Consider the following 115,343-nt stretch of genomic DNA (forward strand, 5'->3'; position numbering starts at 1 on the left):
ATTCATTTGGTCATGCATCAGATGATGGTTTATCCCATTATGCTGCGGTGGAATATAAAAGTAAGTGGTCGACACGTGAAAACGCAAGCATTCATGATACCTCTGGTGACTTTGATTACGAAAGAACAAAATTCAATGTGGACCTTACTGGTTATTTAGTTGCAGGTAAGCAAGGTTATGACGGTAGTGAATATTTAAGTAAAACAATATTTTTGCGTAAAACAGATGATACAACTCGTCAAACTGTGGGAATTGATTCTGAAGATGTATCGGTTGATAAAACTACTTTGCAGTGGGTAGAGCGACAGTTTATTTCACAACAGTTTAGTGGCAACGTTTTACTTAATGAAGCTCACACTTTAGATGTGCGTGCAGGATTATCTCATACAAGTCGTTATGAGCCAGATCGTCGAACGTATCAGTATCGAAACGATGTATTAGCGCCGTATTCTCTGGAAAGACGTTTTTCTGATTTATCTGAAATTAGTTTAGATGCTGGTTTGGATCATACATATGAATCCATGATGGATACTGGTGATTTATTGATTATCAAAACAGGTCTTTTGATTAGTAAAAAAGATCGTGATTTGAGCTTGTCTCGATATGCAATTGGCGGTGATGCGGGTTCTGCAGATTTAACAGCAGATTTAGACGCTGTTTTGCAAACTACTGGGAATGACTTCTTTTTAAATGTAAATACTTCTAAAACTGATGGTTATGAAGCAACTGATTCCATGCTGGCCATTTATCAGTCTTATGAATACTCATTAGGAGAAGATTGGGTGTTTTTGGCTGGTGCACGTATGGAGAGTGCTTCACAAGAATTAACGTATCCTGAAAAAGTATCGGCAAATAACTCTTTAGATAGTGATGAGATACTGCCGGTGATATCTGCAACATGGAAACCTTTAGAAGAGTGGCAATTTAGGGTGGGTGTTTCAAATACGTTAGCACGCCCAGGACTAACTGAATTATCGCAGTCTTCATCATTTGATCCTGAAACAGATGAGCAGATGTTTGGTAATCCAGATTTAGAAATTTCAAATATTACTAACTTAGATTTTAGATCTGAATATTATATTAGTGATTCAGAAAGTATTTCTTTTGCAGTATTTAACAAATCAATCGATCAACCAATCGAAAAAACATTACCTGATTCATCAGGTGGTGCTGAAGGTTATACTTATAAAAATTCAAAAACTGCTAACCTAGTAGGATTAGAATTAGATTTTCGTGTAGATCTTATTGATACAGATGATTACAGTGGATTTGTATCAGGGAATTTTGCATATGTAGATTCAGAAGTAACACTTGATGACCGTGCAGCTACGTTAGAAGGAGTTGATCGTCGTGAACTACAAGGCCAATCTGATACGTTAGCGAATATTCAATTTGGTGTAGACCATTTAGCTACTGCGCAAACCTTTACCATACTATTGAATTCTTTCAGTGATCGAATAGATAAGGTCTCTCGTGGAGCGTTAGCGAATGAGTATGAAAAAGGCCGAATGATTCTAGATGTCGTATACAAGTGGGATGTTACGGACAATTTAACAGTTAAAGGGAAAATTAATAACTTAACAAATGAAAAAGTTCAATATACTCAAAATAATAAAGTGATTGAAAGTTATGAAGAGGGAATTGATGCCAGTTTTGGTGTTGATTATATATTTTAATTTTTTCATATAGTTGCGTAAAAAAGGCTAGATAATATCTAGCCTTTTTTTTTCAATTAAAATTAATACTTAACAAAACTGTCATAAATATTCGTTAGTTTACATACACCGATTTAATCTTGGTTCAATTTTAAAGTCAGAGGACTTAATATGAAAAAGCAAAACCTTTTGGCAACGGCCATCCTAGGTGCCACTCTAGTAGGTTGTGGTAGTGATAGCGATTCTAAGGATCCAAAAGATCTTTCTTTTGCTACTTGTAATGAAGAAACTAAAATTTGTACCCTAGAAGGTACAATGACAGAAAACTACACACTAACGGCTGATTATGAATACCGTTTATCTGGTGTTTTACAAGTTGGTGAAGGTAATGAGACATTGGCTACTGCTGATGATGTTGCTGCAGCTAAAGACGCTGGTGTAACACTAACAATTGAACCTGGTGTTCACGTACGTGCTAACTCTGACGGTGTGCTGCTAGTGACTCGTGGTTCTAAATTAATGGCTGAAGGTACTGCTGCTGATCCAATTACTTTTTCTTCTAAGCAAGATGATGATTTCGATGGCCTAGGTGAGTGGGGCGGTGTTGTTGTTCAAGGTTTTGCACCACAATACGGTGCTGGTAATACAGGTATCTGTGGTACTGAAGTATGTAACGTTGAAGGCGAAGGCGGCGATTTCATTCGTATGTTCGGCGGAATTGATGCAGCAGATAACAGTGGTGTAATCAAATACGTTCGTATTGCTGAAGCAGGTAAAGTTGCAGGTCCTAACAAAGAAATTAATGGCTTAACTCTAATGGGCGTTGGTCACGGTACTGTAATTGATTATGTTCAAGTACACGGTAACCTAGATGACGGTATTGAGTGGTTTGGTGGCACTGTAAACGTGACTCACGCTGTTTTAACCAACAACGATGATGATGCGATTGATTTTGATGAAGGCTACAAAGGCAACATTCAATACGCTATTGTTGTTCAAAATCAAGATGCTGAAGCGACTCCAGTTGGCTCGAATGATCCTCGCGGTATCGAAGCTAACTCTTCAGATGAAGACTTTGTTCCACAAACAGACGCAACTTTAGCTAATATCACTGTAGTGAATGGCCCAATCGCTGATGGCGAGCCTGGTATTCGTCTGCGTGGTTCTGTAAACGTTGAGCTTGTAAACTCTGTTGTTGCTGCTGATGCACTAAACAATGGTTGTATCCGTATTGATGATTCGGATCACGACGGTGATAGCAAATTATCTGATGGTTCTAGTAATCCTAATGCCACTGATAAAATCGATACACCAATTCACCTAGTTAACGTAATTGCTTCTGGTTGTGACACTACCTTCCCTAAATCTGACCCTGAATCTCAAAGCGGTTTAGTTGAAGAAGTAGCAACTTTTGATACTGCTTGGGCTCTAACAAATACATCTGCAACTTTATCTTCTGCGCCTACTATTAATGCAGTAGATAACGGTTCTGGTTTTACTTTTGAAGCCACTACTTATATCGGTGCAGTTGAGCCGGGCACTGCAGCAGCTTCTGCTTGGTATGCAGGTTGGATTATCGAAGGTTCTTTATAGATTAGTAATCTAAATTAAATCTTCGATTCAATAAAAAACGGCGCCTTAGGGTGCCGTTTTTTATTGCGTAAATATAATAATGTTTCAAAATTATTACACTGTAATATTTAATACATAAATCTGAAAATTCTCTGCAATCTGTTTGTCATGTAACAAGCCTGTCATAAATTAAGCGTATCTTCCCACCTGTCATTGAATACTCATGTTCCCTTATAGGAACTCATTATTAACAGGAAATATTGTATGCCGTTTAACAATAAAGCGAGCTCACTGTTAGCAAGCGCATTCCTAGCTGTAGGTGTGATGAACACACAAGCAGCGGATTTAGATCAGGCAATCAACAAGGGCGTAGACCGCGTTGGTAAGGCACAAAGCTCACAGGTAAAAATTGATAAAGTTGACGACAGCATTCGTTCAACTGAAAGAGAATACCGTGGAGTTATTAAAGAAGTTGAAGGCCTAAAAGTGTATATCCAGCAACTTGATAAGCAGTTGTCTGCTCAAGATCAAGAGCTAATCAAAATTGAAGATAGTATTCGTCAGGTTACCTTAATTGAGCGTCAAATTACGCCCCTTATGTTACGTATGATTGATGCAATTGATCAATTTGTTCAAGCCGATATTCCTTTCTTAATTGATCAGCGTGCTGATCGTGTGGCTAGCTTGAAAGACTTGATGGGGCGCTCGGATGTGACTGTAGCCGAAAAATACCGCAAAGTGATGGAAGCCTATCAAACCGAAATTGATTATGGTCGTACTATTGAGTCATATCGAGGGGATGTCGCTATTGATGGTGCTGAGCGCGAAGTAGATTTTTTACGTACAGGTCGTATTTCGTTAGTGTATCAAACTTTGGATGGCCAGAAATTTGGCACATGGAATACACAAACAAAACAATTTGAAGAGCTTGATTCAGCTTACAAAAGTAAAGTTATGATGGGTATTCGTATTGCTCGAGAACAAGCGGCGCCATCATTAATAAAAGTGCCAGTAGCTGCGCCAGTGGCCACTTTAGCGGAGGCAAAATAATGAATTTTAAACAGGTATTAACGGCAACTACCGTATTGTTTTCATTAGCACTGCCAACTCAGGCAGCACAAACCAATTCATTAGATATGAATGCATTACTTAACTTGGTTAAAGAAGGTCAAGCTCGTGATGATGCTGAGTTTCAATCTCGTATGCAGCGTTTTAAAACGGCCAAGTACGATCAAGAAAACCTGTTAAATACGGCGGTAAATAAGAGAACGGAACTAGAAAGTGAAAGTGCGAAAAAAGAAAAGCAATACACATTAAACGAAGAAAGCATTTCAACGGCTCAAGAGCGCCTGAATAACCGATTAGGCTCGTTAAAAGAAATGTTTGGTGTTTTGCAGCAAGTTGCCGGAGATACCAAGGGTGTATTTGAAGGATCTGTTGTTAGTTCTCAGGTGCCTAACCGTGAAGCCTTTCTTACTGATCTTATTAAAGTAGCAGGTTCATCTTCTGAGTTACCAAGTGTGGCTAATTTAGAAACCCTTTGGTTTGAAATGCAAAGAGAGATGACATTAACAGGTGATGTTGCTCAGTATAATGCAGATGTTGTACTACCAAGCGGTGAAACAGTTAATAAATCGGTAGTGCGAATTGGCGGGTTTAATGTTGTTTCACAAGGAAACTATTTGGTTTGGGATGTAGAAGCCAAAAAACTTGTTGAACTAGAAGTTCAACCCGGCTCTCGTTATAACGGACCGGCTGCTGATTTAGAGTCTTCAAGTTCAGCGGTTAATGGTTTTTGGATTGACCCATCTCGTGGTCAGCTACTTAAAATAATGGGACAAACAGCGGGCCTTTCTGAGCGTATTCAACAAGGTGGTGTGGTTGGTTATATTATTTTGGCACTTGCCATTATTGGTGTAATGCTCAGTTTAATTCGTATGACACTATTAAGTGGTGAATCTAAACGTATTAAGCGTCAAATGGAGAGTGATGAGGCAAACGATAATAATGCATTAGGCCGTGTTATGGGTGTATATAGTGCAAATGCCCTCGCTGACACTGAGACATTGGAATTACATTTAGGGGAAGCAATCTCCAATGAAATCCCACGTTTAAGCCGTGGTATTAATTGGATTAAAATTATTTCAGTAGTTGCGCCACTATTAGGATTACTGGGTACTGTTACAGGCATGATTGATGTGTTCGAAACCATGTCATTATTTGGTACTGGTGACCCTAAACTAATGGCGGGTGGTATTTCACAGGCACTAGTGACAACGGTTTTAGGTTTGGTTGCTGCGATCCCTTGTGTGTTCTTACATACTATGACGAACAACAAGAGCCGTGAATTAATTCAAATTCTTCAAGAGCGTGCGACAGGTATTTTGGCTCGTAAAGCAGAACAAGAATACCAAGCAAAGGCGGCTTAAATCATGATGTTTTATGACGCGTACGAACAAGTATATTTATTTACAGAGCGTGGTGGCGATGTAGTTCTAGCCATTCTTGGATTAATTTTCTTGCTCTGGTTGTTTGTATTAGAGCGCGTTACTTACTTTACCTTTACTCATAAAAACGTTGTTAAAGCAGTCGTCAACGAATGGGAAGCTCGTAAAGAGCGCACCAGTTGGCAGGCTCACCAAATCCGTTTGGATTTGGTGGCTTCTGTTGATATGGCGTTAGAGACAAATACTCGAACCATTAAAATGATAGTAGGTCTTTGTCCGCTATTTGGTTTACTAGGTACAGTAACGGGCATGATAGAAGTATTTGATGTGATGGCTTTTATTGGAAATGGCAGCCCTAGAGCGATGGCTTCTGGTATATCAAAAGCTACGATTCCAACAATGGCGGGTATGGTAGGCGCATTGACAGGCCTGTTTGCACAATCGCTAATTCAGCGTTATACCAAGCGTCAAAAAGCTCACATTGAAGATAAATTAACGTTTGATCATTAAGCAAAAGCTTAATGATGTTTTGAGGAATACATTATGAGACGTGGATTTCAAAATCTGACGCCAGAAGCAGAAGAGGGTGAGATTGATATTACGCCAATGTTGGACGTAGTTTTCATTATGCTGATCTTTTTTATCGTAACGGCTTCATTTGTTAAAGAATCGGGCATCGAAGTAAATCGCCCAGACGCAAGTACATCAGCAGCGAAACCTCGTGCCAATATCTTAATTGCCATCAATGAAGGTGGTGAAGTTTGGATTAACAAACGTAAAGTAGAAGAAAGCCAAGTGCGCGCAAATATCGAACGTCTGCATGCTGAAAACCCGCAAGGTACAGTAGTGGTTCAGGCTGATGAAGAAGCTAAAACCAAAGTACTGGTTGCGGTAATGGATGCAGCACGTGCAGCAGGTATTTACGATGTGTCACTTGCCACTGAGGAGCCGTAATATGTTGAGTGCAGCTCTAAGATTTGGAATGGCAATCGCTGCTGCATTGGCTGTGACATTTTCTGTGGCTCTGATGATGCAGGGGTTAATTTCCTCAGGTGGCTCAGTACTACAGAATAATGATTTTGGCAAATTAGTAGAGTTTGTTCATATTCAGCAAGATGATGAGCTTACAACCAAAAGTCGACAAGTGAAAAAACCACCTACGCCACCAAAAGAACCGCCGAAGCCTGAGATGCCAAAGCCAGACTTTAATCGCACAAGTAATAATATGGATATAGGCGGTTTAGACATAGCAGCTGACTTAAATGTAGATGCTGGATTGGCGGGTAGCGGTGGTGACGGTGATTATTTACCAATTGTTAAAGTTGCACCTCAATACCCAAGACGCGCTGCATCTAAGGGGATTGAAGGTTATGTTGTTTTGGAATTTTCCGTGAGTAAATTAGGTACCGTAGTGGACCCTAAAGTGATAGAAGCGGATCCGCCAAACATATTTAATCGTGCAGCGATCAATGCGGCGAAAAAATTCAAATACAAACCAAAGATTGAAGACGGTGTTGCTGTTGAAGTAAAGGGAATTCGAAATATTATTCGTTTTGAGTTAGATAAAAGCAGTAAGCGTAGGTAGAGAATTATGAATCATTCAATAACCTCTGTGTTGTTACTGGCTGTCTTCCTATTTGGTGCCACGTCTATTGTACCAATTACGGTAGAAAAAGCCTTTTCAGCTGAAGAGAAAAAAGAGAAACGTCGTGTTCGCCGAGCACAAACCATGCGACCTGCCATCTTTAAAAAACTGGATGCTGTGCGTCAATTAGCAGATGAAAAGAAGTACGATGAAGCGTTAGAAAGTTTAGAGTCAATACACAAAATTCGTCGTAATTCCTATGAAACGGCTATGACTTGGAACATGGCTGCATACGTACATTTTAATCGTGAGCATTATAAGTTAGCAGTTGAAGCTTATAAAAAGGTCTTATCAACTAAAAATCTACCTGTAAGCCTTGAGCAAACTACTTTATACAGTGTTGCTAAGCTTTATCTTATTGAAGAAGATTACTCTAAAGCAATAAGCGCTTTGAATGACTGGTTTAAGGTGGTTGAAAAACCAGGACCTGAGGCGTATATCTTACGTGCGCAAATGAATTATCAATTAGATAACTTTGATGCGGCATTGCCAGATGTTAAGCAAGCTATCTCAATGGTTAAGAAGCAAGGCAAACAACCGAAAGAGAATTGGCTGCTTGTAGAGCGGGCTGTGTATTATCAAAATAAAGATTATAAGTCGATGGAGCGCACACTAAAAGATTTGGTTTCTTTATACCCTAAGGCACAATATTGGATTCAATTAGGAGCTGTATACAATGAATTGGGCTTGCCTGAGAAAGAGCTTTCCATTATTGAAACAGCTTATGATCAAGGACTTTTGAATAAAGAAACCCATGTTGTAAGTTTTGCTCAAGCTATGCTGGCTCAAGAGGTACCTTATAAAGCGGCTCAAGTTCTGATTAAAGGATTAAAAGACAAAGTAGTTGAGGAAAACGGTAAAAACTTATCGTTACTTGGTGATGCCTTGATGATCGCTAAAGAATACGATGAAGCCATTAATATTATGACTATGGCCGCTACAGCTACTCAAGCAGGTAAAGATTTTTTCAAATTGGCGCAAATACATACTCAGCGCCAAGAGTGGGATGTGGCGTTGGTAAATGTTAAAAAGGCGTTGACGGATGAATCTTTTAAAAAGGAAGACGAGGCGCTTATTTTACAGGGTTTGATTCAATTCAACTTAAATGATCTTAAAGCAGCCAAACAAACATTCAAACTAGCAAAGAGTTTTGAAAAAGTTCAAAATTCTGCTGATCAATGGCTTGGCTATATCGATGGAGAGCAAAAACGTCGTGACTATATGGCGCAAGGGAATTAAGAAGACGGAGTCATAAGTTACCAAGGAAGGTAAATTTTAAAATAGTTTATTAAATCAAAAGCACCATTTTGACTTAATATCAGGGCCGGCCACAAGCCGGCTTTTTTTATTGGTTATTAATGAAAGTGGTCATCTTTTAAATCTTTGAGTTGTTCACTCAGTAATTCTTCTTCAGCGCTTCTTCCCGGGATAGCATGCTCTTCATTTGCCCATTGACCAAGGTCAATCAAGCGACAACGGTCACTGCAAAAAGGACGAAACTCAGAGGACTCGTTCCATTCAACGTCTTTGGAACAAGTAGGGCAATTAACTTTCATGATTCAACTCACTAAATGATAAATACTGTTTATGGAGTTGAGCCACTTGCTGTTGCAAGTGCTCTAAAGATTGATCATTTACAATTACATCATCAGCGTAACTTAAGCGCGTATCACGGTCAGCTTGGCTCTGAATGATGGCTTGAACTTGTTGAGATGTATTATTGTCACGCTTACTTGTTCGCTGTATTTGAAGCTCAACGGGCACGTCAACCACTAAAATTCGATTTACAAACGCCTTTTGACTTGATTCGACTAAAAGTGGCGACACTAAAATAGTATAGGGGCTGGTGCTGGCAGCAAGTTCGGTCTTTATTTCTTCACGAATTAAAGGGTGAGTTAGATTCTCTAACCATTTCTTTTCATTAGGATCACTAAAAATAATGTTTCTTAATTTTGCACGATCAAGTGTGCCGTCATTAAGTAAAATGTCATCACCAAAATGTTTAGTGATTTCATTTAATCCCTGTGAACCGACAGCAACCACGGTACGAGCTGCAATATCTGCATCGACGATGGTTATTCCTAATTCAGAAAAAGCATTGGTGACAGCGGTTTTACCACTGCCAATTCCTCCAGTGACGCCGATAATCAACATGTTAACGAATTCCTGCAAAGCTAAAGTAGAGTTGAGTTAAAGGCTCACCCCATAACGCAGCAATGAACCCCGCAGCTGCTAAATAAGGACCAAATGGTATTGGAATGTTTTTGTCTCTACCTAATATAAGCATCATGGCAATACCCACCACTGCACCAACAGCACTAGAAAGCAAAATAACAACCGGTAAGCTCTGCCAACCTAAAAACGCGCCAATGGCTGCGAGTAACTTAAAATCACCGTACCCCATGCCTTCTTTACCAGTAATGATTTTAAATAACCAAAAGATGCTCCATAGGGAAAGGTATCCGGCAAGTGCGCCATAAACAGCACTTTCTAATGTCGTAAATGCACCATATGTATTGGCTATTAACCCAATCCAAATTAACGGCAGTGTTAAGCTGTCAGGTAACAGGTATTCATCCAGATCAATTAGTGTCAGTGCCACAATAAAATACGTAAATAGCAGCATCGCGGCTGTTTGAATGGTGGCACCAAATTGCCAAGCGACTAATAAACCTAATAGACCAGTTGTTATCTCTACAATAGGGTAGCGAATACTGATGGGTGTCTGGCAATTTGCGCATTTGCCTTTTAGCCATAAATAACTAACTACTGGAATATTTTGCCAAGGTTTAATTGAGGTTTTGCATTTTGGACATGCTGAATGTGGAACCATCAGATTAAATGGCTCAGGCTCTGTGTGTGTACTTGGTATTTCTTGAGAAAGGTTTTGGTAGTCGTCTTCAATTTGCTTTCGCATCATTATGGGTAAACGATAAGCTACGACATTTAAAAAACTACCAATGCATAAACTGACAATAAAAACGGTTATGTAAAACATAACCGTGTTGTGGATGAACATATCAAACATAACAACTTCTTTAATATTGAGCGGCCATTACATGGCATCGCCCATGGTGAATATAGGAAGGTACATTGCAATCAATAAACCACCCACTACAACCCCCAAAAAGGCCATTACTAAGGGTTCTATCATGGAAGTTAAACCATCAACAAGGTTATCTACTTCATCTTCGTAATAGGAAGCTACTTTTTCAAGCATGGCATCCAGTGCACCTGATTCTTCACCGATGGCAACCATTTGTACCACCATGTTAGGGAATACCCCACTGGCACGTATCGCGGCATTCATTTGAGTACCACTAGATACTTCATCTTGTATTCTTAAGATAGCATTACGATAAACAACGTTACCAGATGCTTCTGCAACACTTTCTAGTGCATCTACCAGAGGCACGCCTGCAGCAAAGGTAGTGGATAATACACGGCCAAAGCGGGCCACTGCACTTTTTTGCATAATCTCACCAACAATGGGGAGTTTTAGCATAAGTTTGTCTTTTTCTTCGGCAACTTTAGGGCTTCTTTTAACGGCTTCTTTTAGCGCAAAGAATGCACCGATAATAGAGCCAAATAAAACCAAGTAATTGACTTGCAGCCACTCAGATATACCTACTACAAATTGTGTGGCGGCGGGCAGTTCACTACCAAAGCCAGAGAACATACTTTCAAAGGTTGGGACAACCTTTATCAGTAGAATAGTTGTAACGACTGCGGCAATGATTAATGTTACAACCGGATATTTGAGGGCTTTAGATACTTTTTGTTTTAATGCTTCGGATTTTTCTTTATAAATAGCCACTCGATCAAGCATTTGTTCTAGGGCACCGGATTGCTCGCCGGATTCAATTAATGCACAAGTCAAATCATCAAATTGATCTGGGAATTTTTTCAAGCAAGATGCAAAATCGTTACCGGCAGAAACATCATCTTTAATGCCCAGTACCACTTTTTGCATTGCAGGGTTTTCAAGGCCGTCTGCGACAATTTCAAGTCCTTGTGTTAGGGGGACACCTGCTTTGGACATGGTGGCAAGCTGGCGTAAAAAAATTGTGATGTCGACGGTTTTGATTTTTTTCGATTTGGCGCCGCCACCGCCAATGCCGAATAGACCTTCAGATTTTCGGCGAATTTTTTTAGGCAGAATACCTTGCTTCCGTAACTGGGCTTTAACAAGTGCTGAGTTTTCACCCAGCATTTCACCTGTTATTTTTTGTCCGCGTTTATTGACGCCTTCCCACTCAAAAGTCGATGTTTTAGTTTTTGCCATATTCTTGCGCCTTAATGCTCAGAGGTGACTCGGTTCGCTTCTTCAAGGCTTGTAACCCCTTGAGCAACTTTTTTAAGCGCAGATGTCCTTAAATTAGCAAAGCCTTCTTTACGGGCCACATCTGCAATCTGTATGGCATTGCCACCTTCCATAATAATACGTGAGATAGCATCTGTGATGCGAACTACCTCATAAATACCGACTCGGCCTTTATAGCCACCGCTGCAAGCATCGCAACCTACAGGCTGATAAATCTCTGAGTTGCTGAGCATTTCGTCAGTCATACCTGCGTCTTTTAATGTATCTTCTGGTATATCTGCCTTGGTTTTACACACGCTACATAATCGACGGGCAAGACGTTGAGCAATGATTAAACTAACCGATGTGGCAATATTAAAAGCTGGCACCCCCATATTGGCTAGACGGGTAAGGGTCTCTGGAGCACTATTGGTGTGTAATGTTGACATAACCAAGTGACCAGTTTGCGCTGCTTTGATCGCAATACCTGCTGTATCTAAGTCACGAATCTCACCTACCATGACGATATCAGGGTCTTGCCGTAAAAATGAGCGTAGAGCTTCAGCAAAATCTAGCCCCACTTTCGCGTTAACGTTTACTTGGTTAATGCCCTCAAGGTTAATTTCTACAGGGTCTTCCGCGGTGGAAATATTGGTGCCTTCCACATTAAGGATATTTAAACCAGTATATAGAGATACAGTTTTACCAGACCCTGTAGGGCCTGTTACCAGTATCATTCCTTGGGGTTGAGACAGCGCATCCATATACAGTTTCTTTTGTTCTGGCTCGTAACCTAGGGCGTCAATCCCCAATTGGGCGCTGGACGGGTCCAGTATCCGCAGTACAATTTTTTCCCCCCAAAGGGTAGGGAGTGTATTAACACGAAAGTCGATGGCTTTATTCTTAGATATTTTCATCTTAATACGGCCATCTTGCGGGACGCGACGCTCGGAAATATCCATTTGCGACATGACTTTGAGTCGAGCAGCAATTTTACCGGAAAGGTTAATTGGCGGTGAGGCTACTTCATGTAATACACCATCAGTTCGATAACGCACACGATAGCGTTTTTCATAAGGTTCAAAATGTAAATCTGAAGAGCCTAGTTTGATGGCATCTAGTAGCATTTTATTTATAAAACGTACAATCGGAGCTTCATCGCCGGTGCTTTCTTCCTCTTCTTGCTTTTTAGGTTCATCGTCTTCTAAGTCAAGATCATCGCCTAAGTCATCAAATGCGGTATTACCTGCTTGGAGTTTCTCTAGAATGATATTAAGTTTGTCGTATTCAACCACAGTGGCATCAACGGTCATGCCTGTGGCAAATTTTACATCATCTAACGCCGACATGTCCGAAGGATCAGCTTGTGCAATATGTAGACGGTTGCCTCGTTTAAAAATAGGTAGGACGAGGTGTTTTTCCAGTAATTCTGAGCTTAATAAGTCTAATGCGAAGTGCTCAGGGTCCATGGCAGCAAGATCAAGATAGGGTAATCCAAACTCATCTGAGACTAAAAGCGCCACATCTTTGGACTTGCACGAGCCAGATAATACGCTGTGTAAAATGAACGATCGTTGTTCTTTATTTGCCTCGGAAATTAAATCTAAAGCTTGCTGTTCATCGATGAGGTTGCGCTCAACAAATTGGCGTGCGATGCCACTTAATTTGGACATATATAAAGCATTCTTTTTGTAATTTGCGTCTTATCATACCGCTTTTAGGTTAGATAAACAGTGCTGGAATGGGAAAATTTGAAGTTATGCTATGAAAGGTTTTTCGAGGTACAAAAAAACCCGCCGTAGCGGGTTTTTGAAGATTCGGCCTAATTAGATTTTAGGAGAATACTTTGGAGATAGTGAGCTAGCAGTATTGTTTGTAGAGAACTGAACCGCACCAGTGTTCGCGTTCAGACTTACGTCAATTACGACAGTCTCACTCCGAAGTTCAACATTTTTAGCTGTGCCTGTAAATGTAACAGTGATTCGACTACCGTTCCAGTTAACAGATGCTACGTCACCGATAGCAAATGATGCAGCTGTCCAAGCGGCGGCTGTATCAGAATAACCTTCTGCAGCCAGTTCAGCGAAGTCAGCTGGAAGGGCGGCATAGCGCGCGCCGTATTCTGCAATGGCGTTTTGTAGAGGGCGCATGGCAGAGGTTACTTCAGTAGTTGCTTCTGTACGAGTGATATAAGTTTGGTACTGAGGCACCGCAACCGATGCAAGAATACCGATGATTGCAATTACAATCATTAATTCAATTAGAGTAAAACCGTTTTGACCTTTCATAATAGACTGCTCCGCTTACTGTTTTTTTTGTCCGTTACTTATGTAACGTTTATTGTCATTATATATTTAGCAGGAGTTGTGCCAACTGAGTTGATTCGTGGTATTTATGAAAAATAAAACGAAATAAAGTCTACAGCGCCTTAATTTTGAATGTTTAATAAACTAACCTTGTGGTTATTGTCGCATTTGTTTATTCAGTATGCAGTCAATGACTGCTCTAGGCTGACAAATTTTGTCATATACTGACATCATTATGGGGCTAAATACATTTATCAATATAATAGTGGCACCAAGCCTGTTTCCAAATAGGAGCATTGTTTTCTAAGTCGGTCAGGCTCTGATACTCAATATATTCATTACTGGTTAAATCAAATAATCTAAAGCCTGTAGGTTTCATCTTTTGCAGTATTTGTTGTTTCGATCTTATTGCGTATTCCTTTGCCTCTAGACCTTCTTTGATTTTTGTATCTTGTATGGTGATCAAACCATTAGGTTGCATTTCATAGCGGTTAATAAATTTGTTTACGATTTGATCTATATCGAGTTTATCTTTTTCGTTTAGTGTTAATACGGTTCCTGTCTCAAGTGGAAAGATGCGGTTAGGATATAAATTCGTCGAAGCTAAGTTTTCCCCGTCTATTTTTGTTTTAGGGGTAATATTTAACTCATCTAGAATGGTGGGTGTAATATCCGCTAATGATGCCGACTTATCGATGTTTGCGCTTAATGCGATTTCGTTTTTGAAATTCTTCAAAGCAAGTAAAACCTGATTGCTGTGGCTTAAAACCGAAGAACCATGGCCGTACTCTTCTATATGATGAGTTTGATTGGTGTCATTTTTATTGGTGAATGAGGGTGATTCATGGGCCCAAGCTTCTCCATGGTCTGATAAAAAAACGATACGGCTATTTTGTAAGTAGCCTTTTTTTTCTAAGGTTTTAAATAGAGTTTTAATTTGCTGATCTACAGCATTAATATTCAATGGGTAGTAAGGTACTGAATAATCTTTTTTAGGTAATGCTTTGCTTGAAAAAATATAAGGCCAATGAGGCAAGCAAAAATGAACAGCCAGAAAAGTTGGTTGGTCTGCAATTGGCAAGTTTCGCTCAATAAGTTCATTAAAAGATGAAGGCCTATAAGTTTTTGCAGCCCCCCTATTTGAGAAAATTTCCGGAAGTAGCCATTCAGAGTATTTGCTTAGAGATAATAAGTTAATGATAGGAATATCTGCTACATTGGAAATAATAAAATCAGAGGCTCCCATTCTAGGTGTGATTGTTTGATCAAAACCTTGGTGGGCTCCAATATTTGCAAATCGGGTTTCATCAATTGAAAAAATGGTACGGTAGCCTTCTTTTTTTAATATAGAAGGTAGGTAATGTTGAGTACCAATCAATTGATCTGGGTTGATTAAGTTTATTCTTGCACCATGGTTAGTTGGGTATAAGCCAGTGAGTATGGTATTCCAAGCAGGGAATGTTCGGCCTAATGGAGAAAAAACAGTGTTGAAAACAGTGCTTTTAGAAAGTTGGCCTGTTAAAAATGGCATATGACTTTCTAAAATATCGCCTCTGAGTGAGTCTACTCCTATTAATATGATGTTAGGTTGATTGGAGCGATTAGTTTTAACCATATTCTCAGGCTCAGAGGTAAGGTGAAAACTAAATACTGCAATTAATCCTAGCCCTAATATAGTCTTCATTAAATTTGAATTAAAGCGCTTAAATATGTAAAACAAGGCAGGTATAAAAAATACCAGCCAAAGCAGATTGATATTAGGGTGGTGCTCTGGCCAAAGATAGAACCACTTGGTTAAATTCACTGAGTGAGGGAAATATGCCGCACTTACCACTAATAAACTAATGTTAGCTAGTAGTAGCCAAACTATGCGGCCCGCTAAATTATTAGTTATGTATTTCTTTACTAAATTAGCAAACACATAAGAAAAATAACTTTGACTGACAATAAATAGTGCGGATAAGCAAGTAAGTATTAAGAAAAATTGGCCTAAATATATTGGAACAGGGCTAGAGAACAGGCTTGTTAGATCTAAGATACTGTTCATTTCACCTTCATTGCTTTTGCTCTGAATATTATTAATTTGAAATATGGCCCCGTAGGCATTGAAAAACAAATATATAATAAGACTGATAATGTGATTTGATTTCATTATTGGCTTTTCTCTTCCAGCAGCTGAATCAAAGATTCATTTTCGGTTTTAATAATTTCATAGATGCTGCATTTTTCTAATATTAGCTGTTTGATTTTTTCACCTGCTTGAGATGAAGAGTCCAAATAGTCAACGAGATAAAAGTTACATATTCTAGGACCAGTATCTTTACCTAGCTCAATGGCATCCAGTTTTAATTCTGGATTTGAATATTGATTATAAATCCAGTGAATTGGACGATAGTAGCTTGGGAAAGATGCCACACTTTCAATTTGTGTTTGATGTGTTAACGGAAATTGTTGCTGAATGTAACTATTCCAGTGTTTTTGTAGGAAAAATATACAAAATATTAGACAAGAAACTAACACTAGTGAAGAGCTGATGTTTTTTGTATTGGTATTTTGTGTTTTTACACTGCTAAAGCTCATTGCCAATATGATCATTAGCCATAATAGTGAAAAGGTATGATAAAAATGACCATCAAGCATGGAGGCGATAGCGGTACCAATAAAACTAATTCGAGCAAGTTGATTGAGGGTATCTGGCTTACTAAGTCGCCATATGTTTCCAGTAAATACAATTATACACATTATGCAAATCAAACCTATAAGTCCGATTTCGCTGAAGAGCTGTACAAAGGTATTGTGGGCTTGTGAAACATGAATATTAAGTAATGGCGTAATAAATAAATAGGGATCAGCCCCTAATCCGAACCATGGCGATCGATCAATTGTATAATTAAGAAGCCCTGACCATATAGATAATCTTCCGCTACTAATTTGATTTGCTGTTTTTTCCGCAACTTGAGAATCTATAAATAAAAGCCTTAATGGGTTCATGCTACTGGACTCACTAGAGAAACAAAGGGCAATAAAAAAACCAAGAAGAATACTGCTAATAAATAGTGGAATTAAATATTTGCGTTTAGATTCAAAGTAGAAAATTATAAATAGACTAACAATTAGGGATGCAGTAAAAGTACTGCGAGATGAGCCCCAAGCAACACTACTCCAAAAAACGATAAATAAAGTAGTTGTGATTAGCCATTTAAACCTGAAGTTTGAAAATAGGGGTAATAATAATAAAGGTAAAATTGCAATTTGAATATAACCTAAATGTCTAACATTACTAAATAGTGGGGTGCCTTGTACCCAATTATAATTAAAAGGGTTTTCAATAACGTGCCAAGCAGAATATATGTAATATATGACCCACACAAATGTAAAAACAAAAAAACACGCCATTTTTTCTTGTTTTTGTGTTTGCCCGAGAAACACCCACACGCAATAGGCAAATAAACAATGGACTAAATATTCTATTTGTTTAATAAGTGATGCATGAAAGTGCTCGCTTAAATACGCTGAAATAAATCCGCTAATATGCCAAGCACTGACAGCAGTTAATAAATAGGCACCCGATTTTGTGATTTTGGGATGTTTGCCAAATACAGAAATAAACGTAATGAAAATAATTTCAGTAATTAATATGATCTGCCCATCAAAACCCGTTTGAGTAAAATGAGGAAGTAGAATCTTTTGATATAAACTAAACCAAGGTAGTAGCAATAAAAAAGCAAGAATGATCTTGCTTAGTTGTGGGGATAGCGTGGCCATATTAATTCTTATTTTTATGGGGTGACAGGGTTCAATTAAACCATGCGCATGGATAAATCCACGGCTTTTACATCTTTGGTTAAAGTGCCGATAGAGATAAAATCCACACCGGTTTCAGCAATACTAACTAAAGTTTCATCAGTTATGCCGCCACTGGCTTCGAGTTTGGCTTTGCCTTTTGCGTGTTCTACCGCTTGTTTGGTTTCTTCAATGCTGAAGTTATCTAACATGATGATATCGGCGCCCGCATCAAGTGCTTGGTTTAGCTCGTCAAAGCTCTCGACTTCCACTTCAATAGGTTTGTTTGGAGCGATGACTTTTGCTTGTGCAATCGCTTGGGCAATAGAACCGCATGCATTGATGTGGTTTTCTTTGATTAAAAAAGCATCAAATAATCCAATGCGATGGTTATGGCAACCGCCTTGTGTTACAGCATATTTAAGTGCGTAACGCATGCCCGGTAGGGTTTTACGTGTGTCTAATAATTTAACGTTGGTGTGTTTTACTTGTTGGCTGTAGTGAGAGCACTTGGTGGCTACGGCACTGAGTGTTTGCAAAAAATTAAGTGCGGTTCGCTCACCGGTTAATAGACTACGGGATGAACCTTTTAATTCAAATAGAGTGTCGTTAGCTTGAACTTGTTGCCCATCATTAACATGCCAGATAATTTCAACTGTGCTATCGAGTTGTTTGAATACCTCATTCACCCAAGCACAGCCAGCGATGACAGCGTTATCGCGGCTAATGATACGTGCATGGCTGGTTTTGTCTGCCGGAATGAGTTGGGCCGTAATATCACCAGAACCTATGTCTTCGGCTAATGCTTGGGTGACCCCGTGTTCAATGTGGGGTTGAATCTGCTCAAGTGTTAGGTTCATGTGATACTTCTTTACTGTTTATTTTGGAAATACTGCTTGCTCAGGCTAAATACTACTGGGCTTAGCATTAATAGGGCAATTAAGTTAGGAATAGCCATGAGCGCATTTAATGTATCAGCCAATAGCCATATGAAGTCTAACTCGGCCATAGCCCCTAATGGGATCGCAATGATCCATGCCCAGCGGAAATAGCGCACGGATTTTATACCGAATAAGTACTCAGTGCACTTCTCGCCGTAAAAACTCCAACCTAAAATGGTGGTGAAAGCAAATAACGCAAGTCCAATACTCACCACATGCTGGCCATAAGGCAGTGCGGTACTAAAGGCTAATGAGCTAAGCGGCGCGCCACTTTCTCCGCTTTGCCATGCCCCTGTCATCACAATAACTAGGCCGGTTAAGGTACAAATAATGAGTGTGTCGATAAATGTGCCTAGCATGGCGATTAAGCCTTGTTGAACAGGGTGTTTGGTTTGTGCGGCTGCATGGGCGATGGGGGCGCTACCTAAACCAGCTTCATTTGAGAACACTCCGCGTGCTACCCCGTATCGAATAGCGGCCCAAACCGTGGCGCCTGCAAAGCCGCCAGTGGCAGATGTAGGGTTAAATGCCGCTTCGATAATCAATGAGATGGCGCTAGGAATTTCTGAGGCATTCATTAATACAATAACCAGTGCCACTAATATATAAGCTAACGCCATAAATGGGACTAATTTACCGGCTACTTGTGCTATGCGCTTTATGCCCCCAAGAATCACTGCTGCTGCCAACGCGGCTAAAATAAAGCCAGTAACCAAAAGAGGAACTTGATAATCAGAATGCAATACACTGGCAACGCTATTTGCTTGAACCGTGTTGCCTATTCCAAACCCTGCAATCATGCCAAATACGGCAAAGGCGGTACCTAACCAAGCTAACGATTTTGGCAAGCCATTTTTGATGTAATACATGGGGCCGCCCACATATTCGCCGTTTTCATCGGTTTCACGATAATGAACGGCTAATACGGCTTCTGAAAACTTTGTTGCCATACCTAAAAGTGCAATGCACCACATCCAAAATAAAGCGCCAGGGCCGCCTAACGCAATGGCCGTGGCAACGCCTGCAATATTACCAGTGCCCACAGTGGCGGACATGGATGTCATTAGGGCATTAAAACCAGAAATGTCACCGTTTTCAGCACTGCCTGAACGCTCTTTCCATAACGTTCGAAAACCCAAAGGTACTTTTCGTAAGGTTAAGCCTTTTAGGCCAAGGGTTAAAAACAAACCAGTGAAGGCCAAAAGTGCCAGCATGGCAGGGCCCCAAGCGAAGCCGTTAATAGTGGTTAGCAAATCAGTCAGCATGGGATTATTTTTTTGTAATGAAAGATGGGGTGATAATAGCGCGAGGCTTATCTATATGAAATGCCTGATAGCTGGTTTTCCTTGATCAAGGGGAAATGCTTGCGAAAAATGCTAATTTACTCAATGCTAAGTACATATTTTGCTATCTCGGATTAGCTGTGAAGGTAATTGATCATAAAATAAGCGAGGCACGCTGGCTTGCTTCGCCAAACTTTAATGAACGGCCATCAGGTGCGCCGATTAATATGTTAGTGGTACACAATATTAGCTTACCGCCTAAACAGTTTGATAATAGCTACATTGAAGATTTTTTTTGTAATAGGCTCGATTGTTCTGCCCACCCGTATTTTGAAGAAATCAAAGATTTACAAGTCAGTGCCCATGTTTTAATCAAACGCAGCGGCGAGATGGTTCAGTTTGTGCCATTTAATCAGCGTGCATGGCACGCCGGTGTAAGCGAGTTTAGCGGTGAAACAAACTGTAATGATTTTTCTATTGGCGTTGAATTAGAAGGGACGGACGATATCCCCTATACTGAGCAGCAGTATTATGCGTTATCTCAATTAACATTATGTCTGTGTGAGCAATACCCTCATCTTACTCAAGAGCGTATTGTTGGTCATTGTAATATTGCACCACAGCGTAAAACAGACCCAGGCCCAAGTTTTGACTGGTCGTATTTTAAACAACTATTAAAGAAATTACCCTCATGAAATTCATTGTATTGCTGTTTACCGTGTTATTGCAGAAACAAACTAAGCAGCAAGGTTACAGTCGTAATAATCAATGGTTTGTACGTTTATTAAAGCCATTTGATCTAACTGAAATGAGCCTTAAGGGACAGGTTGCTGTTTATGGGGTAGTGGTGGTTTTACCGGGTGTTTTACTGGCGTTTTTTATCGCCAGCCTAAACGGTGTAATGGGTAGTTTGTTGTCTATTGTGATACAGGTTTTATTATTTTTATATATTTTAGGGCGCGATGATTTCAGCTCTCGGGTAACAAATTATAAAAGTTGTTGGAAGCGAGAAGATTATCAAGGGGCCTATCATTGTGCGTCAGAATTTTTAAGCTTAAAAGAACAAGCGAATAGTCAATCACCGTTGCAGTTACACCAAACAGTACAAGAAGCCATGGTTAATGCGTGGTTTAAACGTTTTTTTGCTTTTGCTTTTTGGTACTTAGTGGCGGGCATTGGCGGTGTATTAATCTGTTTATTAACCATTTGGTTTTATGCTCAATCAAAAGCCAATTGGGTGAAAAGTTTATTGCATGCTTTGTCTTGGGCGCCGGTACGGTTATTGGCAGTGACCATCGCCTTAGCCGGTGATTTTGTGCAAAGCTTCTCAACGGCATCACGTTTTATCTGGGACTTTGAAAGCTCAAATCAAGTTGTGCTTCACGAAACCATGTTTAGGTACGACGAGCAAACAGAAGAGTCGTTTGACTGTGAAAACGCCCCTCAAGAATTAGAGGCAACTAATCAGCTCATGCAGCGTAGTGCGGTTATTTGGTTATGCGTTGTGGCTGCACTTACTGTTTTTGCGGGCTTTTAATTGATTGATTTAACCAAGCGGCACCGCGAACGCCGCTTGAGTCGCCAAAGTGATTTTCCTTCAATTGTGTGGTTACGTTATTGCTAAATACATATTTCCCCCAATGCTTGGGCACATCTTGGTAAAGGCTTTTTATATTTGACATACCGCCTCCAAGTACAATTACTTCTGGGTCCATAATATTAATCACGCTGGCTAAACTGCGCGCTAAGCGATCTACATATAACTCGTAGCTTTTTTGTGCAGGGGGAAGGATTGCTTTTTGCTGAATCAATTCTTTTGGTGCAAGCGCAAGATTAAATTGCAGTTGGGTTTGTTGTGACCAACCGGGCCCAGATAAGTAAGTTTCAATACACCCCTGTTTACCGCAATAACAGGTCTGTTTAGGTTCATCAGTATCACTTGGCCATGGCATTGGGTTATGTCCCCATTCTCCACAAATGTGGTTTGGGCCAATGATCAGTTGCTTATTAATAACCCAACCACCCCCTACACCTGTGCCTAAAATAACCGCAAATACACTAGAGGCATTTTTGCCTGCGCCGTCAGTGGCTTCACTTAGGGAAAAACAATTAGCATCGTTTTCTATTTGGATGTGTCGGTTTAATTGTATTGATAGGTCATGACGAAAAGGCTTACCTATTAGGCAAGTGGTGTTGGCGTTTTTAATTAAGCCTGTATGTAATGACTCACTTCCCGGAATACCAAGACCAACAGGTGTTTCTTTTATGGCTAATGTTGTTTCGCATTCAAATACGAGTGCTTCTATGGCTTGGATGATGTGAGAATATTGAACACTTGGTTCTGAATGCTTAGGGGTGCTGACACGCTTACGAAAGTGCTCATTGCCTAATTCATCGAGGGCGACAATCTCGATTTTAGTACCGCCTAAATCAATTCCAATATAAAACTTAGAATCGCTGTCCATGAACACTCGCCAATTTATAGGTTAATATTGGCCTCATCATAACTGGCAAACATGGTTTTGGCTTGTTCATCTTGCTCGATCAGTAAAAAGCCGGTGCCAAACATGGTTTGACTGACTTTGTCGCTCCAGACACTTTTTACCGTGACCTTTCCAGTACGCTTTCGACCTATATTGTTGGGCAGGTCTACAATCGTAATATCATAGGTTTGATCAGACTCAATGGGCTGATAGCTGACCACCATGATGCCACTATCAGAATAATCCACCATACTTCCCATGGGTTTTCCTTCATTGCTAAACACAGACACCATGCAGTGCAGTGATTTACGTACAAATTGTCGTTGATCCTTCATCTTACTGGCCCCTGCTATCTATAACTTATAAGATTAGACCTTTCACCAGTAATGACAAAAAACATGGGCCAATCTTTAGAGAATTCGTGTATCCACCTTGTTTTAGGGGGGGCTCGCTCGGGTAAAAGTGGATATGCGGAGCAATTAGCCAAGGATTCCCAATTAAATGTGCTTTATTTAGCTACAGCGAAAGCCTTTGATGCAGAAATGGCAAAGCGTATTGCCAAGCATCAAGCAGACCGTCCAAGCCATTGGCAGACACAAGAAGTAACGAGTGAGCTGGCTCAAACCATTGATCAGTGTCGGGGCGAAAATCAGCTTGTGCTAGTGGATTGTCTGACGTTATGGCTCATGGATGTTATGGAATCTAAAAGGGGCTTAGATCAAGCAGTAGATGAGCTTCTAATGACACTGCAAAGAGCTCAAGTCCCTGTGATTCTTGTATCTAACGAAATTTCCATGGGGGTTGTGCCAATGGGTGAGTTATCCCGAAGCTACGTGGATAACCTAGGTCGATTACACCAAAAAATTGCCCAGATAGCTGAAAACGTCACTTTAATGGTGGCGGGTATTCCCATGGTAGTAAAAGCCTAATTTAAAATGCAGTATTTAATTAAGGAAATGCCATGTCTTGGTATTTAGAAAACGCAAAAAGTATTGAAACAGAGCTAGAAGTTCAGGCTCAGCAGTATCAGCTAACACTTACTAAACCTCCCGGTGCATTAGGACAATTAGAGCATGTTGCGATTCGTTTAGCGGGTTGCCAAGGGCAATTACACCCGGAATTATCCAATATTCATATCAGTGTATTTGCATCGGATCATGGCGTTGCTCAGCAAGGAGTTTCAGCCTTTCCGCAAGCGGTCACCAGCGAAATGGTTAAGAATTTTGCACAAGGGGGAGCCGCTATTACTGTGCTTGCTAAGCAGCTAAACGCACAATTTGAGGTGGTAAATTTAGGGACCATTTTTCCAGTAGATGCTCACGATCAAATAGTCGATGCACGTATCGGATCTGGCACCAAAGATTTCTCGCAAGAAAAAGCCATGAGCCAAGCCGAACTGCAACAAGCTTTACTGGCGGGGCAATCCGCCGCACTAAGGGCAAAACAGCGTGAAAGCCACTTATTCATTGGCGGCGAAATGGGCATTGCTAATACCACATCAGCCAGTGCTTTGGCGGCGGCTTACTTGAATCTTCCCGCTATAGAGTTAGTTGGTCCGGGGACAGGGTTAAGTGCAGACCAGCTACCTAAAAAAGCGCAAATCATTGAAGCGGCAATTGAGTTGCACCAAGCAAATAACCCTATTGAAATACTGCAATGTTTAGGTGGTTTTGAAATTGTAGGTTTAGTTGGTGCGTATATCGCTTGTGCTCAGCAAGGTACACCTGTGCTGGTGGATGGGTTCATTTCAACGGCAGCAGCTTTAATAGCGCAGGCAATCAATCCTTCAATTAAACCTTGGTTGTTTTATAGTCATCAAAGTCACGAGCCGGGTCACATAAAACTATTAGCGGCTTTAAATGCACAGCCATTATTAAATATTGGCATGCGTTTAGGGGAAGGCAGCGGCGCGGCGGTTGTGGTGAGTTTAATGCAAAGTGCAGTTGCTCTGCATAATGAAATGGCCACTTTTGCACAAGCAGGTGTTAGCGAGTCTGAAGATTAATGACCACACAACGTAAAACCATAGATTTACTACGCCATGGAGAGCCTCACGGAGGCAATGTTTTTCGTGGCCGTACTGATCACCCCTTAACCGAGCTTGGTTGGGAGCAGATGGAAAACGCGGTGGCGAATAAAACATGGGATGTGATTATCTCAAGCCCGTTATCACGGTGTTGGCAATTTGCGCAATCGTTAGCAAAACGATTAGATATTGAATTACTAGAAGCAGGTGGTTTGCGCGAATTTGATTTTGGTATATGGGAGAACCAACTCACAGAAGACGTATATAGCAACGACTTTGAGCGCATAAAAGGGTTGTGGGAAGATCCAATGCATTTTGCCAGTCCAGAGGGCGAAAGTGTGTTGAACTTTGAAGGGCGTATTCTAAAAGATTGGTTTGGCTGCTTGGCGCGCCCAGAGCAATCTTTGCTGGTTATTTGCCATGGCGGTGTGATTCGCATGTTACTAAAAGAAATCTTAGGGCTGCCTTATCCAAATATTAACCGTTTCGATGTGCCCTATGCCAGTTTGACGCGCATAAGTGTGAATGAGGCAGAGCCATTTTATTATCAATTGGTGAGTCACCGTGGTACCAGCGAATAATCCTTAAAATTAACTATCTGAGCGGCTTAATAGCAAATAAAAAGTTATAAAAAGCCTTTAAAGCTCTGAAAATTGAGCATATGATGAAAGCAGTTTAATGAGATAGCGGATTCATCTTTCTAAGATTTAACGGCGCTCAAGCCTCATAATACCTAACCTGCATACTAGAATCCTTTGTCTATACTCATTAAATAACTCAACATTTACTGACGTTAAGCAAGGATGTGCGATGGACTCCTTTGAGCAAGATCAGGACCCAACCGAAACCCATGAATGGCTCGATGCAATTGATAGCGTCATCCGCGAAGAAGGCATAGAACGCGCTCGCTTCCTGCTGGAAAAACTCTCCGAACGAGCCACCCGAAATGGCATGCCATTACCATTTACGCTCACTACCCCTTATCGCAATACCATACCGGTCAATCAAGAAGTCAAAATGCCTGGTGATTTATTTCTCGAACGGCGTATACGCTCGTTAATTCGCTGGAATGCACTGGCCATGGTCGTGCGGGCAAACCAAAGTGGAGATGATCTTGGTGGGCATATTTCCAGTTTTGCCTCTAGTGCTACGCTCTATGATATTGGTTTTAACTACTTCTTTCGTGCGCCTAATAAAAGTAGTGAGAAGTGCCCGCTAGGGGATTTGATTTATTACCAAGGACATATTGCACCGGGAATTTATGCGCGCAGTTTCTTAGAGGGGCGCTTCGATAAAGACAAGCTTGAAAACTTCCGCCGTGAAGTAGACGGTAAAGGGCTAAGCTCTTATCCGCACCCTAAACTCATGCCAGACTACTGGCAATTCCCAACAGTATCTATGGGCCTTGGGCCACTGCAAGCCATCTATCAAGCACACTTCATGCGATATATTTCCGCCCGTGGACTAGTGCCAAGGTTAGACCGTAAAGTATGGGCGTTTTTGGGAGATGGCGAATGTGATGAGCCAGAATCTTTAGGTGCTATACAGCTTGCTGGCCGTGAAAAACTTGAAAATTTAATCTTTGTGGTGAATTGCAACCTTCAACGCTTAGACGGCCCTGTTCGCGGTAACGGTAAAATTATTCAAGAATTAGAAGCTAATTTCCGCGGCGCAGGGTGGAATGTTATTAAAGTAATTTGGGGTCGCCATTGGGACCCATTACTGGCACAAGACAAACATGGGTTATTGCAAAAACGTATGGATGAAGTGGTTGATGGTGAATTCCAAAACTACAAAGCCAAAGGTGGTGCTTACACCCGTGAACACTTTTTTGGTAAATACCCAGAACTCACCGACATGATTTCAGGCATGAAAGACGAAGAGGTTTACCAGTTAAACCGAGGAGGCCATGACCCTTATAAAGTCTATGCAGCCTACCGCCAAGCCGCCGGACACAAAGGGCAGCCAACAGTGATTCTCGCCCACACCATAAAAGGTTATGGCATGGGTGACGCGGCTGAGGGTAAAAATGATGCTCATGGTGTTAAAAAATTAGACATCGAAAGTTTGAAAGGATTTCGAGATCGTTTTGCCATTCCTATCAGCGATAAAGATTTAAAAAACGTGCCGTATTATCGCCCGCCAGAAGATAGCCCAGAAATGGTGTACATGCGAAAACGCCGTGAAAAATTAGGCGGTTATTTACCTGTGCGCACTGAAAATAAAGAATCTTTGCAAGCGCCATCGCTTGATTCATTTAAAGCACAAATAGAAGGTTCAGGTGATCGAGCCATTTCTTCCACCATGGCGTTTGTACGAATTTTAACAACCTTGGTGAAAAATAAAGGACTTGGCGAACGTGTTGTCCCGATTGTTCCTGATGAAGCACGTACCTTTGGTATGGAAGGTTTGTTTCGCCAAGTGGGTATTTACAGTTCAGAAGGTCAAAAATACGAGCCCGTAGATTTTGGCCAAATGATGTATTACAAAGAAGATAAAAAAGGCCGCATCATGGAAGAAGGCATCAACGAAGCAGGTGCATTCAGTGCTTGGTTAGCCGCGGCCACATCTTACAGTACCTATGAAAAACCCATGGTTCCGTTTTATATTTTTTACAGCATGTTTGGATTTCAGCGCATTGGTGACTTAGCTTGGGCAGCAGGTGATTGCCAAGCACAAGGCTTTTTAATTGGGGCCACAGCAGGTCGAACCACACTTAACGGTGAGGGATTACAGCATCAAGATGGTCACAGTCATATCTTAGCTAACACCATTCCCAATTGTATTACCTATGATCCAACGTTTGCCTATGAATTAGCCGTCATTATTCAAGATGGCTTACGTCGTATGTATCAAGAGCATGAGCGTGTGTATTACTACATAACCGTGATGAATGAAAACTACGAACATCCTGCCATGCCTAAAGGTGCAGAAGAAGGGATCATTAAAGGTTTGTATCCATTAAGCCAAGGAGCAAAAGGCCAATTGGTGGTTCAGCTCATGGGCAGCGGTACTATATTAAAAGAGGTGATTGCGGCAAAACAGATTCTAAAAGACGAATTCAATGTGGAGGCTGACCTATGGAGCGCCACCAGCATGAACGAGTTAACCCGTGAAGGAAGAAAAGTCGAGCGAGAGAACTTTCTTAACCCAAACAAAAAAGCAAAAGTGCCATACGTGACGGCGTGTTTAGAAAATACACAAGGCCCAATTATTTGCGCCACTGATTACATTAAACAATACAGTGAACAAATACGGGCTTATATGCCAGCAGATAAAACTTACGTAACACTGGGTACAGATGGTTTTGGCCGCAGTGATAGCCGTGAAAAGCTACGAGAGTTCTTTGAAGTGAACCGCTACTTTGTGGTGATTGCCAGTTTATATGCGTTAATGAAAGAAGGAAAAATAGACGTAAAAACGTTAACAGCTGCCATGAAAAAATTTGGCATCGACGCCAACAAACTTGACCCTCTTTATCATTAAGGAATAGACCATGGCCAACACACCAGTAAGCGTGCCCGACCTTGGCGGAATTGATGAGGTCGAAGTCATAGAGATATGCGTTAAACCTGGCGACAACATTGAGCAGGAAGAAGCTCTTATTGTTTTAGAAAGCGATAAAGCCACAATGGAAGTACCAGCACCTTTCAGTGGAAAGGTAACATCAATCAAGGTATCGGTTGGTGATAAGGTTAGTACAGGTACACAAGTGGCTGAAATGGATCAAATCAACAGTGAAGAAGTCGCAAATGAAGCAAACGAATTGCAAGCCCCTGCGCAAATAGAAGAGGTTGAAGAGCAATCGACTGTTACCCAAACGGATACTAATGAAGATACAGAAATTGACATAATAGTGCCTGATTTAGGCGGTATAGAAAGCGTAGAGGTGATAGAGCTTAGCGTAACAGAAGGGGATTCCTTTTCAGTTGAAGACGGTTTATTAGTCTTAGAAAGCGATAAAGCCACAATGGAAGTGCCAGCGCCCAGTGACGGTATACTTATATCGTTTAGTGTAAAAGTTGGTGACAAAGTGAGTGAAGGGGATCGCGTAGGAAAAATGAAATCCAGCGCATCAACGCCAGCATCAAGCGTACAAATACCGATTGCAGAAAAATCTGTTCAAGCACCTAAGGAGCACCCTCCCAAAACATTAACATCTGAGCCTATGGTTTCATCAGGGAAGGTGCATGCTGGCCCAGCGGTACGTAAATTAGCCCGTGAGCTTGGTGTGGATTTAGCACAAGTCAGTGCAAGTGGCCCTCGCTCACGTATTCAAAAACAGGATTTGCATGATTTTGTAAAACAAAAAGTGAATGCTTCTGTCGGTACTGTTGGGGTGAAAGGCAGTGATGAAGACTTTTCAAAATATGGCACTATCACCCAGCAGCCATTGAATAAAATTAAACAAGTGACCGCTAGAAACATGGTGGCAAGTTGGAGCACGATTCCACAAGTTACCCAATTTGATGAAGCCGATATCACAGATTTAGAGCATTATCGAAAAACTAAAATGCCATCATTGCTAGAAGATGGCGTAAAAGTATCCCCCTTAGCGTTTATTACGAAAGCTTGTGTGAAGGCGTTACAAGTGTTTCCTGAATTTAACTCGTCACTGGGCCCTAATGCGGATGAACTCATTTTAAAACAGTACTACAACATAGGGATTGCGGTGGAAACACCAGATGGTCTATTAGTCCCTGTGATAAAACAAGCGGATAGCAAAGGCGTAGTGGGACTTGCTAAAGAGAGTTCAGAGCTTGCGAAAAAAGCACGAGACAAAAAACTGCCGCTAGATGCGATGAGTGGCGCTAGTTTTACAATATCAAGTTTAGGTGGTATTGGTGGCACTGCATTTACGCCCATCGTAAATGCACCACAAGTAGCCATACTAGGGGTTTCAAAAGCCAGCTATAAACCCGTATGGAATGGTGAAGCATTTGAGCCTAGGCTGATGTTGCCGCTAAGTTTATCTTATGATCACAGAGTCATTGATGGTGCTCAAGCTGCTCGATTTACACGATATATCTGTGATATATTAAGTGAAACACGTCATATGCTTCTTTAGTGTTTAAAATGGTCAATTATAGCTAAATAGCCCTAAATAAGGTGGCACTAAACAAAGACAGGTTAAAAAAAGCGGCTACACTTTATATAGAAGTAGTTAGGAGTTGAGCCTGTGAACGGATTATTAGCCCCAGCAATAGCATTGATGAATCGCCTTAGTTACGCCAAAAAATTTGGCGTAATTAGTGTGATCTTTTTCATTCCTTTAATTATGTTAAGTTTCATCATCATTAACCAAACATATAATGAAATCGAAAAGGCAAAATTAGCAAGAGGCTCTCTTTCTCAGGTTTCTGCTATTTTGGGCTTGGGTGCCTTAGCGAGCCCCTTAAGAGATTATTCCTCAGTTATATCTCATTATTCCCCTACTGGCTTAAAGCCTAAGGTTGATCAATTAACATTAAAGCTGCAAGAGGCCATAGGTGAAATTAGTGCAAAATACCCAGATACTTTTTTTACAAAAGAGATTAATAAGAGAAAGGATCAGTGGCTTAAAAAATTATCAGTAGATGGAATGAATAAACAGCCAACGATCATAGATCAATTTAAAAACAATAGCTTGATTATTGATGATATTTGGTATTTGACTGAAAAAACGGCTCAGCAATCCGGATTAATGCAAGATTTTGATATTAATGTACAACTACTACTGAAGCTTGCGTTAACCGAGTACCGTACTTACCTTGCTTCAATGGGGTTTGCTCATACGGTAGGATTATACTCACTGAGTGAAGTGAATTTAACTACTACAACCTATGATGCTTTAAATTCAACTTTCGATGATCTTAATGCTATTTTAAAGCGGATGAAACAAAACCACAGATCAATTCTTGGTTCTAATAAAAAATTTCAATCTCTTTATCAAGATATCTTCAAAGTAACTGAAAAAAACATCGAAGACCTACAATTTAAAATAGATAACGAAATGATTTCAGCCATGAGCATTACAACTTCAGGGCAGAAATTTAGTGAATATTATCAAGGTAAATTACCACCGTTTTTTCAGGTCGGAGCGATGGCAGCAAAAGAAATTGATCGAATATTAACAATACGCATAGATGAGCTGACACAAAAACTAATTACTGTTGTAGTGTCTATCATTTCGGCCATGTTATTGATCGTATATTTATATGCTGCATTCTTTTGGTCGGTTCGTAGCACGGTCGGACGTTTTTACTCTGCGGCTAGAAAAATATCTCAGGGTAATATGACTATTAGGGTTAAAAAAGTATCACAAGATGAAATGGGTGAGCTTACAAGCGAATTCAATACAATGGTTGAACAAATACACAGTTTATTGCAAGCCGTACATAAAACCGCAGATGAAGTTGGTCAAAGTATGAAATTGGTTGGTCGTAATGCAGATCAAAGCAATAAGGCGGCAGGAGAACAATTACATCAAACGGAACAGGTGGCATCGGCAATGACAGAGTTGGCCTCTACCTCTGAAGAAGTGAATCGACAAAGTGATGATGCTGCACAAGTAGCTAATGATGCCACTCAACAAGCGGGATCGGCAAATGAAATAGTGACTCAAACTTTAGGGCAAATTAATAATCTGGCGGATGAGATAGTTCATAGTACTGATGTGATTAATCAGCTGTCTGAAAACTCAAGTAATATCGCAAATATGCTAGCGGTAATAAAAGGCATTGCAGAACAAACTAACTTATTGGCATTAAATGCCGCAATAGAAGCAGCTCGAGCAGGGGAGCAAGGTAGAGGTTTTGCAGTGGTGGCTGATGAAGTTAGGACACTAGCAAGTAGGACACAAACATCGGCACAAGAAATTGAAGAAGTTATGACAAGTATCCAAACGGGTATTAATGACGCAGTTGGTGTCATGGGACGCAGTCATGAAATGGCGCAAAACACGGTTGAGTCATCATCATCCGTTAGAACAGCATTAGAAGAAATCGTAAATATGATTCAAAGCATCTCAGATATCAATAGCCAGATATCGGTTTCCGCAGATGAGCAAACCAAAGTGGCAAGGGGACTGGATGAAAATGTGGTTAAGATTAATGATTTAGGCCGAGCCACTGTTGGTGATTCAGAGCATACCGTTAAAGCGATTCAAGAAGTGGTAGCACTTACTCATTCGTTACAAGAGAAGTTACAGAAATTTCAGGTGTGATAAAAAGGGCCGAAATATCGGCCCTTTTTAGCTTTAATCCATAAATGAAATTTGAATAGGCTTAAAGTTGGTTTCTACTGAGCTTATAACAACATCATTTAGAGAAAGATCTAGAGAGTAGTCTAAGGTACCATCAATTCGATAAATTTGGTTTTTATTCTCAAAGCTGTTAGTCCCCAGCCATACATGCATATCAGGGCTTGCAAACGCTGTAATGTTAATTCCCTCAAGCTCACTACTGACAAGTTGATAGCTATTATCGGAATTCAACTTGTATAAAGAGTTATTTTCCCACGAAGCATAATCAGAGAAAAAGATATTTCCTTCTTTCGTGGCGGCTATTTTGGATACGGCTTTATCATCTATCAGTACTTCCGTTGAATAAGTTGATAAATTAATTAATTCAATGCCGCCTGTGTTAGGTGAACCATACACTAACGAACCAAGATATAATTGATCACCATAAAGTGCAGAACTTTGATGATTTTGTAGTGTTAATGAAATGGCTTGAGTGCCTTGGGTGCTGGTGTCGGTATCTATTTCCTGCCAAGTATTAGTATCAAAAACAACCACCTTTGCATTTGTTGTAGCAGTCCAGACATCTAGGTTTTGTAGGGTGATAAATAGTTTTTCATCATAAATAAAGGCCATGCTCATTTCTGGGTCGGTGTCTGTATCTGAAATTGGTGCCGAATGGGCACTTAAATCCAGTGTGTCAATCACAAAATCTTCACTGACAGATGCATCTAAATTAACAACCCAAGCCTCTGTGCTGCCATAGCGAGTGATGACGCCTGTGTTTGCGTCATCACCTAAAAATACAAGGTAATGAGGGTTTGCTGAAGTCGTTTCGTTAGCACCGCGTAAAGAAAATCCATCATTTGGGTAATAACCTAATTCAGGTTCTTCAATATGATATTTTTGAAGAGATTCATTGCTACCTTTACCAAGGTGATAGAAATATTCACCATGGGTAAAAACGGCATAGTCAGTAGACTCTTCAACATTAAAGCCACTTTCTATTTCTGAGATACCATCGGTAAATTCTATGTTACTTTCATTTTCACCAGAGGCTTGTATAACCGCTAATCCATCAAATGGTTCTAGTGTTTTTTCTGCATCATCGGAGCCACAAGCGCTTAATAAACCAGCACTTATTATAAGGCCTAAGGATTTTAGGAGATAATTGTATTTCATTATGTTTACCATTTAGTTTGAGTTTTTAAATAAATTTGCCGGCCAGGTTCTGGGTATTCAATATAGTCTCTTGCTGCGCTATTTGTAATATCCACTAGGTCTAAAGTAATACGCCAATTATTAATATTTTTTCCGATGGATATATTCCATTGATCCTTGGTGTCTTTTTTACGGGTATTGGAATTTCGATAGTAGCCGCCATCTTCAAAGGTATGGGCAATACTCATATCCCAATGATTCATGAAGTACTGCATTTGCAGGAAAGAATAAATTTGACTATAGCCGGCCACTTGCTTTCCTTCATAAATAGAAAAGCGATCGTCTTTTATGATTTCGTTGCTTTGTAACGTGACATTGGCATTTAGTGAAAGCTCCCGTTTAGGTTGGTAGCTCATAGTATGTTCCCAACCAAGGTGCTGAGTTTTGCCTAAATTGTCATAGCGGATAACGCCAGAGCTGTCTGTTTCAGCATGTATGGCATCTGCTACATCCCTGAAGTAAAGACTGCTAGCATATTCTACATTTGAGGTTTGAAAACGCAGACCAATATCGTGAGATAGTGCCTTTTCAGGTGTTAATTCATCATTACCTTTACTAAGCCCTCTATCACCAAATAATTCGGTTGTGGAAGGCACTCTTAATTGATTTGAAATGGAATAAAAAAGAGTCACCCCATCAGAATAATATCGAGATACACCAAGGGACCACGTACTGTGGTGCATAGTGGTGCTATTTTCGTTTGGGGTTAAATTTTGATTCCGTATTTCTAACAAAGCGCCTTGCAAAGAATATTCAAACTGATTGATGCGGTATGACAATCGAGAGCCTAAGTCGGCTTGTGTGCGGCGATAAGGGGATTTACAACCTCTTCCTGCTAAACATTGTGCTGCAACCTCATCTTCAGTTAATAGTTGGTAATCTGCTTGTGTTTTATCTGTCTGAACTCTTAAAGTAATGACTGAATTGATAGAATCAAAATCGAAATATTGGTTGGTTTGAAGCTTATACGCTTGGCTTTCATACTCGTTGAGTTGACTGCCTAACCCCACGCTGGAATAACGATCATCAAATAACTCAATTTGATGTTGGGCACTGGTAATAACTTCACTGCGAATTTGATTGCTCCAAGGAATGTTCCAACTGGTCTGTAAATGATGAGATGTCGATGCAATATCAGTTTGTGTTGTGGGTGTGTTTATCTTCGCACTGATTTCTCTATTACTTTGATTTGATTGAATCGCAATATTAAATTCATGAGACTGAAATTGATGCTGACCTTTTAATAAAACATTGGATTGTTGTGCGCCATTGTTGTGTCGTGACTCATATGCTGGTTTATTTGGATTGCTAACTGGTCTCTCTTCTAAATACTTAAAATCATTGTCGGCTTGCGTCAGCTCCCCAGCCAGAAGCCAATTTGACGATTCAAGGTTTAAGGCTTGACGTACTGATATTTTACGGGTGCCATAACTTCCAGCTGTGAGACTAAACGCTCCGTTGTTATCTTGATATGAGCTTGATAAATCCTGAGATTTAATTTGAATAACCCCTCCCACTGAGCTTGCGGATAGCTCTATTGGAGCCAAACTGCGATATATATCTATGGAATTTGCATAGCTTAGTCCTAGGCTACCAATGTCGGCGCTTGAGCCACTAATCCCATTGACCAATAATCCGTCCCAGAATACTAAAACTTGTTTACCGCTAGACCCTCTAATCACAGGGCTTGCATATTGCCCAATGCCACCAATGGATTGAATTTCAATACCGCTTTGTTGTTCAAGTAAGTCGGGCAGGGTTTTGAAGTTTTGGTTAGAAGCCTCAACATCAATGGACTGATGGGAGCCAATAATAGAATGAACAGAAAAGCCTTGGTCAGTTTGACCTTCAACTTGAATGGTGTCTAAAGCTGCATCGTTTTCAATGGTATCAGCAACAACATTTACTGAAAGCCCGCTTGAAATACAAACGATGAAAAACAAAAATAAATTCACACTAACCAACCAAGGTCAGGCAAGAATAAGCATCAGCATTAGATATAATAAATTGTGCTGTCACTTAGTCGCCCACCGCAACTACAGTTCATGGATATATTAGGCCGGTATCCGGGCTTACAACTCAAACCAAGGTTTGTGTTTAGCGCCTTCCCAAGCAATGCTCAGTGGCGGGTTGCTAAACTTAAGTTGCTTACCGTTGCGGGGGCAGCACTGGACTGTCTGTATTGGCTACAGGGACACCAGTTTCCCGTTTAACTTTGATCTAAGAGGACAATCAAAGCACCTAAAAGTTGTGCGCATACTACGAAAGCATGAATTAAAGGTCAAGTTGGTATTATTCAATTAAATTCGCGCTTGATTCATCTTGTAAGGGAAGGGTGATAATAAATCGAGTGCCACTGCCTGGGGTGCTTTGCACACGCATTTGACCTTGGTGGTGATCTGTAATGATAAAGAAAGAAACTGATAATCCCAATCCAGTACCCATACCCACTTCTTTTGTGGTGAAAAAGGGTTCAAATATATGACGAATAGTATCTTCGTCCATACCCGGCCCATTATCTTCAATGACAAGTTCTGCGTGGCTATTTTGTTTTCTGGTTGATATATGAATTTGGCTATACCAGTTTAGATCTAACTCTTTTGATGTTTTAAATTCTTGCAGAGCTTGAGCCGCATTTTTGAGTAAGTTAAGAATAACTTGTTCAATCTCAGATGGAATACAGGGAACTTCATCTAAGGTTAGGTCAAAGTCTTTGACTAGGTCAATGGTTTTGAAATCGTAGCCTTTACTTAAACTATATTCATTGCGCGCAATACTGATTGAACGGTCGATAATATGATGTAAGTTTTGTGGCTGCATACGCTTTGGTGATTGGCGGCTAAATTGCAGCATGTTGTTGACGATAGTGGAGGCACGTTCGCCAGCTTGTGCGATGTTATCTAAAAATGAAATGATGCCACGGCTTTCTACATATTTACATATGTTATCCATGTTAATGCCAATGGCTTGTGCTTCTTCAATATTTTTATTTACACTAGGATTTAAACGGCGGCGAATATTTTGCACAGTTTGAACAATGGCTCCTAATGGATTGTTAATTTCGTGGGCCATGCCAGCGGCTAGACCACCTAGAGACATCATTTTTTCAGACTGAATCATCATGTCTTCCATTTGTGTTCTCTGAGTTACATCATCAATACGAATAACAGCGCCTGAGTGGGTGGTATCGTCTAGTGGGTAAATAGTTAAATCTAAGAAGCTTGTTTGTTGATTGATCGTATAAGAGATGCGTTCAACTTTATTGATTGTTTTCTTTTCTAGTGAGTTGGTTATCTCTGGTAAGTGGGTAATTAAAAAACCACATGACTCTTCTAGTGGTTGATAAATCGCATCATCACGGGTGATGCGAGTTATTTGCGATGCACCTTTATTCCATTGAGTGACTTTTAATTCGTGATCAATGGCAATAATAGCGCTAGGCATTGAATCTATAATATTGTTTAAGTAGTGTTGGAAATCCGTTAACTTATGCTCTACTCGTGAGCGCACTTTCACCTCAAAACCTAATCGGGCATTGGTATCGTGCATTTTCTTTGAAAGTTCTAGGGCACGTTTTCTGGCTTGATCAGCTTTTTCTTTTTCTTCCCTTAGCATTAAGTCATCTTGTTCAATTCGATTGAGCATATAATTTAAATTCTCGGCAAGGGAGCCGATTTCATCTGGATAAAATTGTTGGGCTCTTAAGCTGTAATTTTGCTCCATGGCAATTTCATTGGTGGTATTAATAAGTGAGTATATGGGGAGAGTAATTAATCGATTGGTAAAGTATAAAATGACATAGATAAGTGAAAGTCCAAAAAATAATATGAATAAGCTAAATACAAGCATTTCTAATAAATAGAATTCGGTTACCTGTGGCATTACATTCGCCATGATGGTGAATTTAGGCCCAGGAATGACAATGGCATCTTTATCTAAATTAACTAGGTGGGTTTGATTTAAATTTGTCGGGAATTGATCGCTGGTTTGGTTTAATAATTCACCATTTATGTCATAAACTGCCAGATGTAATACTTTGAAGCTGTCTTGTTGTTCATTTAAGTGCTGTAGCCACTTTTCACTGCTTAGTTGATGATTTTTATGGTTGTGCAGTAGAGGAGTTAAAACAGATAAGTGATGTTGAACAGGGTTTTTCGTGGCAAGCCAAAAGTTACTACTCACATTAAGTATCGAGATACCAATCATGGCAAGTGCAATGAGAGCAAAGACTTTTTGGCGGACTTTAAGTTGTCGAAAAAATGCTCTCATAGTTCGATTCTGATTGGTGATGAATGTGTTCAGACTACAGGAGTTTTATTGTACCGCCAATATCAGGCTTGCTGTATGGCGCTGTATAATGTTTGGTTATTAGGGCATTCCAGCTTCAAGCGCGCGCTTTCTTTAAGTAGATACCCTGTCATGTACTCTATTTCGGTGTGTCTGTGGTTGCGTGCATCTTGTAGCATTGAGCTGAAGTTTTCAGCCGTTACTTCGCAAACTTTGCGTGCTAATTCGTAAGCGGAAGTGAGTTGATAGCCTTTGGCTGTGGTAATGATGTCTATTTCGACACATATTTTTTTTAAATGTTGGTGGTAATCTGAGTTTTTAAGTAGCTGGCCATTGGCACACTGATATATCACGGTTAGAGGGTTTATTGCGCAATTAATCATAAACTTTTGCCATAAGATGGCTTCAATACTGTCTTGCCACAAAATGAATTGATTAGGTATCCATGATTGTAAGGATTGAAAATTGGCTGATTGCGTTAACGCTCCTATTTTATTTAGTCCATGCCCTGCATGAACAAGAGTGTGTTCGTCGGGCTTGTAAGCACCTTCTGTTGAGCTGCAAGCGTAAATGGTTAGGTGAGGGAAGTGTTTCACAATTTCTTGCTGCGAGCCTAATCCATTTTGCAGTAAGACAATTTCAGTGTGTTCAGCTAATAAATGGGTAATTGGTTTAAGTGCATCTAATGCATCATAGGCTTTAGTTGCTAGAATTAACCGGTTAATTGGCCTAGATAATGTTTTGGCATCATAGCACATACAACGTATAAGCTTATTATTAGGCTGATATGTGAACTCATATTGTTCACCAATAGCACGACGCTTAATGAAAGAAACATTATGGTATTGGCTTAAGTAACTGGCCCACAGGCAGCCCATGGCACCAGAACCTAGGATATAAACGTTAGACATGGCTAATTAAACAGCAATTGGATTCCAAGAATGTTCAATATACCGTAAATATTTAGCAGGGTGGTGCAAATGAATGGAATTTATCTTCAATTTTAAGGTTGCTTCGTCAGTCCTTAGTTGTTTGGCTGCTATGTAGGTAGGCCCATTAGCAACGGTGACAAATAGCCAAGCCAATATGAAATGCGCATCCGGCTGGCTATGATGCCTGTGTTTGCCTAGCCAAGTTTCTTCATCTAAACCATTAATTTCGATGAGCTTGTGTAAGCACCCATGCCAAGTTTTTAAGTGTTCCTCTTCGGATGCGCTACCTAATGTCTCTTGATATTTGGCTCGAACCTGTGTCAGGTAAGCGTTGTCAGCATACGCCCGATAAAAGGGGTGATTACCTTCATTAAATGTTTCACTAGGCTTTTGATTATTAACCGCCATGTAATCACTAAAGCGGCGAATTCGCTGACCGTAGTGTGGCGATAACATAGACAATATGGGGTCGGTATCCACACCAGTAGATTGATCGTTCATGTAGTTTTTGTATGAGCTGTATAAGTATTGATCAGGCGCGCTGCAGCGTTTGTTTTGCACAGGCAGGTAATGGATGTGTCGAAGAGTCTTACATAGATACTTTGGTTGAATGAGAACAGAGCGTATTTGTTCATCATTAAACAAGTATACGGTTTCAAGTGTGGTATTTTGGTGCCACTGATTGTATGCCATTAGCCAAGGTTCAAGCCAAATACTGGGTTTGGTTTCCGAATACACAAGTAGGTGAATATGGCTGGGGAGTAAACAATAACCATATACACTGATATTTGTTAACGCATTCAGTGAGCTTAGCAAGGCATCATAGGCAAACACACTACTAAACATTTTTTGCCCTTGAGCACTGGGGATATGAATGTAGTAATGTTGCTTGGCAAGATCTAAGCTGATTTTTTTATCCATGATTAAAAAATAGCCCAACTGAGTGAATTTACCAATTTCTTCGTATTTTGGCTGTTTTTAGCCACTGCCAAATTAACACATGAATTTTTTCTTAACCTCGTTAGAATTAGCGACAATTAAAAACTTTTAGGAGTGGGTTATGCCTTCTTTTGATGTGGTATCCGAAATAGAACAACATGAAGCCAGTAATGCGGTTGATCAAGCAAATCGAGAAATTGAGCGCCGCTATGACTTAAAAGGCAAGAATGCCTCGTTTGAGTTAAATGAGAGTGTTATTACGTTAACTGCTAATGAAGAGTTTCATATTGATCAAATGAAACCCATTTTAGAAAGCTGCTTATTGAAGCGTAAGATTAAAGTAAGTTGTCTTGAGTACGGAGCACTAACGGGAGCCGGTAAATTGGTAAAAATGGCGGCCACCTTACAACAAGGTATTGATAAAGACCTCGGTAAGAAGATGGTTAAAATGGTTAAAGATAATAAGCTGAAAGTGCAAGCGGCTATACAAGGAGAAACCATTCGCGTGACGGGTAAAAAACGTGACGATTTACAAGAAGTAATGGCCCTATGGAAGGGTGATGAGTCCATAACTATGCCGCTTCAGTTTAAGAATTTTAAAGATTAATGGATATTAAATCCTTAGAAGCCCAGCACGGCTGGCAAGAAAGTTTTAAGGCGCTGTTTCAGCGTCAAGTCTTTTATATGCTGTTGTTGGGTTTTTCTGCCGGCCTACCTTTATTGCTGATATTTTCTTCACTGTCTTTATGGCTAGGCGAGGCTGGCATTGAAAAATCGGCCGTTACCTATTTTAGTTGGGCTGCATTAGGTTACAGCTTTAAGTTTGTTTGGGCACCATTAATCGATTGTTTACCTATTCCGGTTTTAACTAAAACCCTAGGATTAAGACGCTCTTGGTTACTGGTGGCTCAGGCGGGCATTATCGGTGCCATTTGTTTAATGGCATCTGCAGACCCGTCCAATCAAACAGAGCTTACATGGATGGCCATTGGTGCTGTATTGCTTGGGTTTAGCGCTGCTACGCAAGATATTTCTATTGATGCTTATCGTATAGAGGCGGTCTCAGCAGATATGCAAGGTTTAATGAGTTCAGCCTATATTGCAGGTTACCGTATTGGGATGATTGTTGCTGGGGCAGGCGCTTTATATTTTGCCAGTTACTTTGGTTCGTCTAAATCGGAATACGATTATACCGCTTGGTATTACACCTATTTAGTCATGGCCTTATTTGGTTTGATTGGAGTGATGGCTACATTTTTAATTTCCGAGCCCATTAAACGAGAATCAAAATTTGCCCATACACCACGTCAATATTCAGGATTACTGGTTTCGTTTTTAGTGTGTGTTGCAGGTTTTATTGTTTTTTTTGTACTAAGTGGTGATTTATCGTCCCAAATAAAACATATGCTTGCAGAAACATTACATAACAAAGTGTTATCTAGTTTTATTGTTGAACTATTACGCTTAGGGGTGGCTCTGTTTGTTGTCTTTATTTTAGGACGTGCCTGTATCGTCAGTGGTGTGGCTAACCGAGAGATGCTTAGCGATAGCTATATTGCACCGGTTAAGCAGTTTTTTGATGATTATGGCCTAAAATCCGCATTATTGTTATTGGCTTTAATTGGCTTGTATCGCATCAGCGACATCGTACTTGGTGTCATGAGTAACATTTTTTACCAAGACTTAGGGTTTAGCAAAATTGAAATTGCTAATGCAGTTAAGACGTTTGGCTTGTTGATGACCATTGTTGGTGGGTTTTTAGGTGGTGTATTGGCAATGCGTTTAGGCGTTATGCGTGTTTTATTCTTAGGTGCTTTATTAGTAGTGATCACTAATTTGTTATTCATCGTGTTACTGTACAGCGGTCATAACTTATATGTGATGTATACCGTTGTAGCAGCGGACAATTTAGTGGCTGGTATAGCGACAGCTGCGTTTGTAGCGTTTTTATCCGGTTTAGTAAATATACAATTTACCGCGATGCAATATGCTATTTTTTCATCATTAATGACACTGCTTCCAAAAGCTTTGGCAGGCTACTCAGGTAGTATTGTTGAAAGTATTGGTTATACAGGATTCTTTATTTTTACAGGTTTAATCGGTTTACCTATTTTAGTATTGGTTGTGCTAGCAAGTCGCTCATTGACTCTGCATGAACAGAAGACTAGCTAACCTAAAAAGCTGGGCTTAATAATACGATTATTTCTAATTGACGCGCCTTCGGCTTGAAGGCGTGATAATTGTTCTTTGAACTTTACAGATTCAGGCTCAAAGCTAATCTTGCCTTGAGCATTTACAACTCTATACCAAGGTAATGAAGTGTCTTGGGGAAGATGTTTTAGCACTCGCCCTACTTGTCGAGCATGGTTTGGGTAGCCTGCCATTCGGGCAAGGTAACCATAGCTCACCGCATGCCCAGACGGTATTTGTATTAGATGTAAGTATATGATGTCATCGAAACCCATCTATCAATCGTATCATGATTTTTTAACTAGCTTTGAGTTTTTTAATTTGTACTTTTAAGGTTTCTGACATTTTTCTAAACTCTTCACTTAATGCAAGGGTTTCATTGGCATGTGTTGAGCTATCCTCTGCAATGTTGGTGATTTGATTGACGTTTTCAGAAATATCATCGGCTACACTGCTTTGTTCTTGCGCGGCTTGAGCGATTTGCTCATTGGTGCCCAAAATTTGTTTAATGTTTTGGTTTATTTCATTTATGGTTTCACCGGCTTGGTTAACCTGCGTAACACTTTCTTCGGTGCGACCTTGACCGGCTTCAATGGCGGTTACCGCATTTTGAGCGCCGCTTTGTACGTTCTCAATGATCGTGTGAATTTCTGCGGTGCTTTCTTGAGTACGCTGGGCAAGGGTGCGGACTTCATCTGCAACCACGGCAAATCCTCGGCCTTGTTCACCTGCTCGAGCTGCTTCAATGGCAGCGTTTAAAGCTAATAAGTTGGTTTGTTCTGCAATGCCTTTAATTACATCCAGTACAGTTCCCACATTTTTGGTGTCTAGCTCTAAATTTCTAACCACGTCTGCAGTACTGGCTATTTGTTCGCTGGTTGAGTTGATGGTTGAAATTGCATTTTGCATAATTCCAACGCCTTTGGTGGCAGATTGTTCAACATTATTTGCTGAACTAGCGGCTTCTTGAGCATGCCTAGCCACTTCTGCGGATGCCGAAGACATTTCTGTAATGGCAGTGGCCATTTGGTCGGTACGTTGGTGCTGATTAAGTGTGCCAGCTTGAATGGTGCTTGCCACCTTGTGTAGATGGTTTGCCCCTTCGCTTAACTTGATAATAGAGTCATGAATGGCTGCTGTGCCTTCATGCAGGTTTGCTTGTAATTGTGCGACTGCGTCTATCATTTCGCATATTTCATCTTTACCTTGGCAAGGCTTGACGGTGAAATCTAAATGGCCATTGGCCAAATTTAAGATGTATTTGTGAGCCATGTTAATTGGCATTGTGACCCAGAGATTAATCAGTGACATTGCACTAAATAATATTACGACGACGGCAATGAGGATAACAGATCCCCCCGTTATGATAGTTGAGTTTGCAGAGGCAGCGGCTTCTTTGTTGTGTTTAGAGGCATAATCTGTAGTGTGTTCGGCAATTTCAGAGGCCATTTTGGTCGGAGCTCGATCAATTCCTGAAACGGCTTTATCGCCTGCTTTATGGTCAAAGCCTGATGATATGAACGCGTCATAGCCCATTTTGTATTTACTTAACAGCCCTAAATGCTCAGCCAAAAAAGCTTGAGCTTTTGATTTGATATCAGCTTGTGTCGTGAGCTTAATGACTTCTTTACCCATTGCTTGAACTTTTTCGTGCTGTTTTTGAAAGCGGCTCCAGTATTTATCACGTTTTTCACTGTCGTGGCCACGTAGAAGGACATTTTTCCACTCTTGTACTTGGATCTTAAATTCTAAGGCCATTTTGTCAGCCTTGATTGCTGCTGACATATCCATGCTCAGTAATTCATCAAAACTGGATACTCTGTTTGATAAGGAGTTAAATGAAAAGGCACTTATTAGACCGATGCCAATGATTCCAATACTTATAATTGATAGTAGTTTGCCACGTAAGCTCATGGACATGCCCTGTCCTCCATAGGAATACACACCTGTCACTAAGCTTAGACACGATTTTTAGATTGTGCATGGTTTATACATATTTATGGTTAATTCAATAAACACAAGGCACTAAGGAAGGTAAAGAGCCTATCGGATGTAACTCGGGCCATATTTAGCAGCAAACGCTCTAAGAGTGCTTCTCTAAACCAAATCACTGGGATATTGGTCAAAAGCCTGCCGGCAGGGTGTTCCCTTAATATGTGGCAATGACTGGTATGATTTAAAGTAATCAAATTCGTTTGTATGCTTTAAACAAAAAAAAAGCCCCGAGCAAGCTCGGGGCAAACGGTCTACCCTATGTATTCTTTAAAACTAAACGTCAGCGTAGCGGTGACTTAATGCGTCAAAAAACTGCTCACGTAGCTTGCTCACTTCTCGCTTAATCTCTAATGCTTCTTGTTCGTTTAGATCTTTTTTATCAATGTAAAAATGACGGCGGAAAAACACTACTTTACTGCGAAACTTTCTCAAGCTCTTATACAAAGGCTTTTCATTCAGCAAGAGCAGCTTAGATTCAGCAGCGGTGAGCTCGTTGAAACTTTGAACTAACTCATCTAAAACCAGATATAACTCACTGCGTCGGCTTTGCGGCCAGTCGTAACGGTTTTTGGTGGCGTTCATGTATTCGTTTATTAGCTCAAAATACTTCATGAATACGTGATGCACTTGCTCAGCTTGTTGCGCAATACCTTCTAATAAGTCACGCTGATGGTCTAAGCGCTGTTGAGCTCGGTTATGTTTTGTACGCATGCCCGTGAGCCAGTATCCAGAGATGCCGGCGATGACCGCCCCTAATGTGACTTTTATACTGGTATCAAGAATTACAATTAACTCTTCCATGGTGGCTCCGCGTCAAAAAAAAGCGATTACTCCTTGAAAAGCAAAAATAACACCACCATTAACGAGTCTGACCAAAAAAGAGAGAAATTATGAGATTTTTAGCCCTCATCGTATTGTTACCCCTTATCGAAGTGGCGATGTTTGCCCAAGTCGGCGGAAAAATAGGGGCCATGGGTGCAGTATTTTTGACACTGTGTACCGCTTTTGTCGGTGTGTTTTTAATCAAAACACAGGGTTTTCGAACTTTAACCCAAGTGCGAGAGCAAGTTGCTCAAGGGCAAATGCCCGCAGAAGCCATGCTAAGTGGGGTATTGGTCTTTGTCAGTGGCGCATTCTTATTGATTCCTGGGTTTGTCACAGACACGTTAGGTTTGATTTTATTGTTGCCGTTTGTCAGAAAATCCATCGCGGGAGCCATTTTGAGTAAAGGCATTATGATGCAGGCAGGGCAAGCGCCCTCGCAACCACAAGGTAAAGGCCAAGTAATTGAAGGCCAATATCATAAAGAAGACTAATCCAACTTTTTTTAACTTTGAGTATTGAAAATACTTTGGTTGCCCCCATTTACAGTTCACAACTTTTTTAATGCGGTTATGCCGCACTTTTAACCTAAATTTGCTGTTATCAGCATTAACCTAAAAAATCGTTTGGAGATACCTAAATGAAAATCCGTCCGTTACACGATCGAATCGTAGTTCGTCGTAAAGAAGAAGAAACTAAAACGGCTGGCGGAATCGTGCTTCCTGGCGCAGCTGCCGAAAAACCTAATCAGGGAGTTGTGGTTGCAGTGGGTACGGGTCGTGTTTTACAAAATGGCGAAATACAAGCGCTTGCTGTTAAAGAAGGCGATATTGTGTTGTTTGGCCAATATGGCGGCACGAACACAGTTAAAATTGACGGTGAAGAGCTGTTAATTATGAGTGAAGGCGAGATTTACGGCATCATCGAAGACTAATCTTTGATTCGCATATTTTAGTACAATTGTTTTTAAGTTAAGGAAAGAATCATGGCAAAAGACGTAATATTTGGTGATAGCGCTCGCAACAAAATGCTGGCGGGTGTGAATGTTCTAGCAGACGCAGTGAAAGTGACTTTAGGCCCTAAAGGTCGTAACGTGGTTTTGGATAAGTCATTCGGCGCACCAACCATCACTAAAGACGGTGTATCTGTAGCCAAAGAAATCGAATTAGAAGATAAATTCGAAAACATGGGCGCACAAATGGTGAAAGAAGTTGCTTCTCAAGCCAATGATAAAGCCGGTGACGGTACAACAACAGCTACTGTATTAGCACAAGCCATCATTAACGAAGGCCTGAAGTCAGTGGCTGCTGGCATGAACCCAATGGATCTTAAGCGCGGTATCGATAAAGCCACTGCAGCGGTAGTGGAAGAGCTAGCCAAATTATCTCAGCCTTGTGGTGATGGTAAATCAATTGCGCAGGTAGGTACGATCTCAGCAAACTCTGATAGCACAGTGGGCGATTTAATTGCTCAAGCTATGGAAAAAGTAGGCAAAGAAGGGGTTATCACTGTTGAAGAAGGTCAAGGCCTGCAAGACGAACTAGAAGTAGTTGAAGGTATGCAGTTTGACCGTGGTTATTTATCGCCATACTTCATCAACAATCAAGAAAAAATGAGTGTTGAGCTAGAAAACCCAGTGATCCTTCTTGCTGATAAGAAAATCGACAACCTTCAAGAGATTATTCCATTACTTGAAGCGGTTGCTAAATCTGGTCGCCCACTATTGATCGTAGCGGAAGACGTAGAAGGCCAAGCTTTGGCAACATTAGTTGTTAACACCATGCGCGGTACATTCAAAGTAGCTGCGGTTAAAGCACCTGGTTTTGGCGATCGCCGTAAAGCTATGTTGCAAGACATTGCTATTCTAACGGGCGGTAAAGTGATTTCTGAAGAAATCGGTATGAGCCTAGAAACCACTACTTTAGAAGATCTAGGTACAGCGAAGAAAGTCGTGATCGATAAAGAAAACACTGTAATTGTTGACGGTGCCGGCGCTGAAGATGATGTTAAGTCACGTTGTGATCAAATCCGTGCTGAAGCAGATGCGTCTACATCAGACTACGACAAGGAAAAACTTCAAGAACGCCTAGCGAAGCTAGCTGGCGGTGTTGCAGTTATTAAAGTTGGCGCTGGTTCTGAAATTGAAATGAAAGAGAAAAAAGACCGCGTTGAAGACGCTCTTCAAGCAACCCGTGCAGCGGTTGAAGAAGGCGTGGTAGCCGGTGGTGGTGTTGCGCTAATTCGAGCTTTAAGCCAAGTAACGGTTGAAGGTGATAACGAAGACCAAAACGTAGGTATTGCCTTGGCTTTACGTGCAATGGAAGCACCGATTCGTCAAATCTCAGCCAATGCGGGGGATGAAGGTTCTGTTGTTGTAGACAAAGTGAAGTCAGGTGAAGGCAACTTTGGTTATAACGCTGCAACAGGCGTATACGGTGACATGATCGAAATGGGGATTTTAGACCCAGCGAAAGTGACTCGCTCTTCATTGCAAGCAGCTGCTTCTATTGGTGGTTTGATGATCACTACAGAGGCTATGGTTGCTGATCTACCGGAAGAAAAAGGCGCAGCTATGCCAGATATGGGTGGCATGGGCGGAATGGGTGGCATGGGCGGAATGATGTAATTCATACTGAACTCAGCCAATATATAAAGGTCTCCTTAGGGAGGCCTTTTTTGTGAGTAGACAAAAAGATGTTTTACTTTTAGCCAGTGGCGATTGATATGGCATAATATGTCGTAATAAAACTAATAATATATGGTTTAGTTCTACTTTTTTGTCACATGGTATCGTTACAGTGAGCGCTAGCTGCTTTACAATGGTGCCCCTTTTTTTAGATGCATAAGGTTATTCTATAGTGGCTAAGGCCGAAGGAAATCGCGGACTCATTGCCGTGTCGATAGTGGTGTACCTAGTGTGCTTAATTGCTTTAACACCCCTTAGTGTGGTGCATAAATTTCTCGCACCTGAAAATTTGCCTGTTGAAGTTGTGGCAGTATCGGGCACACTGTGGAAGGGTGAGGTGGTACTTAAACATCCGATGACTGGGCAAATAAGCAGTATGTGGTCTATTTACCCAATGGCATTAATAAAAGGCCAAGTTAAAGCTGATTTAGAAGTGGATTCATCACTAGCGCAGTTTACTTCGCAGGTGGCGTTTAACCCATTAACAAACCAAGTAGCTTTCAATGAAACAAATGGTTTTGTCAGTGCTAATCTAGTGAATAAGGCGCTAGTTCAGTCTAAGACTCAGGTTAATGGTGATTTTGAATTATCAGACACCCACCTTGAGTATAATTTAACCACTGGAGAAAGTGATGAAGCTAGTGGACAAGTAGTCTGGATGGGCGGCAACGTTGTTTACCCTAAAGGGCGTAAACATGCTCAAGCAGAATTACCAATGCTAGTGGCTAAAATTACAACAGAGAATAAAGAGTTGTTGGCAAATGTGTCCACCGTAGAAGGACAACAATTGGCGACAGCGAGTATAAAAAAAGATGGTTGGGCAAACCTTGCAGTACGTAAGGCAATGATCGACTTAGTTGGTGAAAAATGGCCCAATAAAGTGTCATCTGACACTGTGGTATTTGAAGTATCTGAGCGCGTATTTACACGCTAGTAAAAAGGTTTATTTGTGCATTGGACAGAACATAAAGCATTCCAACCCAGTATTACCATTGCAAAATGGATATTGAGTTTATGTGTGTCTTACCAGTTAGCGGTATTGACGTGGTTGATGATTGATCGACCAGTCGTGGTATTACCTGAACCGACGCAAGCGCAAAGCGAAATGGCGGCGATGCCCCAATCTTATGGTTTGGCAAAACTGGATTTATTTGGCAGCGCGACGCAAGCCCCTAGTGCGCCTCAAGAAGAAATTAATGCACCAAAAACCCGACTGCGATTATTATTAATGGGTGTATTTGTAGCCGCCGAAAAAACACAGTCTAGTGCAATTATTGCCGAACAAGGCCGTGATGGTGAGTTTTTCAGAGTCGGTGATCGTGTGCAAGGCCGTGCATTGTTATCACAGGTTTATGAAGACAAAGTCATCATTGATAATAATGGCAAGTTTGAAACCCTAACCTTTGAAGAAAGTCAAAAAGCATTACAAGGTATCACCGCCAATAAAGCGCCTGTAAAGCCATCAAAAAAGCCCGCTGTTAATCGAAAAGAATTTCGTAAAGAGCTGATGCAGGTCCGTACCGCCGATCAATTTGTTAATTTTGCAAGACAACAACTTCAAAACCCGCAGCAAGCAATGAAAAATTTAGGCGTTGAGCCAACGGATGGCGGTTACATCGTTTCGCGATCCGCCACCATGCTTCTGAGTATCGGAATGAAGCCTGGTGACAAATTAATATCTGTGAATGGAAACCAACTTGGTGACCCTGAGCAGGATAGAAATCTTATTGATGAAGTTTACGCATCCGGAAATGCCAGTCTTGTTGTTGAGCGTGGCAGTCGACGTATGACCATCAATCACTCGTTTTAATTATGGTCTTGAATATGAAAATAAAAAGCTGGATTCACGCCGTTATCTTTTTACTACTGCTACCAAGTGCAGGGGCGTTCTCAAATGATGATCAAACTTGGAAGGTAAATCTAAAAGACGCAGATATAAAAGCGTTTATTTCTCAGGTGGCTAACATTACGGGTTACAGTTTTGTTATTGACCCAAGGGTAAAGGGTAAAGTGACCATTGTTTCTGATACATCTATGTCAAAAAATGATGTGTATGAAATGTTTCAAACAGTGCTGCAAGTACATGGCTTTTCAGCCATACCTGCGGGCAGTGTCATTAAAATTGTTCAGCAAAATGACACTAAGCAAGAAGGTGGCATGCCAACGGCGCTGAAAAGCACAAAACCCAGTGAGCAATTGATTACACAAGTCATTCAAATTAAAGACACTCCAGCATTAGATCTAGTGCCCATTCTGCGACCAATGGTTGCAAAGTATGGTCATTTAGCCGGAGTTAGAAGCGCTAATGCTTTAATTGTGACTGATCACGCATCTAACGTACGTCGTTTGGAAAAAATTATCGAACGCTTAGATGGATCTGGTGTATCTGAGTTAGAAGTTGTGCAACTTGAAGAGGCTTGGGTTGGCGATATAGTTGATATTCTTACCAGCTTAGATCCAGAAAAAGTCAGCGAAGGCGGTAAAGCCAAAGAAGCCAGTGGAGTTGCAGGGCGTATTCGCGTAGTAGCAGATGAACGCGCTAACCGCTTAATTATTCGTGGTGAAAAAAGTGCCCGCGAAAATGTAAAAGCATTAATCTTGAGCTTAGATAAACCATCTAAATTTTCAGGTAAAGCTTCGGTATTACGTTTACAACACGCCGATGCAAAAGAGTTAGCGGACCTACTTAAAAACTTAATGGGCGAAGTAAAAGACGAAAAAGGTAAAAGCAAGGTTTCAGGTAATGTGAGTATCCATGCAGATACCGGTTTAAACGCTTTGGTTGTTCGTGCGGAGCCCTCGGTGATGTCAGAAATCAAAGAGGTAGTGTCTCAGCTTGATATTCGACGTGCTCAGGTATTAATTGAAGCCGCTATTTTAGAAGTATCTGGTACAGTTGATAATAGAGTGGGAGTACAAGGGGCGGTTGCAGATGCCGCGGCTATTGATAGCGGCAGCAGTGATACCCCGTTACTTGGTACTAACTTTAGTGATGGAGGTACAAGCTTAACTAATTTCATTGCAGGTATCGCAACGGGTCAGCCTGCACTTAGTTCTGGTTTAACCTTAGGTATGGGTGGTAGCCAAGGCGGAAACGACTTTGCTATTTTGATTCAAGCACTTGAATCAGTAACCAATACAAACCTACTTAGTACTCCAAGCATTATGACGCTGGATAACCAAGAAGCTGAAATTATTGTGGGCCAAAATGTACCGTTTGTGACGGGACAGCAATCATCGACCACCAACGCGAATCCATTTACGACCATTGAACGTCAAGATATCGGTACTACTTTGAAGGTAATACCGCATATTCAAGATGGTAAATTTATTCGTTTAGAGGTGGAGCAAACCACTGAGTCTGTTCAAAGTACTGCAGTAGAAGGGCAGTCAGATTTAATTACCAATAAACGTTCAATTAAAACGCAAATTTTAGCGGAGAACGGTGAGATCATTGCTTTAGGTGGCTTGATTCGTGATGCGGTCCAAGAAACCGAAAGTAAAGTGCCTTTTTTAGGTGATATTCCGATTCTAGGTTGGTTGTTCCGCTCATCTGGTGAGTCCCATGTGAAACAAAACCTAGTGGTCTTATTAAAGCCTACCGTGGTGTTAAGCAAAGAAACTAATCAAGAAATACTACGTCGTAAATACGACGGCATTTACGATGTGGATTTAAGTAGACACATTGGCGAGGACGGTATAGACAAAAAACTAGAGTTATTATTTCAGCGTTAATAGTGACTTGAAGTTAGACATAAAAAAACCAAGCTAATGCTTGGTTTTTTTATGTCTAAAATACCAATTAATTTACAATGCGATAGCAAGGTTCATATTTAGAACCACCTGGTAGCTTCATTCGATTCTGCTGCACCATATTACTTAGTAGTCCTTCCATAGGGGCGATAATAGTTTTATCCCCATGAAGGGTAAATGGGCCAAACTCTCTGACGGCTAATATGCCATCTTGTTTGACATTGCCTGCGACAATACCACTAAACGCACGGCGCAGGTTTGCTGCTAAAATATGAATGGGTTGGTTTAATGAAAGATTGAGTTTATTCATATTGTCGTGAGTAGGTGCAAATGGTGCTTGAAATTCCTTATCAATTGTTAGCATCCAGTTATAGAAAAAGGCGTCGTTGTTCTCTTTTCTAAACTCTGTCACTTTAGCCATATTGTCGCGCATATAAATGGCTACGGCCTCAGGATCATCAATGATGATTTTATATTTCGCTTTTGCTTCGTTGCCCAAGCACTTTCCAATGAAATCATCTATTTGATTAAAATACGCTTCAGCAGATTTAGGCCCGGTAAACACTAATGGAAAGGGGATGTTTTTGTTTTTAGGGTGCAATAGAATGCCCAGAAGATATAAAATTTCTTCAGCTGTACCTGCTCCACCGGGGAACACAATAATGCCGTGAGCACAACGTACAAACGCTTCTAGGCGTTTTTCAATGTCGGGCAAAATGACCAGTTCATTTACGATTGGGTTGGGTGCTTCGGCGGCAATTATGCCAGGCTCTGTGATGCCTACATATCGACCTGTGCGTATGTGCTGCTTAGCATGGCCTATGGTTGCACCTTTCATTGGGCCTTTCATTGCACCTGGGCCACAGCCTGTGCCAACGTCTAAGGCTCTTAAGCCCAATTGATAGCCTACCACTTTGGTATAATCATATTCTTCACGGCTAATACTGTGGCCGCCCCAGCAAACTACTAGATCCGAGGTGGTGCCATACCTCAGCATGTTGGCGTTTCTTAAAATATGAAACACCATATTTGTGATCTGTTCGCTGTTTTGTTGTTGGTCTTCACAGGCTAAAAATTTAGGGTTGTTAATGATTTCATCGTGGGTATAAATAATATCCCTAAGCACTGCAAATAAGTGTTCGCGGATACCAAAGATAACTTCACCATCGACAAAGGCATCACAAGGGGCGTTGAATAAATCCAACACAATGCCTCTATCAAGTTGAACCACTTGAATATCAAAGGCGTTGTATTCGTCTTGTTCTGCCATGCAGTCATCAGCAATGCTGCCACAGTTTAATACTGCAAAGGCGCATCGTTTAAAGATTTCATGTAGGCCACCTTCGCTGACGTCTTTAAGGCGATTAACTTCGTGGCGGGATAAAACGCGAAGAGCTTTTCTTGGGGTAATACGTGCTTTTGCTACTGCCATATAGATCTTCCATTTCTTGTTATAATTAAGGTGTTTCTTAAGCCCAAAACTCCATTGGTCCATACTGACTGGTTATTTTTAAAATGTCACTTCGTGTGACCATTCCTACTAATTCATGCTGCTCGTTAATAATAGGTAAGCAGCCGATGTGTTCATCAAACATGACGTGGGCAAGTTGATGTATGTCGGTTGCTACTGTGGCGGCAAAGACTTTTTTTGTGATCCACTCCTGATTTTCTTGTTTAAAAGCCAGTGCCTTTAAAATGTCACATTCTGAAAGTATTGCATTGAGTGTGCCGTTTTCAGTAATAGGTAGGTGTTTAATGTTGTGTTTAATTAAGGTTTGCCGTGCATGCTCTAAATTTACTTGTTGAATATCCAAACTGATGGCGGGCGTGCTCATTATCTCGCCAGCACGATGAACTTGGCGAGACATGGGCTTTGATTGTGTATTTTGCTGATAAGCTTTTTGGCCAGTCTGAGAGCGACCTTGAACAGCACGCGTTGGGTTACTAGGGGTTAAGGGGCTGGTGCCTTTTGACTTCGGAGTTGCATAATCCCGAATACTAGGGCTGCCTTGATCAATAAAAATAAATGGCATCAGTGCCTCATTTCATTGTTGAGATTGTACCCACTGCATGAACTGCTTTTGCTCATATTGGTTAGCATTGGCCCACCAAAATTGTAATTGCTTTAAATTAGGATAGTTCACCTGTTCAAGCTTTTCATCATTACCAAATACCAGTGGGTTAGCTTTGGCTGTGTAGTCACTTTGAAGCGTGTTTTTTTGACTATTTAATGTGATGTTTGGGTTTTTAACAAAGGCTTTAGCTTGGTTATAGGAATTTAAGGTCGGTGTTTGAAAATGATATTGTTGCCCGGCAAGGAATTCCCCTGCAAATGTAATGTGTCCAGATGTCACTTTCTCATGGGTTTCATCATCTATATCCCAAATGTCGCTGTAACGAACAACCAGTGTATGCTGCCCGGGAGCTAATTTTATGGTTAAGTCATGGTTGCGAAACACTTGCTGATATTGTGAGACCGCTTGCTGGTCAAGTGATATAAGCTCAAAGTTAAGGGGTAATACAAAGCGCACCTCATTATCTACACCAATACTGGGACCGTCATATAGGCGTAGATGTTTAGGGGTTGAGCAAGCTTGAAGAAATAGAACAACAGATATGAAAAGTATGCGCATTGTAGGTCTGATCAAAATAGTTAAACCTATTGTGACTTTGCTCGGGTTGTTATTCAAGGGAACATTGAGTTTGTTGCTTTAAGGGTTTATAAGGGAAGCAGATTTAAAGGTGATTTTATGCAGCGTACATTTCGTTTAACAATTTCTTGTCCTGATGGTGTGGGCATCGTCGCAAAAGTTGGTCAGTTTGTATCCAGTCACGGTGGTTGGATCATTGAGGCTAATCATTATGCTGATCCTAATAGCGGTTGGTTCTTTATGCGCCACTCTATTAAGGCAGATTCCTTACCATTTGATTTGAATGAATTCCGCAAGCAGTTTGCTCCTATAGCCCATGAGTTTTCTATGGAATGGGCGGTGACCGATAGCGCCGTAAACAAGAAAATGGTGTTGTTAGCCTCTAAAGAAAGCCATTGTTTGGTTGATTTGCTACACCGTTGGCACAGTGGAGAACTGAAATGCGATATTCCTTGTGTGATATCTAATCATGATGACTTACGCAGTTTGGTTGAATGGCATGGGATTCCGTTTTTTCATGTACCTGTTGATAAGACAAACAAAGCAGAGCATTTTCATAAAGTTAGCCAACTAATTGCCGAACATAAAGCCGACACCATAGTGTTAGCTCGGTATATGCAAATTTTACCGGAAGACGTCTGTGCTACTTATGAAGGGCAAATCATTAATATACACCATAGCTTCTTACCGTCTTTTGCAGGGGCTAAGCCCTATCACCAAGCGGCTCAACGTGGTGTTAAGCTAATTGGTGCCACCTGCCACTATGTTACGCAAGAGCTGGATGCAGGGCCGATCATTGATCAAGACGTTATCCGCATCAGCCATAAAGACACTGTGGAAGACATGGTGCGTTTAGGAAAAGATGTAGAGAAAATGGTACTTAGCCGCGGTGTGCGCTTGCACATTGAAGACAAAGTCTTGAAGCATGGTAATAAAACCATTGTGTTTAATTAAGGGTGTTATTGTAGCGCTGAGCTTTACTTAACGCTTTTTGCCAAAGTTGGCCCCATAAACGCAGTGAATGTTTTGGGTCTCCATGGCAGCGCGTTATACGGTTCGTCCTTCACTTAACGCTTTTTGCCATCCATGGCAGCGCGTTATACGGTTCGTCCTGAACGTAAAAAACCGGCAGAAGCCGGTTTTTTTATGCTCACTTAAATCTTAGTATTCTTTAAGTAAAGCAGACCCACGTCCAGGGTGTAGGCTGATGCTTGGTGACGCGTCAGCTACTTGTTGATGGGAGTGACGTAAACGGAAGCCCTTATCAATGCGGCGCACGCACAAGGTCAAGCGTACTGTTAACCAGCGATAATCTTGAGTACTTTGGGTGTGTAGCACTACTGATGCATCATTATTAATGATTTCTTGGCAGATGGGCTCAAGGGCAGTACGGATTTCACGGGTTTCACGGTCTTCAATCAATTCTTGATCAAGATTGAATCCGGCAATGGGCTTAGATGTTTCTTCCGCTTCATTGATGGCTTTAGCGGCCAACTCGGCTTTTTCTCTTTGTGCATTTAATTCAGCCAGTTTAGCGGCGGCTTCTAATTTTGCGTTTTCTTCTTGACGTTGCATGGCCAGACGTCGTTCGCGAGCTTCGGCTTCAATACGGCGCTTGGATGCGGCTTCAGCATCGGCTTTTTGTTTGGCTAAACGAGCGGCTTCTTTTTGTTTGGCTAATTGTGCTTGGCGAGCTTTTTCTTTTGCTAATTGTGCTTGGTGAGCTTTTTCTTTGCTGTCGTCTTTTTTGGGAGCGACTTTCTTTGGCGCTACAGCGGCCACTTGTTTCGGCGCGGCTGGTGCTTTTTTAGCGGCAAACTGTTTTTTAGCTGCCGACGAGCCGCTAAATAACTTATCCAGTTTATCCTGAGTGCTTTCAAGGCCGGGGGTTAAATATGAGATACCCCAAGCGCTATCTAGGTATGATTGAGCTTGGCTAAAACGTTTGCTGCTGATCGAGCGATTGGCTAGGTCCACATATACAGAACCCACTTGTTGAACGCGGCTATTAATGCGTTGATCATATGGGACTAGATCTCTAAACTGCCAAATTTTTTCTATGGCGTTGTTGCCTTCAGGGGTGCTTAAGCGTTTGGCGTCAATGTCGGCGTCAATCTTAGCGAGTAAATCATCTGCTTCGGTTGCTAAAACAGTAGTAGATAAACCGCATGCAAGAATACAGGCAAGTGCCGCTTTGAATAATGTTCTCATAGGCAATACTCAGTTTTTTGTTTTTATAGTGGTATTTAATGGCCATTATTGCCTATGGCTGTGTGATAATGCAATGCTTGATTAGGTCCGAAAGTGCTAATTTCACCCGTTATATTCAAAAGTATTAAAAAAGGAGTCTAAAATGTTGCGTTGGGGCATGATTTTACTATTTTTACCCAGTGTCATTATGGTGACCTTATACATGATGGAAGCACAAGATGTGGTTCGGTGTTCTCATGAAGGGGGAAGTTGGGATTACATTAAAGGACTTTGTGATAGCAAACCCCATGAATTTGTCTCATTTATGACTCGTTATGGTACTTGGGTTAATTTGGGCATGCTGCTTTCAATTGTAGGGTTATGCATGGGAACGTGGGGTATGATCTTAAAGGGTATGTCGCAACCGAAGGATCAAGAGTAACTAATTTTGTCCACTGTAGTGAAACTCTAAACTCTGGTAATACTGGGTTATTTTCTGTGCTTGGGGGATGTCATAGCGATACACTTGATTAATCGCCCTTAATGCTGATCGATCAAGTTGCGCGCTGCCACTTGGTATATGCACCCAAGCCTGCTCCAAAAAACCATTGCTGTTGATGGTCAGTCTAATAGTACCGCGATAAAAAGGGTTAACTCCCCTAGGTTTGACCCAAATATAATTTATTTGCTCGGAAATCCGCTTTAACACTTCGTTATACCATCGAGCCTTTTCTTCTTCCTCTTTCGAAGCTTTTGACTCTGTGCCCTGATTTTTGTGTGGGTTCGCTTTTAAATACTGGCTAAGCATTGGGCTGTTTGAATGCACCACAGGTGGGGCTGCAGGAGGCTCAGGTGTTGAGGTTTCAGTTTGTTCGGGAGTTTCAAGGGTAGGTTGTGCAGTTTTATCGGTATGCTCTATATCAGCTATTTGTGTTTTTTCTTGAGCCTGTTCCTCCACTTTTCCATTTGTGTTGTTTGCCTTTGTTATGTCGTCTTCTAAATGCATGGGTGGTGGAGGTACATCCAACGAAGGCTTGGGTGTATTGTTTATCGGATTAGCTTGAGGCGCTTCGGGTTGTAAGATCACTTCAACGGTTTTATCTTTTGCCACGGGAGCAGCTGGCTGTTCGCTAAATAGCCAAGGCAGAAACACTAATACGTGTACCAGCAGGCTAAGTAAAAACGTTAGGCGAAAAGCAGGTTGCATAGTAAGTCTTTAAGCTTGGAAAGTAGTCATAAAACATGCGCATTATAAACAGTGAATTTCAATATCACAGTCATAGATGGAACCAATATGTTGAGCAGGATATGTTAAATTGGTTCAGATTAATTGAAATGAGAAGAAAATGAGCGAATATAAAACAGCCGAATATTTATTTTGCCCTCATTGTGGCTCTAAAACCCGCAATAGAGACGTTGAAGGGCAAATTATAAAAGAATGTGTGTTTGAATGCGGTTTTGCGTTTTTTAATAACCCAACGCCTGTAGTCGCTGTGATTGTTGAAACCCCAGAGGGAGTAGTATTAGCTCATAATGTAGCTTGGCCTGCTGGCATGCGCAGTATTATTACTGGCTTTGTAGACCCCCATGAAACCCCTGTAGAAACCGCCATTCGTGAAACCAAAGAAGAACTAAACCTAGATGCTTATGATGCTGAATTTGTCGGGCATTATATGTTTCACCAAAAAAACCAATTGATTATTGGCTATGCAGTTAAAGCTCAAGGGGAAATCACCTTGAATCACGAACTAGATGAATACAAGGTAATACCCGTTGAAAAATTGCAATCATGGCCCGGTGCTACAGGCCAAGCGGTGGCGGATTGGTTGAAAAAAACGCGAGGTTAGCTGGTTTTACCTTCAAACATGAAATAACCGTAGATGGCCAAAATAGATATCAGCATTATCAAAGAAAAAAACAAAGTGCTGTTTTTGTTCATATTGGCCATACGATATTTGAAGTACCCCCATTCATTCATGCGATTCATGTCGGCGATCATGGGGAGCAAGGTGTTCTGATATTCTTGTTTATTAATGGATAAAATTTTGTGTTCATGGCCAATAATAAAAAACGTATCTTCTACTAATATGCCTCGTTCCCCCACATAATAAGCTTGTGGTAACGGGCTGATAGCCGTTTCCCCTTGCTTGTTCTGAATTAAAACTAAGCGGCCCGAAAGCCCCAGTTTTTTGCTTACCAGCTGGTTAAAAATGAAGCCCCCCCAGCAACGAAATACCCACCAAAAACAACGAAATGAAAATGAGCAGTTCAAGTATCTCAGGAGTGATGGCTTTATCACTCCCAATAAATAACGCAGCAGAACTGATAATACTGCCTACAATACAAACAGCAAAAACCCATATAAAAAGCTTTATTTGCTTGTTGCGGGTAAACCAGAATATGTCATCGGAGGTATTCATTTAAAGTCCTTTTAAATTTAGTTTTTATTTTTGGCAACACTTTTTATATTTTTTACTGCTTCCACACAAGCAGGCGTCGTTACGAGCAGGAAAAAAGTGTTCGATTTGTGTGTTCCCTTTCACATAAAACCAGCGATTACCCTCGTTAATGAAGTTACTTTGCTCATCAAGCACACTCCAGCCGCTTGGGCTGTCAGGGTCATTAAAGTAAGCGCGAAAATGCACCCAATTTGGTTTAGTTTGAACAATATCCAGTTTTATCCATTGATCATCTGGCGAGAGAGTTAAATCTTGCGGACGTGTGCTTGGGTGCCAAGTTTGAGCAATGTAATCGGTTAAACCTAATGCAAAGCCGCTAAAGCGCGAGCGCATAAGTTGTTCAGGTGTTGTGGCAACTTCACCTAAGTGAAAAGGCTCACAACATTGAGCGTATACTTTAGTTTGCGGCTGCTGCATTTGGCAGGGGCAAATCATTGCTGCTTAGCCCTTAGCAGTGCCTGCATGGCCTCGCCTAAAATGGCTGGACGGTTTTCATCTCTTAAGGCATTTAATAATAAGTTACGAATACCGGGTAAGAAGAGTAAATCCCCTGCAATTTTAACAAAGGCGGTATAGGTTTTGTCTTGGTTTAATTTCGCAAGGTTTACTAAAAAATCAGAAATACGTTGGGGAATAAAGGCTAGGTCATCATAGTTTCGAGTGGCAAAGGCCAGCATGCAGGCTACATCGGTTGCGTAATCACTGTCTAACCATAACTGCCATGCATGAATGCGGGTTTCATCACTAATACTGCCACCTAAAATACGCATGGCCGCTTCCACTTCAATGGTGTTCTCGGGTTTATCCAATGCCAGAATATAACGATCAAGTACAACTTGAGTGATGTCTGCTGAAATAGGGTGATGCTCAAGACATTGGGCAAAAGCTAAAAAAGCTTCTTGTGGCATGCGAGCTAAGCACGAATGCAAACTGGCTTTGTGTTCATTGATACGGGCACTCACATCGGCAATACCCTGTAACCCTAAGTTTTGCCAATTTGCTAATGACTCTGGGTTTAGCGTACCGGCCTGTAGGTATTTCACTGCGGTATCATAATGGCTAGATGGTTTACGGTGCTGGCTGCCTTGAATTATGGCGTGTAGGTTAGCTAAGCGCACATCATCTGGCTTAAATGCAAACGGGTTATCTTTTAACGGATCGTCAATTTCCGTATCCGCTTGTAATGGTGTTTCGCTTAGCTTGATTAGGCGGTGAACCAAATCATCACGTACATAGGGAATTAACTTACCTTGCTCGTCCAGCGGCCACTTTAAAAACATGAGGGTTTCATTTTCTGGCTGTTTCGGAGGGCTGATGTAAAGGGCAAGCCAAGCATGCTGTAAATATGGGAAGGGGTAGGCGCTTTCTAAGGTTTCAAATTTTTGAAACTGCCCTTTATTGACTTTGCGAATCCGACGGCCCACATCATACAAACGAAACTGCCCATCCAGCTGTGCCAGATACTCGCTTAATTCCATGACCCACCCCTCGTAAAAAAGCGGCCATTATACCTAAGAAAGCAACAGGGGCTAACCGATCAAAGCTAACAAAAGCAAATATATAAGTAATTCTTGAATTTGTTGACTGGCCCCAAGGGCATCTCCGGTATAGCCATTAAGTTTGCGCAAATACCAAGCTCGGGTTAGGAAGAAAACCGCCGCCCCAGCGAACAATAGTACAAGGCTATAAACCCAAGGTAGGAATAACAAAGGCAATAAGGCAAAGCACCAAGCCAGTATCATATCTTGCTTAAACCACTGCTTGGCGATGGGTTTTGCCTTGCTGTGCTCATCTATTTGCACATAAGGTAACACCATAATTAAACTGATGGCCCATGCGCGACTTAAACTATGGGCAATTAGTAAGGCGACGAATAAATAACCACTTTGGATACCCACTAAAGCTTGCCATTTTAAACTGAGGATAAAGATCAAGCCGCATACGCCGTAAGTACCTAAGCGACTGTCTTTCATAATGTTTAAAATATGCTGGGCATCAAGCCCACCACCAAATCCGTCACATAAGTCGGCAAACCCATCTTCATGAAACGCGCCAGTAATTAGCACCCCAGCCACCATGCTAATTATTATGCTGATGTCATTAGGGAGCCACTGTATACATAACCAATAAACGGCAAAGCACCAAACGGCTACTAAATAACCAATAAAAGGAAAGAAACCGCTAGCACGGTTGAGCTGTTGGTCGCTGTAATCCACCCAGTTTGGGCCAGGAATACGGCTATAGAAAGTCAGAGCATTAAAAAAACGGTCTAGCGGCTGTTTAAACATGGGGATTCACGCATAATATGTGGCCTCATGATACCACGGAGAATTCTTTTGAGTGATGTTCGTTACGGCGAGCTGCAAAGTCTAATAAGTGAACTTATTGTCCAAATGCAGTCTTATGACATCTGGGCTGCGTGTGCACCCAGTGCAAACGCTTTGCAAAGCGATCAACCGTTTTATGTGGATACTCTGAGTTTTGAGCAGTGGTTACAATTTGTCATGGTGCCGACATTTACACAGATGATTGAGCAAGGTATACCCTTGCCCAATGTATGTGATATTTCACCCATGGCGCAAGAAGTATGGAAGGGTCGTTATTCAGACGTGCAAAACACGATATGCCTAATAGATCAGTTATTAACTGGAAAATAAAGCCATACAGGACAGGCGTTACAAATTCTTGACAGTTCTGTGTATAAAAACTGCTCTAAACAGTTTGTAAGAGATTTGCTACTGGTATGACACGAAATCAGCCAATTTTATGCACATCGGTTGTTTTTTGTATTTATTAGTAAATGCTGAAGTATAAATAAATGTAAAAAAACTATAAAAAATCTATAAGTTTTTGTTTTATAAGGTTTTTTATGTTGGTGTTTAAAAATTAAACAAATTAAAGGTTACAGTGATCGGCTGTACTTTAGAGACGATTATCACAAACTAATTAACAGAGTTATCCACAGAAGTTGGGGATAAACAAAACCGTGAATTTTTTGACAGGAAAAAAGGAGAACACATGCCGTTCATTCTAGCTGGGGCGTTTATTTTGGGGTTAGTAATTGCTTACATATTATTTGCCCGTCCATCTGTAAAGCGTGCCGCCCAATACGAAGAAGACTTAAAAGCAGCTCAAAGCTTACTGGATGAAGCGCAAAAAGAGCGCGAACAACTGAAGCAGTCACTGGCGGATAGCCAATATAAAGTGAACGAATTAGAAAAAGATTTAAAACACGCTCAAAAATAATAACGATCAAAAGGGGAAATGCATGTTGAATAAGATACCTGCACATATTTTAGCCAGATTGGCAGCTGGCCTAATCATCCTATATCCGTTGGCGATATTAGGTGCACGCTTCGACATTATGCATTTTCGGAACAGTTTTCTCATATTCATTTTGGCGGCACTGTTGGGTTTCATTGTTTTGGTATTATCGGTACTAAAACTACCTAAGCAGGCGCAAGGTGAAGCCAAACCATTGGTTTTGGCGGTGGTGCTTACTTTGACACCGCTAATGCTGTTGGGAACAAACATTGTTAAAGCTCGTTCGGTTCCGTTTTTGTATGACGTGACCACAGATACAGAGTATCCACCGGCCCTTGTGAAGGCTAAGGCTTTACGAGCCGAAGGTGAGCACTCAGTAGAATACGATGTAAAAAAATTCGCTCAGTTACAAAAAGAAGGATACCCAGACATCAAACCTGTTCGTCTATCCATCTCAGCAATGGAGGCCTTCTATAAAGTACGAAAAGCGGTGCAGGGTATGGGCTGGGAAGTGGTAGCGGTGAATGGTCAGGCACTTCCCTTTACGATTGAAGCCGTTGCCAGCAGTGCATTGTTTGGTTTTAAAGATGACATTGCCATTCGAGTGAGCCAAACCATCGAAGGCTCTCAAGTGGATATGCGCAGTATGAGCCGTGAAGGCCGTACTGATCTAGGGGCTAACGCGCAGCGTATCCAAGATTTTTTTAGCGCCTTAAATGCCACAAAATAAAAAGTCAGCAAGCACTGCAAGGGCAGGGGTAGTTGGTTACAATAGTGGAAGTTGTTAAGAGGTAGTTCATGGCCAACTCATTTGTACATTTACGCGTTCACACAGAATTCTCCCTAGTGAACGGCATCGTACGGGTAAAAGACCTGCTTAAAGCGGTATCTACTGACGCACAGGTAGCGGTGGCTATTACCGACCAAAGTAATATGTTTGCTTTGGTTAAGTTTTATAATGCTTGTTTAGGGGCAGGGGTGAAACCCATTCTAGCGGCCGATATTCTTATAGAGAATCCAGACGATCTGGCTAAGCCCTATAACATAACTCTGTATGCGCAAAATGATAAAGGCTATCGTAACCTCACCGAGTTAGTGAGCTTTGGTTTTACCAAAAACCAGCACCACGATAAACCCCAGCTAAAAATGGAATGGTTTGCCGAACGTAATGAAGGCTTGATCGCGTTATCAGGTTTTCAGCGTGGGGATATTGGCGAAGCGTTACTAAAAGATAAAGACGATCTCGCATTACAGCGTTTACAAACATGGCGAGAGTATTTCCCCAATCGTTTTTATTTAGAACTACAGCGGACGAGTCGCCCCAATGATGAAATCTTAGTACAAAAAACCTTGGTATTAGCCCGAGAGCAGCAGTGTCCAGTAGTGGCCACCAATGATGTACACTTTTTAAAAGAAGAAGATTACGATGCCCATGAGACCCGTGTTTGCATTGGTGACAGCGTCACCCTAGATGACCCTCGTCGAGAACATCGCTACAGCGACCAGCAATACTTAAAAACTCAACAACAAATGATTGAGTTATTTGCTGACATCCCAAGTGCCATTGAAAACACGCAAGAAATTGCCCAGCGCTGTAGCGTGCAAGTATTATTAGGGAAATACTTTTTACCTGAGTTCCCGATACCTGATGGCCTGACTGAAAACGAATTCTTTAAAAAAATCTCTTATGAAGGCTTAGAAGAGCGCCTTGAATTTATCTTAGATAAAAACCAAAGTGATCATGACGAGCGCCGTAAAGAATATTTTGACCGCTTAGATTTCGAGCTGGATATCATTATTCAAATGGGGTTCCCGGGTTATTTTTTGATCGTAATGGATTTCATTCAATGGGCCAAAGATAACGACGTACCTGTTGGCCCCGGCCGTGGTTCAGGTGCTGGCTCGCTAGTCGCGTATGCACAAAAAATCACTGACATTGACCCGTTAGAATATGACTTACTGTTCGAACGATTCCTAAACCCTGAGCGTGTATCCATGCCCGATTTCGATATCGACTTTTGCATGGAAAAACGTGAGCAAGTCATCGACTATGTGGCCGATAATTATGGTCGCGATGCGGTATCACAAATTGTGACCTACGGTACCATGGCCGCCAAGGCGGTAGTACGTGATGTGGCGCGGGTATTAGGCAAAAGTTATGGTTTGGCTGACAAACTATCAAAAATGATACCAGCGGACCCGGGCATGAAGCTGGCAGTAGCTTATGAGCAGGAAGAGACCCTGCGTGACTTTTTAAAAGAAGACGACGAAGCCTTAGAAATTTGGGAAATGGCCACCAAGCTAGAAGGCATTACTCGTCAAACCGGTAAACACGCCGGTGGTGTGGTAATCGCTCCCACCAAACTTACTGACTTTTCACCAACCTTGTGTGATGAAGACGGCAAAGGACTGGTGACACAGTTTGATAAAAACGATGTTGAAAGCGCAGGCTTAGTTAAGTTTGACTTTTTAGGGTTGCGGACCCTAACCATCATCGATTGGGCGTTAAAAACCATTAACGCCATTCGCGCTAAAACTGATTTAGAACCACTATTCATAGAAGAAATTCCACTGGATGATGCACCGTCTTATGCATTACTAAAAGAAGCGAAAACCACAGCGGTATTCCAGTTGGAGTCCCGTGGTATGAAAGATCTGATTCGCCGACTAGAGCCAGACAACATTGAAGAAATGATCGCGCTGGTGGCTCTGTTTCGTCCGGGACCACTTGAGTCGGGCATGGTAGATGACTTTATCAACCGTAAACACGGTCGAGCTGAGGTAGCTTACCCTCATAAAGACTTCCAGCATGAAAGCTTGAAGGAAATTCTAGAACCCACTTATGGGGTTATCGTTTATCAAGAACAGGTCATGCAGATTGCCCAGATTCTAGCGGGCTATACCTTAGGCGGTGCGGACATGCTGCGTCGTGCAATGGGTAAGAAAAAACCAGAAGAAATGGCCAAGCAGCGTGATAGCTTCCGTGAAGGTGCTATCTCTATTGGTGTCGATGGCGATCTCGCCATGAACATCTTTGACCTAGTAGAAAAATTTGCAGGTTACGGTTTTAACAAATCCCACTCCGCGGCTTACGCCGTGGTTTCTTATCAAACCCTTTGGCTGAAAACCCATTATCCTGCGCCGTTTATGGCGGCGGTATTAACCTCAGATATGCAAAACACCGACAAAGTGGTGATTTTTATTGAAGAGTGCCGTGAGATGGCGCTGGACTTAGTCCTGCCTGACGTTAATCAATCGGAATTTGGTTTTACAGTGAATGATGACGGTGCCATCGTTTATGGCTTAGGGGCCGTGAAAGGGGTGGGGGAAGGCCCGATTGAAGCCATTATTAAAGCCCGCAATGAGGTGGGGCAATTTACCGATATCTTCCATTTTTGTAAGTCGGTAGATAAAAGCAAACTAAATAAACGGGTGATGGAAGCCCTAGTGCGTTGCGGTGCATTTGATCAAATTGGGCCGAATCGTTCGGTACTGTTTGCCAGTATCGAAGATGCACTAAAAGCTGCAGATCAAAATGCGAAAAACGCCGCCGCCGGCATGATGGATATGTTTGGCGAAGTGGAAGAAGAAGCCAATCTCAATCCATACGATGATTATTTGAATAAAGTCAGAGATTGGAACCCTAAGCAAAAACTGCAAGGCGAAAAAGATACCTTGGGCTTGTTTGTAACAGGTCACCCATTTGATGAATACGAAAAAGAAGTACGTCGTATAGCGAAAACTAAACTTGCTAATATTCAAGCGGATAAAAAAACACAAAAGCTGGCGGGTATCATTGTTGGCTTACGTGTGATGCGCACCAAGCGTGGTGACAACATGGCCATACTAACCATCGATGATCGTTCTGGCCGTTTGGATGTTCGTTTATTTAGCGATGTTTACGAAAAGCTGAAAGAAAAATTGATTGTGGATCACCTAGTGATTGTGGAAGTGGAAGTGAAACACGACAACTACAATGATTCTTTAGGGGCAAATTTAAATAATTTATGGAATATTAGTGAAGCTCGAAACAGTTTTAGTTCTGGTATTCGCTTGACCTTAAAGCAGCGTGAGCTGGGACAACATTTTATTCGACAATTAAACGATACTCTTCAGCCATTTGATCAAGAAGGTTCACCCGTGTTGGTGGAGTATAAAGGGCAAAGCGCCAATGCCAGCTTACAGCTTGGTCAGGAATTTAACGTGGAACCCAGTGACGACTTACTTTACCGTTTAAAAAGCCATTATGGCGATGAAAACGTCGAATGCTTATATGAATAGTGTCGGATGGTAAGTCTATGTCCCGAGTATTGAATTAAAATTTATGGACAACATAATCTTTCAGGTGCTAAGTGATTGCATAAATCAACACAAACCCAAGCGCATATTGGTTGGGTTCAGTGGTGGTATGGATTCATCTGTGTTGCTCCATGCTATCAGCCAGCTAAATAATTCAATTCCTATTATTGCGATACATATTCACCACGGATTATCTGTTCATGCGGATCAGTGGCTAAGCTTGTGCGAACAGCAATGCAAGCAGCTTAAGGTTCATTTTGTATCTGAACGTGTGAGCGTTCCAAGAGATGCTGGCAGTTTAGAACAGGCGGCACGTTTGGCTCGTTACGAAGTGTTTGAGAAATACATTATGTTTGGGGATGCGTTGCTATTGGGGCATCACCAAGATGATCAAATAGAAACCTTTATGATGCGCCTCATGCGCGGCTCTGGCATGACAGGCTTAACCGCCATGGAAAACGAGCGCAGTATTGGAAAAGGCATTCTGCTTAGGCCTCTATTGTCAGTAAGCCGTGAACAAATTGAGCAATACGCCAACCATTTTGAACTGTCCCATGTGGACGATGAATCCAATGACGACATCAGCTTTGATCGTAACTGGTGGCGTCATCAACTATTACCCACATTGAATGAGCGTTATCCGCAAGCCAATCAAAGCATTGTCAAAACTATCAGTATTTTACAGACAGAACATAAATTGCTGAACGACTTAATTGACCCCATTTATCAACAAGTGGTGGATAACCAAGGGCGTTTAGACAGCAATAAACTGGGGCGCCAAAGCTGGAGCATACAGTGTCAACTTATCCGCAAGTGGTTAGAGCAACACAACCGCTATCCATTACTGGCCGACAAACAAATTCGGGTTTTGTTGGCAGAGGTAATGAATGCACGAATTGACGCAGAGCCAGTGTTTCGCTGGCAAGACAACGAAGTACGTCGTCACAATGGTAAACTTTATGTAATGCCTAGTTTACCAGAAGTAAATACCTCAGTTTTTCTGCAGAACTTCAATGGCAATGTGAATCCGCAGCTACCGGCAGGGCAATTAAAGTGGCAACCAGGTTTAGGCTTGAAACCGAGTGAGTATCAACTGGCCTTGTACCAAGGGACACTAAAAGCACGGCCTATTAATCGCCCTAACAAAGCCTTGAAAAAGTGGTTTCAAGAATTCGATATCCCACCATGGCAACGACCATTTTGGCCTGTGTTGCTCAAAAATGGTGAAGTGGTGGCCGTACCGGGCCTGTTTGTGTGCCAAGGGTACGCCTGTGAGCAAGGTTGGCAGTTTAGTTTCCAGATATAAATTATGGTTTGTATGAAAAACATACAAATATTTCAGATTGCCACTGGCACAAGTGGGCCAAAAGTGCGAGAATGCGCGCCGTAACCAAAGTGTTCCCAATTTCCTATTCGAGTGTGGGCGTATTCGCCTCAACTCTTTGTCTGTGAAACAGATGTAAGCTGCCGTTCTAGGCTAGCTGTGTAGCGGGATGACGGGATCAATGGTCAAAATTTAATTGTGAATGAATTTTGATCGCGCCGTCATTGAGTCCCTGTGGGCCTCCCCGTGCCGATCTAGATGTATTCCCCAAAAAGCAGGTTTTTTTGCATGTCTGATACTCCTACTGGCTTCGCCAGTCTTGGTCTACCTTTTAATGTTTTACGCGCGGTTGAAGAGCAGGGTTATGAAACCCCAAGCCCAATCCAGCAACAAGCAATTCCACATTTATTAGCAGGTAAAGACGTTCTTGGTCTTGCCCAAACCGGTACTGGTAAAACTGCTGCGTTTACTTTACCTATTTTAGCTCGCACCGATGCCAATGCTCGTACCCCACAAGTTTTAGTATTAGCGCCAACTCGTGAACTTGCTCAGCAAGTCGCGGCGGCCATTGAGTCTTACGCAAAACATCTTCCTGGTATTAAAACCACGTGTATTTATGGTGGTCAGGACTTCTCTACTCAGTTCCGTGCGCTAAAAAATGGCCCTCAGTTTGTAGTGGGTACACCGGGCCGTGTGATGGACCACATTCGCCGTGGTACGTTAAAATTAGATGAAATCAAAGCGGTTGTTTTAGACGAAGCAGATGAAATGCTACGCATGGGTTTCATTGATGATGTGAACTGGATTTTAGAACACGTACCGACAAAACGTCAGGTTGCCTTGTTCTCAGCAACTATGCCTCGTCAAATTAAAGAAGTGGCAGAAAAACACTTAAACTCGCCAGTTGAAGTACGTATTGAAAACAAAACCGCCACCAATGACAAAATTGCTCAATCATTTTGGCTAGTGCGTAACTTGGATAAAAACGAAGCGTTATTGCGTATTTGTGAAACCCAAGACATGGACGCCATGATGATCTTCGTTCGTACCAAACAAGCCACAGAAGAAGTAGCAGAATATTTGCGTACAGCGGGTTATAAATGCGAAGCGTTAAATGGTGACGTGGCACAAGCACAGCGCGAACGTGCAGTTGATCGCTTGAAGAAAGGCCAAATTGATATTGTTGTGGCCACTGATGTAGCGGCCCGTGGTTTAGACGTTGAGCGTATTAGCCACGTTGTAAACTATGATATTCCATACGATGCGGAATCTTATGTTCACCGTATTGGTCGTACTGGTCGTGCTGGCCGTACTGGTAGCGCTATCTTGTTTGTACGCCCACGTGAGCGTCGCATGTTAAGCACAATTGAACGTGTTACTCGTCAAAAAATAGCTGAAATGCAGTTGCCAAGTATTGATGAAGTTAACGTTAAGCGTCGTGAGCGTTTTAAAGAGCGTATTCTTGAAAGCGTGCAAGGAAAAGAAACAGAGATCTTTAAATCAATTATTGGTGAAGTGCTGGCTAACAATGAAGCATTGGACCCTGTTGATGTGGCAGCGGCACTTGCACAAATGGCACAGGGCGGTAAGTCATTGTTCTTAACCGAAAGCGTGCGTAAGCCTCGTGAATATAAAGAGCGTAACGAACGTGGTGGTCGTGATAGTCGCGGTGAACGTGGTGGCCGTGATCGCGGACGTGGTCGTGATATGGCGGACAAGCCATTAGATAAAAAACCAATGCCATTAAAAGATAACCCTGATATTGAAATGAAGCGTTATCGTTTAGCGGTAGGTTATAAAGATGGTGTGAAGCCGGGCAACATTGTGGGCGCGATTGCTAACGAAGCGAACATCGAAAGCAAATTCATTGGGCATATTGAAATCTTTGATGGTTTTGCCACGGTAGATTTACCAAGTGGTATGCCAAGTGAAGTGGTTGATCATCTTAAAAAGACACGCATCTGTGGTCGTCCTTTAAACATTGAAGATATCAACAATGCTAAATCTGGCGATGCACCTAAGCGTGTTAAAAAAGAAGGTTATAAGTCTAAAGATGGTAGTGGACTTAAAGCACGTTCTCGTAAGCCGGCTAAGCGTAAAGAAGCAGCCGCTGAGTAATATCAGCTAATAAAAAAACCAGCCAAGTGGCTGGTTTTTTTTCGCCTATGGTTTTTCGGTAGTGATGTGTTTGTTGAATTATTTAGTTGGTTTCACTAACTATCTTTAATCTATGGGTGTCACCCACCAACAATCATGAATACTTAATAGAATAAACTGTTTAGTACTTTGGTTTTTCATTTTGCTTTACTATCTGCTTTTTCACACAGTTTCGATGTTAAGCAGGACAGAGCATGACGCGTAAGATAATAGGCCTGATGGCCATTGTAATGCTGACCATTGCGTGTGCAGGTCAGGCTCAGCGTCATTGGCAAAGTGATCACTATACGTCGGCTGAGGGCTTTTATAACCCTAATCTGCCCCCTATAGAAGCTGACCTTGGCCGTTTCTTTGGCATTTTAAAACGCTTCATAACCGATGATGCACCCGATACCGAAGCCTTTGGTTTAATTCCCTATGAAACCCTAGCAATCGATGTTCTGACTCAACAGAGTCAAGATGTGGCTTATCGATTAGGCCACAGCACAGTATTACTGAAGTTATCGGGTAAATATATTCTTACAGATCCAATTTTCTCTGAAAGGGCCAGTCCAGTGCAGTGGGTAGGCCCTAAGCGTTTCCACCCTGTACCTGTAGATATTGCGTCACTACCAAATTTATTTGCTGTGGTGATTAGTCATGACCATTATGATCACTTAGATCAAGACACCATAGAGATGCTTGCTACGCGCGCACAGCACTTCATGGTGCCCTTAGGTTTAGGTGCATACCTGCGTGATTGGGGCGTACCCAGTGAAAATATCCATGAGTTAGATTGGTGGCAAAGCAAGCAATTTAACGGGTTTGAATTCATTAGTACGCCCGCCCAACATTTTTCTGGTCGAGGCATGTTTAATCGAAATAGTACATTATGGAGTTCTTGGGTTATTCAGTCACCTAGCCATAATATCTACTTCAGTGGTGATAGTGGTTACTTTGACGGTTTTAAAACCATTGGCGAGCGATACGGACCTTTTGATTTAACCATCTTAGAAAATGGGGCTTACAATCCAGATTGGTCGCAGGTACATATGTTTCCTCAAGAAACCGTACAAGCCCACCTAGATTTAAAGGGTAAAGCCATGCTTCCTGTACACAATGGCACTTTCAAGCTGTCATTTCATGGATGGTCTGATCCATTAGAGCAAGTGAGTAAGCTTAGCGAAAAGCAGGGAGTATTAGTACAAACCCCTATCATGGGGGAAGAGGTAATGTTATCAGAACCTAAAAAGTATAAAAAATGGTGGCAACCTGCCTTTGAGAGTCAAAAGATGGCTCAAAAAGACTAATAATTATTGCCTATGGCATAAGAAGACGATTAATTATTCATCTTGGCGCGAAATGACTTGCTAAAGGAATAAAGCCAACTATTTTTAAAGTCAAAGGTTAGGGATAACCCACAAGGAAGATCAAAGACAGGATGTCTTAAAATGCAATTGAATGCGTAAGGATGTGTTAGGGATACGGTCAGGATGACCAGTCAGGATGACGCCTAGGGTGATAAATGAAAAGGGTAGAAGCCACAAGCTTCTGCCCTTTTTTATTGGTTATCTCCCCACTTTACCGATTAAGCACGATTCCACTATCCCCCCCCCTCTGTATGCCTATCCTAAACGAGCATCAAATAAGTAAGTGTTCATTAATCTCAAAAGGCAATAAGAACGCTTGTCTCATATTTTAAAACCTTTGTATAATGATGACGATTTCAGCCTAGTTCTCATGTTTGAATTAGCCTACAAATCAGCCAAAAAATGACCAGTAGGGAATACCCTTATAACTATAGAGTATTCCTTGTTAATAATTACATTAGCCTTCCCCCTAACATGGGCATTACGGGCACATTAAAACTAAGTTAAAAGTGAGTTAATATGCAGCCGCAAAAAAGTAATGCCGGTTATTCTAAAAGTGCAGCGAAATTCAAATTAGGGGATTTTGGCTGGTTAAGAAACACTCTAACCGCAAATAGTCGGGTGGATACAACGCCGTCTGATGGGCAGGTTTTCCACCTGCTGTTGATTAAACCGACGCGCTATGATGACGAAGGTTACCCTATTCAGTGGCTGCGCTCCTCAATACCCTCTAATTCATTAGCCTGCATGAACGGACTCGCGCTGGACGTGGCCCAGCGTAAAATATTAGGGGAAGACGTAGAAATACGCGTATCAACGTTTGATGAAGCGTGTGACGTTATAAAAATTGAAGAACTCGCTCAGACTTTACGAGATGCCGGCCAACGAGCACTCGTTTGCATGGCTGGGGTTCAGACTAATCAATTTCCTCGCACCGTAGATGTCTCTAAACGCTTTATACAGCATGGAATTCCGGTATGTATCGGCGGCTTTCATGTAAGTGGAATACTCAGTGTAATCGGTGAATTAACCGATGAATTGTTAGACGCACAAAAGCATGGCATCTCGTTATTTGCTGGCGAGGCGGAATCCGGACGTTTCGATTTTGTGGTGAAAGATGCTTGGGATAACAGTTTACAGCCTTTGTATGATTACCAAAGTGACATGGTCTCGTTAGATGAACAACCCCAGCCTGTGCTCCCTAAGGATTTAGTTAAGCGTAATTTTAATAATATTAGCACCATTGATTTAGGTCGTGGATGTCCTTTCCAGTGTTCATTTTGCTGTATTATTAATGTACAGGGTCGTACCAGCCGCTCTCGTTCCGCCGATGATTTGGAAGCTTTGGCTCGCCAAGCTTGGGATGCAGGCCTTGAGAAGATATTCATTACCGATGATGACTTTGCTCGTAATAAATACTGGGAAGCCTTATTTGACCGTTTGATCTTATTAAGAGAAGAAGGCATTAAGCTAAGGCTATTCATTCAAGTGGATACCCAAGCCCATAAAATTCCTAATTTTATTGATAAAGCAGTGGCTGCAGGGGTGGATAATGTTTTCATCGGTTTAGAAAACATTAATGCAGATAACTTAAAAAGCATTCAAAAACGTCAAAACAAAATCACTGACTATCGTCAAATGCTATTAGATTGGAAACGTCATCCAGTGGTTATTTGGGGGGCCTATATAATCGGCTTTCCAAATGACACCTATGAATCTGTGATTCGTGATATTGAAATCATCAAACGTGAGCTGCCAATTGATATTCTTAACCCGTCTATCTTAACGCCACTGCCTGGTTCAATGGATCATAAAGACATGATGGATAAAGGCGAGTGGATGGATCCGGATTTAAACAAATTCGATTTATCCCATCGTGTTACTCATCACCCGAAAATGACCGACGAAGAGTTAGACAGCCTATATAAAGCTGTTTGGGATACCTATTACACCAAAGAACACATGCACCGCGTGATTAAACGTGCATTTGCTTTAGGCAGTAATAAAAAATACACCTTATCTGGCTTGTTAACCGCATTTGGCGTGATCACAAAAGTAACGGGTATTCGCTCTTACGATATGGGTTTTATACGTTATGTTGCCCGAAAAGAGCGTAGAGAAGGTTTACCATTAGAGCACCCACTGGTGTTTTACCCAAAAATGTATTGGCGCTTAATTAAATCAACACTGACGATTAGCTTTGCAGCTTCTAGCTTGGCCAGAACCGCACGTAAAATGTGGCTAAGTAAATCATTTAAAGGCTACATAGACGAGGCCATCACCCCTGTTGTGGTGGATGATTATGAAAGCATGGAAATGTATCAGCAGACCCGTGGTGTGAAAGAACAAGCCGATAAAGCCGTTGCCAAAATTGCAGCTAAAGAAGCCAAAGTCTTTTACAGAGAAGCCTAAATAATTTTAGCGACATTAGATATAAACTTAAGAAAGGGTAGAGGCTATAACGCTCTGCCCTTTTTTATGTTTTCTTGAATATCTCTTTAAAAAAGAGTTAGCTAAAAACAGCCAATACTGGGCTTTCTGGTTTCTGTCGTCTCATGCTTTTCCCTGCTATTTGTGCTGTAAATCACATCGCTAAAAATCCACACATAAATTACCTGTTTATTCCTTGTTGTTATATGTCTTGTGAGGGAGTTAAGTGGTACCTTGGTTCTATATCGTATTCACTACGCAGTTTGATCGACTTTTAATAGTGACTCTCGAGGTGTAATTAAAGAGGGCACTTTGTTTGTACGGACTAATAACAATTTCAGGCTTTATATGACGTCTACAACCATGAACTTCCCTGCTGATGCGGATCAGCATTTGAAAGGTAACTCACCAAATAAACCGGTGATGAATACTCTATATGAAAATAATAAAAAATGGCTGTTTGCTTTATACCTTGTGGTTCCGGTCTGTGTTTTATTTGTACTGATCGATCATTTTTTATTAAATGGCATGATGCAACAAGCACTACCAAGACATCCAGTAGAATGGGCATTTTGGGCGATATTTTTTAATTTTCCTCATATCGTTTCTAGCTTTATTACGTTAGCAGATAAAGAATATTTGGGCGTTTATAAAAAGAACATAACTTACTCTTTACTGGCAATTACCGCGTTCATGGGTTTGATATTTTTTACCATGAGCCTATTTCCCGGGCGAGTGGCGTTTAGAATTGAGACTTTATTTTTAATATTTATAGCTATTTACACTATGTACCACGTTATGTCGCAACAATACGGATTATCTTTAATGATGATGCAGCGTCCGGCTAACCTTAATTATCAGTTTTGGCGTTGGAGTAGTGTGTTAGTTGCAACCATTTTGTATATACATGTTTTTATGAAAGGCTACATATATAAGATGACGGTATTTACACTTCCACTTGCGGACGTATTGCTATACATCGCGGCATTATTGATGATTGTAAGTACTATTGCAGGGATGAAGATCGGTTTGTCATCCAATACAAAGTTGGGTCGTTATTATGTATTTGGCAATATTGCCATGGTGATAGCTTGTTATTTTTGTTTAGAAATGGGTTATTCAGTTTTTGTAATTTTGATGCCCCGTGTGATTCACGATATTACTGCATTTATGATTTATTCAGGGCATGATCAAAATCGTAATGCTAATGGATATAAAAACTTTATTTATGGTTCTTTATCATTCTTAAAAATTCCACCTCGCTTTTTAAACCCGATTCTAGCCATCGTCATCGCAGCTTTAGTTGATTATTTTGCTGGCTATCGCACCATGGGTATGATCATTATTTTCTGTGGTTTATTCCATTACTACATGGAAGGTATTATGTGGAAGGGTAATTCTATTCATCGTAAGAGTTTAAAATTCTCATAAAAATAGATTACGAAAAAAGCCGATTAAACTCACGTTTAATCGGCTTTTTGGTTTTGATATAGCGCAGATTTATAAATCGTGTTTTAACTGATACAGCATCTCAAGTGCTTGCTTTGGTGTTAAGTCATCTGGGTTCATGCTTTGTAACGCCAGCTCAACTTTAGAAGGAGAGGTGGCAAACATGTCACTTTGCAATGGCGACGTCACAGGTTCTTTTACTGATGCTGCTTGAGTCACTGCTTGGATTGGTTTAACAGGTTGCTGACTGTCGTTAATTTGAGTTTGCTCTAACGCGACTAGTTTTGATTTAGCTTGATCAATCACATGGTTAGGCACACCTGCAAGCTTGGCCACTTGTAGGCCGTAACTTTGGCTGGCAGGGCCTTCTTCCACGTGGTGCAAAAACACAATGTGATCGTTATGCTCGGTGGCGGTTAAATGCACATTGACTACGGCTGGGTTTTGCTCGCTCAGTTGTGTCATTTCAAAATAGTGGGTGGCAAATAGGGTGTAAGCGCCTACTTGCTGGGCTAGGTGTTCAGCACAGGCCCATGCCAGAGACAAACCATCAAAGGTGCTGGTGCCGCGCCCCACTTCATCCATTAATACCAAGCTGTGCTCGGTAGCGTTGTGCAGAATGTTTGCGGTTTCGGTCATTTCTACCATAAAAGTAGAGCGGCCACCGGCCACGTCATCACTGGAACCCATGCGGGTAAAGATGCGATCCACCAAGCCAATATTGGCAGCCTGCGCTGGTACATAACTGCCAATATGGGCCAGTAATACAATGTGAGCCACTTGGCGCATGTAGGTGGATTTACCACCCATGTTCGGACCGGTGATGATGAGCATGTTGCGTTTGTCATGAAAGCTTACATCGTTGGCTACAAACGGGTCTTCGATCATGGCCTCCACCACAGGGTGGCGACCTTGCTCAATATTCAGCCCCGGCTCTTGGCTTAATTGCGGGCGCACGTATTGTTGAGTAATGGCTCGCTCGGCTAAGTTTGACAGTACGTCCAATTCACAAATGGCGCTTGAGGTGTCTTGCAGTTCGGCCAGTTGCTGAGCAAGGGATTCAACCAATTCTTCATACAAGGCTTTTTCACGGAACAGCGCGCGACTTTTACTGGAAAGTGCCTTATCTTCAAATTCTTTAAGCTCCGGCGTGATAAACCGCTCGGCATTTTTTAGAGTCTGGCGGCGAATATATTCGGTAGGTGCCTCGGTTGCTTGGGCTTTACTAATTTCAATGTAGTAACCATGAACACGGTTATAACCCACTTTTAAGGTGCTTAAACCGGTGCGCTCTTTTTCGCGCACTTCTATGTCCATTAAAAATTGACCAGCGTTTTCGCTAAGGCCGCGTAGCTCGTCTAGCTCTTCATCAAAGCCTTCTGCGATGACACCACCATCACGAATCACCACAGGTGGATTTTCAATTACAGCTTTTTGTAAAGTAGCTACGGTTTCTGGGTAGGTACTAATGCGTTTACCTAGCTGGGCAACGGGCTCATTATCCACTGCATGAATGGCGTTTTGTAATTCCGGCAGTACCGCCAGAGCATCACGTAGACGGGCTAAGTCTCGTGGACGCGCACTGCGTAATGCCACACGACTTAAGATGCGTTCAATATCACCAATTTGCTTTAAAATGCCGTGAATATCTTCATAGCCGTAGCTTGATATCATGGCACCGATAGCACTCTGGCGTTGCTCTAACGTGGTTTGATCTCGCAGTGGGCGGTTTAACCAGCGGCGCAATAAACGCGAACCCATGGCGGTGGCGGTTCTATCCAGCACCCAAGCCAAGGTGAAATCGGTATGACCGTTAAGATTCACGTCGATCTCTAGGTTTTTGCGTGTAGCGGCGTCTAGCACAATGGCGTCATCGGCTTGTTCCACCAATAACATACGAATATGAGGTAAGTCGGTGCGCTGAGTTTCTTGGGCGTAATGAATCAAACAGCCAGCCGCTTCAATGGCTTGTTTAAAGTCTTGGCAGCCAAAGCCATGTAAATCTTTGGTTTGAAAATGGGTGGTTAATAAGCGAAATGCGGTTTCAAACTCGAACTCCCATGCTGGTAAAGTTTGGCTGCCAGCACGCTTACTTAAGGATTCTGGGTAATCTTTATCTTCATTGAGCAGCAGTTCAGCTGGGCGCAAACGTTCGATCTCGGCCAGTAAGGCTTCTTCGCTTTGTACCTCAATTACCGTAAAACGGCCAGAGCTGATATCCAATGATGAAATACCATGACATACCTTATCGCTGCGACCATCTTTATAACTGCTTACTGCCACCAATAAGCTGTCGCGGCGTTCATCCAAAAAGCTTTCATCGGTTAGCGTGCCCGGTGTAATCACCCGCACCACCTTGCGCTCAACTGGGCCTTTGCTTGTGGCAGGGTCACCAATTTGCTCCGCCACCGCAATGGATTCACCCATTTTCACCAATTTGGCGATATACCCTTCAGCGGCATGATACGGGATACCCGCCATAGGGATAGGCTTGCCACCGCTTTTACCACGGGCGGTAAGGGTGATATCCAACAGGCGCGAAGCCTTCTTAGCATCGTCAAAGAAGATCTCGTAAAAATCCCCCATGCGATAAAACACCAGCTGATTAGGGTGCTCCGCTTTGATGCCTAAGTACTGCTGCATCATAGGTGTATGTTCTTGATTTTTATCGCTTTTAATTGGTTTAGGGGCAGTTTTACTGGTGGCCATAGGACTGCTCTTTTTTAATGCTAAATAATGGATATAAGCGGGCAATTGTACGGCAATATTAGGGGATGGGTAAGGGTTGACAAGTTAAACAGTGACGGGGAAGGTAGGGCACTGATTTTTAGTACCAATTATTAATAATAGCAATCACCTCCTGCCTACACGGGTCACGAAGCGTTAGATGAAGTGGGCCTAATTCATATGAACGGCCGGATATACGATCCAACATTGGCTCGTTTTGTTCAGGCTGACCCGTTCATTGATGGTGTGACGAATACACAAGGCTATGCACGCTACACTTACCTTAAAAACAACCCGTTAAATGCTACTGACCCAAGTGGTTTCTTCTTGGATAAATTAGGCGATAGCATTGAGCAGTTTGGTAATTGGTTAAGTCATGATCCTGTGGCCCAAGCGATCATTACGATTGCTGTATGCGCTACACCAGGTGTTAATGCCGTTGGCTGCGCATCATTTGCTGCAGGTATGACGACAACGACAACCTATATTGCCACAGGGGATTCAAGTCAGGCGTTTAAAGCGGGTGCGTTATCCGCAATGTCGTCTTTTGCCTTTGCTCAAATAGGAGATGTGTTCTCAGCCGCTTCAGGGATGCAAGGAAGCTGGCAGCATGTACTGGCCCATGCAACCACGGGTGGTGTAATGTCCGTCTTGCAAGGCGGTAAGTTCGGGCATGGGTTTGTGAGTGCAGGGGTTGCTAAAGGTTTAAACGTGAACCGCATCATGACTGGAGAAGTAGACTTTGCGGCTCGCTTTACACGCATCTCATTGGCTGCGTTAATAGGTGGCACGACTTCTGAATTAACAGGTGGTAAGTTCGGAAACGGCGCAATCACTGCGGCTATGGCGCAGGCGATGAATGGGGAAAAAGCTCAGGATGAGATTGCTAAAAAACTAATTAATCCAACAGGTGGAGAAATTCGCAATGATAGCGAAGGTGATGGATCATGGAAGGCAAGTAGAGGAAGTAGGGAGCACCTTGCATTAGATTTATCGGCTGAAAATGAACAGTTAATAATATCTCCTGTGGACGGTAAGGTTACATATTTTGAGGGGGCATCTACTGGTTACCCAATAGTTGATATTGTCCCTTCTGATAACAGTTTAGGTATAGACAAGATTCGAATGTTATATTTAGAAGCTCCTGCTGGGTTTACTAATTGGTCTTCAACTAATGTGAAGTCTGGGCAAACAATTGGTTCTTTGACGAATATTAATGAGCTTGTGAATTTTGAGACTGGAAAAGTTTATTCTTCTGGAGTAACTCCGCATGTTCATATACAAGTTTATAGGGAAGGAAGATTAGTTAATCCAACACCTTATTTTTTTAACGGTAAATGATAAATGAAGAAAGTATTAAGATTTAATTATTTACTCTATTCTATCTTTTTATGCTTTGGGTGTTCCACTCAAGCAAGCTCAATTGTTGGTGATTGGAGCTTGATTGAAAAGAATACGGGATGCCCATATTCAATCTTATTTAGAAAGAATGGTGTTTACGAAATATTAAATGATTGTTATGGGTTTGATCCTAAGCTGCCTATTGTTGAAAAAGGGAGGTTTTATATTGGCAATAATGAAATATCATTTACCAAGCGTGAGATTTTTTCTGAGTATAATTTCTTAGGCAGTAATGGATTAAGCTCAGTTAAAATTTTAAGTTTAAATGATAAAGAATTAGTTATTAGCGTCTGTTCAGGTGTAAATAATAAGTGTTCTATCGATAGGCTAATAAAACGCAGTTTAAAAAAATAATAACTCATTAGGTGGTGAGTGAATTCGCTTGGTATACATAAGTGCACAACTTTCAATGCAGCCACTGGCCGCATTGAAAGTGCTGACCTAAGTAATACCTTAGGTGCAGTGACCACAACGTATCAATATGATGGCTTTGGTAACCTACAAGGTAAAAACTTCAACGACACCTACAACTATCAATACGAAAGCCAAGGTGTATTCAACAACCGTTTGCACACTGTGGATAACTCTAACCCGTTTGATTACGACGCCAACGGTAATATCCGTAACTACAAGGGTAAAAACATAGAATACAGCGTATTCGATAAACCCACGCGTATAAACGCTAACGGACATGTTACCCAATTTAAATACGGTACGGGTCGCAGCCGCTATCAACGTTTAGATCAATTTGGTGATGGCAGCTTTAAAACCACACGCTACATTGGCAGTGTAGAAAAAATAGCTCACTCGGATGGTAAACAAGAAATCAAACGTTACCTACCCGGTGGCGCAGTGATCACTATTGAAACACTCAATAGCATCACAACTGAAACCATCCACTATCTACACAAAGATCATCTAGGATCAGTGGATATAGTCACTGACTCATTAGGCGATATCGTACAAGAAATGAGTTTTGACCTATGGGGCAATCGTCGTGATGCCACCGACTGGTCGCAAATGACACTCATCGAATTAATCGGCTTTAATAACAGCCTCACCACCCGTGCCTACACGGGTCACGAAGCGTTAGATGAAGTGGGCCTAATTCATATGAACGGCCGGATATACGATCCAACATTGGCTCGTTTTGTTCAGGCTGACCCGTTCATTGATGGTGTGACTAATACACAAGGCTATGCACGCTACACTTACCTTAAAAACAACCCGTTAAATGCTACTGACCCAAGTGGTTTCTTCTTGGATAAATTAGGCGATAGTATTGAGCAGTTTGGTAATTGGTTAAGCCATGATCCTGTGGCTCAAGCGGCTATCACCATTGCATTTTGTTCTATTCCGGCCGTTGGTACTGCTGGTTGTGCATCATTTGCTGCAGGTATGAGTGCTACAACAACCTATATTGCCACAGGGGATTCAAGTCAGGCATTTAAAGCAGGTGCGTTATCAGCAATGTCGTCTTTTGCCTTTGCTCAAATAGGAGATGTGTTCTCAGCCGCTTCAGGGATGCAAGGTAGCTGGCAGCATGTACTGGCCCATGCAACCACAGGTGGCGTGATGTCCGTCTTGCAAGGCGGTAAGTTCGGGCATGGGTTTGTGAGTGCAGGGGTTGCTAAAGGTTTAAATATCAATAAAGTAATGTCAAATGACACAGGATTTGTGGCAGATGCAACGAGAATTACCCTAGCGGCTATTGTGGGTGGTACAACATCAGAACTAACCGGTGGTAAGTTCGGAAATGGTGCGATGACGGCTGCATTGGCGCAGGCGATGAATGGGAATGCGTCGTTGGAGAGGGAGCAAGAAAAAAATAAGTATTCAATTAAAGTAAATGGAAGGGAATTGAATCCAGATGGATATGTATTGGATAATGATGCGCTCAGAGATAATGTTGCTGACTTGTATTCCGATTTAGTGGAAGAATTAGGAACAGATAAATTTCAATTTAAAGTTACAGGTGGTGATAGGTATATTGGAGCAGATGGTAAAGCATATTCAAGTACAGATGATTCTTATATAGGGAAATCAGGTAAAGCTCATGTTCGAGGAGATGCTGTAGACTTACGGATAAAATATAATAATGGAAAGCTTGTACCTGTAAACGTTGTAAGTCAATCTGTAAATAAAACAAACTTGATATTTGACCCAAATGCAATGCCACATCACTACAGTGATAGACATTATCATTTACAATTGCCTAGGAATTTTAAACCATGAATAAATTTATAGTTATAATATTAACCTTTTATTTAATGGCTCCGTTTACTTTGGCTTGTGAAACTGATTCTTCTGATAAAGAAGTTGAAGGGTTGTTGGATGATTTAGCACAAAGTATGGGTATGGAATTTGTCTATGGTGATAAATTCCCCAATATCAACCCATACGGAAGTTATGGATCAAGTTTTGTACTTGATCCTGTTGTTAAAAAAGGTGTTGAAAGTAGTGTGTTTTTTTTGGCAAGAAAGAAGAAGTCCATGTCAGTTGAAATTGACTGGAAAGATACTAATAGTCTTATAAAAAATTACGATTACTTTTATATTTATGCTGAAAAAGAAGCTAAGTCTAAGAGTTTTAAAGTAAAAGATTTGATAAGCAATGGTGTGGGACTGTTTGGAATGACACTTTATTATGGTTGGGTTGATTTAGATACTAAAGAGTTTAAGTTTGTTGATAGTGATGTGGTAATTGATTCAAAAAAAATTGATAGAAGAAAACTGAGTATCGCGATCTTAATTTCATCTATGTCTTCTACAAAATTTCTATTTAATTATGATGGCAAATGGATTCAATCAGTTGAACTAGAGATCTAGTACATAATAGATTGTTATCGTTAACGAAGTACCAAGACACGAACTCTATACCGTATTAGAAATGGACTTACGCGGAAACGTTACCGAACAACGTGTTGGTAACGGCGTAGTGACTACACAAAGCTTTAATGAAGCCACAGGCCGTATTGAAAGCATTAAGTCTTATGCGCAACGTTTCTTATTCAGCCAAATCCAAAACCTAGAATACTCATGGGATACCTTAGGTAACTTAGAAGAACGAAAAGAACTCAGTGGTGGCAAACACCTAGTTGAAAACTTTACCTACGATGCCCTTAACCGCATTGAAAGTGCTGACTTAAGTAATACCTTAGGCACAGTCACCACCACCTATCAATACGATGGTTTTGGTAACTTACAAGGTAAAAACTTTAACGACACCTACGACTATCAATACGAAAGCCAAGGTGTATTCAATAACCGTTTACACACAGTGGATAACGGTAACCCGTTTGATCGATGCCAACGGTAATATCCGCAACTACAAGGGTAAAAACATTGAATACAGCGTATTCGATAAACCCACGCGCTACATTGGCAGTGTTGAAAAAATTGCACACTCGGATGGTAAACAAGAAATCAAACGTTACTTGCCGGGCGGTGCTGTGATCACGATTGAAACCACCAATAGCATCACAACCGAAACCATTCATTACTTGCACAAAGATCATCTTGGCTCAGTGGATATGGTCACCGATGCTCTAGGCGACATCGTACAAGAGATGAGTTTTGACCTATGGGGTAATCGTCGTGATGCCACCGATTGGTCAAAAATGACGCTCATTGAATTAATCGACTTTAATAACAGCATCACCACTCGTGCTTACACAGGTCACGAAGCAATATTAAAATGATAACGTTTATATTTTCATCAAGCTGGACTCATCAAAAAATTAGCATGTATACTTTTTCATTTCAGTACTGATATTGATATATTAGGCCGTCTATTATCTGGGTTATTGGATTTCTATGTATATTAAAAAACTAACTGAAATGAGAATACCTACTTGCATAATTTTGGATAGGTTACGCCAGAAAAGGGTTTTTATCGCATAACGAACAGGATTTTGTTCAATTACATCTAGGCGTTGAAGGAGGTATTTAGACCGTTGAGTTTCTGTTTCAAGTGATTGTTGAGCATGTTTTTTTTGATTAATCAACATTGTCAGGAAATCTGTTGCATTTAGTACTTCAATGTTACTTTTCCATGTAGAAATGTTTGATAACTTTTTAGTTTTTATCGGGATTGAAGATCCTTGGCGTTTCTCTACCGATGTATATTGAAAGGGAATTCCAAACTGCTCATAAAAACGGTTTCTTCTGTATCTAGTTTCATCTGTTTTAGCATCTACAGGGGATACACGAATTGACTTGACCAGGGTGTCAGGCCATTTTTTAGACCACGAAACAATTTCGTTCATTATATAGGTTCCAATTCGATGACCACGAAGAGAGCTATCTTGGATCATTACATCTCCACCAGTCAGTGACACTTCTCCTTTTAATGGGTTAACATAAGCCGAAAAATGTAGCTTTGATACACCTTGATTGCTGATAAGACTTTTTTCTGAAATTACTTCACCTGTAAATGTTAGTTTAATTTTCTGAAAAGATAATGCACCATCTTTCCCATACACTTCGTTGGACTCTTCTTTCCTAGTTAACAATACATAGAATGTAGTGTCGCCAATTAAATTTTTGTCATAATCAAGTATTTCTTTAACTACTAATCCAAATTGTTCAAAAGTAACAGGCATAAAGGTTCTCTAAATTAAAATTTGTTTGGATCATTAAAGGCTATAGCGAAGTAACTTTTTTAATAGATCGTTTAATTTACCGTCAATCAGACTAAATACAATAATTCGTAATTGCCACAGGGCATCAATAATAATTTTATTCAAACTGACTACTGGATAGAAGTTTGAGAGGTACGTCACGAATTTATAAAAATGAACTTAATTCGATAAGGCGTTTATTATCGAATCTAAAATTTTAATTGGAATACAGGAAGCCTGGAGAAATCTTCATACCATCCAAATGCGAGAGTTCATGCCTATTAAGCAGTCGTAAGTGGTATTCGTGAGGGCTAATTCTCCTTCCTAACTACAATCAACTCTCAGGTCTGTTAAAGCAAATCCTACAATAGCTTCGCGTACCTGATTATCCAATTCATTGTCTCTTAATGATTCAGGCTCGATTTCATAAGCGACTATCGTTTTCTGGCTTCAATGACGCGGCTGAAACGATAATTTCGAAACTCACCTTTCTGTATATCTAGAGCACGACCTGTATCTTGCTCATATGCAGGGGAAAATTGAGAGCTAATCTAATGTCGTAAGAGCGAAATATTCTATGTTCGAGGTGTATATTGCTATTACAAAGCAGCTTGGATCTAAGTCGATCGGTTATAACGGGTAGGTACTTGTAGAATGTAGAAAGTTCCTCGATGGTGGAATCTTTATCAATCGTCACTAGGTCTATCCATTTAGACCTAGTGCCAGGATCCTTTATTCTTTTTATCAGGTCGTTGTAATTAGGGCAATGATAAAAGGACTATGCTAGAATCTCATACGCGAGACTCTTTTTTATTGTGAATTCTTCGGATAAGTTAAGGGCTTGTTTTTTTACGTTAGATAGTAAAATTTCAGGAGTTTTCATAGTATCTCCAATAATCTTGAGTACCGCCTAGAAATCCACCCGATCTAAGCTGAGTTCATTTATTTCAGAGCATGAATGATATTTAGGTTTTTAAAAGGTTGTTTCGTCGGTAATAGAGAGAGTGGATAAAGCAGTCCCTACCAGCTTTCTTACATATCCTAATGTGATTCGAAAGGTTAATCAATACCAAGATTCACAGTCTGTTGTAGGCTATTTAAGTCTATTTAGATTTGCTAGATTTTTGTATTATGTCATGAAACCGATGATCAATAGATTTTGCAATGATAGAAGATAGAGTGCCTTTAGAACGCAAGTTTTCTCCAGTACAAAATGAAGTGTCTGATATTCCTAGCTACTCTACTCAGTGGGATTGGGGCTCGCCTGTTGGCGAAAAAGGATGGGTTGATTTAGAGCCCTTATTTAGGGTGGTGATTCTTTCAGATGGAGGGGCTGGTAAGACTTGTGAATTTGAATCCCAGGCTAAAGCAATCTCAGAAAATGGGCGAAACTCATTTTTCATACGTATTGAAGATATTGAGGATGATTTAGGCAGTGCATTTGAAATTGGTTGTAGTGATGAGTTCGAAGAATGGTTATCTAGTGAAGATGAAGCTTGGTTTTTTCTGGATTCCGTTGACGAGGCTCGCTTGGAAAGCCCAAGGGCTTTTGAGAGAGCAATTAAATGTTTTTCGAAACAAATCATAGCAGGTATTAAACGAGCTCATATCTTTATCAGTGCTAGGCCTTACTCATGGCGTTTTAAGTCAGACCTAGAGCTTGTAAATAAGTGGCTTGCTTTCCCCAAACCGAAAGCTTATAGGGAAGATGTTTCGGAGGTTTCTGAAACCGATGATGTTAAGCTCGATGAGCTTCATATCTTTAGTCTTGAACCTTTAAAGTTAAAAGACGTAAAGCAGTATTCTAATTATCGAGGGGTTAAGCAGATTGAGTTATTTATCCAAGCGATTGAAAGAGCCAATTTAATTGAAATGGCTGCTAGGCCATTCGATCTAGATGGGTTGATACGCAAATGGAATGATGATCAGTGTTTAGGTACCCGCTTAGAGTTGATACAACACCATATTGAAAATCGACTTGAAGAAAATAATCCAGATAGGGATTTCTTTAATAGCTTAAATTTGCAAGAGGCAAGGCAGGGGGCAAGGCAGTTAGCTGCGGCTTTAGTTTTGACCTCTCAGTCTTCTATTCAAATTCCTGATAACCATTATGACAGACCTGGTATTCAAGCTGCCAAGATATTGCCTGAATGGAGTCATAAAGACCTTAATGCTCTACTTAGCAGTGCACTTTTTGATGGTGTGCTCTACGGGGCAGTGAGATTTCGTCATAGGGAAATTCGCGAGTTATTAGCGGCAGAGTGGTTTAGCGAACTGCTTAAAAAAGGGAACTCACGTACTCAAGTTGAATCGCTAATCTTCAGGTCACAATACGGCCTAGAATTTATCGCCCCCTTAATCCGCCCAGTTATGCCGTGGCTAATTCTTCTAGATCAATCTATTCGCCAACGAGCTTTAAGATTACGTCCTGAAATAGCCGTGGAGGGGGGGGATGTAGCCAGTTTGCCATTGGATGATCGAATCAGCATTTTAAAGGGAGTTGTTCATCGGATAGCTAATGGCATTGATGAGGGTGGAGCTGGGCATAATGAAGCGATCCTAAGGATTGCACTTCCAGATCTTACAGAAACAACAAAAGAATTAGTTTTAGAATATTACGAAAATGATCACGCAATTTTTTATCTGGGGCGTTTGGCTTCGCAAGGAGAGATGCATGATTGTAGAGGTAGTTTCCTACCTATCGCTTTGGATCCCAATAGGGAGGTTTTTGCGCGCATTGCTGCTATTAGAGCAGTAATGACAAACACTGAGGTTGAAGCGGCGGAAGCCATCTGGTCCAAAATTAGTGCGAAAGAATTGCAACTGTCACGTCGTTTGTTGGCTGAGGTAGTTAAGAATACCTCCTTTAGTGAGAGTACCCTCCCCCTGTTAATTGATTCCATTGGTAAATTAGAGGCCTATTCTCGAAATAATGTATCTGGATTAACCTATGCAGTTGAGCAGTTCATAGATCAGTCTGGCGATACATGTGATGAAAGTCTGTTATTTACTGCAATTGAAGGAATAGGAGATTACTTAAAAAGAGAGCCTTATGTTGATAGGTATGAGTGTCAAATATCAGCTGAATTTGTTTGGTTAGTCCCTATTGCCAAAAAGCTGATTTCTTCGTTATTAAAAATGAGAGCGCCCTCAAGTTTTGAAGAGCCAGTAATTTCAACTTTGCTGACATTAATAACTATGCCGAAGGAAGGATTAGACGGTATTGAGCTTGAAGAAGATCCATTATCCAGGTCAGTGTCTGACTGGAAAGAGTTTAATGATAAATGGTTCTGGCACTGTGCATCTCAGGTTAAAAAAAGCCAGGATAATAAAGATAAAAAATACCCTAGTTATTGGTTGATTGAATGGAAAAGCCGTTATTGGAGCTACTCCCATGATGATTTTGATAGGGTTATAAAGATGGTAGAAGACCGGGGTAACCTTGATGAAAAAGGAGTGGCTTTATTTCTTGCCTTCAAACTTTATGAAAGTGCTGGTGGATTAAGTGAAGACTTAGAAAAACTTTATGGCGTAACTAAAGAGCATGCTGAATTAAGTGAGAGGTTAAATCGGTGGCTTAACCCTGTCGAATCTGAAGAAGAGAAAAGGATTAAGGCGGAAGACTCAGCTAGAAAGCTCGAGAGAGATACAAATGAGGCGAAAAAAAAGGGGGTTCGAGAAAAGTGGATTAGTGGGCTTAAATCAGACCCAAATAGACTTCGTGAATATACTGAGCTGGATAAAGGAGAGTGGGTTAATGAACATGTGTGGCTTTTATCAGAGTTAAGTAGAGTAGAGAAGCGGCAGTGTAGTAGTGGGTTTAATGGTAATTGGCGTGCTTTGGTTGATCTTTTCGGGGATGAGGTTGCTATGGCATTTAGGGATGCTGCAATTAAGATCTGGCGAAACTTCAAACCTGAATTACTATCTGAAGGTGGGGATCTTAGTACTAGGCTATATAAACAGTCTTTTGCCATGTTTGGTCTTGAGTGTGAATTTAGTGATGAAAAATTTGATCCGTCAAGCTTATCTCAAAATGAAGCGATTATAGCATTGAGGTATGTACCACATGAGTTGAATAACTTGCCACCGTGGTTTCAAAAATTGTATTTGCTATACCCTGTTGAGTCCCTAGAGTTTGTGATGCAAGAGTTGCTTTACGAGCTGAGTCATCATGATGGTAAGAGTGACAGCCTATATTTGCTTTATAAGATCTACAATCATGCTGATTGGCTGCATAAGGATTTAATTGCACCATTAACAGGCTGGCTTAGCGCTAATGTTTTAAGTCACCCTGAGTATTTAAGACAGGTATTCTCCATCCTTATTAATGGTGGAGTATCACCTCAGTGGGTTCGTGAATATGCTCTAGAACACTTAGAAAATGAAGAAATTGAGATACGGCCTTTCCTGTTTGCTTTGTTAGTAGATGCGGATGCTAGTGAAGGAATATCTAAGCTAGATTCTTGGCTTTCAAATCTAAGTGCGGAAGTGGCAGTTGAAGCCGCTCAAAGCTTTATTAATTGTTTGTGTGGTGATAGATACGAGCAAGGTGCAAAATTTCATAATTATAATACTCTCCGTTATCTGAAAGAGTTGTATCTAATTATTCTCAGGTTTATTCGATTGGAGGATGATATTGAAAGAGCAGGTACAGGGGTGTATAGCCCAGGGCCTAGAGACTCGGCACAATATGCTAGAGATAAACTGAGAGGTGACCTATTTGATATTCCTGGCAAGGAAACTTATCAGGCGTTGTTGGATATTGCGGGGAGCTATAAGAGTAAGCACTTAAGACAATCGGCTGAACTAAGCGCCTATAAGCGTGCGGAGTTGGATTCAGATGTGCATAAATGGGCTGTTTCAGATATACATGATTTTGCTAATACACTTGAACGAACACCTGCGACTCACAAGGAAATGTTTGATCTGGCAGTTTTACGGTTGAATGATTACAAGAATTGGCTTGAAATAGGTGACGATAGCCAAGCATCTCTTTTACAGCGGGTAGAGTTAGAAGATGAAATGAGAAAGCCAATTGCCTATTGGCTAAATCAACATTCTCATTCTCGTTACCATTGCAGTGAGGAAGACCCTTTAGCAAATGACCAAAGGCCAGATATTCGATTCATGAATAATCAAGTATCTAATCCAGTTCCGGTTGAATTAAAACTTCTTGATAAAGGTTGGAGCGGGTCTGATCTGTGTGAGCGATTACGAAATCAACTTGTAGGTGATTACTTGCGAGAGGATGGTTCAACTTGTGGTGTTTTTCTACTTGTTTGGCAGGGACGTGAGAAAGAGAGTCGTAACTGGATGATTGATGGTAAGAAGGTTGGAGTAAAGGATCTTCAAAATGCTCTAGATTGTTATTGGCAGGGTATTTCCTCCAATTACCCTGGTGTGGAAGTAATAGAGGTCATTGTAATAGACCTAACAGTAAGAGGGATGAAATCAGAGCATTAGTCTTCTAATGGTGAATGGTATTAATAGTTACGAGAAAGATTTTTTGCACGGGCTCAAAAGTGCTTTCTAGACAATAGTGCCTGTAAACTGAAAAACGTCTAAAGCCTTCAAGGACTTCAAGTGGTCTTGCGGGTTCACAACCTCTCAATAAGTAGCCTTCTGGCAGGGACTTTGTGTGAAGTATGATTGGTCTACCTGGCCATTTCTTATGTTCTGTTAAGTACTCTAGAATACGTTTCATTGGAGCTTCAGGGTCAGTCATGACTCTAAGTTGGTAGTCCCGGTCATTAAGCTGATCTAGATTTTTGTCTACAGGTGAATTTCGCTGAACCTCATATGCCTCTATATGGCTTCTTGAAATTTGCTCCTTGCGTATATTAAAAAATTCAATCGGCAGCTCGATAAAGTCTTCTATACAGGCATTGTGTTCATACAGCCACGTACGGACGATTTCTTTTGGTAAATTGGGTAAAAGCCTTCTGACTCTTTTTATATAGTTGGTGGCGCTTTCATTTTCGTTTAGTTTGTTTAAGGATTCTAAAAGATATTTTAGTCTGACCTGATCCGGAAAGTCTCTGTCTACTATCCTTAGGTGTCTATTTAATAATAGTTTGCTCTCCCAATACTCCTTTGGAGTTAGCCCTTTAATGGTCATAAGTAACCCCTTTTATTTTTACTCTTCTATTTCTTCAGTCTTAAGTTGAAGTTCTCTACTTGAAAGCTTCGCGATTAGGGCTGGTGGATCTATAATGATTACACTGTGAAGCTGGTGAGTGCAGCCTTGATTTTCAAAATAGGCGCTTGAATAATACATTATTCTGCTGTAGTTAAATTCAAGAATACTGGCTAAATAGTCTAAATCATCAGGGTATTTAGACGCTTTTCCTCTCTCTTTATTTTTGAGATTATCTGTCAATTTTATTTCGAGCTGGAAACTTTCTTGTTTAGCATCATAGGTCAAAACCTTACTATATATGCTGTTTACTTCTTTCAGATTAGAAAAGTTTTCATCTGAAACGGGTATAAAAGGCGTTCTCCCTGCTATGCGATCAAGGGCCACTTTGTTGATATCCGCTCCTCGTGCAATTGGATGCCATAGTGGGTAACTAAGATCTATGAAATCGTTATCGGATATACCTAAGTCCTTGTGTGCTAGATATAGTAAAAGTAGCAGAAGCTTGTTCTTTATAATCACTTCCTGAGTTATAAAGAGTTTTTCTTTTGGCTCAGGGTTCTGACCGTGAAATACTTTATTTCTAATATTAATAATGTGGTTAAGGTCATCTTTATTTAGATCGAAAATGGAGAATATTTTTTCTGGTATACTTTTTATAAGTTCATTTAGTCTGTCTTTAAATGTCGGTACGCTAGTGTTTTTCATGCTATTTATATATTCTTCAACAATTGGTCGAAGTGCATGATCTTGAAGAGTGGGATTATTGAAGAAGGTATTAACACTCTTTAGTAGTTCTGATTTTAGAGCTTTGAAGCTTGAGGATTGAAGCTTATTTGTATATGTCTTTCTTTTTCTATCTGAAAGTTCATCTAGAAGTGAAATTACGTTGGAGATTTCCATATCCCAGTATCCTTCACTTCTTAATGAAGTTGCTAACCTAGCCCAGTGCTCTTTACGAGTTTTTTGGTTTTCGTCAGAAAAGAAGCCGTTTAGCACGTTGGACCAGTGTTTCCCATTCTTTAAGCTTCCTTCTGCCAATAGAAAATCCATTCGCGTCAGATCTAATGGTGCTTGTTGATAATAGAAGTTAGGATAAAGTCTAAAGCTTGTTTTATCTGACAAGACTTCAATAAACCGGATGGCTTCTGGTTGCCCCATAAGGATGCTCATTAGAGTGAGGAGCTCATTTGCATGAGAGTGAATATGATCAAGGCTTTGAGGTTCTTGGTATTCAACACTTATGATGTGGAAGCTATCAATTTCAGTCACATCATGAGTTTCACCTTGCTTTGTTTTGTATCGGTACTGAGTATAAATCCGAAATGGTTCTTGAATTGATTTGATGTTTGTATTAAAGCAGGACTTCCTTGCTTTCAGGATTAAGTCGTCTTTAGCTTGCTCAAATTTTCTTCCACCATCAAACCATTGTGAACTCAATTCAAAGCGTACATTAAATCCTTTGAAATGGGTTGAGTCTGTTTTACCTGAAAGAATGTACCTAGGATAAACTTCAGTACCATATACATCGGCATGAAAAAAACTTAACCAAGTAGATCCGCATGACCACATACTATGTTCCAATAAATTTAAGCTCAAGCTCTCTTTTAATGTGACTCTAGCGGCGTTTGTTGGTGATAAATGTAGCTCCCCATGTATGGTTTTACCGTCTATTTTACACTTGGTCGACTCATTTACAGTTGTTGCAAAGTCAAAATTCAACATGCTATGCCTTAATTTCTTGGTATTTAAAAAATTTGTTAATATTTTAGTTTATCGATTTCGTGAAGTATCTCGCGGTAGAGAGAGGCTGACCAAGGTGAAAGTATTGCAGCTGCTCCCTTATACCAGTCTAGATTTGGGGCTGATGGATTGTTCGGGCTGAAATACCTATGCTTGAGGTTGGCAAGCATCATCTCTAACTTTTGATTCCCTTTTATCGAGGCGATGGTAATTTCACTTTCTGTGAATGTTTGACTTGGATTTATTATAAATTTATTGTCTTCGAGTAGTTTTGCGAACCATTTTGCGGGTTCGTTTTCATCTGAGTCGAAGATGTATTCAGGAATATTGCGCCAGAAGTCGCAAATAGCGTCTAAAAAATCCAGTATCTGGCTATTTGATACTTCCAACCATTCTGGGTCTAAATGCTCTTTTAGGAGCTCGTCTTGTCCAGTTCTTCCAAAATATTCAGGGAGTTTTTTTAACTCATTGAATGAGCCTCCTTCGCCATGTTTGAAAACATTGCAAACCATTCGACATAAATCCAGTTTTGGATAAAAATTTTCTGCTTTTACATTCCAGCCTAAAGATGAGATAAGTTGGATTAGCTCATCAGGTGTGGCTTTGCTTACTCTTTTTATAACGTCCTCATTAACTCCCCAGTTCCTAATTTCATTGGTCATCCATTTCTTCAGTTCTTGCTCCCATTTGTGATACATACTGGCAACAACGGCAAGGTGCATAACCCTTTTTAGTTCCTCAAGGGAAACTCCAAAGTTCATTGTATACTCGTATGCCCGTTCTAAATATGATTCTGGGTCATCTGTCTCCGGATTAAAATTTTGAGAAGCTCTGTCTAGATACTCATTCCCGTGATTGTCAGCCTCTTGTTGGATGTCATCGAATGCTTTTGCAAGCTTGCCTAAGGCCTGGTCTACGAAAAATGTTTGTTCTTCAATTAAGAGCTCTTTGTGTGTAGACCAAAGATATAGAATTGGCTGTGACATTAAATTGCCCACCCTAATAGCTGAAATACAAAGTTCAATAAAATCACGTCCTTGTGCTCCTGTAAACCTGGCATTGAAATTATCCGACTATATTTAGTAGGTCACTCCAGAGATGGCGATAGCCATAAATCTAATTGATTGCTTTCGATTATTGTGTATTGTAAGAATTAAGTATTTTGACCTTATGCCTTTGCTCAAAATCTATAGATTTAAGTTTTTTACTATATGAGTCTTAACTTTTTTGATTTCATTTATTAATACGGGAATTTTAGATGATCTTAAGGATTGGATATTTTCAATAGAAGTTGTTCTGATGTTTGGAAAAAATTCTCTTTTTATTACTGAGAATGTTTCTTTAAAACATGGTCGATGAAACATCTATGAATCCAATTCCCTGATATATTCATCGCGAATACTATTTATTGTTGAGTAATATGGTAATGAGGATATTCCACGGATTTTATTTAGCATAAGAAAGAATATATTATTTTCACTTGTTTCAATTTTTTGAATTATTAATAGGAACTTTTCTATCTCTTTTAAATTAGTGATTTCTGGAAATGATTTGAAATCAATTAGATCATCAGTGTTTTTAGATTGTTCTAAAACTTCTTCGGAGTTCATTTTAAGCTCTCTAGATAATCACCTTTACTGCATAATTCTACTGCTAGTGTATCTACAGATACCAATATAGATAACTGAATCATTTTCAAACAACACGAATACTCGTAAATTGAGCTGTAGTGGCCATAGAGCCATCACAGGCAGTTGCCAATAGCACATAGCCATTTGATACAGCATTTCCCCTCAGGCTTCCGGATTGTCCGGTTCTTGCTAAAGCCCATATCTTTTTCCCTTCTTTTAATACTCCGGCGGTTTCTAATTCAAACCCTGCTTGTTCGTTTAAATCCCTGTAAAATCTCAAGATTTCCCTAGGTTGCACAACCTTATATCGATTGCCAACGACCGATAATGCGGTGTTGGTATCTGATCGATACAATACCTTCTTGTCTTCAAAAGACTTAATCTCGCCTAGAACATCACTTTGTCCAGTAATAAAGCGAACAGGGGACTGTCTAATTTTCCAGTCCATCCCAGCTTGTTTTGCCCATATCTCGATTGGTTGATTGGCGGGTAGATGATTACCCAATCCGTGCCAAGGGGTGCTACCTTTATACGCCATCGTTTCAATTTGATGTGACATTTTTAATACCTATTTCTTTCGTTTATTTATGATTTGTGTTGAGTGTGAATGTGTGCCCGCAAGATAAGCACATGCAGTTGTCTAGTACGTTTTCATCAATACTCTCACCTAGAGCGGCTCCTAAAGACCCACCAGCAATCCCTCCTATGATGGCACCTGCCGCAGACCCAAATGGTCCTGCAATTAATCCAACAGTTGCACCAACTCTTGCGCCAAGTGCTCCGGCAGTGAAACCGGCTGTCGTACCAATGACGGCTCCTACTTTTTGAGCGGTATTTCGAGTATCGATATTGTCTGATTTACATTTGGGGCATGCTTTCATGTACTACTCCGATAATTGAGGTCTTAAATTTCACCCACTTTAGAAGGTGCTCTCAAAATAATGATGTAGTTATGAAATTGGCTGGAACACGCTGGAGATAGCAGGAAAGCGTTAGTTGCTATTGTTCGAAAAAAGGGGGGGATATGTCCCTCCCTAAGAATTTATTTCTGCATTACATTGAACACTCCACTAACAATAAGGAGTTTTAACATGGCAAAATCAAAAGGCGGTATGAACCAAAAACAGCTTGATCATCATGCAAATCAGCTGAATCCGAATAACCCAGCATTCACTGCCCGCATGAATAACCATTCAAATCAATTGAATCCGAATAACCTAATGTTTAATGGCGGAACGAGTGGTGTTACAGGAAATGCAGTATCTCCATTCGATTTCATGAGAATAAACGGTAGTAATTCAGATCAAGACAAATAAAGGGGAGGGACTCAATGCTGATAATGGGAGTGATCGACAATATCCATCTTCATGGATTTGGTAGCAGTAGTATTAATAGTAGCCTTGAGTCTCTTGGCCTCAGTGAAAATCAAATATTGAAGTTTAAAAAGCCGATCGGTGAAAAAGGTTATAAGTCACAGGCTAAAAAGAATGCACTATTTAATAAGTTTTTTGAAAAAAATTGCCTCATAGATGATAGCTTCAAGGTTAGGTTCCTGGAATTACTGAGTAAACCTTGGGAGCCAAACCAGAAAGCAGTTTACGAACTATTCCCTGAATATTTTAACCGTAATATGACGATCCATGAGTATGCCTTGTGTGCTATTGATGTCTTAGTGGCAGATATGATTCGAGATACTGGAGAGCTAAGAAAAGTGGTTATTGCAAATAAAGATGGCTTTTTAGGGAAGCTGCTCGCTGCAACAATCAGAGATAGTACTGGAAATGACCGAGAGTTTACTCTGAAAATTAATATTGAGTTAGCCATCGCAGTCGCTTGCGCATATGAGCACGATAGAAACTACATATCTGGTCAGGCCGTTCCGATGATTCCTATTTGGCTAAAACAACTAGATCGCTCAAGCAGCCTAAGAGCTCGATACTTTGAACTACTTAGGGAAGGGCTTAAGGGGCAAGGGGTGTCCTTTCAGAAACTATTAGATCATAAAACCCATCAAGATAAAGAGAGTGCTAGAACATTGATAAGACGTTGGGCTAAGGGAGAGAATAGACCCAGTAAGGCGTTGGTATATAGGGTGTTTGAAACATTATCTAAAGTCGAAGAAAATAAATACGATCAGCTTAAGTTGCTAAATCATTACCAGTCCACTTATAAATGCATACTTGCATTGGATTACATATTTCACTTAATACCAAAAGACCCTGAATTTGTAGCATTTGTACGTAACCGGTATATGTTAATTAGCCATGCTTTAAAGGTTGAGGCTGTGACGAACTGGGGGGCGATACCAATGATTGACTTAGCTGCTTTCTATTCAGTTTTAACTACAGTCAGCAGCTCTCCGGCAAAATTTAAAGATAGGTATCTTTGTCCTTGTTGCTATCTTCCCTCGTTAACAGAAAGAAACCAAAATCAGATCTGTGGCGTTTGTACCTGGCAAGATGATGGGCGAGATTCTGATGACGAAGATGACATAGGCCTACATGGTTGTAATCGGAATTATTCTCTAGCGGATTCAAGAGCTAACTTTCAGAAAAATCAAAGTAAGTTTTCTAAGGATGATGAAGCGTTTATTTCTCCATCCGAAGAGAAGCTTCAATTAATTGATTCCTACAAACGAGTATTAATTACTGAGAGCGAAGATCATTGGGCTGAAATGCTGGATTTGGAACAGGCATACCACAAGTAGAATAGGAGGGCGTATTTGGTGGTTGTTCTTTGTATAAAAAGCATACAGTTTTGATGCGGATTTTTTAGTGTAAGTCCCTGTATAGCTAGCACCTTTATTTATTTAAAAACCCTTTTAAAACAATGACCTAACACTGCTGCATCATAGGCGTATGTTCTTGATTTTTATCGCTTTTAATTGGTTTAGGGGCAGTTTTACTGGTGGCCATAGGACTGCTCTTTTTTAATGCTAAATATTGGATATAAGCGGGCAATTGTACGGCAATATTGGGGGATGGGTAAGGGTTGAATTGATTGAATAAAAAACCAGTTGATCATTTGATTAATAGATTTAAACGTTTGTAAGCACCACTTACGCCCCGCGGCCTAAGTGGTTTTCATGAATCCTAATAGAGCTTAAGCTTGGCAAAGCAAGTTTAAGAAGGCTTTCGATTCATTACGGTCGGTGAATTCAAATAGGTGCGAGCCTTTTTGATCTTTCACGATAACGTTTAGTTTGTTAACGGCAATGGAAACCACTGGGGTTTGAATTGAATAATGTTGACCTTGATGTGTATAAGGCATAGTAAATAAACTCTTCTAATGTGCGCAAAAGGCGCTGTCTAAGTAAGAGCTGGATTATTGTTGTAAGGATTTTTAATAATTACGATATCCGTTCCGAGGACATTCAATATGGCTCGAAAACATGGACAATAAGTTAGCTCTGTTGTTTTTGTCGTGTTGTCTAACTGAGAGGGGAAAGGCAAAACACAAATTACCCGTGGGTAATAAGTTAAATAAACTAGATGGGAATAATTAACGCATTTGATACTACGCTTGTCTGGTTAAAATGTAAACACTTATTTGAAGTCACCTTGATAGAGAGGGTTGGCGCTGGGTTGTATGTCCCATGCTCGTATTGAATGAATAAGCTGAATTATTCAATTTACGTCACTAATGGGCCGACTATTATGTTTATACACTAGGCGAAACTAATCCATCTTCTCTGCTTTAACTAATTCGACTCTCTATTTTTAATTAGCTGTTCATTAAGGGCCAGTAGGGAGTGTAATAGACGTTTTCACTCGCCTATCATCAGGTGTAATTCTTAGCTTTAATTTTCTAATCATGCTTCATGTGCATGATTTTTTCTGGCGAGGGTGGCTTGTTATTTTTGGCACTGGTGATTATGTCTAATCTATTTGTGTACTATTGAAAAATCATTCTGTATTCCATGAGAAATTTATGGACGCTAGAGAGATCTTCCATAATACTGGCTCGCAAGCAGTTCTCTTGAATAAAGAAATTGTGAATAATAATTCAGTAAAAAATATAATCAAAATTCGCTTAAACATTGTTTGGCGTATTTGATTCAAATCCCCTATATGGCTTTAATATCGTCCGATATTTAATTGATATCGAATGGCATACTTTAACTGATTAATAAGGAATATTATGTTTAACCTAACTAAGGTCGCAGCAGTTCTAGCTGCGTTGGTCTTACTGGCAGGCTGCGACAAAGCCGAAAAAATGGCCATAGATAAAGACTTACTCACGCTGGCTAAATCAAATGATACCTATGTTTGTTCAGCTGATCCAAGTTGGATAGTTGACCCAAGTTATCCTACAGAAGTTAAGTACGGTAAAAATGCTCAGATTTGTCAGTTCTATCAGTTTTCTTGGCAAACCTTTATTAATTTAATGTCTACGCCTAGTGGCGCAGAGCGTAAATATCAGAGTCAAGCCAATTACCCTGTATTCCTTGGTGACGAAGTGAGTTCATGCGCTAATCAATCAATTGCATCTCAGTTGTTTCTTCGCACACAAAAAGATGTTCACACTACTTCCGCCGATTTTGTATTACCAACCGGTGAAAATCAGGCATTAGGTGATGCGGTTTTATATGATCAAAATGGTAATATTGTATTGTATGAAGCGCGTTTTGATCGGAATATGTGTCAGGTAGCAAAAAATTCCCCAACGTTACCGCCATTGACGACAGAGATTAAATCATCATGGCGGAAAATTACGGATTCAGATAAACCAGATTATATTTGGATTCAGTCGGACACTAATGGTAACGGAGCAATGGATTCAGATGAAATCTACGGACTTGTGGGTTTTCATTTAGTTAAAAGCACCGAACTGCATCCTGAATTTATTTGGGCCACGTTTGAACATCGTAAAAATGCACCGGATTGTCAAAAAGTAAGCCCTGCAGCTGCAAACAAAGACTGGAGCTTTACGAGTGAAACTTGCGCAAACTCTTTACCTAACCCAAGCGATGGTTGTGATTTTAATAAGACGTTAGACCATGAAGATACTCCTGCCCACGTGGGTACACCAACAGAAGTGTGCCAAGTGTATGCGCAAGGCACGCGCGATGGCGATAATCAGTCTGAAAAGAATAGATCCGATATCATTACTATTAACGCTGAGTTAAATATTATGTTTAATTTACTACCAAGTAGTAGCTCATTGGCCGTACTTAAAAACTATGAACTTGTGGGAGCGTTATGGGAGAACGATGTCAATCAACCGTCTTCAGATATTAGTAATTTGAGGGGATCAATCCAGCTTGCCAACACCACTATGGAAACGAATGCTCAACAAGGCTTTGGCACTGACTCGAATGGCATTCCATATACAGGTCCAACCCAAGATGCGGCTGCTAATTGTTTTTCTTGCCATGGTTATTCTGGCCCAACTAAAAATGCAGGTGTAAGCCATATGTTTAAGCATATTCATGGTGCTACCCAAGAATAAATAATTTATGAAGCATTAACGTTGTTAAGATTAAACCCTTGTATCGTACAAGGGTTTATTCATTTTCTCGTATAGTTAATCATTTACGATCATAAGGTATTCTATAGATGATTTTAAAACCCAATTAAATGTTACTTAGGTTTATAGGTGTGTCTAAGTTATCGATTTTGGGTTTTTCCTTTATATGTTGCTTGAATGAGTAATGTCACTTTAGTGTTTAATAATCACGTCTTCTTGAAACGCCAATTTTTCATCTTTAGTTATCACTTTAACTATATGAATCTCCATAGCTTCTGTGCCTAAATTTTTCTAATACTAGACATACTGGTGCCGTTCGGCGTACTAGTGCTAGATAGAAAGCCATATTTTGTTAACATATAGCCTTATTGTTCTCATAGGCACTGTACGGCGTGGCCCGTTTCCAACTCAGAGATTATCAACAAGAAGCGGTTGCCGCGACCCTTAAGCATTTTCGTCAATCCAATGAATCAGCGGTCATTGTGTTGCCTACTGGTTCAGGTAAAAGCTTGGTGATTGCAGAATTGGCTCGTTTGGCGCGCCGTAAAATTTTGGTGCTGACCCATGTTAAAGAGCTTGTTGAACAAAACCATCAAAAGTATCAAAGCTTAGGGTTAGAGGCTGGCGTGTATTCAGCTGGGTTAAAGTTGAAGCAGACAGAGCATCAAGTTACCTTTGCCAGTATTCAATCAGCGGCGCGTAATTTAGACGATTTTAATCAAGCCTATTCGTTGATTATTATTGATGAATGCCATCGTGTGAACGTTGCAGATAAAAGCGTAAATAATGATAAGAGCCTTAGTGCACAGGGCAGCCAAGAGGTTGGAGAATCGGCCAACCAGTATCAACAGATTATCCATAGACTCAAAACCGTAAATCCTGATGTGAAATTGTTAGGTTTGACCGCGACTCCGTATCGCTTAGGATTAGGTTGGATTTACCGCAAGCATTACCGTGGTTTTGTGCGCAGTGAGCAGGCCCGCCCCTTCGAGCATTGTATTTATGAACTACCTCTGCGATATCTTATTAAACGTCAATACTTAACCGAACCTAAATTGGTCGATGCCACCATCGAACATTATGATTTTAGTAGCCTAAAAGAAAATACCGCAGGCGAGTACAACTCGACAGAGGTAAATGCTTTGTTAAATAAACACCATAGGGTAACCAAGGGCATTACCGAACAAGTGGTGGAATTAGGGGTAAACCGACAAGGCATTATGATTTTTGCGGCCACGGTGGAGCACGCAAAAGAGATCTACCGTTATTTACCAGCGGAGCATAGTGCGTTAATCATTGGCGCTACTGAAAGTGCTGAGCGGGATCGGTTAATTTCAGGATTTAAACAAAGACACATTAAATACTTAGTAAATGTATCGGTGCTCACCACGGGATTTGATGCCCCTCATGTGGATATGATCGCCATCTTAAGGCCCACGCAATCGGTGAGCCTATATCAGCAAATTATTGGTCGAGGTTTGCGTTTAAGTGACCATAAAAAAGATTGCTTAGTCATTGATTATACCGGCAACGATTTTGACTTATTCCAGCCAGAAGTAGGGGAGAAAAAGCCCAACAACCAAAGCCAGCCGGTACAGGTGATGTGCCCAAGTTGTGAGTTTCCTAATGTGTTTTGGGGCGTGTGCGACGATGACGGGTATTTGGTTGAGCATTACGGCCGCCGTTGCCAAGGCTTAGTGGATGACAATGGTCATACACACCAATGTGATTACCGCTTTGTTTTTAAAGAGTGCTCACACTGTGGCAGTGAAAACGATATTGCTGCACGTACGTGTATCCAATGTAGCGAGGTATTGGTTGATCCGGATGACATGTTAAAAAAAGCCCTGCAATTAAAGGATTCTAAAGTGATACGTTGTGCTGGAGTAAGCCTAGCGCAAGCTAAAGAAAAGGGTAAACTAGCTATTACTTATCATGACGAGCAAGGCGTGCAGCTAAGTGAATCATTTGATTTTACTAAGCCCAGCCAAGTTAACGCATTTAACGCTATTTTTGCACATCGTATTAGTGCAAATATCGCCGCACGTTTAGGTACAACTAAGTCCTACGAAGTGAGTAACCTCGAACAAGCTTTGAAGCTAGCCGAAGTGTTGCCGTGTCCTGATTTTGTCATCGCCAAAAAACAAAAATACTATTGGCGCATTAAACACCGCTTGTTTGATTATCAAGGTCACTACCGAAAAGCCAATGCACTTCGTTAGTGACGAAGGTTTTTTATTCATTAAGGTGGGCGGTGCAATTTAATAATTCAATTTCCCAAGGTGATTGTCCGTTAATTTGTGTTAGTGAGGTATTGCCGTACTTAGAAAGGGATTTTATGTGGCTAGGCTGGGTGACATGATTTTCAAAAATGGCCTTGCATACAAAGCCATGGGTCACAACGAGTAGGTTGCCTTGTGTTTGAGTAGCGGAATCTGTGATTGTTTGCCAAGCTCGGGCTATGCGTTCACAAAATACAGCCCAATTCTCGCCATTGGGTGGTTGATAATCGCTAGCGAAAGGATTGGTGTGGAGTTTGTCATAGGCTTTGCCACGTAAATCACCAAAATTTTGCTCTCTAAGTTCAGTATTGAATTCTACATTTACACCATTTAGGGCGCTTACTTGTAATGCGGTTTGTTTGGCTCGCTGGTAATCGCTGGCTAATATACGGGTGATGTTCATATCCGTTAGACGAAGTGCTAATTTATTAGCTTGCTGCAGGCCGTTTTTAGAAAGCTGGGATGTGGGAAACTGAATTATGCGCTGGGTGTTATCATCGGTTTCACCGTGACGGGCAATAAAAATGGGCATGTATGGCAGCCTCGTTAAGTTGTTTGCTGTATAAGTTATCATACGGTATTTAAACCGAGCATTAGGGTTTTAATGAAAATTGGCTTAGTGGAAGTGTATTTAATCTTGCACTGGCTATTTTTCGCACATAGCTTTAACGGCTCAATATTTAGCATCAGATTGATGATTAAACTACCAATAAGGTGATATCTCGCGCAAAAATGATAAATTCACTTACCATCTTGTAACATCCTTGTGTTTGGATGATAAAGACTGCCCTTTTATTTTATGCTTAGTTCGTTATTCTAAGCCCACATTTTATAACAGAATTTATAACTATGATTATTAAGCCTAAAGCCCGTGGATTTATTTGTACCACTACCCACCCAACTGGTTGTGAAAAGAACGTTTTAGATCAAATCAACACCACTAAAGCCCTAGGCCAAGTGAAAGACGGCCCTAAAAAGGTATTGGTTATTGGTTCTTCTAGCGGTTATGGCTTGTCTTCTCGTATTGCGGCGGCATTTGGTAGCGGTGCGGCCACTTTGGGAGTGTTCTTTGAAAAACCAGGTACAGAGAAAAAGCCAGGTACAGCAGGTTGGTACAATTCAGCATCATTTGACAAATTTGCTAAAGCCGAAGGCCTGTATTCTAAAAGCATCAATGGCGATGCCTTCAGCCATGAAGTAAAGCAAAAAGCCATCGAGATAATCAAAGAAGACCTAGGTCAGGTGGATTTAGTGGTTTACTCCCTTGCGTCTCCTGTGCGTAAACTGCCGGATTCTGGTGAGCTAATTCGTTCAGCATTGAAGCCTATTGGCGATACCTATACCGCCACAGCAGTAAACACAAACAAAGATGAAATCATCGAAGCCAGTGTTGAACCTGCCACCGAGCAAGAAATTCAAGACACCGTAACCGTAATGGGCGGCCAAGATTGGGAGCTTTGGATGGCAGCATTGTCAGAAGCTGGTGTATTGGCCGAAGGTTGTAAAACCGTGGCATACAGCTACATTGGTACTGAGATCACATGGCCGATTTACTGGCATGGTGCACTAGGTAAAGCAAAAATGGATTTAGACCGCGCAGCGGCAGGCCTTAACGATAAACTATCTCAAACAGGTGGTAGTGCAAACGTAGCGGTATTGAAGAGTGTGGTAACACAGGCCAGTTCGGCCATTCCGGTTATGCCTTTGTACATAGCTATGGTATTCAAAAAAATGCGTGAAGAAGGTGTTCACGAGGGTTGTATGGAGCAAATTAACCGTATGTTCCACGAACGCTTATACCGTGAAGACAGTGCCGCCCCAGAGCTAGACAGCGAAAACCGCTTACGTTTAGACGATTGGGAACTGCGTGAAGATATTCAACAGCACTGCCAAGATCTATGGCCACAAGTGACCACTGAAAACCTCAAAGAGCTGGCCGACTATGTAGAATATAAGCGTGAGTTCTTACAGCTTTTTGGCTTTGAAATAGATGGCATTGATTACGAAGCGGATGTGAATCCAATTGTAGAAATGGATGTGGTAGAAGTTTAAACACTTCTTATTAGCACATAAAAAACGCGCTTGGTTACGGTAGTAGCCAAGCGCTTTTTTTTGTTTGAACAAAAGTTTGTGAAGCGCCTATAAATCAGGGATATGTTGGTTTAGTTGATTTATAAAATCGGCGTTTTCATTTAAGTAGTGTTTTGATACATAGATTGAAAACTCTCGTTTTTTTTCAATTCTCTTGTTGAATCGAGTCGGGTTAATACCTTGCTCTATGCATGTATCTTCGAATACTTTTTCAGCTAAAAAACCTGCGTGGATTGATTGTTGTAATAACAGGTTGGGTATTTCATTACGACTATGCCCTTGAGTACGATAACCATGACGAACCAGCCATCGGTAGGTATTAGTATTTTTAACCGTGCCTACTATCGCACTGAGTTTAAAGTCTGATTCATGAACATTGTTTGAGGTGTTAGCGAGGGTAAACCAAGCCCAATTATTAAAGTCGATAGGCTTACTAAAGACGGCGTATTTGTCTCGTTCTGGGTTCTTTGTGGCTAAAAAGAATCCTTGTATCTCGTCTCGCTTAAGGGCTTTGATAAGCAAGGTGTAATTATCGTAGAGCCTGAGTTTGTACGTGACGGGTAATTGAGCCAGCACCGTGGTGATTTTTTCAATGGCCTCCCCCTTAATCTCACCGTTTTCACGGTATGTGTAGGGCTTGAAGTTTGGTACGCCAAACACCATGGCATCAAAGTTTTGGCCATGGGCTATGCCTGCAACAAACAGTGCGAGAACCAATATAAAAAGGGTTTGCCAAAGCTGTTTCATTAAAACCCCTTAATGCATGCATGATTTTAGTTTAGCAGTGAATTCTCGCTTTTTTGGTTATTTGGACGGTCAACTTACTATTTGATGGCGTTTAAAACCTTACTGCCAGCTAGTTGGCAGTATCCTGGGGTTTAATTAACCACTAAGGACACAGCATGATTACATTACATCAACCGGCTCCTATGCTAGGACTGGCCAATGTAAGCCCATATTCCATGAAGTTAGAGGCATTAATGGGCTGGCAAGAGATACCTTTTAACATTCAAGAAGACGCAGAGTTAGATTTAGCCGCAGGCTGGTATTTCAATTCAATAGCCTCTACCGATTTGACTAATGATGGAGGCACCCGCTAATGACTTACCTTACTAACCGCGCAAAAAAAAGCCTTGATGAATACTCATCAAGGCTGTGATCTTGCTGCAAAGTAGCCTAAAAAGCTTAGGCTAGCTCTAATAAGTCTTCTTTTTTAAAGGCTTTCAATTCTTCGGCGCGGTCAGTGGCTACTTTGTTAACCCAATCAGGGTTGGCAATTAGCGCGCGACCAATTGCCACTAAGTCAAACTCGTTGTTATCCATACGATTAAGCAGTTGCTCAAGACTCGCTGTTTCCGCTTCGCGGAACGTAGCTTCACCTGGTTTTGGCATAAAGTCAGCGTTGAGGCCAACACTGCCTACCGTAATGGCTGGCTTACCGGTAATCTTTTGCACCCAACCAGCTAAGTTCAAGTCGCTGCCTTCAAATTCAGGCTCCCAGAAACGACGCTGTGAGCAATGGAAAATATCTACGCCTGCTTCGCTTAATGGAGTAAGAAATGCCTCTAGCTCTTCAGGTGTGTGAACCAAACGAGCAGTGTAATCTTGCTGTTTCCATTGGCTCCAACGGAAAATAATCGGAAAATCAGGGCCAACTGCTTCACGACATGCTTTGATGATATCAATCGCAAAACGGCTACGGTTTTCAGCAGAACCACCGTATTCATCTTCACGCTGGTTAGTACCTTCCCAGAAAAATTGGTCGATCAAATAACCATGAGCACCGTGCAGCTCAATGGCATCAAACCCAACTGCTTTGGCGTCAGCGGCCCCTTGGGCGAATGCTTGGATGACATCTTGAATATCTTGCGCGCTCATTTCATAGCGGTTCTTTTTGCCTGCTACAAACATACCGGATGGTGTGAAACCCGGTACATCACCTTCAGGCATAACACCTGCTTTACGGGCGCCGCCTACGTGCCAAAGCTGAGGCGCAATTTTACCGCCAGCAGCGTGTACAGCGTCTACGACCTTTTTCCAGCCAGCTAAACGCGCTTCGCCATGAATGTAAGGCACATCAGGGTAGCCAGAAGCTGCAATGTGGTTGACACATGTACCTTCTGTGATGATCAAGCCTACACCGCCTTCTGCACGGCGACGGTAATAATCAACCGAGTTTTGGCCTGCCACATTATCCGGCGAAAAGTTACGGGTCATAGGGGCCATAACTGTGCGGTTTTTTAGCTCAAGATTTGCCGATGAGAATGGTTTAAATAGAGGGTTAGCACTCATAAAAAGCTCCAGTGACTATTTTGTTAGTGATTGACCTGCACAAATTTAACGGATTTCCCCAGTAAATGCTGTTACCTAAGATAACAACCCGAGTGGATATTGAATTGTGCGCAATAAGAATGATGGCCATCATAGAGTATTCAAGGCAATGGCAATAGAGATATTTCTTGTAAGGATTGTTCCATCAAAGGATAAATAAGCAGTATAAATGCTTGATTAATTGATTCTATTCTTAGGTCCCAGCTTATTGGTTGAAATATAGGCTGAAACACCTCATGAGCGTTAATTCTTGTACCGCTTAAGGTATGACAAATAGATCTAAATTAATTCTTGCGTTAAATCATTCATGTGTTTAAATACTGGTTATAGATACAGTAATTTAAATTCTCTGCTTTGCAGACCTAAATCGGATAAAGATAACAAGGTGAAGAAAAACATGGATCAGAATCGCCAAAAAGCACTAGACGCCGCCCTTAGCCAAATTGAACGTCAATTCGGTAAGGGTGCCATCATGAAAATGGGTGAGCAGCCTCGTGAAGCTATCCCTGCTGTATCCACAGGTTCTTTATCTTTAGATATTGCATTGGGCATAGGTGGTTTACCTTACGGTCGAATCATTGAAATTTATGGCCCTGAATCTTCGGGTAAAACCACCATGTGTTTATCGACCATGGCCGAAGCGCAAAAACAAGGTAAAACAGTGGCGATTGTTGATGCAGAACATGCCTTAGACCCACTCTATGCTGAAAAGCTAGGCGTTAACCTAGATAGTTTATTAGTGTCTCAGCCAGATACCGGCGAGCAAGCCCTTGAAATTGTAGACAGCTTAGTACGTTCTGGTGCGGTAGATGTGGTGGTGGTTGACTCAGTTGCAGCCTTAACCCCAAGAGCAGAAATAGAAGGGGACATGGGGGATCATCATGTTGGCCTACAAGCGCGTTTAATGTCGCAAGCTTTGCGTAAGCTCACTGCTAATGTCAAAAATGCTAATTGTATGGTGATTTTCATTAACCAAATTCGTATGAAGATTGGTGTTATGTTTGGTAGCCCTGAAACCACAACCGGTGGTAATGCTCTTAAATTTTACTCATCCGTACGCTTGGATATTCGCCGTACTGGGTCGGTAAAAAGTGGCGATGAAGTAACGGGTAATGAAACTCGCGTGAAAGTTGTTAAAAACAAAGTAGCACCGCCATTCAAGCAGGCCGATTTCCAAATCATGTATAACCAAGGGATTAACCGAGGTGCTGAAATCATCGATTTAGGCGTTAAGCTAGGTTTGGTGGATAAAGCAGGGGCTTGGTATGCTTACAAAGGGGATAAAATCGGTCAAGGTAAAGCCAATGCATGTAACTACCTGCTAGAAAACCCTGAAGTTCAACAAGAACTTGAAGCGCTTATCCGGGCAGAGCTATTAGTGGTAGCGGACACTAAAAAAGCACCTGAAAAAGGCGATAAAGAAGTAGAAGCTGAGACAGAAGAAGTTTAAACGTTAAAATACCTCATCAAAAAGGTCAGCTCTGCTGGCCTTTTTTGTGAGGTCAACTTTGTGAATATATTCAGATGGCTAGCATATGTTTAATCAGCCTTATAAAAAACAGATAAAACTGCTTGATGAAAAAGGGCTGCGCCATAAGGCCATTGAGCTTTTGGCTCGTCGTGAATACAGTTATGGAGAGTTAGAGGCCAAGCTATTACCCGTAAGTCAGTCTGAAGATTTGCTCTATAAAGTTTTAGATTGGCTTGTTGAAATGGGTTTGCAAAGTGATGAGCGATTTACTGAAATGTTTATTCGTAGTAAATATCTTGGCGGCTATGGACAAGTTCGGATTTCCTTAGAGCTAAAACAAAAGCACATACGTTCAGAGTTAATTGAATGGCATTTTGAAGATTTAGCAAGTGAACTTGATTGGCAAAGTGAAGTGCTTAATCTCATTGAGAAGAAAACAAAAAGCTTGGATTTATCTGAATTAAAAGACAAAAACAAACTAATGGGTTTTCTTCAAAGACGGGGTTTTACCTTAAATCAAATATACACGGCACTGGACACATTCACACAAAACCAACATGAATAAAAAAGGGCGTATAGAAAATACGCCCTGATTAATTAATGAAGTTTTAAGCGTGGTCGAATGACTTTATTAATGCGCCCTGAAATACTCATCAAAATGGTCTTGAAATATCCGTGTAAAGCTACCTGATGTAAGCGATAAAGCGACACATACACAATGCGTGCAATCTTGCCTTCTATCATCATGCTGCCACTGCTTAAATTCCCCATTAAACTGCCCACTGTGCTGTAACGACTTAGATTTACTAACGAACCTTTGTCTTTATATACATAGGCTTTTGGTTCTCGCGCTTCGCTAATGCGAACCAAGTTTTTATAAACATGGTATGCTTGCTGGTGAGCAGCTTGTGCCCGTGGAGGCACTGGTGTTCCGTTATCTTGTAACATAAACGAGCAGTCACCAATGGCAAAAATGCACTCATCCAGTGTGGTTTGTAAGCTAGGTTTGACCACCAATTGATTCACGCGGTTTGTTTCAAGGCCACCTAAATTACTCATCCATTGCGGCGCTTTCACACCAGCCGCCCATATTTTTAATTCAGCATCAATAATTAAACCATCTTTGGTGACAAAGCCTTGCTCTGTAACTTCTTGAATGAAAGTATTGTTACGGATTTTAATGTTCAGTTTTTCAAGTTCTCTGTGGGCGGCTAAAGAAATTCTTGGAGGTAAAGCCGGTAAAATGCGCTCACCGGCTTCAATAATAGTGACTTGTAGCTGATCTTTGGATAAACGGTCTAAACCATAAGCTGACAATTCACTGGCTGTATTATGCAGCTCTGCCGCTAATTCAACACCGGTTGCACCCGCGCCAACAATGGCGATATTAAGTTTGTAGTTGCCTTTCTGGGCTGCAGTGTTATTCGCTTTAAGGTAGGTGTTTAAAAGCTTTTGGTGGAATTTATCTGCCTGAGAGCGACTATCTAAAAACGAACAATGTTGTTTAGCGCCCTTGGTGCCAAAATCATTGGTTTGACTGCCGATGGCTAATATTAACGTGTCATACTGCAAGCGGCGTTCTGGCAGAATCAACTCACCGTTTTCATCCGAAATCGGTTCTAGAATGATCTCTTTTTGATCGCGATCAAGATTATTCATACGACCAATATGAAATTTAAAATGGTGATTGTACGCTTGTGCGCGATAGCTTAGCTCATCAATGCCGCTGTCTAATGATCCTGTGGCAACTTCATGTAAAAGCGGTTTCCATAAATGGGTGTTGTTTGCATCAACAAGGTGAATATTAGCTTGATTGCGCTTTCCAAAGGTATCACCAAGTTTGGTTGCCAGCTCTAGTCCACCAGCACCGCCGCCTACAATAACGATGTTTTTCATTGAGAATGTCCAAAATAAATAGTTTTAGAATAGACCCAAGTAACTAGGCGTATTCTAGAAATATCTCTAATGATTAAGACTTAGGTGTTTTTGGACGTGACATTATAAACAAAGCATAACATTACACAAATGTGACAAACAGAAGGGAGGCTTTATTTGAAGAATTGGTAAACGATGCAAGCGGCAAAAAAGGCAATCAACCCATTGATCCAAGGGTCATTATTAGCTTTGTATTCAGGGGCCTTTGCTTGTGAAATGACCATAGTGTCTAAGTGGTGAAGATCACTATTTGAGATGTAGCAGCGGCAATAACGAAGGTCAGAAAAATTTATTTTTACTAATACTTTATCTTCGAGTGTTTGCTCTATTTCATAACCCAAAATTTGATCAGGGCCAATACGGAACTCGTCGTGGCGGTTAAACGCCTGAATAAGTGTAAATATAATGACGTTATCAACTTCTTTAAAACGCCATCGGCCATTGCCTAAGTGCCCTGAAATTACTTCAACCAAGGGAAAACTCCAATAATCTGTAAACTACAGACAATGCTCACCGATAAAGCCGAATACTTCAATGAGACTTGTGTAACAGCGCTTAACGTTTTGAAACGGACGTGAATGGCAAGCCAAGGGTCATTGGCAAACGGGCCAACCGCATAAACAACCATTAAAGTTAACCCAGAAAAAATCAATAATACACACGCAAGTGCCGTCATGTTACATATCCGTAGGAATGGCTAATTGAACCTTACCACCAATGATTTTGTCTTCCTCATCGGTGAATAACTCACCCTTTACAGAGGCTCCTGATGTTTTATTGGGTATGAATAAATTTGGTAATAAGTCGTTTGGGGTTGTGTTTGGTGTATCACTTGCGATTTTAATGTCTGAATCTGGTTCGGGCAGATAGCGTAAATCAATAGGTTGACCGGGCAGTAATGACTCGATGGCTTCATCGATTTTCTGAATTTCATCTAAGGTGTCTTGATCTGTAGACGGGCTTGGCTTTAAAGATGAAAAGAAATGAATACTGTCTTTGAATAAAACAGCAGTTTGCTTCGCCCATTCGTCTATCTGTTGCCCTGATTCATCATGGGTAGATAGACCTGCAGCAATTGTAATAAGAACAACAAGGACAAGGAGGGATAGCTTTTTCACATTAACCCATAAGGTGTACACAAAATGTGCCACCATTATGGGTGCTGTAACACGCTGTTTCAATAGCTAATGGGTTAGCAATTGTAAGATCCTGTATTAATTGAAGGCAGGGCCGGGCTTGATACCTGTGGCTTTTAATATTTTAGCCAGTGGGCAAAACCCAGTGAACGCTGCTTGCAGCATATTAAAGCCAACAAAACCAGTGAGCCAAAGCCAGTTAACGGAGTGAACTTGGCTTAAACCAACACTGATTAGGATAAACAAGCCAGCAATAGCAAACACAAAACGATCGATAGACATGGTATTCTCCTGTTAATTCACGTGTATCTAATTTAGGTTATTCTAATATAGAAAGCAAGCATACTTGTATCTCATGGGTAAAACACATTAACCCAATTACATAGCTAATCACGCAAACTCTCGTCTGGCGCTGGCTTTGTCGGTATACTAACGCCCTTTAATTTGACAACTATGCGCCTATCTACCTAAAACAAGGCGCCCTTGATGGACGAAGTATGAAAACCGCAGAAATTAGACAAGCATTTCTAGACTACTTTGCAAGCAAGCAACATGAAGTGGTCGCCAGTAGCTCTCTGATTCCAGGTAATGACCCAACCTTAATGTTCACCAATGCTGGTATGAACCAATTTAAGGATGTGTTTTTAGGCCAAGATGATCGTTCATATACCCGCGCTACCAGCTCCCAGCGTTGTGTTCGTGCGGGTGGTAAGCACAATGACTTAGAAAACGTAGGTTATACCGCCCGTCATCACACCTTTTTTGAAATGTTAGGTAACTTCAGCTTTGGTGATTACTTCAAGCAAGATGCCATCAAATATGCATGGGAATTCTTAACCAGCAAAGAATGGCTAAACCTGCCAGAAGAAAAACTGTTAGTGACCGTCTACGCCGACGACGATGAAGCCTATGACATCTGGCACAAAGAAATGGGTCTAGCGGCTGATAAAATAATCCGTATTGGTGATAACAAAGGCGAAAAGTACGCATCAGATAACTTCTGGCAAATGGGAGACACTGGTCCATGTGGCCCGTGTACTGAAATCTTCTTTGATCACGGCGAGCACATCTGGGGTGGTAAACCGGGCACACCAGAAGAAGATGGAGACCGTTTCATTGAAATTTGGAACAACGTATTTATGCAATACAACCGTCATGCTGACGGCACTATGGAGCCATTGCCTAAGCCTTCTGTGGATACTGGTATGGGCCTTGAGCGTATCTCTGCCATCATGCAAGGGGTTCACGCCAACTACGAAATCGACTTATTCCAAAGCTTAATTCAAGCGGCTGCTGACGTGACAGGTACCAAAGATATAGACAGTAAGTCTTTATTGGTAATTGCTGACCACATTCGATCTTGTAGCTTTTTAATCAGCGACGGTGTTATGCCATCAAACGAAGGCCGTGGTTATGTTCTGCGCCGTATTATTCGTCGTGCATTACGTCATGGTCATATTTTAGGTGCTACCGATTTATTCTTTTATAAGCTAGTAGGACCGTTAGTGAAGGAAATGGGCGAAGCCTATCCAGAACTGGTTAAAAACCAGCCCCATGTGGAAAAAATCCTAAAACTAGAAGAAGAGCAGTTTGCTAAAACACTAGATAACGGCATGAAGTTACTAGAAACCGCTATTTCTGAATTAAAAGGCGATATCATTGCCGGTGAAACCGTCTTTAAGCTTTACGATACCTATGGCTTCCCTGTGGACTTAACCGCAGACATCGCCCGCGAGAAAAATTTAAAAGTGGACGAAGCGGGTTTTGCAACCTGCATGGAAGAACAAAAATCCAAAGCCCGTGCCGCCTCTAATTTCAAAGTAGACTACACCGACACCCTAAACCTAGATGGCACCACAGACTTTACAGGTTACGAGAGTCTATTAAACCAAGGTAAGGTGATAGCACTATTTAGAGATGGCAATGCAGTTGATGCATTAACCGCAGGGGAAGCAGGCATGGTGGTGCTAGACAGCACGCCATTCTATGGCGAATCCGGTGGTCAAGTGGGCGACACTGGGGTTCTAACAAATGGTGCAAGCGAGTTTATCGTTAGCAATACCACCAAAGAGCAAAAAAATCATTTGCATCACGGTGAAGTAAAAGCAGGCACACTAAAAGTGGGTGATACCTTAAGTGCCAATGTCGATGCACATAAACGCCAGCAAACTGCATTGCATCACTCTGCTACACATCTATTGCATGCAGCGTTACGTAATACGCTAGGTGACCATGTGCAGCAAAAAGGCTCGTTATGTACTCCGGATCGCCTACGATTCGACTTTGCTCATTTTGAAGCAATGACCGCGGATGAACTTAAAACCGTTGAAACCATAGTGAACCAACAAATTCGTATTAATACACCAGTTAGCACCAAATTAATGGACATTGAAGCGGCCAAAGCAGAAGGGGCCATGGCCTTATTTGGCGAAAAGTACGACGACGAAGTACGTGTACTGTCAATGGGCAGTGAGCAGTTCTCGGTTGAACTCTGTGGTGGTACGCACGCCAATCGCACAGGGGATATTGGCTTTTTGAAAATCATCAGTGAATCTGGCACAGCAGCAGGCGTGCGTCGTGTTGAGGCGGTAGTAGGTGAAGCCGCTTATGATTACATTTCGCAAATGGAAAACACCATTAACGCCATCGCCGCGCAAGTGAAATCAAATCGCGACAGCGTATTAGAAAAAGTAGAAGCTGCCGTCGCTAAAAGCCGTCAACTTGAAAAAGACGTACAGCAGCTTAAAACCAAACTAGCCTCAGGTGCGGGAACAGATCTAGCCGCCGGCGCTAAAGAGATTAACGGTATTAAAGTACTGGCTGCACAATTAGACGGAGCCGATGTACCCGCCATGCGTGGCGCTATGGATCAGCTTAAAAACAAACTGGGCAGTGCAGTGATTTTACTAGCCAGCAGTGAAGGGGAAAAAGTGACCCTAATTGCAGGTGTAACAAAAGACTTAACTAGTAAAGTTAAAGCGGGGGATATTGTGAAAGAAATGGCCCCATACGTGGATGGCCGTGGTGGCGGCAAACCCGACCTTGCGCAGGCAGGTGGTAAAAAACCAGAAGGCATTAAAGACGCACTGGCTGCGTTTGATAAGTGGGCTGAAGCGAACCTGTAAAGGTTTAGGCGTGTGGTGCGGCAAACCACACTCTAACTTGCGCCCAAGCGGGTGGTAAAAAACCAGAAGGCATTAAAGACGCGCTTGAAGCGTTTGCTACATGGAGCGAAGCGAATCTATAGCCCAACGATTTATGGATAAAGCAAACAGGTTGAGGTGGTAAACCGCTTTCAGCCTTATCCTTAATCGGGTGGTTAATTCACTTTTAGTGTCATGAGGCTCTGTATTTTAATAAATGACCTATAGTGATAGTTCCAAAACGGCGTTAATTAGTGTCTAATTAGCGCCCAATTTTTGTACCCTTTTTTTGAAGACCTTGAAACCATGGCATTGTACGTACACAAGTATGGCGGCACCTCGGTTGGAAGCGTAGAGCGCATCCAAGGTGTAGCTGAAAAAATTAAAAAATTTAAAGACCAAGGTCACGACGTTGTTGTAGCCGTGAGCGCCATGAGCGGTGAAACCAACCGCTTAATTGGTTTGGCAAATGCTATTAGTGATCAGCCGACTCCACGTGAAATGGATGTACTGGTTAGTACTGGTGAGCAAGTGACCATTGCATTATTAAGCATGGCCTTAAACAAGGCTGGCGTACCGGCACGTTCTTATACGGGTTCACAAGTTAAAATTTTAACTGATAGCGCCCACATGAAAGCGCGTATCCAAGACATCGACACACAAAAAATTCGCAGTGATTTAGATGAAGGCCGCGTTGTTATAGTGGCAGGTTTCCAAGGTGTTGACGATGACGGTAATATTACAACTCTTGGTCGCGGTGGTTCGGATACCACAGGTGTTGCACTAGCGGCAGCACTAAAAGCAGACGAGTGCCATATCTACACCGACGTAGACGGCGTATACACAACCGACCCTAGAGTAGTTGAAAAAGCTCGTCGCATGGACAAAATTACTTTTGAAGAAATGCTTGAAATGGCCAGCCTTGGGTCCAAGGTATTACAAATTCGCTCAGTAGAATTTGCTGGTAAATATAAAGTGCCTCTGCGTGTATTACACAGTACCCAAGAAGGTAACGGCACCCTTATTACAATAGAGGATGATGAATCAGTGGAACAGCCAGTAATTTCCGGAATTGCATTTAACCGTGACGAAGCGAAACTAACCGTTTTAGGTGTGCCAGATATTCCTGGTGTGGCTTCAAAGATTTTAGGTCCAGTGGGCGCGGCAAATATCGAAGTGGACATGATTGTTCAAAACGTAGCTGCGGATAAAACCACTGACTTTACTTTTACCGTACACCGTAACGACTACACAAAAGCGGAAGCCGTTTTAAATGAAGTAGCGAAAAGTTTAGGTGCACGTGAAGTCACAGGTGCTAACGATATTGCAAAAGTATCATTAGTGGGTGTGGGAATGCGCAGCCATGCGGGTGTTGCTAGCAAGATGTTTGATGTATTAGCGCAAGAGAACATCAATATTCAAATTATTTCCACCTCTGAAATCAAAATTTCTGTGGTCATCGACGAGAAGTATCTAGAGCTGGCTGTTCGTGCTTTGCACACAGCATTTGATTTAGACAACGATGCTCAGTAAATAAAGAAGAACGTCAAGGATTAGACATCTTCTAGTAAAATTGCGTTGGGATACCATCGCACCCTAGGTAAAGGACCAGTAAGCCACTATTTTCCTGTCTTCCATAACTAAATATTATGGAAAGGAAGAATATGAAGCTTTTAATTTTCCAAAGCTGGTCAATAATAAATCTTATGGATGCCCGTTTTTGCATAAATCGGGGATTGAAGTGGTTTTCTTTAGTTGTGCAAACCACATGTTCAGGAGAATAAAATGCTCATTTTAACGCGTCGTGTTGGTGAAACTCTAATGGTTGGTGACGAAGTCACTGTTACTGTATTAGGTGTTAAAGGTAACCAAGTTCGAATTGGTGTAAACGCGCCCAAAGAGGTTGCTGTACACCGTGAAGAAATTTACCAACGCATTCAAAAAGAAAAAGATCAGCCAGACGAAGAGTGATTTAACGCTAATGTGTTAATTTCATTGAAATTTTTCCTTTTATTTTCAAAATAAAGTGGTAACATACGCCGCGTGTTGGAGAGATGGCCGAGTGGCTGAAGGCGCACCCCTGCTAAGGGTGTATAGGAGAAATCTTATCGAGGGTTCGAATCCCTCTCTCTCCGCCACTACTAATTCTTTTTATTAAAACTTCCTTAGTTAAATAAAAAGTGGCGATGGTTGACTAATCATTTGGTTTAACTATAATTCGCCGCCCTAACGATGCGCTCATAGCTCAGCTGGATAGAGTACCTGGCTACGAACCAGGCGGTCGGAGGTTCGAATCCTCCTGAGCGCACCATTTTTTAAACAGACTACTGATACTGCTTAAAAACAATAGGGAAAGATTTTTCATTAGATCTTAAATTATCAGTCTTGCGCTCATAGCTCAGCTGGATAGAGTACCTGGCTACGAACCAGGCGGTCGGAGGTTCGAATCCTCCTGAGCGCACCAGATTACGAAAAGCTCACATGAAAATGTGGGCTTTTTTTTCGTCACAAAATTTGTGATTCAAGCATTAATGCGCTTAGGAAGGACGAGAACCTCCGATAGGTTCGACCCGAGCGAAGCGAGTGCACGGAGGGAGCCTGCGAGTGACGGCCCGAAGGGCGAATAATCCTCCTGAGCGCACCAGATTCAAGAAAAACCTGCATTAAAATGCAGGTTTTTTTTTGCCTCGAGTTTGTGGCTTTAAAGAAAGATGCGCTCAGGCGGGTGAGATCCTCCGTAGGTTCGATTGCCGAAGGCAAGACCGACGAAGTCGCCCGCAGGGGGCGCGAAGCGCAGTCAATCCTCCTGTCCGTTGTTTCAGGTTTCAATAGTGGTGATGCGCACCAGATTCAAGAAAAACCTGCATTTTAATGCAGGTTTTTTTTTGCCTCGAGTTTGTGGCTTTAAAGAAAGATGCGCTCAGGCGGGTGAGATCCTCCGTAGGTTCGACCCGAGCGAAGCGAGTGCACGGAGGGAGCCTGCGAGTGACGGCCCGAAGGGCGAATAATCCTCCTGAGTATGTCTCTGATATTTCATGCTTGTGTTGCGTGTCTATCTTAATTTGCTTAATTTTCCGCATGTGCGCTATTTCTGAATTGTGAATTAATTAAGGTGTTGCTAGGTTCATTACCTTTGCCAGCACGGTTCTTTTTCTCGGGGGAG

Annotated in this window: 100 protein-coding genes, 3 tRNA genes, 1 other RNA gene, 1 pseudogene and 1 riboswitch (1 of these 106 cut by a window edge); of the genes and pseudogenes, 58 read left to right on the forward strand and 47 right to left on the reverse strand. The window is 41.2% G+C overall.

Annotated features, from left to right (window positions below; genetic code table 11):
• The 8 genes from ABWV45_RS09590 to ABWV45_RS09625 form a co-directional block, all read left to right on the forward strand.
• Positions 1-1,676, forward strand: the 3' portion of a protein-coding gene (locus ABWV45_RS09590) for a TonB-dependent receptor domain-containing protein (RefSeq protein ID WP_353351052.1). It extends 1,255 nt beyond the left edge of the window; 1,676 of the gene's 2,931 nt are visible here — the last part of the coding sequence; its start codon lies beyond the left edge, outside the window; the stop codon is at positions 1,674-1,676.
• A gap of 150 nt (positions 1,677-1,826) precedes the next feature.
• Positions 1,827-3,248, forward strand: a complete 1,422-nt coding sequence (locus ABWV45_RS09595; RefSeq protein WP_353351054.1) for a beta-helix domain-containing protein — start codon at positions 1,827-1,829, stop codon at positions 3,246-3,248.
• 243 nt (positions 3,249-3,491) lie between these two features.
• Entirely contained in the window at positions 3,492-4,277 is a 786-nt protein-coding gene (locus tag ABWV45_RS09600) for a DUF3450 domain-containing protein (protein ID WP_353351056.1), read from the forward strand.
• A complete protein-coding gene (locus tag ABWV45_RS09605; RefSeq protein ID WP_353351058.1) occupies positions 4,277-5,656 on the forward strand; it encodes a MotA/TolQ/ExbB proton channel family protein in 1,380 nt (459 codons plus the stop codon). The genes ABWV45_RS09600 and ABWV45_RS09605 overlap by 1 nt, the downstream gene beginning before the upstream one ends.
• A gap of 3 nt (positions 5,657-5,659) precedes the next feature.
• Positions 5,660-6,184, forward strand: coding sequence for a MotA/TolQ/ExbB proton channel family protein (locus ABWV45_RS09610; RefSeq protein WP_353351060.1), 525 nt, complete (start codon positions 5,660-5,662; stop codon positions 6,182-6,184).
• A 33-nt stretch (positions 6,185-6,217) separates the two neighbouring features.
• Positions 6,218-6,628 (forward strand): ExbD/TolR family protein, encoded by a 411-nt coding sequence (locus ABWV45_RS09615; protein ID WP_353351062.1) that lies wholly within the window; start codon positions 6,218-6,220, stop codon positions 6,626-6,628.
• A 1-nt stretch (position 6,629) separates the two neighbouring features.
• Positions 6,630-7,259 carry an energy transducer TonB gene (locus ABWV45_RS09620; protein ID WP_353351064.1) on the forward strand — a complete coding sequence of 210 codons (630 nt, stop codon included), beginning with the start codon at positions 6,630-6,632 and terminating at the stop codon, positions 7,257-7,259.
• Positions 7,260-7,265: 6 nt separating this feature from the next.
• The gene (locus ABWV45_RS09625) at positions 7,266-8,558 is read left to right on the forward strand and encodes a tetratricopeptide repeat protein (RefSeq protein WP_353351066.1); all 1,293 of its coding nucleotides are present in this window, start codon (positions 7,266-7,268) and stop codon (positions 8,556-8,558) included.
• 116 nt (positions 8,559-8,674) lie between these two features.
• On the opposite strand, the gene yacG is transcribed toward ABWV45_RS09625, so the two are convergent.
• From yacG to ABWV45_RS09675, 10 genes are all read right to left on the reverse strand, one after another.
• Positions 8,675-8,875: a DNA gyrase inhibitor YacG gene (gene yacG / locus ABWV45_RS09630; protein WP_353351068.1), complete on the reverse strand. Its 201-nt coding sequence runs from the start codon at positions 8,873-8,875 to the stop codon at positions 8,675-8,677.
• Positions 8,865-9,473, reverse strand: a complete 609-nt coding sequence (gene coaE / locus ABWV45_RS09635; protein WP_353351070.1) for a dephospho-CoA kinase — start codon at positions 9,471-9,473, stop codon at positions 8,865-8,867. The genes yacG and coaE overlap by 11 nt, the downstream gene beginning before the upstream one ends.
• A gap of 1 nt (position 9,474) precedes the next feature.
• On the reverse strand, positions 9,475-10,347 hold the full coding sequence (locus tag ABWV45_RS09640; protein WP_353351072.1) for a prepilin peptidase: 873 nt from the start codon (positions 10,345-10,347) through the stop codon (positions 9,475-9,477).
• A gap of 27 nt (positions 10,348-10,374) precedes the next feature.
• Positions 10,375-11,604 (reverse strand): type II secretion system F family protein, encoded by a 1,230-nt coding sequence (locus ABWV45_RS09645; protein WP_353351074.1) that lies wholly within the window; start codon positions 11,602-11,604, stop codon positions 10,375-10,377.
• Positions 11,605-11,615: 11 nt separating this feature from the next.
• On the reverse strand, positions 11,616-13,295 hold the full coding sequence (pilB, locus tag ABWV45_RS09650) for a type IV-A pilus assembly ATPase PilB (RefSeq protein ID WP_353351076.1): 1,680 nt from the start codon (positions 13,293-13,295) through the stop codon (positions 11,616-11,618).
• Positions 13,296-13,448: 153 nt separating this feature from the next.
• Entirely contained in the window at positions 13,449-13,910 is a 462-nt protein-coding gene (locus ABWV45_RS09655) for a pilin (RefSeq protein ID WP_353351078.1), read from the reverse strand.
• A gap of 259 nt (positions 13,911-14,169) precedes the next feature.
• A complete protein-coding gene (locus tag ABWV45_RS09660) occupies positions 14,170-15,975 on the reverse strand; it encodes a sulfatase-like hydrolase/transferase (RefSeq protein ID WP_353351080.1) in 1,806 nt (601 codons plus the stop codon).
• A 104-nt stretch (positions 15,976-16,079) separates the two neighbouring features.
• Positions 16,080-17,693 (reverse strand): O-antigen ligase family protein, encoded by a 1,614-nt coding sequence (locus ABWV45_RS09665; RefSeq protein ID WP_353351081.1) that lies wholly within the window; start codon positions 17,691-17,693, stop codon positions 16,080-16,082.
• A gap of 35 nt (positions 17,694-17,728) precedes the next feature.
• The gene (nadC, locus tag ABWV45_RS09670) at positions 17,729-18,571 is read right to left on the reverse strand and encodes a carboxylating nicotinate-nucleotide diphosphorylase (RefSeq protein WP_353351083.1); all 843 of its coding nucleotides are present in this window, start codon (positions 18,569-18,571) and stop codon (positions 17,729-17,731) included.
• Positions 18,572-18,582: 11 nt separating this feature from the next.
• The gene (locus tag ABWV45_RS09675; protein WP_353351085.1) at positions 18,583-19,917 is read right to left on the reverse strand and encodes an alanine/glycine:cation symporter family protein; all 1,335 of its coding nucleotides are present in this window, start codon (positions 19,915-19,917) and stop codon (positions 18,583-18,585) included.
• Positions 19,918-20,075: 158 nt separating this feature from the next.
• Here ABWV45_RS09675 and ampD point away from each other — a divergent pair, with 158 nt between their 5' ends.
• Complete coding sequence (gene ampD / locus ABWV45_RS09680; protein ID WP_353351087.1) at positions 20,076-20,630, forward strand: 1,6-anhydro-N-acetylmuramyl-L-alanine amidase AmpD; 555 nt, start codon at positions 20,076-20,078, stop codon at positions 20,628-20,630.
• Entirely contained in the window at positions 20,627-21,472 is an 846-nt protein-coding gene (ampE, locus tag ABWV45_RS09685) for a regulatory signaling modulator protein AmpE (protein ID WP_353351089.1), read from the forward strand. The genes ampD and ampE overlap by 4 nt, the downstream gene beginning before the upstream one ends.
• Here the strand turns inward: ampE and ABWV45_RS09690 are convergent.
• Together ABWV45_RS09690 and ABWV45_RS09695 are read right to left on the reverse strand one after the other, a co-directional pair.
• Entirely contained in the window at positions 21,450-22,400 is a 951-nt protein-coding gene (locus ABWV45_RS09690; RefSeq protein WP_353351091.1) for an ROK family protein, read from the reverse strand. The genes ampE and ABWV45_RS09690 overlap by 23 nt on opposite strands.
• A gap of 14 nt (positions 22,401-22,414) precedes the next feature.
• The gene (locus ABWV45_RS09695; RefSeq protein ID WP_353351093.1) at positions 22,415-22,753 is read right to left on the reverse strand and encodes a PilZ domain-containing protein; all 339 of its coding nucleotides are present in this window, start codon (positions 22,751-22,753) and stop codon (positions 22,415-22,417) included.
• A gap of 63 nt (positions 22,754-22,816) precedes the next feature.
• Here ABWV45_RS09695 and cobU point away from each other — a divergent pair, with 63 nt between their 5' ends.
• From cobU to ABWV45_RS09725, 6 genes are all read left to right on the forward strand, one after another.
• Complete coding sequence (gene cobU, locus ABWV45_RS09700) at positions 22,817-23,347, forward strand: bifunctional adenosylcobinamide kinase/adenosylcobinamide-phosphate guanylyltransferase (RefSeq protein ID WP_353351095.1); 531 nt, start codon at positions 22,817-22,819, stop codon at positions 23,345-23,347.
• 32 nt (positions 23,348-23,379) lie between these two features.
• Positions 23,380-24,423 carry a nicotinate-nucleotide--dimethylbenzimidazole phosphoribosyltransferase gene (cobT, locus tag ABWV45_RS09705; RefSeq protein WP_353351097.1) on the forward strand — a complete coding sequence of 348 codons (1,044 nt, stop codon included), beginning with the start codon at positions 23,380-23,382 and terminating at the stop codon, positions 24,421-24,423.
• The gene (locus tag ABWV45_RS09710) at positions 24,423-25,025 is read left to right on the forward strand and encodes a histidine phosphatase family protein (RefSeq protein WP_353351099.1); all 603 of its coding nucleotides are present in this window, start codon (positions 24,423-24,425) and stop codon (positions 25,023-25,025) included. Before cobT ends, ABWV45_RS09710 begins: the two co-directional genes overlap by 1 nt.
• Before the next feature lie 229 nt (positions 25,026-25,254).
• A complete protein-coding gene (gene aceE, locus ABWV45_RS09715; protein ID WP_353351101.1) occupies positions 25,255-27,930 on the forward strand; it encodes a pyruvate dehydrogenase (acetyl-transferring), homodimeric type in 2,676 nt (891 codons plus the stop codon).
• 10 nt (positions 27,931-27,940) lie between these two features.
• Complete coding sequence (locus tag ABWV45_RS09720; protein WP_353351103.1) at positions 27,941-29,512, forward strand: dihydrolipoyllysine-residue acetyltransferase; 1,572 nt, start codon at positions 27,941-27,943, stop codon at positions 29,510-29,512.
• 111 nt (positions 29,513-29,623) lie between these two features.
• Positions 29,624-31,648 carry a methyl-accepting chemotaxis protein gene (locus tag ABWV45_RS09725; RefSeq protein WP_353351105.1) on the forward strand — a complete coding sequence of 675 codons (2,025 nt, stop codon included), beginning with the start codon at positions 29,624-29,626 and terminating at the stop codon, positions 31,646-31,648.
• Positions 31,649-31,681: 33 nt separating this feature from the next.
• Here ABWV45_RS09725 and ABWV45_RS09730 read toward each other — a convergent pair whose 3' ends face one another.
• The 5 genes from ABWV45_RS09730 to ABWV45_RS09750 all read right to left on the reverse strand — a co-directional run bounded on the left by ABWV45_RS09730 (position 31,682) and on the right by ABWV45_RS09750 (position 39,024).
• Positions 31,682-32,845 carry a hypothetical protein gene (locus ABWV45_RS09730; RefSeq protein ID WP_353351107.1) on the reverse strand — a complete coding sequence of 388 codons (1,164 nt, stop codon included), beginning with the start codon at positions 32,843-32,845 and terminating at the stop codon, positions 31,682-31,684.
• Between the two features lie 5 nt (positions 32,846-32,850).
• Positions 32,851-34,839 carry a TonB-dependent receptor gene (locus ABWV45_RS09735; RefSeq protein WP_353351109.1) on the reverse strand — a complete coding sequence of 663 codons (1,989 nt, stop codon included), beginning with the start codon at positions 34,837-34,839 and terminating at the stop codon, positions 32,851-32,853.
• A gap of 85 nt (positions 34,840-34,924) precedes the next feature.
• A riboswitch (cobalamin riboswitch) is annotated at positions 34,925-35,144 on the reverse strand.
• A 32-nt stretch (positions 35,145-35,176) separates the two neighbouring features.
• Positions 35,177-37,153: an ATP-binding protein gene (locus ABWV45_RS09740; protein ID WP_353351111.1), complete on the reverse strand. Its 1,977-nt coding sequence runs from the start codon at positions 37,151-37,153 to the stop codon at positions 35,177-35,179.
• Between the two features lie 62 nt (positions 37,154-37,215).
• Positions 37,216-38,082: a ketopantoate reductase family protein gene (locus ABWV45_RS09745; RefSeq protein WP_353351113.1), complete on the reverse strand. Its 867-nt coding sequence runs from the start codon at positions 38,080-38,082 to the stop codon at positions 37,216-37,218.
• Between the two features lie 6 nt (positions 38,083-38,088).
• Positions 38,089-39,024: a hypothetical protein gene (locus ABWV45_RS09750; RefSeq protein WP_353351115.1), complete on the reverse strand. Its 936-nt coding sequence runs from the start codon at positions 39,022-39,024 to the stop codon at positions 38,089-38,091.
• 139 nt (positions 39,025-39,163) lie between these two features.
• Here ABWV45_RS09750 and ABWV45_RS09755 point away from each other — a divergent pair, with 139 nt between their 5' ends.
• Together ABWV45_RS09755 and ABWV45_RS09760 are read left to right on the forward strand one after the other, a co-directional pair.
• Positions 39,164-39,649: a YajQ family cyclic di-GMP-binding protein gene (locus tag ABWV45_RS09755; RefSeq protein WP_353351117.1), complete on the forward strand. Its 486-nt coding sequence runs from the start codon at positions 39,164-39,166 to the stop codon at positions 39,647-39,649.
• A complete protein-coding gene (locus ABWV45_RS09760) occupies positions 39,649-41,214 on the forward strand; it encodes an AmpG family muropeptide MFS transporter (protein ID WP_353351119.1) in 1,566 nt (521 codons plus the stop codon). Before ABWV45_RS09755 ends, ABWV45_RS09760 begins: the two co-directional genes overlap by 1 nt.
• On the opposite strand, the gene ABWV45_RS09765 is transcribed toward ABWV45_RS09760, so the two are convergent.
• The 3 genes from ABWV45_RS09765 to ABWV45_RS09775 form a co-directional block, all read right to left on the reverse strand.
• Positions 41,211-41,507 carry an MGMT family protein gene (locus ABWV45_RS09765; RefSeq protein ID WP_353351121.1) on the reverse strand — a complete coding sequence of 99 codons (297 nt, stop codon included), beginning with the start codon at positions 41,505-41,507 and terminating at the stop codon, positions 41,211-41,213. The genes ABWV45_RS09760 and ABWV45_RS09765 overlap by 4 nt on opposite strands.
• A gap of 22 nt (positions 41,508-41,529) precedes the next feature.
• A complete protein-coding gene (locus ABWV45_RS09770; protein ID WP_353351123.1) occupies positions 41,530-43,152 on the reverse strand; it encodes a methyl-accepting chemotaxis protein in 1,623 nt (540 codons plus the stop codon).
• 348 nt (positions 43,153-43,500) lie between these two features.
• Complete coding sequence (locus tag ABWV45_RS09775) at positions 43,501-44,028, reverse strand: hypothetical protein (RefSeq protein ID WP_353351124.1); 528 nt, start codon at positions 44,026-44,028, stop codon at positions 43,501-43,503.
• An 89-nt stretch (positions 44,029-44,117) separates the two neighbouring features.
• Here ABWV45_RS09775 and ABWV45_RS09780 point away from each other — a divergent pair, with 89 nt between their 5' ends.
• The 6 genes from ABWV45_RS09780 to gspD all read left to right on the forward strand — a co-directional run bounded on the left by ABWV45_RS09780 (position 44,118) and on the right by gspD (position 50,470).
• Positions 44,118-44,543 (forward strand): FxsA family protein, encoded by a 426-nt coding sequence (locus ABWV45_RS09780; protein WP_353351126.1) that lies wholly within the window; start codon positions 44,118-44,120, stop codon positions 44,541-44,543.
• Between the two features lie 146 nt (positions 44,544-44,689).
• The gene (locus ABWV45_RS09785) at positions 44,690-44,983 is read left to right on the forward strand and encodes a co-chaperone GroES (protein WP_353351128.1); all 294 of its coding nucleotides are present in this window, start codon (positions 44,690-44,692) and stop codon (positions 44,981-44,983) included.
• A 51-nt stretch (positions 44,984-45,034) separates the two neighbouring features.
• Entirely contained in the window at positions 45,035-46,675 is a 1,641-nt protein-coding gene (gene groL, locus ABWV45_RS09790; protein WP_353351130.1) for a chaperonin GroEL, read from the forward strand.
• 232 nt (positions 46,676-46,907) lie between these two features.
• Entirely contained in the window at positions 46,908-47,669 is a 762-nt protein-coding gene (gene gspN, locus ABWV45_RS09795; RefSeq protein ID WP_353351132.1) for a type II secretion system protein N, read from the forward strand.
• A gap of 15 nt (positions 47,670-47,684) precedes the next feature.
• The gene (locus ABWV45_RS09800) at positions 47,685-48,545 is read left to right on the forward strand and encodes a type II secretion system protein N (RefSeq protein WP_353351134.1); all 861 of its coding nucleotides are present in this window, start codon (positions 47,685-47,687) and stop codon (positions 48,543-48,545) included.
• Positions 48,546-48,559: 14 nt separating this feature from the next.
• Complete coding sequence (gspD, locus tag ABWV45_RS09805; RefSeq protein ID WP_353351136.1) at positions 48,560-50,470, forward strand: type II secretion system secretin GspD; 1,911 nt, start codon at positions 48,560-48,562, stop codon at positions 50,468-50,470.
• 67 nt (positions 50,471-50,537) lie between these two features.
• Here the strand turns inward: gspD and ppnN are convergent, their stop codons facing one another.
• Genes ppnN through ABWV45_RS09820 form a run of 3 tightly spaced genes read right to left on the reverse strand, consistent with a single transcriptional unit; the run spans position 50,538 to position 53,121 of the window.
• Positions 50,538-51,920 (reverse strand): nucleotide 5'-monophosphate nucleosidase PpnN, encoded by a 1,383-nt coding sequence (gene ppnN, locus ABWV45_RS09810; protein ID WP_353351138.1) that lies wholly within the window; start codon positions 51,918-51,920, stop codon positions 50,538-50,540.
• A gap of 37 nt (positions 51,921-51,957) precedes the next feature.
• Complete coding sequence (locus ABWV45_RS09815) at positions 51,958-52,521, reverse strand: CBS domain-containing protein (protein WP_353351140.1); 564 nt, start codon at positions 52,519-52,521, stop codon at positions 51,958-51,960.
• 12 nt (positions 52,522-52,533) lie between these two features.
• Entirely contained in the window at positions 52,534-53,121 is a 588-nt protein-coding gene (locus ABWV45_RS09820; RefSeq protein ID WP_353351142.1) for a DUF2057 family protein, read from the reverse strand.
• A 117-nt stretch (positions 53,122-53,238) separates the two neighbouring features.
• On the opposite strand from ABWV45_RS09820, the gene purU reads away from it, so the two are divergent.
• Positions 53,239-54,093 carry a formyltetrahydrofolate deformylase gene (purU, locus tag ABWV45_RS09825; RefSeq protein ID WP_353351143.1) on the forward strand — a complete coding sequence of 285 codons (855 nt, stop codon included), beginning with the start codon at positions 53,239-53,241 and terminating at the stop codon, positions 54,091-54,093.
• A gap of 207 nt (positions 54,094-54,300) precedes the next feature.
• Here purU and ABWV45_RS09830 read toward each other — a convergent pair whose 3' ends face one another.
• Complete coding sequence (locus tag ABWV45_RS09830) at positions 54,301-55,350, reverse strand: hypothetical protein (protein ID WP_353351145.1); 1,050 nt, start codon at positions 55,348-55,350, stop codon at positions 54,301-54,303.
• A 142-nt stretch (positions 55,351-55,492) separates the two neighbouring features.
• Between ABWV45_RS09830 and ABWV45_RS09835 the strand changes: the two genes are divergently transcribed.
• A complete protein-coding gene (locus ABWV45_RS09835) occupies positions 55,493-55,771 on the forward strand; it encodes a hypothetical protein (RefSeq protein ID WP_353351147.1) in 279 nt (92 codons plus the stop codon).
• On the opposite strand, the gene ABWV45_RS09840 is transcribed toward ABWV45_RS09835, so the two are convergent.
• Complete coding sequence (locus ABWV45_RS09840) at positions 55,772-56,536, reverse strand: energy transducer TonB (protein ID WP_353351149.1); 765 nt, start codon at positions 56,534-56,536, stop codon at positions 55,772-55,774.
• A gap of 139 nt (positions 56,537-56,675) precedes the next feature.
• Between ABWV45_RS09840 and ABWV45_RS09845 the strand changes: the two genes are divergently transcribed.
• Positions 56,676-57,176, forward strand: coding sequence for an NUDIX domain-containing protein (locus tag ABWV45_RS09845; protein WP_353351150.1), 501 nt, complete (start codon positions 56,676-56,678; stop codon positions 57,174-57,176).
• Here ABWV45_RS09845 and ABWV45_RS09850 read toward each other — a convergent pair.
• The 5 genes from ABWV45_RS09850 to ABWV45_RS09870 all read right to left on the reverse strand — a co-directional run bounded on the left by ABWV45_RS09850 (position 57,173) and on the right by ABWV45_RS09870 (position 60,076).
• Positions 57,173-57,433, reverse strand: coding sequence for a hypothetical protein (locus ABWV45_RS09850; RefSeq protein ID WP_353351151.1), 261 nt, complete (start codon positions 57,431-57,433; stop codon positions 57,173-57,175). The two genes, ABWV45_RS09845 and ABWV45_RS09850, sit on opposite strands and share 4 nt — an antisense overlap.
• 100 nt (positions 57,434-57,533) lie before the next feature.
• Positions 57,534-57,749: a hypothetical protein gene (locus tag ABWV45_RS09855; RefSeq protein ID WP_353351153.1), complete on the reverse strand. Its 216-nt coding sequence runs from the start codon at positions 57,747-57,749 to the stop codon at positions 57,534-57,536.
• Between the two features lie 24 nt (positions 57,750-57,773).
• Positions 57,774-58,205: a YchJ family protein gene (locus tag ABWV45_RS09860; protein ID WP_353351155.1), complete on the reverse strand. Its 432-nt coding sequence runs from the start codon at positions 58,203-58,205 to the stop codon at positions 57,774-57,776.
• A 14-nt stretch (positions 58,206-58,219) separates the two neighbouring features.
• Positions 58,220-59,266, reverse strand: coding sequence for a DUF3549 family protein (locus tag ABWV45_RS09865; protein WP_353351157.1), 1,047 nt, complete (start codon positions 59,264-59,266; stop codon positions 58,220-58,222).
• 51 nt (positions 59,267-59,317) lie between these two features.
• Complete coding sequence (locus ABWV45_RS09870) at positions 59,318-60,076, reverse strand: adenosylcobinamide-GDP ribazoletransferase (RefSeq protein ID WP_353351159.1); 759 nt, start codon at positions 60,074-60,076, stop codon at positions 59,318-59,320.
• A 48-nt stretch (positions 60,077-60,124) separates the two neighbouring features.
• On the opposite strand from ABWV45_RS09870, the gene ABWV45_RS09875 reads away from it, so the two are divergent.
• The 9 genes from ABWV45_RS09875 (at position 60,125) to ABWV45_RS09915 (ending at position 74,042) form a co-directional block, all read left to right on the forward strand.
• Positions 60,125-60,445 (forward strand): YqcC family protein, encoded by a 321-nt coding sequence (locus tag ABWV45_RS09875; protein WP_353351161.1) that lies wholly within the window; start codon positions 60,125-60,127, stop codon positions 60,443-60,445.
• A 361-nt stretch (positions 60,446-60,806) separates the two neighbouring features.
• Positions 60,807-61,034, forward strand: coding sequence for a hypothetical protein (locus tag ABWV45_RS09880; protein ID WP_353351163.1), 228 nt, complete (start codon positions 60,807-60,809; stop codon positions 61,032-61,034).
• A gap of 22 nt (positions 61,035-61,056) precedes the next feature.
• Positions 61,057-61,782, forward strand: a complete 726-nt coding sequence (locus ABWV45_RS09885) for a DUF1499 domain-containing protein (RefSeq protein WP_353351165.1) — start codon at positions 61,057-61,059, stop codon at positions 61,780-61,782.
• 68 nt (positions 61,783-61,850) lie between these two features.
• A complete protein-coding gene (dnaE, locus tag ABWV45_RS09890; RefSeq protein WP_353351167.1) occupies positions 61,851-65,333 on the forward strand; it encodes a DNA polymerase III subunit alpha in 3,483 nt (1,160 codons plus the stop codon).
• A 43-nt stretch (positions 65,334-65,376) separates the two neighbouring features.
• Complete coding sequence (gene tilS, locus ABWV45_RS09895; RefSeq protein WP_353351169.1) at positions 65,377-66,657, forward strand: tRNA lysidine(34) synthetase TilS; 1,281 nt, start codon at positions 65,377-65,379, stop codon at positions 66,655-66,657.
• Between the two features lie 306 nt (positions 66,658-66,963).
• Positions 66,964-68,793 carry a DEAD/DEAH box helicase gene (locus tag ABWV45_RS09900; RefSeq protein ID WP_353351171.1) on the forward strand — a complete coding sequence of 610 codons (1,830 nt, stop codon included), beginning with the start codon at positions 66,964-66,966 and terminating at the stop codon, positions 68,791-68,793.
• Positions 68,794-69,026: 233 nt separating this feature from the next.
• A complete protein-coding gene (locus ABWV45_RS09905) occupies positions 69,027-70,121 on the forward strand; it encodes an MBL fold metallo-hydrolase (RefSeq protein WP_353351173.1) in 1,095 nt (364 codons plus the stop codon).
• A 579-nt stretch (positions 70,122-70,700) separates the two neighbouring features.
• Positions 70,701-72,593 carry a B12-binding domain-containing radical SAM protein gene (locus ABWV45_RS09910; RefSeq protein ID WP_353351175.1) on the forward strand — a complete coding sequence of 631 codons (1,893 nt, stop codon included), beginning with the start codon at positions 70,701-70,703 and terminating at the stop codon, positions 72,591-72,593.
• A gap of 366 nt (positions 72,594-72,959) precedes the next feature.
• A complete protein-coding gene (locus tag ABWV45_RS09915; RefSeq protein WP_353351177.1) occupies positions 72,960-74,042 on the forward strand; it encodes a hypothetical protein in 1,083 nt (360 codons plus the stop codon).
• 69 nt (positions 74,043-74,111) lie between these two features.
• On the opposite strand, the gene mutS is transcribed toward ABWV45_RS09915, so the two are convergent.
• Positions 74,112-76,769, reverse strand: coding sequence for a DNA mismatch repair protein MutS (gene mutS / locus ABWV45_RS09920; protein ID WP_353351179.1), 2,658 nt, complete (start codon positions 76,767-76,769; stop codon positions 74,112-74,114).
• Between the two features lie 159 nt (positions 76,770-76,928).
• Here mutS and ABWV45_RS09925 point away from each other — a divergent pair.
• The 6 genes and pseudogenes from ABWV45_RS09925 to ABWV45_RS09950 all read left to right on the forward strand — a co-directional run.
• Positions 76,929-78,128: pseudogene (locus tag ABWV45_RS09925) on the forward strand (RHS repeat-associated core domain-containing protein); the annotation flags it as partial.
• Positions 78,129-78,131: 3 nt separating this feature from the next.
• Positions 78,132-78,542 carry a hypothetical protein gene (locus tag ABWV45_RS09930; protein ID WP_353351181.1) on the forward strand — a complete coding sequence of 137 codons (411 nt, stop codon included), beginning with the start codon at positions 78,132-78,134 and terminating at the stop codon, positions 78,540-78,542.
• A gap of 18 nt (positions 78,543-78,560) precedes the next feature.
• The gene (locus tag ABWV45_RS09935) at positions 78,561-80,423 is read left to right on the forward strand and encodes an RHS repeat domain-containing protein (RefSeq protein ID WP_353351183.1); all 1,863 of its coding nucleotides are present in this window, start codon (positions 78,561-78,563) and stop codon (positions 80,421-80,423) included.
• Positions 80,420-81,016 (forward strand): hypothetical protein, encoded by a 597-nt coding sequence (locus tag ABWV45_RS09940; protein ID WP_353351185.1) that lies wholly within the window; start codon positions 80,420-80,422, stop codon positions 81,014-81,016. The genes ABWV45_RS09935 and ABWV45_RS09940 overlap by 4 nt, the downstream gene beginning before the upstream one ends.
• Before the next feature lie 61 nt (positions 81,017-81,077).
• A complete protein-coding gene (locus tag ABWV45_RS09945; protein ID WP_353351187.1) occupies positions 81,078-81,506 on the forward strand; it encodes a hypothetical protein in 429 nt (142 codons plus the stop codon).
• A complete protein-coding gene (locus ABWV45_RS09950; RefSeq protein WP_353351189.1) occupies positions 81,487-81,888 on the forward strand; it encodes a hypothetical protein in 402 nt (133 codons plus the stop codon). Before ABWV45_RS09945 ends, ABWV45_RS09950 begins: the two co-directional genes overlap by 20 nt.
• Before the next feature lie 102 nt (positions 81,889-81,990).
• On the opposite strand, the gene ABWV45_RS09955 is transcribed toward ABWV45_RS09950, so the two are convergent.
• Positions 81,991-82,791 (reverse strand): hypothetical protein, encoded by an 801-nt coding sequence (locus tag ABWV45_RS09955; RefSeq protein WP_353351191.1) that lies wholly within the window; start codon positions 82,789-82,791, stop codon positions 81,991-81,993.
• Between the two features lie 1,182 nt (positions 82,792-83,973).
• On the opposite strand from ABWV45_RS09955, the gene hyoA reads away from it, so the two are divergent.
• The gene (hyoA, locus tag ABWV45_RS09960) at positions 83,974-88,275 is read left to right on the forward strand and encodes an NACHT domain-containing antiphage protein HyoA (protein ID WP_353351193.1); all 4,302 of its coding nucleotides are present in this window, start codon (positions 83,974-83,976) and stop codon (positions 88,273-88,275) included.
• 4 nt (positions 88,276-88,279) lie between these two features.
• On the opposite strand, the gene ABWV45_RS09965 is transcribed toward hyoA, so the two are convergent.
• From ABWV45_RS09965 to ABWV45_RS09990, 6 genes are all read right to left on the reverse strand, one after another.
• Positions 88,280-88,930: a hypothetical protein gene (locus tag ABWV45_RS09965; protein ID WP_353351195.1), complete on the reverse strand. Its 651-nt coding sequence runs from the start codon at positions 88,928-88,930 to the stop codon at positions 88,280-88,282.
• An 18-nt stretch (positions 88,931-88,948) separates the two neighbouring features.
• On the reverse strand, positions 88,949-90,673 hold the full coding sequence (locus ABWV45_RS09970) for an ApeA N-terminal domain 1-containing protein (protein WP_353351197.1): 1,725 nt from the start codon (positions 90,671-90,673) through the stop codon (positions 88,949-88,951).
• A 35-nt stretch (positions 90,674-90,708) separates the two neighbouring features.
• On the reverse strand, positions 90,709-91,677 hold the full coding sequence (locus tag ABWV45_RS09975; protein WP_353351199.1) for an HhH-GDP family DNA glycosylase: 969 nt from the start codon (positions 91,675-91,677) through the stop codon (positions 90,709-90,711).
• 378 nt (positions 91,678-92,055) lie between these two features.
• Positions 92,056-92,301, reverse strand: a complete 246-nt coding sequence (locus ABWV45_RS09980; RefSeq protein ID WP_353351201.1) for a hypothetical protein — start codon at positions 92,299-92,301, stop codon at positions 92,056-92,058.
• An 85-nt stretch (positions 92,302-92,386) separates the two neighbouring features.
• Complete coding sequence (locus tag ABWV45_RS09985; protein ID WP_353351203.1) at positions 92,387-92,881, reverse strand: DUF932 domain-containing protein; 495 nt, start codon at positions 92,879-92,881, stop codon at positions 92,387-92,389.
• A 22-nt stretch (positions 92,882-92,903) separates the two neighbouring features.
• The gene (locus tag ABWV45_RS09990) at positions 92,904-93,203 is read right to left on the reverse strand and encodes a glycine zipper domain-containing protein (protein WP_353351205.1); all 300 of its coding nucleotides are present in this window, start codon (positions 93,201-93,203) and stop codon (positions 92,904-92,906) included.
• A 210-nt stretch (positions 93,204-93,413) separates the two neighbouring features.
• On the opposite strand from ABWV45_RS09990, the gene ABWV45_RS09995 reads away from it, so the two are divergent.
• The gene (locus ABWV45_RS09995) at positions 93,414-93,638 is read left to right on the forward strand and encodes a hypothetical protein (protein WP_353351207.1); all 225 of its coding nucleotides are present in this window, start codon (positions 93,414-93,416) and stop codon (positions 93,636-93,638) included.
• A gap of 14 nt (positions 93,639-93,652) precedes the next feature.
• On the forward strand, positions 93,653-95,029 hold the full coding sequence (locus ABWV45_RS10000) for a CPCC family cysteine-rich protein (RefSeq protein WP_353351209.1): 1,377 nt from the start codon (positions 93,653-93,655) through the stop codon (positions 95,027-95,029).
• A 395-nt stretch (positions 95,030-95,424) separates the two neighbouring features.
• Here the strand turns inward: ABWV45_RS10000 and ABWV45_RS10005 are convergent, their stop codons facing one another.
• Positions 95,425-95,592: a hypothetical protein gene (locus tag ABWV45_RS10005; RefSeq protein WP_353351211.1), complete on the reverse strand. Its 168-nt coding sequence runs from the start codon at positions 95,590-95,592 to the stop codon at positions 95,425-95,427.
• 870 nt (positions 95,593-96,462) lie between these two features.
• On the opposite strand from ABWV45_RS10005, the gene ABWV45_RS10010 reads away from it, so the two are divergent.
• A complete protein-coding gene (locus tag ABWV45_RS10010) occupies positions 96,463-97,773 on the forward strand; it encodes a hypothetical protein (RefSeq protein WP_353351213.1) in 1,311 nt (436 codons plus the stop codon).
• A gap of 410 nt (positions 97,774-98,183) precedes the next feature.
• Positions 98,184-100,013 (forward strand): DNA repair helicase RadD, encoded by a 1,830-nt coding sequence (gene radD, locus ABWV45_RS10015; RefSeq protein ID WP_353351215.1) that lies wholly within the window; start codon positions 98,184-98,186, stop codon positions 100,011-100,013.
• A gap of 13 nt (positions 100,014-100,026) precedes the next feature.
• On the opposite strand, the gene ABWV45_RS10020 is transcribed toward radD, so the two are convergent.
• A complete protein-coding gene (locus tag ABWV45_RS10020; RefSeq protein ID WP_353351217.1) occupies positions 100,027-100,605 on the reverse strand; it encodes a histidine phosphatase family protein in 579 nt (192 codons plus the stop codon).
• Between the two features lie 317 nt (positions 100,606-100,922).
• Between ABWV45_RS10020 and fabV the strand changes: the two genes are divergently transcribed.
• Positions 100,923-102,125, forward strand: coding sequence for an enoyl-ACP reductase FabV (fabV, locus tag ABWV45_RS10025; RefSeq protein ID WP_353351219.1), 1,203 nt, complete (start codon positions 100,923-100,925; stop codon positions 102,123-102,125).
• A gap of 87 nt (positions 102,126-102,212) precedes the next feature.
• Here fabV and ABWV45_RS10030 read toward each other — a convergent pair whose 3' ends face one another.
• The gene (locus ABWV45_RS10030) at positions 102,213-102,911 is read right to left on the reverse strand and encodes a transporter substrate-binding domain-containing protein (RefSeq protein ID WP_353351221.1); all 699 of its coding nucleotides are present in this window, start codon (positions 102,909-102,911) and stop codon (positions 102,213-102,215) included.
• A gap of 155 nt (positions 102,912-103,066) precedes the next feature.
• Here ABWV45_RS10030 and ABWV45_RS10035 point away from each other — a divergent pair, with 155 nt between their 5' ends.
• Complete coding sequence (locus tag ABWV45_RS10035) at positions 103,067-103,264, forward strand: thioredoxin domain-containing protein (RefSeq protein WP_353351223.1); 198 nt, start codon at positions 103,067-103,069, stop codon at positions 103,262-103,264.
• A gap of 85 nt (positions 103,265-103,349) precedes the next feature.
• Here the strand turns inward: ABWV45_RS10035 and ABWV45_RS10040 are convergent, their stop codons facing one another.
• On the reverse strand, positions 103,350-104,456 hold the full coding sequence (locus tag ABWV45_RS10040; protein WP_353351225.1) for an NADH:flavin oxidoreductase: 1,107 nt from the start codon (positions 104,454-104,456) through the stop codon (positions 103,350-103,352).
• A gap of 436 nt (positions 104,457-104,892) precedes the next feature.
• On the opposite strand from ABWV45_RS10040, the gene recA reads away from it, so the two are divergent.
• Together recA and ABWV45_RS10050 are read left to right on the forward strand one after the other, a co-directional pair.
• Positions 104,893-105,945, forward strand: coding sequence for a recombinase RecA (gene recA, locus ABWV45_RS10045; protein WP_353351227.1), 1,053 nt, complete (start codon positions 104,893-104,895; stop codon positions 105,943-105,945).
• 85 nt (positions 105,946-106,030) lie between these two features.
• The gene (locus ABWV45_RS10050; RefSeq protein ID WP_353351229.1) at positions 106,031-106,531 is read left to right on the forward strand and encodes a regulatory protein RecX; all 501 of its coding nucleotides are present in this window, start codon (positions 106,031-106,033) and stop codon (positions 106,529-106,531) included.
• A gap of 32 nt (positions 106,532-106,563) precedes the next feature.
• Here ABWV45_RS10050 and ABWV45_RS10055 read toward each other — a convergent pair whose 3' ends face one another.
• The 5 genes from ABWV45_RS10055 to ABWV45_RS10075 form a co-directional block, all read right to left on the reverse strand.
• Positions 106,564-107,862, reverse strand: a complete 1,299-nt coding sequence (locus ABWV45_RS10055) for an NAD(P)/FAD-dependent oxidoreductase (protein WP_353351231.1) — start codon at positions 107,860-107,862, stop codon at positions 106,564-106,566.
• 152 nt (positions 107,863-108,014) lie between these two features.
• A complete protein-coding gene (locus ABWV45_RS10060; RefSeq protein WP_353351233.1) occupies positions 108,015-108,374 on the reverse strand; it encodes a hypothetical protein in 360 nt (119 codons plus the stop codon).
• Entirely contained in the window at positions 108,362-108,577 is a 216-nt protein-coding gene (locus ABWV45_RS10065) for a hypothetical protein (protein ID WP_353351235.1), read from the reverse strand. Before ABWV45_RS10065 ends, ABWV45_RS10060 begins: the two co-directional genes overlap by 13 nt.
• A 1-nt stretch (position 108,578) precedes the next feature.
• Complete coding sequence (locus tag ABWV45_RS10070; protein WP_353351237.1) at positions 108,579-109,019, reverse strand: hypothetical protein; 441 nt, start codon at positions 109,017-109,019, stop codon at positions 108,579-108,581.
• Between the two features lie 96 nt (positions 109,020-109,115).
• Positions 109,116-109,319 (reverse strand): YgaP family membrane protein, encoded by a 204-nt coding sequence (locus ABWV45_RS10075; RefSeq protein WP_353351239.1) that lies wholly within the window; start codon positions 109,317-109,319, stop codon positions 109,116-109,118.
• A 215-nt stretch (positions 109,320-109,534) separates the two neighbouring features.
• Between ABWV45_RS10075 and alaS the strand changes: the two genes are divergently transcribed.
• The 7 genes from alaS (at position 109,535) to ABWV45_RS10110 (ending at position 114,824) form a co-directional block, all read left to right on the forward strand.
• Complete coding sequence (gene alaS, locus ABWV45_RS10080) at positions 109,535-112,162, forward strand: alanine--tRNA ligase (protein ID WP_353351241.1); 2,628 nt, start codon at positions 109,535-109,537, stop codon at positions 112,160-112,162.
• 324 nt (positions 112,163-112,486) lie between these two features.
• Entirely contained in the window at positions 112,487-113,713 is a 1,227-nt protein-coding gene (locus tag ABWV45_RS10085; RefSeq protein WP_353351243.1) for an aspartate kinase, read from the forward strand.
• A gap of 252 nt (positions 113,714-113,965) precedes the next feature.
• Complete coding sequence (gene csrA, locus ABWV45_RS10090; RefSeq protein ID WP_353351245.1) at positions 113,966-114,151, forward strand: carbon storage regulator CsrA; 186 nt, start codon at positions 113,966-113,968, stop codon at positions 114,149-114,151.
• A gap of 77 nt (positions 114,152-114,228) precedes the next feature.
• Positions 114,229-114,318: transfer RNA gene (locus ABWV45_RS10095), tRNA-Ser, on the forward strand.
• 96 nt (positions 114,319-114,414) lie between these two features.
• A tRNA-Arg gene (locus ABWV45_RS10100) sits at positions 114,415-114,491 on the forward strand.
• 76 nt (positions 114,492-114,567) lie between these two features.
• Positions 114,568-114,644 (forward strand) — tRNA-Arg (locus ABWV45_RS10105).
• Positions 114,645-114,704: 60 nt separating this feature from the next.
• A non-coding RNA gene (locus tag ABWV45_RS10110) (RtT sRNA) lies at positions 114,705-114,824 on the forward strand.
• Positions 114,825-115,343: the final 519 nt, after the last annotated feature.

It is taken from the genome of Oceaniserpentilla sp. 4NH20-0058 (assembly GCF_040371755.1).
Classification (GTDB): domain Bacteria; phylum Pseudomonadota; class Gammaproteobacteria; order Pseudomonadales; family Oceanobacteraceae; genus Bermanella.

Coding starts and splice junctions, on each gene's coding strand:
- ABWV45_RS09785 (WP_353351128.1), top strand. CDS start 44,690: ATGAAAATCCGTCCGTTACACGATCGAATCGTAGTTCGTCGTAAAGAA.
- ABWV45_RS09930 (WP_353351181.1), top strand. CDS start 78,132: ATGAAGAAAGTATTAAGATTTAATTATTTACTCTATTCTATCTTTTTA.
- mutS (WP_353351179.1), bottom strand. CDS start 76,769: ATGGCCACCAGTAAAACTGCCCCTAAACCAATTAAAAGCGATAAAAAT.
- ABWV45_RS09820 (WP_353351142.1), bottom strand. CDS start 53,121: ATGCGCATACTTTTCATATCTGTTGTTCTATTTCTTCAAGCTTGCTCA.
- ABWV45_RS09660 (WP_353351080.1), bottom strand. CDS start 15,975: ATGAACAGTATCTTAGATCTAACAAGCCTGTTCTCTAGCCCTGTTCCA.
- ABWV45_RS09945 (WP_353351187.1), top strand. CDS start 81,078: ATGGACTTACGCGGAAACGTTACCGAACAACGTGTTGGTAACGGCGTA.
- ABWV45_RS09625 (WP_353351066.1), top strand. CDS start 7,266: ATGAATCATTCAATAACCTCTGTGTTGTTACTGGCTGTCTTCCTATTT.
- ABWV45_RS10010 (WP_353351213.1), top strand. CDS start 96,463: ATGTTTAACCTAACTAAGGTCGCAGCAGTTCTAGCTGCGTTGGTCTTA.
- ABWV45_RS09975 (WP_353351199.1), bottom strand. CDS start 91,677: ATGTCACAGCCAATTCTATATCTTTGGTCTACACACAAAGAGCTCTTA.
- ABWV45_RS09780 (WP_353351126.1), top strand. CDS start 44,118: ATGAGATTTTTAGCCCTCATCGTATTGTTACCCCTTATCGAAGTGGCG.
- ABWV45_RS10075 (WP_353351239.1), bottom strand. CDS start 109,319: ATGTCTATCGATCGTTTTGTGTTTGCTATTGCTGGCTTGTTTATCCTA.
- gspD (WP_353351136.1), top strand. CDS start 48,560: ATGAAAATAAAAAGCTGGATTCACGCCGTTATCTTTTTACTACTGCTA.
- ABWV45_RS09835 (WP_353351147.1), top strand. CDS start 55,493: ATGTTGCGTTGGGGCATGATTTTACTATTTTTACCCAGTGTCATTATG.
- ABWV45_RS09775 (WP_353351124.1), bottom strand. CDS start 44,028: ATGGAAGAGTTAATTGTAATTCTTGATACCAGTATAAAAGTCACATTA.
- ABWV45_RS09970 (WP_353351197.1), bottom strand. CDS start 90,673: ATGTTGAATTTTGACTTTGCAACAACTGTAAATGAGTCGACCAAGTGT.
- ABWV45_RS09760 (WP_353351119.1), top strand. CDS start 39,649: ATGGATATTAAATCCTTAGAAGCCCAGCACGGCTGGCAAGAAAGTTTT.
- ABWV45_RS09940 (WP_353351185.1), top strand. CDS start 80,420: ATGAATAAATTTATAGTTATAATATTAACCTTTTATTTAATGGCTCCG.
- hyoA (WP_353351193.1), top strand. CDS start 83,974: ATGATAGAAGATAGAGTGCCTTTAGAACGCAAGTTTTCTCCAGTACAA.
- groL (WP_353351130.1), top strand. CDS start 45,035: ATGGCAAAAGACGTAATATTTGGTGATAGCGCTCGCAACAAAATGCTG.
- ABWV45_RS09955 (WP_353351191.1), bottom strand. CDS start 82,791: ATGCCTGTTACTTTTGAACAATTTGGATTAGTAGTTAAAGAAATACTT.
- tilS (WP_353351169.1), top strand. CDS start 65,377: ATGGACAACATAATCTTTCAGGTGCTAAGTGATTGCATAAATCAACAC.
- ABWV45_RS09595 (WP_353351054.1), top strand. CDS start 1,827: ATGAAAAAGCAAAACCTTTTGGCAACGGCCATCCTAGGTGCCACTCTA.
- cobU (WP_353351095.1), top strand. CDS start 22,817: ATGGGCCAATCTTTAGAGAATTCGTGTATCCACCTTGTTTTAGGGGGG.
- ABWV45_RS09620 (WP_353351064.1), top strand. CDS start 6,630: ATGTTGAGTGCAGCTCTAAGATTTGGAATGGCAATCGCTGCTGCATTG.
- ABWV45_RS09610 (WP_353351060.1), top strand. CDS start 5,660: ATGATGTTTTATGACGCGTACGAACAAGTATATTTATTTACAGAGCGT.
- ABWV45_RS10000 (WP_353351209.1), top strand. CDS start 93,653: ATGCTGATAATGGGAGTGATCGACAATATCCATCTTCATGGATTTGGT.
- ABWV45_RS09860 (WP_353351155.1), bottom strand. CDS start 58,205: ATGCAGCAGCCGCAAACTAAAGTATACGCTCAATGTTGTGAGCCTTTT.
- dnaE (WP_353351167.1), top strand. CDS start 61,851: ATGGCCAACTCATTTGTACATTTACGCGTTCACACAGAATTCTCCCTA.
- pilB (WP_353351076.1), bottom strand. CDS start 13,295: ATGTCCAAATTAAGTGGCATCGCACGCCAATTTGTTGAGCGCAACCTC.
- ABWV45_RS09770 (WP_353351123.1), bottom strand. CDS start 43,152: ATGTCCATGAGCTTACGTGGCAAACTACTATCAATTATAAGTATTGGA.
- ABWV45_RS09740 (WP_353351111.1), bottom strand. CDS start 37,153: ATGAGAGCATTTTTTCGACAACTTAAAGTCCGCCAAAAAGTCTTTGCT.
- yacG (WP_353351068.1), bottom strand. CDS start 8,875: ATGAAAGTTAATTGCCCTACTTGTTCCAAAGACGTTGAATGGAACGAG.
- nadC (WP_353351083.1), bottom strand. CDS start 18,571: ATGAACCTAACACTTGAGCAGATTCAACCCCACATTGAACACGGGGTC.
- ABWV45_RS09710 (WP_353351099.1), top strand. CDS start 24,423: ATGACCACACAACGTAAAACCATAGATTTACTACGCCATGGAGAGCCT.
- ABWV45_RS10055 (WP_353351231.1), bottom strand. CDS start 107,862: ATGAAAAACATCGTTATTGTAGGCGGCGGTGCTGGTGGACTAGAGCTG.
- ABWV45_RS09675 (WP_353351085.1), bottom strand. CDS start 19,917: ATGCTGACTGATTTGCTAACCACTATTAACGGCTTCGCTTGGGGCCCT.
- coaE (WP_353351070.1), bottom strand. CDS start 9,473: ATGTTGATTATCGGCGTCACTGGAGGAATTGGCAGTGGTAAAACCGCT.
- ABWV45_RS09995 (WP_353351207.1), top strand. CDS start 93,414: ATGGCAAAATCAAAAGGCGGTATGAACCAAAAACAGCTTGATCATCAT.
- alaS (WP_353351241.1), top strand. CDS start 109,535: ATGAAAACCGCAGAAATTAGACAAGCATTTCTAGACTACTTTGCAAGC.
- ABWV45_RS09910 (WP_353351175.1), top strand. CDS start 70,701: ATGCAGCCGCAAAAAAGTAATGCCGGTTATTCTAAAAGTGCAGCGAAA.
- ABWV45_RS09605 (WP_353351058.1), top strand. CDS start 4,277: ATGAATTTTAAACAGGTATTAACGGCAACTACCGTATTGTTTTCATTA.
- recA (WP_353351227.1), top strand. CDS start 104,893: ATGGATCAGAATCGCCAAAAAGCACTAGACGCCGCCCTTAGCCAAATT.
- ABWV45_RS09690 (WP_353351091.1), bottom strand. CDS start 22,400: ATGGACAGCGATTCTAAGTTTTATATTGGAATTGATTTAGGCGGTACT.
- ABWV45_RS10030 (WP_353351221.1), bottom strand. CDS start 102,911: ATGAAACAGCTTTGGCAAACCCTTTTTATATTGGTTCTCGCACTGTTT.
- ABWV45_RS09855 (WP_353351153.1), bottom strand. CDS start 57,749: ATGAATACCTCCGATGACATATTCTGGTTTACCCGCAACAAGCAAATA.
- ABWV45_RS09885 (WP_353351165.1), top strand. CDS start 61,057: ATGTTGAATAAGATACCTGCACATATTTTAGCCAGATTGGCAGCTGGC.
- ABWV45_RS09600 (WP_353351056.1), top strand. CDS start 3,492: ATGCCGTTTAACAATAAAGCGAGCTCACTGTTAGCAAGCGCATTCCTA.
- ABWV45_RS10005 (WP_353351211.1), bottom strand. CDS start 95,592: ATGCCTTATACACATCAAGGTCAACATTATTCAATTCAAACCCCAGTG.
- ABWV45_RS09695 (WP_353351093.1), bottom strand. CDS start 22,753: ATGAAGGATCAACGACAATTTGTACGTAAATCACTGCACTGCATGGTG.
- ABWV45_RS09845 (WP_353351150.1), top strand. CDS start 56,676: ATGAGCGAATATAAAACAGCCGAATATTTATTTTGCCCTCATTGTGGC.
- ABWV45_RS10020 (WP_353351217.1), bottom strand. CDS start 100,605: ATGCCCATTTTTATTGCCCGTCACGGTGAAACCGATGATAACACCCAG.
- ABWV45_RS09830 (WP_353351145.1), bottom strand. CDS start 55,350: ATGAGAACATTATTCAAAGCGGCACTTGCCTGTATTCTTGCATGCGGT.
- ABWV45_RS09840 (WP_353351149.1), bottom strand. CDS start 56,536: ATGCAACCTGCTTTTCGCCTAACGTTTTTACTTAGCCTGCTGGTACAC.
- ABWV45_RS09720 (WP_353351103.1), top strand. CDS start 27,941: ATGGCCAACACACCAGTAAGCGTGCCCGACCTTGGCGGAATTGATGAG.
- ABWV45_RS09765 (WP_353351121.1), bottom strand. CDS start 41,507: ATGGGTTTCGATGACATCATATACTTACATCTAATACAAATACCGTCT.
- ABWV45_RS09870 (WP_353351159.1), bottom strand. CDS start 60,076: ATGTTTAAACAGCCGCTAGACCGTTTTTTTAATGCTCTGACTTTCTAT.
- ampE (WP_353351089.1), top strand. CDS start 20,627: ATGAAATTCATTGTATTGCTGTTTACCGTGTTATTGCAGAAACAAACT.
- ABWV45_RS10050 (WP_353351229.1), top strand. CDS start 106,031: ATGTTTAATCAGCCTTATAAAAAACAGATAAAACTGCTTGATGAAAAA.
- ABWV45_RS09645 (WP_353351074.1), bottom strand. CDS start 11,604: ATGGCAAAAACTAAAACATCGACTTTTGAGTGGGAAGGCGTCAATAAA.
- ABWV45_RS09755 (WP_353351117.1), top strand. CDS start 39,164: ATGCCTTCTTTTGATGTGGTATCCGAAATAGAACAACATGAAGCCAGT.
- ABWV45_RS09745 (WP_353351113.1), bottom strand. CDS start 38,082: ATGTCTAACGTTTATATCCTAGGTTCTGGTGCCATGGGCTGCCTGTGG.
- ppnN (WP_353351138.1), bottom strand. CDS start 51,920: ATGGCAGTAGCAAAAGCACGTATTACCCCAAGAAAAGCTCTTCGCGTT.
- ABWV45_RS09815 (WP_353351140.1), bottom strand. CDS start 52,521: ATGCCATTTATTTTTATTGATCAAGGCAGCCCTAGTATTCGGGATTAT.
- ABWV45_RS09985 (WP_353351203.1), bottom strand. CDS start 92,881: ATGTCACATCAAATTGAAACGATGGCGTATAAAGGTAGCACCCCTTGG.
- purU (WP_353351143.1), top strand. CDS start 53,239: ATGCAGCGTACATTTCGTTTAACAATTTCTTGTCCTGATGGTGTGGGC.
- ABWV45_RS09615 (WP_353351062.1), top strand. CDS start 6,218: ATGAGACGTGGATTTCAAAATCTGACGCCAGAAGCAGAAGAGGGTGAG.
- fabV (WP_353351219.1), top strand. CDS start 100,923: ATGATTATTAAGCCTAAAGCCCGTGGATTTATTTGTACCACTACCCAC.
- ABWV45_RS09865 (WP_353351157.1), bottom strand. CDS start 59,266: ATGGAATTAAGCGAGTATCTGGCACAGCTGGATGGGCAGTTTCGTTTG.
- ABWV45_RS10040 (WP_353351225.1), bottom strand. CDS start 104,456: ATGAGTGCTAACCCTCTATTTAAACCATTCTCATCGGCAAATCTTGAG.
- ABWV45_RS09965 (WP_353351195.1), bottom strand. CDS start 88,930: ATGACCATTAAAGGGCTAACTCCAAAGGAGTATTGGGAGAGCAAACTA.
- ABWV45_RS10085 (WP_353351243.1), top strand. CDS start 112,487: ATGGCATTGTACGTACACAAGTATGGCGGCACCTCGGTTGGAAGCGTA.
- ABWV45_RS09990 (WP_353351205.1), bottom strand. CDS start 93,203: ATGAAAGCATGCCCCAAATGTAAATCAGACAATATCGATACTCGAAAT.
- ABWV45_RS09655 (WP_353351078.1), bottom strand. CDS start 13,910: ATGAAAGGTCAAAACGGTTTTACTCTAATTGAATTAATGATTGTAATT.
- ABWV45_RS09665 (WP_353351081.1), bottom strand. CDS start 17,693: ATGGCCACGCTATCCCCACAACTAAGCAAGATCATTCTTGCTTTTTTA.
- ABWV45_RS09980 (WP_353351201.1), bottom strand. CDS start 92,301: ATGAACTCCGAAGAAGTTTTAGAACAATCTAAAAACACTGATGATCTA.
- ABWV45_RS09900 (WP_353351171.1), top strand. CDS start 66,964: ATGTCTGATACTCCTACTGGCTTCGCCAGTCTTGGTCTACCTTTTAAT.
- ABWV45_RS10065 (WP_353351235.1), bottom strand. CDS start 108,577: ATGACGGCACTTGCGTGTGTATTATTGATTTTTTCTGGGTTAACTTTA.
- ABWV45_RS09905 (WP_353351173.1), top strand. CDS start 69,027: ATGACGCGTAAGATAATAGGCCTGATGGCCATTGTAATGCTGACCATT.
- ABWV45_RS09730 (WP_353351107.1), bottom strand. CDS start 32,845: ATGAAATACAATTATCTCCTAAAATCCTTAGGCCTTATAATAAGTGCT.
- aceE (WP_353351101.1), top strand. CDS start 25,255: ATGGACTCCTTTGAGCAAGATCAGGACCCAACCGAAACCCATGAATGG.
- ABWV45_RS10035 (WP_353351223.1), top strand. CDS start 103,067: ATGATTACATTACATCAACCGGCTCCTATGCTAGGACTGGCCAATGTA.
- ABWV45_RS09640 (WP_353351072.1), bottom strand. CDS start 10,347: ATGTTTGATATGTTCATCCACAACACGGTTATGTTTTACATAACCGTT.
- cobT (WP_353351097.1), top strand. CDS start 23,380: ATGTCTTGGTATTTAGAAAACGCAAAAAGTATTGAAACAGAGCTAGAA.
- ABWV45_RS09880 (WP_353351163.1), top strand. CDS start 60,807: ATGCCGTTCATTCTAGCTGGGGCGTTTATTTTGGGGTTAGTAATTGCT.
- ABWV45_RS09915 (WP_353351177.1), top strand. CDS start 72,960: ATGACGTCTACAACCATGAACTTCCCTGCTGATGCGGATCAGCATTTG.
- ABWV45_RS09750 (WP_353351115.1), bottom strand. CDS start 39,024: ATGGATAAAAAAATCAGCTTAGATCTTGCCAAGCAACATTACTACATT.
- csrA (WP_353351245.1), top strand. CDS start 113,966: ATGCTCATTTTAACGCGTCGTGTTGGTGAAACTCTAATGGTTGGTGAC.